General features: G+C 63.5%; 108 protein-coding genes (1 of these 108 cut by a window edge). 63 read left to right on the top strand and 45 right to left on the bottom strand.

The window, feature by feature from the left end:
• Nucleotides 1-1,084, top strand: partial view of a nicotinate-nucleotide--dimethylbenzimidazole phosphoribosyltransferase gene (locus WG899_RS12495; protein ID WP_339595984.1) — the 3' portion only. The gene continues 35 nt to the left of window position 1, outside the view; 1,084 of the gene's 1,119 nt are visible here — the last part of the coding sequence; its start codon lies off the left edge, out of view; the stop codon is at nt 1,082-1,084.
• 10 nt (nt 1,085-1,094) lie between these two features.
• Here the strand turns inward: WG899_RS12495 and WG899_RS12490 are convergent, their stop codons facing one another.
• On the bottom strand, nt 1,095-1,676 hold the full coding sequence (locus WG899_RS12490; RefSeq protein WP_339595983.1) for a hypothetical protein: 582 nt from the start codon (nt 1,674-1,676) through the stop codon (nt 1,095-1,097).
• A gap of 71 nt (nt 1,677-1,747) precedes the next feature.
• On the opposite strand from WG899_RS12490, the gene gspG reads away from it, so the two are divergent.
• The 13 genes from gspG (at nt 1,748) to WG899_RS12425 (ending at nt 17,070) form a co-directional block, all read left to right on the top strand.
• Nucleotides 1,748-2,215 (top strand): type II secretion system major pseudopilin GspG, encoded by a 468-nt coding sequence (gspG, locus tag WG899_RS12485; RefSeq protein ID WP_339595982.1) that lies wholly within the window; start codon nt 1,748-1,750, stop codon nt 2,213-2,215.
• Nucleotides 2,187-2,684, top strand: a complete 498-nt coding sequence (locus WG899_RS12480) for a pilus assembly FimT family protein (protein WP_339595981.1) — start codon at nt 2,187-2,189, stop codon at nt 2,682-2,684. Before gspG ends, WG899_RS12480 begins: the two co-directional genes overlap by 29 nt.
• Nucleotides 2,685-2,704: 20 nt before the next feature.
• A complete protein-coding gene (gene gspI, locus WG899_RS12475) occupies nt 2,705-3,109 on the top strand; it encodes a type II secretion system minor pseudopilin GspI (RefSeq protein WP_339596080.1) in 405 nt (134 codons plus the stop codon).
• Between the two features lies 1 nt (nt 3,110).
• Nucleotides 3,111-3,767, top strand: a complete 657-nt coding sequence (locus WG899_RS12470; RefSeq protein ID WP_339595980.1) for a PulJ/GspJ family protein — start codon at nt 3,111-3,113, stop codon at nt 3,765-3,767.
• Nucleotides 3,764-4,783, top strand: coding sequence for a type II secretion system minor pseudopilin GspK (gene gspK / locus WG899_RS12465; protein WP_339595979.1), 1,020 nt, complete (start codon nt 3,764-3,766; stop codon nt 4,781-4,783). Before WG899_RS12470 ends, gspK begins: the two co-directional genes overlap by 4 nt.
• A 108-nt stretch (nt 4,784-4,891) precedes the next feature.
• Complete coding sequence (gene gspL / locus WG899_RS12460) at nt 4,892-6,166, top strand: type II secretion system protein GspL (protein WP_339595978.1); 1,275 nt, start codon at nt 4,892-4,894, stop codon at nt 6,164-6,166.
• Nucleotides 6,163-6,672, top strand: coding sequence for a type II secretion system protein M (locus tag WG899_RS12455; RefSeq protein ID WP_339595977.1), 510 nt, complete (start codon nt 6,163-6,165; stop codon nt 6,670-6,672). Before gspL ends, WG899_RS12455 begins: the two co-directional genes overlap by 4 nt.
• Nucleotides 6,669-7,598, top strand: a complete 930-nt coding sequence (locus WG899_RS12450) for a type II secretion system protein N (RefSeq protein WP_339595976.1) — start codon at nt 6,669-6,671, stop codon at nt 7,596-7,598. The genes WG899_RS12455 and WG899_RS12450 overlap by 4 nt, the downstream gene beginning before the upstream one ends.
• A gap of 2 nt (nt 7,599-7,600) precedes the next feature.
• A complete protein-coding gene (gene gspD, locus WG899_RS12445) occupies nt 7,601-9,832 on the top strand; it encodes a type II secretion system secretin GspD (RefSeq protein ID WP_339595975.1) in 2,232 nt (743 codons plus the stop codon).
• Between the two features lie 48 nt (nt 9,833-9,880).
• Nucleotides 9,881-11,296: a type II secretion system ATPase GspE gene (gspE, locus tag WG899_RS12440; protein ID WP_339596079.1), complete on the top strand. Its 1,416-nt coding sequence runs from the start codon at nt 9,881-9,883 to the stop codon at nt 11,294-11,296.
• Between the two features lie 17 nt (nt 11,297-11,313).
• On the top strand, nt 11,314-12,525 hold the full coding sequence (gene gspF, locus WG899_RS12435) for a type II secretion system inner membrane protein GspF (protein ID WP_339595974.1): 1,212 nt from the start codon (nt 11,314-11,316) through the stop codon (nt 12,523-12,525).
• Nucleotides 12,526-12,657: 132 nt separating this feature from the next.
• Nucleotides 12,658-13,554 carry a 5'-nucleotidase gene (locus tag WG899_RS12430; protein WP_339595973.1) on the top strand — a complete coding sequence of 299 codons (897 nt, stop codon included), beginning with the start codon at nt 12,658-12,660 and terminating at the stop codon, nt 13,552-13,554.
• 132 nt (nt 13,555-13,686) lie between these two features.
• Nucleotides 13,687-17,070, top strand: coding sequence for a S41 family peptidase (locus WG899_RS12425; protein WP_339595972.1), 3,384 nt, complete (start codon nt 13,687-13,689; stop codon nt 17,068-17,070).
• A gap of 59 nt (nt 17,071-17,129) precedes the next feature.
• Here WG899_RS12425 and tyrS read toward each other — a convergent pair whose 3' ends face one another.
• Nucleotides 17,130-18,395 (bottom strand): tyrosine--tRNA ligase, encoded by a 1,266-nt coding sequence (gene tyrS, locus WG899_RS12420; protein WP_339595971.1) that lies wholly within the window; start codon nt 18,393-18,395, stop codon nt 17,130-17,132.
• Nucleotides 18,396-18,621: 226 nt separating this feature from the next.
• Between tyrS and WG899_RS12415 the strand changes: the two genes are divergently transcribed.
• On the top strand, nt 18,622-20,013 hold the full coding sequence (locus WG899_RS12415) for a M23 family metallopeptidase (protein WP_339595970.1): 1,392 nt from the start codon (nt 18,622-18,624) through the stop codon (nt 20,011-20,013).
• A 27-nt stretch (nt 20,014-20,040) separates the two neighbouring features.
• Nucleotides 20,041-21,162 carry an anhydro-N-acetylmuramic acid kinase gene (locus WG899_RS12410; RefSeq protein ID WP_339595969.1) on the top strand — a complete coding sequence of 374 codons (1,122 nt, stop codon included), beginning with the start codon at nt 20,041-20,043 and terminating at the stop codon, nt 21,160-21,162.
• 60 nt (nt 21,163-21,222) lie between these two features.
• Here the strand turns inward: WG899_RS12410 and erpA are convergent, their stop codons facing one another.
• From erpA to rplM, 3 genes are all read right to left on the bottom strand, one after another.
• Entirely contained in the window at nt 21,223-21,597 is a 375-nt protein-coding gene (gene erpA, locus WG899_RS12405; protein WP_339595968.1) for an iron-sulfur cluster insertion protein ErpA, read from the bottom strand.
• A 209-nt stretch (nt 21,598-21,806) separates the two neighbouring features.
• Complete coding sequence (gene rpsI, locus WG899_RS12400; protein WP_339596078.1) at nt 21,807-22,199, bottom strand: 30S ribosomal protein S9; 393 nt, start codon at nt 22,197-22,199, stop codon at nt 21,807-21,809.
• Between the two features lie 9 nt (nt 22,200-22,208).
• Complete coding sequence (gene rplM / locus WG899_RS12395; RefSeq protein WP_339595967.1) at nt 22,209-22,637, bottom strand: 50S ribosomal protein L13; 429 nt, start codon at nt 22,635-22,637, stop codon at nt 22,209-22,211.
• A gap of 326 nt (nt 22,638-22,963) precedes the next feature.
• Between rplM and WG899_RS12390 the strand changes: the two genes are divergently transcribed.
• The 3 genes from WG899_RS12390 (at nt 22,964) to WG899_RS12380 (ending at nt 25,877) form a co-directional block, all read left to right on the top strand.
• Nucleotides 22,964-23,701, top strand: coding sequence for a GNAT family N-acetyltransferase (locus WG899_RS12390; protein WP_339595966.1), 738 nt, complete (start codon nt 22,964-22,966; stop codon nt 23,699-23,701).
• 139 nt (nt 23,702-23,840) lie between these two features.
• A complete protein-coding gene (locus WG899_RS12385; protein ID WP_339595965.1) occupies nt 23,841-24,695 on the top strand; it encodes a DUF2726 domain-containing protein in 855 nt (284 codons plus the stop codon).
• Nucleotides 24,696-24,806: 111 nt separating this feature from the next.
• Nucleotides 24,807-25,877, top strand: coding sequence for a serine/threonine protein kinase (locus WG899_RS12380; RefSeq protein ID WP_339595964.1), 1,071 nt, complete (start codon nt 24,807-24,809; stop codon nt 25,875-25,877).
• 81 nt (nt 25,878-25,958) lie between these two features.
• Here the strand turns inward: WG899_RS12380 and htpG are convergent, their stop codons facing one another.
• Entirely contained in the window at nt 25,959-27,839 is a 1,881-nt protein-coding gene (gene htpG, locus WG899_RS12375) for a molecular chaperone HtpG (protein WP_339595963.1), read from the bottom strand.
• A gap of 189 nt (nt 27,840-28,028) precedes the next feature.
• Between htpG and WG899_RS12370 the strand changes: the two genes are divergently transcribed.
• Nucleotides 28,029-28,700 carry a trimeric intracellular cation channel family protein gene (locus WG899_RS12370; protein WP_339595962.1) on the top strand — a complete coding sequence of 224 codons (672 nt, stop codon included), beginning with the start codon at nt 28,029-28,031 and terminating at the stop codon, nt 28,698-28,700.
• Nucleotides 28,701-28,717: 17 nt separating this feature from the next.
• Here WG899_RS12370 and WG899_RS12365 read toward each other — a convergent pair whose 3' ends face one another.
• The 4 genes from WG899_RS12365 to WG899_RS12350 all read right to left on the bottom strand — a co-directional run bounded on the left by WG899_RS12365 (nt 28,718) and on the right by WG899_RS12350 (nt 32,974).
• Nucleotides 28,718-29,029, bottom strand: coding sequence for a hypothetical protein (locus WG899_RS12365; protein WP_339595961.1), 312 nt, complete (start codon nt 29,027-29,029; stop codon nt 28,718-28,720).
• Between the two features lie 132 nt (nt 29,030-29,161).
• On the bottom strand, nt 29,162-30,289 hold the full coding sequence (locus WG899_RS12360) for a 3-deoxy-7-phosphoheptulonate synthase (protein WP_339595960.1): 1,128 nt from the start codon (nt 30,287-30,289) through the stop codon (nt 29,162-29,164).
• A gap of 281 nt (nt 30,290-30,570) precedes the next feature.
• Nucleotides 30,571-32,034: a metalloprotease TldD gene (tldD, locus tag WG899_RS12355; RefSeq protein ID WP_339595959.1), complete on the bottom strand. Its 1,464-nt coding sequence runs from the start codon at nt 32,032-32,034 to the stop codon at nt 30,571-30,573.
• A gap of 91 nt (nt 32,035-32,125) precedes the next feature.
• Nucleotides 32,126-32,974 (bottom strand): LysR family transcriptional regulator, encoded by an 849-nt coding sequence (locus WG899_RS12350; protein WP_339595958.1) that lies wholly within the window; start codon nt 32,972-32,974, stop codon nt 32,126-32,128.
• A 136-nt stretch (nt 32,975-33,110) separates the two neighbouring features.
• Between WG899_RS12350 and WG899_RS12345 the strand changes: the two genes are divergently transcribed.
• The 3 genes from WG899_RS12345 (at nt 33,111) to WG899_RS12335 (ending at nt 35,100) form a co-directional block, all read left to right on the top strand.
• Nucleotides 33,111-34,091 (top strand): NmrA family NAD(P)-binding protein, encoded by a 981-nt coding sequence (locus tag WG899_RS12345; protein ID WP_339595957.1) that lies wholly within the window; start codon nt 33,111-33,113, stop codon nt 34,089-34,091.
• Nucleotides 34,088-34,618, top strand: coding sequence for a DUF4188 domain-containing protein (locus WG899_RS12340; RefSeq protein WP_339595956.1), 531 nt, complete (start codon nt 34,088-34,090; stop codon nt 34,616-34,618). The genes WG899_RS12345 and WG899_RS12340 overlap by 4 nt, the downstream gene beginning before the upstream one ends.
• 155 nt (nt 34,619-34,773) lie before the next feature.
• On the top strand, nt 34,774-35,100 hold the full coding sequence (locus tag WG899_RS12335) for a BAR domain-containing protein (protein ID WP_339595955.1): 327 nt from the start codon (nt 34,774-34,776) through the stop codon (nt 35,098-35,100).
• 71 nt (nt 35,101-35,171) lie between these two features.
• Here the strand turns inward: WG899_RS12335 and rsmI are convergent, their stop codons facing one another.
• Complete coding sequence (rsmI, locus tag WG899_RS12330) at nt 35,172-36,095, bottom strand: 16S rRNA (cytidine(1402)-2'-O)-methyltransferase (RefSeq protein ID WP_339595954.1); 924 nt, start codon at nt 36,093-36,095, stop codon at nt 35,172-35,174.
• Here rsmI and WG899_RS12325 point away from each other — a divergent pair.
• The 3 genes from WG899_RS12325 to WG899_RS12315 are packed head-to-tail and all read left to right on the top strand — an operon-like array spanning nt 36,085 to nt 37,808.
• Nucleotides 36,085-36,468, top strand: coding sequence for a YraN family protein (locus WG899_RS12325; RefSeq protein ID WP_339595953.1), 384 nt, complete (start codon nt 36,085-36,087; stop codon nt 36,466-36,468). The two genes, rsmI and WG899_RS12325, sit on opposite strands and share 11 nt — an antisense overlap.
• 56 nt (nt 36,469-36,524) lie before the next feature.
• Nucleotides 36,525-37,097, top strand: coding sequence for an SIS domain-containing protein (locus tag WG899_RS12320; RefSeq protein WP_339595952.1), 573 nt, complete (start codon nt 36,525-36,527; stop codon nt 37,095-37,097).
• A gap of 48 nt (nt 37,098-37,145) precedes the next feature.
• Nucleotides 37,146-37,808 (top strand): BON domain-containing protein, encoded by a 663-nt coding sequence (locus WG899_RS12315; RefSeq protein ID WP_339595951.1) that lies wholly within the window; start codon nt 37,146-37,148, stop codon nt 37,806-37,808.
• Nucleotides 37,809-37,826: 18 nt separating this feature from the next.
• Here WG899_RS12315 and WG899_RS12310 read toward each other — a convergent pair whose 3' ends face one another.
• The 3 genes from WG899_RS12310 to WG899_RS12300 form a co-directional block, all read right to left on the bottom strand.
• Nucleotides 37,827-38,747, bottom strand: a complete 921-nt coding sequence (locus tag WG899_RS12310; RefSeq protein ID WP_339595950.1) for an NAD(P)-dependent oxidoreductase — start codon at nt 38,745-38,747, stop codon at nt 37,827-37,829.
• 12 nt (nt 38,748-38,759) lie between these two features.
• Nucleotides 38,760-39,896, bottom strand: a complete 1,137-nt coding sequence (locus tag WG899_RS12305) for a PilT/PilU family type 4a pilus ATPase (protein WP_339595949.1) — start codon at nt 39,894-39,896, stop codon at nt 38,760-38,762.
• Between the two features lie 91 nt (nt 39,897-39,987).
• Complete coding sequence (locus WG899_RS12300) at nt 39,988-41,031, bottom strand: type IV pilus twitching motility protein PilT (RefSeq protein ID WP_339595948.1); 1,044 nt, start codon at nt 41,029-41,031, stop codon at nt 39,988-39,990.
• Nucleotides 41,032-41,059: 28 nt separating this feature from the next.
• Here WG899_RS12300 and WG899_RS12295 point away from each other — a divergent pair, with 28 nt between their 5' ends.
• From WG899_RS12295 to WG899_RS12240, 12 genes are all read left to right on the top strand, one after another.
• Nucleotides 41,060-41,758, top strand: a complete 699-nt coding sequence (locus WG899_RS12295; RefSeq protein ID WP_339595947.1) for a YggS family pyridoxal phosphate-dependent enzyme — start codon at nt 41,060-41,062, stop codon at nt 41,756-41,758.
• Nucleotides 41,755-42,459, top strand: a complete 705-nt coding sequence (locus tag WG899_RS12290) for a c-type cytochrome (protein ID WP_339595946.1) — start codon at nt 41,755-41,757, stop codon at nt 42,457-42,459. The genes WG899_RS12295 and WG899_RS12290 overlap by 4 nt, the downstream gene beginning before the upstream one ends.
• Nucleotides 42,456-43,754, top strand: coding sequence for a c-type cytochrome (locus WG899_RS12285; protein ID WP_339595945.1), 1,299 nt, complete (start codon nt 42,456-42,458; stop codon nt 43,752-43,754). Before WG899_RS12290 ends, WG899_RS12285 begins: the two co-directional genes overlap by 4 nt.
• A 399-nt stretch (nt 43,755-44,153) precedes the next feature.
• Nucleotides 44,154-45,713 (top strand): methyl-accepting chemotaxis protein, encoded by a 1,560-nt coding sequence (locus tag WG899_RS12280; RefSeq protein WP_339595944.1) that lies wholly within the window; start codon nt 44,154-44,156, stop codon nt 45,711-45,713.
• 53 nt (nt 45,714-45,766) lie between these two features.
• A complete protein-coding gene (locus tag WG899_RS12275; protein WP_339595943.1) occupies nt 45,767-46,114 on the top strand; it encodes a TonB family protein in 348 nt (115 codons plus the stop codon).
• A gap of 152 nt (nt 46,115-46,266) precedes the next feature.
• Nucleotides 46,267-46,740 carry a hypothetical protein gene (locus WG899_RS12270; protein ID WP_339595942.1) on the top strand — a complete coding sequence of 158 codons (474 nt, stop codon included), beginning with the start codon at nt 46,267-46,269 and terminating at the stop codon, nt 46,738-46,740.
• Between the two features lie 101 nt (nt 46,741-46,841).
• Entirely contained in the window at nt 46,842-47,225 is a 384-nt protein-coding gene (locus tag WG899_RS12265; protein ID WP_339595941.1) for a hypothetical protein, read from the top strand.
• Nucleotides 47,222-48,661, top strand: a complete 1,440-nt coding sequence (locus WG899_RS12260; protein WP_339595940.1) for a TolC family protein — start codon at nt 47,222-47,224, stop codon at nt 48,659-48,661. The genes WG899_RS12265 and WG899_RS12260 overlap by 4 nt, the downstream gene beginning before the upstream one ends.
• 11 nt (nt 48,662-48,672) lie before the next feature.
• Nucleotides 48,673-50,073 (top strand): multicopper oxidase family protein, encoded by a 1,401-nt coding sequence (locus WG899_RS12255; protein ID WP_339595939.1) that lies wholly within the window; start codon nt 48,673-48,675, stop codon nt 50,071-50,073.
• Nucleotide 50,074: 1 nt separating this feature from the next.
• Nucleotides 50,075-50,596 (top strand): cupredoxin domain-containing protein, encoded by a 522-nt coding sequence (locus WG899_RS12250; RefSeq protein WP_339595938.1) that lies wholly within the window; start codon nt 50,075-50,077, stop codon nt 50,594-50,596.
• Nucleotides 50,597-50,617: 21 nt separating this feature from the next.
• The gene (locus WG899_RS12245) at nt 50,618-50,986 is read left to right on the top strand and encodes a copper-binding protein (RefSeq protein WP_339595937.1); all 369 of its coding nucleotides are present in this window, start codon (nt 50,618-50,620) and stop codon (nt 50,984-50,986) included.
• 113 nt (nt 50,987-51,099) lie between these two features.
• Nucleotides 51,100-51,621, top strand: a complete 522-nt coding sequence (locus tag WG899_RS12240) for a hypothetical protein (protein WP_339595936.1) — start codon at nt 51,100-51,102, stop codon at nt 51,619-51,621.
• 40 nt (nt 51,622-51,661) lie between these two features.
• Here WG899_RS12240 and WG899_RS12235 read toward each other — a convergent pair whose 3' ends face one another.
• The gene (locus WG899_RS12235; protein WP_339595935.1) at nt 51,662-52,081 is read right to left on the bottom strand and encodes a cold shock domain-containing protein; all 420 of its coding nucleotides are present in this window, start codon (nt 52,079-52,081) and stop codon (nt 51,662-51,664) included.
• Between the two features lie 217 nt (nt 52,082-52,298).
• On the opposite strand from WG899_RS12235, the gene ylqF reads away from it, so the two are divergent.
• Nucleotides 52,299-53,288 (top strand): ribosome biogenesis GTPase YlqF, encoded by a 990-nt coding sequence (ylqF, locus tag WG899_RS12230; protein ID WP_339595934.1) that lies wholly within the window; start codon nt 52,299-52,301, stop codon nt 53,286-53,288.
• A gap of 37 nt (nt 53,289-53,325) precedes the next feature.
• Here the strand turns inward: ylqF and WG899_RS12225 are convergent, their stop codons facing one another.
• The 8 genes from WG899_RS12225 to WG899_RS12190 form a co-directional block, all read right to left on the bottom strand.
• Nucleotides 53,326-53,766, bottom strand: a complete 441-nt coding sequence (locus WG899_RS12225) for a type 2 periplasmic-binding domain-containing protein (RefSeq protein WP_339595933.1) — start codon at nt 53,764-53,766, stop codon at nt 53,326-53,328.
• 62 nt (nt 53,767-53,828) lie between these two features.
• Nucleotides 53,829-54,986: a hypothetical protein gene (locus tag WG899_RS12220; protein WP_339595932.1), complete on the bottom strand. Its 1,158-nt coding sequence runs from the start codon at nt 54,984-54,986 to the stop codon at nt 53,829-53,831.
• Nucleotides 54,987-55,233: 247 nt separating this feature from the next.
• Nucleotides 55,234-56,127 carry a beta-keto acid cleavage family enzyme gene (locus tag WG899_RS12215; RefSeq protein ID WP_339596077.1) on the bottom strand — a complete coding sequence of 298 codons (894 nt, stop codon included), beginning with the start codon at nt 56,125-56,127 and terminating at the stop codon, nt 55,234-55,236.
• Nucleotides 56,128-56,132: 5 nt separating this feature from the next.
• On the bottom strand, nt 56,133-58,151 hold the full coding sequence (locus tag WG899_RS12210; protein WP_339595931.1) for an acetyl/propionyl/methylcrotonyl-CoA carboxylase subunit alpha: 2,019 nt from the start codon (nt 58,149-58,151) through the stop codon (nt 56,133-56,135).
• The gene (locus tag WG899_RS12205) at nt 58,148-58,954 is read right to left on the bottom strand and encodes an enoyl-CoA hydratase/isomerase family protein (RefSeq protein WP_339595930.1); all 807 of its coding nucleotides are present in this window, start codon (nt 58,952-58,954) and stop codon (nt 58,148-58,150) included. The genes WG899_RS12210 and WG899_RS12205 overlap by 4 nt, the downstream gene beginning before the upstream one ends.
• 17 nt (nt 58,955-58,971) lie before the next feature.
• Nucleotides 58,972-60,126 carry an acyl-CoA dehydrogenase family protein gene (locus WG899_RS12200; protein ID WP_339595929.1) on the bottom strand — a complete coding sequence of 385 codons (1,155 nt, stop codon included), beginning with the start codon at nt 60,124-60,126 and terminating at the stop codon, nt 58,972-58,974.
• Nucleotides 60,127-60,167: 41 nt separating this feature from the next.
• Nucleotides 60,168-61,778, bottom strand: a complete 1,611-nt coding sequence (locus WG899_RS12195) for an acyl-CoA carboxylase subunit beta (RefSeq protein WP_339595928.1) — start codon at nt 61,776-61,778, stop codon at nt 60,168-60,170.
• Nucleotides 61,775-62,677, bottom strand: coding sequence for an SDR family oxidoreductase (locus tag WG899_RS12190; protein ID WP_339595927.1), 903 nt, complete (start codon nt 62,675-62,677; stop codon nt 61,775-61,777). Before WG899_RS12190 ends, WG899_RS12195 begins: the two co-directional genes overlap by 4 nt.
• Nucleotides 62,678-62,864: 187 nt before the next feature.
• Between WG899_RS12190 and WG899_RS12185 the strand changes: the two genes are divergently transcribed.
• From WG899_RS12185 to WG899_RS12165, 5 genes are all read left to right on the top strand, one after another.
• Nucleotides 62,865-63,161, top strand: a complete 297-nt coding sequence (locus WG899_RS12185) for an SCP2 sterol-binding domain-containing protein (RefSeq protein ID WP_339595926.1) — start codon at nt 62,865-62,867, stop codon at nt 63,159-63,161.
• Nucleotides 63,162-63,177: 16 nt separating this feature from the next.
• A complete protein-coding gene (locus WG899_RS12180; RefSeq protein ID WP_339595925.1) occupies nt 63,178-63,660 on the top strand; it encodes a MerR family transcriptional regulator in 483 nt (160 codons plus the stop codon).
• A gap of 5 nt (nt 63,661-63,665) precedes the next feature.
• The gene (locus WG899_RS12175; protein ID WP_339595924.1) at nt 63,666-64,847 is read left to right on the top strand and encodes an acyl-CoA dehydrogenase family protein; all 1,182 of its coding nucleotides are present in this window, start codon (nt 63,666-63,668) and stop codon (nt 64,845-64,847) included.
• Nucleotides 64,848-65,098: 251 nt separating this feature from the next.
• Entirely contained in the window at nt 65,099-66,307 is a 1,209-nt protein-coding gene (locus tag WG899_RS12170) for an acetyl-CoA C-acetyltransferase (protein ID WP_339595923.1), read from the top strand.
• Nucleotides 66,308-66,309: 2 nt separating this feature from the next.
• A complete protein-coding gene (locus WG899_RS12165; RefSeq protein ID WP_339595922.1) occupies nt 66,310-68,463 on the top strand; it encodes a 3-hydroxyacyl-CoA dehydrogenase NAD-binding domain-containing protein in 2,154 nt (717 codons plus the stop codon).
• A 4-nt stretch (nt 68,464-68,467) separates the two neighbouring features.
• Here WG899_RS12165 and WG899_RS12160 read toward each other — a convergent pair whose 3' ends face one another.
• On the bottom strand, nt 68,468-69,640 hold the full coding sequence (locus WG899_RS12160; RefSeq protein WP_339595921.1) for a YbfB/YjiJ family MFS transporter: 1,173 nt from the start codon (nt 69,638-69,640) through the stop codon (nt 68,468-68,470).
• A 64-nt stretch (nt 69,641-69,704) separates the two neighbouring features.
• Between WG899_RS12160 and WG899_RS12155 the strand changes: the two genes are divergently transcribed.
• Nucleotides 69,705-70,541, top strand: a complete 837-nt coding sequence (locus WG899_RS12155; RefSeq protein WP_339595920.1) for a M90 family metallopeptidase — start codon at nt 69,705-69,707, stop codon at nt 70,539-70,541.
• A 15-nt stretch (nt 70,542-70,556) separates the two neighbouring features.
• On the opposite strand, the gene WG899_RS12150 is transcribed toward WG899_RS12155, so the two are convergent.
• The 5 genes from WG899_RS12150 to WG899_RS12130 all read right to left on the bottom strand — a co-directional run bounded on the left by WG899_RS12150 (nt 70,557) and on the right by WG899_RS12130 (nt 75,011).
• On the bottom strand, nt 70,557-71,150 hold the full coding sequence (locus WG899_RS12150; RefSeq protein WP_339595919.1) for a protein phosphatase CheZ: 594 nt from the start codon (nt 71,148-71,150) through the stop codon (nt 70,557-70,559).
• A gap of 182 nt (nt 71,151-71,332) precedes the next feature.
• On the bottom strand, nt 71,333-72,025 hold the full coding sequence (locus WG899_RS12145; RefSeq protein ID WP_339595918.1) for a CBS domain-containing protein: 693 nt from the start codon (nt 72,023-72,025) through the stop codon (nt 71,333-71,335).
• 1 nt (nt 72,026) lies between these two features.
• Nucleotides 72,027-73,220 (bottom strand): GGDEF domain-containing protein, encoded by a 1,194-nt coding sequence (locus WG899_RS12140; RefSeq protein ID WP_339595917.1) that lies wholly within the window; start codon nt 73,218-73,220, stop codon nt 72,027-72,029.
• Nucleotides 73,221-73,252: 32 nt separating this feature from the next.
• Nucleotides 73,253-74,137 (bottom strand): Rossmann-like and DUF2520 domain-containing protein, encoded by an 885-nt coding sequence (locus tag WG899_RS12135; RefSeq protein ID WP_339595916.1) that lies wholly within the window; start codon nt 74,135-74,137, stop codon nt 73,253-73,255.
• Nucleotides 74,138-74,165: 28 nt separating this feature from the next.
• A complete protein-coding gene (locus WG899_RS12130) occupies nt 74,166-75,011 on the bottom strand; it encodes a class I SAM-dependent methyltransferase (RefSeq protein WP_339595915.1) in 846 nt (281 codons plus the stop codon).
• A 210-nt stretch (nt 75,012-75,221) separates the two neighbouring features.
• Between WG899_RS12130 and WG899_RS12125 the strand changes: the two genes are divergently transcribed.
• From WG899_RS12125 to WG899_RS12115, 3 genes are all read left to right on the top strand, one after another.
• Nucleotides 75,222-75,566 (top strand): zinc ribbon domain-containing protein YjdM, encoded by a 345-nt coding sequence (locus WG899_RS12125; protein ID WP_339595914.1) that lies wholly within the window; start codon nt 75,222-75,224, stop codon nt 75,564-75,566.
• Nucleotides 75,567-75,828: 262 nt separating this feature from the next.
• On the top strand, nt 75,829-76,272 hold the full coding sequence (locus WG899_RS12120; protein WP_339595913.1) for a hypothetical protein: 444 nt from the start codon (nt 75,829-75,831) through the stop codon (nt 76,270-76,272).
• Nucleotides 76,273-76,439: 167 nt separating this feature from the next.
• Nucleotides 76,440-77,381 (top strand): winged helix-turn-helix domain-containing protein, encoded by a 942-nt coding sequence (locus tag WG899_RS12115; protein WP_339595912.1) that lies wholly within the window; start codon nt 76,440-76,442, stop codon nt 77,379-77,381.
• A 26-nt stretch (nt 77,382-77,407) separates the two neighbouring features.
• Here WG899_RS12115 and WG899_RS12110 read toward each other — a convergent pair whose 3' ends face one another.
• On the bottom strand, nt 77,408-77,881 hold the full coding sequence (locus tag WG899_RS12110) for an Lrp/AsnC family transcriptional regulator (RefSeq protein WP_339595911.1): 474 nt from the start codon (nt 77,879-77,881) through the stop codon (nt 77,408-77,410).
• Nucleotides 77,882-78,027: 146 nt separating this feature from the next.
• Here WG899_RS12110 and WG899_RS12105 point away from each other — a divergent pair, with 146 nt between their 5' ends.
• The 3 genes from WG899_RS12105 (at nt 78,028) to WG899_RS12095 (ending at nt 84,163) form a co-directional block, all read left to right on the top strand.
• The gene (locus WG899_RS12105; RefSeq protein ID WP_444718844.1) at nt 78,028-81,603 is read left to right on the top strand and encodes an indolepyruvate ferredoxin oxidoreductase family protein; all 3,576 of its coding nucleotides are present in this window, start codon (nt 78,028-78,030) and stop codon (nt 81,601-81,603) included.
• Nucleotides 81,604-81,678: 75 nt separating this feature from the next.
• Nucleotides 81,679-82,488: a substrate-binding periplasmic protein gene (locus WG899_RS12100; protein WP_339595909.1), complete on the top strand. Its 810-nt coding sequence runs from the start codon at nt 81,679-81,681 to the stop codon at nt 82,486-82,488.
• A gap of 121 nt (nt 82,489-82,609) precedes the next feature.
• Nucleotides 82,610-84,163 carry a methyl-accepting chemotaxis protein gene (locus tag WG899_RS12095; protein WP_339595908.1) on the top strand — a complete coding sequence of 518 codons (1,554 nt, stop codon included), beginning with the start codon at nt 82,610-82,612 and terminating at the stop codon, nt 84,161-84,163.
• 56 nt (nt 84,164-84,219) lie between these two features.
• Here the strand turns inward: WG899_RS12095 and WG899_RS12090 are convergent, their stop codons facing one another.
• The 5 genes from WG899_RS12090 to WG899_RS12070 all read right to left on the bottom strand — a co-directional run bounded on the left by WG899_RS12090 (nt 84,220) and on the right by WG899_RS12070 (nt 89,908).
• Entirely contained in the window at nt 84,220-84,876 is a 657-nt protein-coding gene (locus WG899_RS12090) for a 2-hydroxychromene-2-carboxylate isomerase (RefSeq protein WP_339595907.1), read from the bottom strand.
• Between the two features lie 205 nt (nt 84,877-85,081).
• Nucleotides 85,082-85,990: a hypothetical protein gene (locus WG899_RS12085; protein ID WP_339595906.1), complete on the bottom strand. Its 909-nt coding sequence runs from the start codon at nt 85,988-85,990 to the stop codon at nt 85,082-85,084.
• 227 nt (nt 85,991-86,217) lie between these two features.
• The gene (locus tag WG899_RS12080) at nt 86,218-87,855 is read right to left on the bottom strand and encodes a GNAT family N-acetyltransferase (RefSeq protein ID WP_339595905.1); all 1,638 of its coding nucleotides are present in this window, start codon (nt 87,853-87,855) and stop codon (nt 86,218-86,220) included.
• A 118-nt stretch (nt 87,856-87,973) separates the two neighbouring features.
• Nucleotides 87,974-89,104 (bottom strand): acyl-CoA dehydrogenase family protein, encoded by a 1,131-nt coding sequence (locus WG899_RS12075; protein WP_339595904.1) that lies wholly within the window; start codon nt 89,102-89,104, stop codon nt 87,974-87,976.
• 126 nt (nt 89,105-89,230) lie between these two features.
• On the bottom strand, nt 89,231-89,908 hold the full coding sequence (locus WG899_RS12070) for an SDR family oxidoreductase (RefSeq protein WP_339595903.1): 678 nt from the start codon (nt 89,906-89,908) through the stop codon (nt 89,231-89,233).
• A 751-nt stretch (nt 89,909-90,659) separates the two neighbouring features.
• On the opposite strand from WG899_RS12070, the gene WG899_RS12065 reads away from it, so the two are divergent.
• The 3 genes from WG899_RS12065 (at nt 90,660) to WG899_RS12055 (ending at nt 92,219) form a co-directional block, all read left to right on the top strand.
• Nucleotides 90,660-91,046 carry a hypothetical protein gene (locus WG899_RS12065; RefSeq protein ID WP_339595902.1) on the top strand — a complete coding sequence of 129 codons (387 nt, stop codon included), beginning with the start codon at nt 90,660-90,662 and terminating at the stop codon, nt 91,044-91,046.
• A 258-nt stretch (nt 91,047-91,304) separates the two neighbouring features.
• Nucleotides 91,305-91,703 carry a hypothetical protein gene (locus WG899_RS12060; protein ID WP_339595901.1) on the top strand — a complete coding sequence of 133 codons (399 nt, stop codon included), beginning with the start codon at nt 91,305-91,307 and terminating at the stop codon, nt 91,701-91,703.
• 63 nt (nt 91,704-91,766) lie between these two features.
• Complete coding sequence (locus tag WG899_RS12055; protein ID WP_339595900.1) at nt 91,767-92,219, top strand: ester cyclase; 453 nt, start codon at nt 91,767-91,769, stop codon at nt 92,217-92,219.
• Nucleotides 92,220-92,397: 178 nt separating this feature from the next.
• Here WG899_RS12055 and WG899_RS12050 read toward each other — a convergent pair whose 3' ends face one another.
• From WG899_RS12050 to WG899_RS12015, 8 genes are all read right to left on the bottom strand, one after another.
• Nucleotides 92,398-93,198 (bottom strand): substrate-binding periplasmic protein, encoded by an 801-nt coding sequence (locus tag WG899_RS12050; protein ID WP_339595899.1) that lies wholly within the window; start codon nt 93,196-93,198, stop codon nt 92,398-92,400.
• Between the two features lie 219 nt (nt 93,199-93,417).
• Complete coding sequence (gene udk / locus WG899_RS12045) at nt 93,418-94,059, bottom strand: uridine kinase (RefSeq protein WP_339595898.1); 642 nt, start codon at nt 94,057-94,059, stop codon at nt 93,418-93,420.
• A gap of 216 nt (nt 94,060-94,275) precedes the next feature.
• Nucleotides 94,276-95,454 carry an acetyl-CoA C-acyltransferase gene (locus WG899_RS12040; protein WP_339595897.1) on the bottom strand — a complete coding sequence of 393 codons (1,179 nt, stop codon included), beginning with the start codon at nt 95,452-95,454 and terminating at the stop codon, nt 94,276-94,278.
• 16 nt (nt 95,455-95,470) lie between these two features.
• Nucleotides 95,471-97,336 carry a bifunctional isocitrate dehydrogenase kinase/phosphatase gene (gene aceK, locus WG899_RS12035; protein ID WP_339595896.1) on the bottom strand — a complete coding sequence of 622 codons (1,866 nt, stop codon included), beginning with the start codon at nt 97,334-97,336 and terminating at the stop codon, nt 95,471-95,473.
• Between the two features lie 34 nt (nt 97,337-97,370).
• Nucleotides 97,371-98,051, bottom strand: coding sequence for a carbonate dehydratase (can, locus tag WG899_RS12030; protein WP_339595895.1), 681 nt, complete (start codon nt 98,049-98,051; stop codon nt 97,371-97,373).
• Nucleotides 98,048-98,638, bottom strand: a complete 591-nt coding sequence (locus tag WG899_RS12025; protein ID WP_339595894.1) for a GNAT family N-acetyltransferase — start codon at nt 98,636-98,638, stop codon at nt 98,048-98,050. The genes can and WG899_RS12025 overlap by 4 nt, the downstream gene beginning before the upstream one ends.
• Nucleotides 98,638-99,816 (bottom strand): isovaleryl-CoA dehydrogenase, encoded by a 1,179-nt coding sequence (locus WG899_RS12020; protein WP_339595893.1) that lies wholly within the window; start codon nt 99,814-99,816, stop codon nt 98,638-98,640. The genes WG899_RS12025 and WG899_RS12020 overlap by 1 nt, the downstream gene beginning before the upstream one ends.
• Before the next feature lie 205 nt (nt 99,817-100,021).
• Entirely contained in the window at nt 100,022-100,906 is an 885-nt protein-coding gene (locus WG899_RS12015) for a LysR family transcriptional regulator (RefSeq protein ID WP_339595892.1), read from the bottom strand.
• A gap of 116 nt (nt 100,907-101,022) precedes the next feature.
• On the opposite strand from WG899_RS12015, the gene WG899_RS12010 reads away from it, so the two are divergent.
• The 7 genes from WG899_RS12010 to WG899_RS11980 are packed head-to-tail and all read left to right on the top strand — an operon-like array spanning nt 101,023 to nt 104,805.
• The gene (locus tag WG899_RS12010) at nt 101,023-101,364 is read left to right on the top strand and encodes an HPF/RaiA family ribosome-associated protein (RefSeq protein ID WP_339595891.1); all 342 of its coding nucleotides are present in this window, start codon (nt 101,023-101,025) and stop codon (nt 101,362-101,364) included.
• A 52-nt stretch (nt 101,365-101,416) separates the two neighbouring features.
• Entirely contained in the window at nt 101,417-102,139 is a 723-nt protein-coding gene (locus tag WG899_RS12005) for a Bax inhibitor-1/YccA family protein (protein ID WP_339595890.1), read from the top strand.
• 27 nt (nt 102,140-102,166) lie between these two features.
• Nucleotides 102,167-102,472, top strand: coding sequence for a TFIIB-type zinc ribbon-containing protein (locus WG899_RS12000; protein WP_339595889.1), 306 nt, complete (start codon nt 102,167-102,169; stop codon nt 102,470-102,472).
• 11 nt (nt 102,473-102,483) lie between these two features.
• Complete coding sequence (locus tag WG899_RS11995) at nt 102,484-102,639, top strand: hypothetical protein (RefSeq protein WP_339595888.1); 156 nt, start codon at nt 102,484-102,486, stop codon at nt 102,637-102,639.
• Between the two features lie 33 nt (nt 102,640-102,672).
• Nucleotides 102,673-103,107 carry a TerB family tellurite resistance protein gene (locus WG899_RS11990; RefSeq protein ID WP_339595887.1) on the top strand — a complete coding sequence of 145 codons (435 nt, stop codon included), beginning with the start codon at nt 102,673-102,675 and terminating at the stop codon, nt 103,105-103,107.
• A gap of 20 nt (nt 103,108-103,127) precedes the next feature.
• Nucleotides 103,128-103,766 (top strand): exopolysaccharide biosynthesis protein, encoded by a 639-nt coding sequence (locus tag WG899_RS11985; protein ID WP_339595886.1) that lies wholly within the window; start codon nt 103,128-103,130, stop codon nt 103,764-103,766.
• A 58-nt stretch (nt 103,767-103,824) separates the two neighbouring features.
• Nucleotides 103,825-104,805, top strand: a complete 981-nt coding sequence (locus tag WG899_RS11980; protein WP_339595885.1) for a sodium-dependent bicarbonate transport family permease — start codon at nt 103,825-103,827, stop codon at nt 104,803-104,805.
• 15 nt (nt 104,806-104,820) lie between these two features.
• Here the strand turns inward: WG899_RS11980 and WG899_RS11975 are convergent, their stop codons facing one another.
• The gene (locus tag WG899_RS11975) at nt 104,821-105,306 is read right to left on the bottom strand and encodes a cyanophycin metabolism-associated DUF1854 family protein (RefSeq protein ID WP_339595884.1); all 486 of its coding nucleotides are present in this window, start codon (nt 105,304-105,306) and stop codon (nt 104,821-104,823) included.
• Entirely contained in the window at nt 105,303-107,582 is a 2,280-nt protein-coding gene (locus tag WG899_RS11970) for a cyanophycin metabolism-associated ABC transporter (protein ID WP_339595883.1), read from the bottom strand. Before WG899_RS11970 ends, WG899_RS11975 begins: the two co-directional genes overlap by 4 nt.
• A 298-nt stretch (nt 107,583-107,880) precedes the next feature.
• Between WG899_RS11970 and WG899_RS11965 the strand changes: the two genes are divergently transcribed.
• Nucleotides 107,881-110,070, top strand: a complete 2,190-nt coding sequence (locus tag WG899_RS11965; RefSeq protein ID WP_339595882.1) for a cyanophycin synthetase — start codon at nt 107,881-107,883, stop codon at nt 110,068-110,070.
• Between the two features lie 59 nt (nt 110,071-110,129).
• Entirely contained in the window at nt 110,130-112,709 is a 2,580-nt protein-coding gene (gene cphA, locus WG899_RS11960) for a cyanophycin synthetase (RefSeq protein WP_339595881.1), read from the top strand.
• The last annotated feature ends 278 nt before the right edge of the window (nt 112,710-112,987 follow it).

Raw genomic sequence — 112,987 nt, 5'->3', positions numbered from 1 at the left:
CAATCCCGAGCTGGAAAAGGCCTTGCGTGACCGGGTCGACCGCCAAGCGGCCCATGCGGGCGGACTGGGTGAGCTTGAGCCCTTGGCCGTGCGCCTGGGGCTGGTTCAGAACACCTTGACTCCGCGTTTTCGCGACCCGGTACTGGCCCTGTTCGCCGCCGACCATGGTCTGGTGGTGGACAGTATCGGCAACCAATGGGGTCGCAGCACCCGTGAACAAGCGATGTTGGCGCTGCAAAACCGTCTCCCGGTGTCGGTGTTTGCGCGCATTCAGGGGCTTCAATTGGCGGTGGTCGATTGCGGTATCGCCGAGACCCTGACTCCGCACGCCAAATTGCTGTCGCGCAAGATTGCCCATGGCACACGCAACGCCCGCGTCGGCCCCGCCATGAGCCTCGAGCAAGCCCATGCCGGCGTCCGTGTGGGCATGGAAATCGCGGATAAATTGGCCGGCAATGTGCTGGCCTGCGCCGGCATGGGTCAAGGTTCGGACGAGAGCGCCGCCTTGGTACTCTCGCGGCTGACGAACGCGCCGGTACGTGATTTCGTCGTCTCCGGCCCCGATATGCGCCAAGACGACTTGGCCCATTTGTTGGCAGTCTTGCAGGGCGCTCAGTCGCGTCACCGCGAAGTCAACGACCCGATGGAGGTGCTGGCGGCTTTCGGTGGTTTTGAAATTGCGGTGATGGTGGGCGCCATGCTGGTGTCCGCCTCGAAACGCCATCTGATCATCGTCGACGGCATCAGCGCCTGTGCGGCGCTGAAGGTCGCAGCCAGAATCGCTTCGCCTGTGACCGACTACGCCGTTTTTTGCCGCAGCCATGTGCACCGCGGTTTGGACGAAGCATTGGCCCTCTTCCACGCCTCGGCTTTGTTGGAGTTGGGCATGGACAGCGCCGACGGCACCGGTGCTGCTTTAGCTTGGCCCATGATTCGCAGCGCAGCCGCGCTGCTGACCGATCTGCATGAGGTGAGCGACCCGCGCCAGATCACCTTGAGCCAAGGCCTAGATTCGCTGCCGCCATCACCCACGGCAACAACGCCCGCCCCAGCAGGCCCGACGCTGCCGGCCCGCGCGCTCTAAACAAAGAGGATCAGCGCGCCGGAGGCCCCGAGGGGTCGCTCAGTGGCAAGGCGGCGGGCACATTGCCGTAGGGTGGATCTTGCGCCGCGACCGCTGTGGGCGGCTGCACGGCACCGCCGAGCACCACCGGCGAAGCTTGCGCCGGTTGCAGCGCGCCGGTAGCTGCCGGTGCTGGTGCCGACATTTGCAGCGTGATGCTGCTCACGCCCGCCTCACCCAAACTGGCCGAACGGGCATCAACGCTCAACAAGCGAAGATTGCCATCCACCAAGGCGCCCACTCGCACGGTACGGGCCACACCGTCGACCGCAATCAAGGCCACACCCTCACCAGACTGGGCGGCCTTCAGGCTTTTTGGTGCCACCACGCCGAGCAGCTTGAAGCGACTTTCCGAAGGCGCCACTTCTGCAGCCGCCACCAAAGGCGCCGCGCCGAACAAGCGCGTCAGGTCGGCCTGCTGGCCTTGCCGCTCGATCGCGGGCAGCGCTTGAGCCGGTGTGGCCAAGGGCTTCGCCAACAGCTGAATCAGCCAATAGCCACCGCTATAGGCCAGCAAGCCCCACAGCAAAAAAGCAATCAATCGTGCAAGCATCGGCAGATTATGATTCAAGCGCCGCGCTACCCTAGAGCTGCGGAGTTATTGCAACAAGGCCGCAACGATTTATGCCCACAAAAGCTCAGCTCATTTCGTCCCCATCGGCGTCCGGCGGCCTCCGCCGCGGCTTGGCACGCGGTTTCACCCTGATTGAATTGCTGGTGGTGCTGGTCATCATTGGCGTGCTGGCGGCCCTGGTGGTGCCCAATGTGCTGGACCGCGCCGACGAAGCCCGCGTCACCGCCGCGCGCACCGATGTCAACAACCTGATGCAGGCCCTGAAGCTCTACAAACTCGACAACCAGCGCTACCCCAGCCAAGAACAGGGTCTGGATGCGCTGGTGCGCAAGCCCACAGCCGGCACGCCGCCGGCGAACTGGAAGCCCTATATCGAGAAGCTGCCGATGGACCCCTGGAAGAACCCCTACCAGTACGCCAACCCCGGCATCAAGGGTGAGATCGACGTCTACAGCTTCGGCGCCGACGGCCGCGCCGGGGGCGAAGGCAATGACGCCGACATTGGCTCCTGGCAGTAAGCCCTCCGGCGCCCGCACGCCAGTGCCCCGGCGCCCCACTCTTGGTTTCACCTTGATCGAATTGCTGGTGGTGGTGGCGCTGATCGCCATTGCTACGGCAACGGTCAGCCTGTCGCTGCGCGACCCGGCCGCGGTGCAACTGGAGCGCGAGGCCGAGCGCCTGGCGGCGCTGTTTGAAACGGCACGTGCCGAGAGCCGCGCCGCCGGCTTGACCGTCACCTGGCGGCCGGTCCAAGACGACAGCAAGGATCAATTCCGTTTCAGCGGTCTGCCGGCGCGCATCCAACTGCCACAGCGTTGGCTCGGCGACGGCGTGGCGGTGCAGATCGCAGGGGCTCGCCAGGTCACGCTGGGGCCGGAGCCGATGATTGGCGCACAAAAAGTCCAGCTGAGCCTGGGTCAGCAGCATCTGCTGCTGAGCACCGACGGTCTGTCAGCGTTTGAAGTCTTGCCGGTGCCTGCGCCTTGAGGCCCGGCTCGCGTCGGCGCATCGCGCGCGTCTCCCATTCTTCGCGCTCTTCGCGCTCCTCGCGCCCCTCGGGCCCAAGAGGTTTCACCTTGATCGAGGTGCTGGTGGCACTGGTCATCGTGGCCATCGCCCTGGGCGCCGGCATCAAGGCCGCCGGCGCACTGACCGACAACGCCGATCGACTGCGCAGCATCAGTGCGGCTCAATGGTGCGCCGAAAACCAATTGACCGAGCTGCGCCTGTCCAAGCAATTCCCGGGCGTGGGCGATTCCGACTTCAGCTGCGAGCAGTTTGGCCGCAGCTACGCCGGCCGCGTCACCGTGCGCCCGACACCTAACCCGAACTTTCGCCGGGTCGATGCCGTAGTGCTGAACGAGGCCGGCCAGCAGCAACTGCTGCTCTCCACCATCATGGGGCGGTTTTGAGATGCGGCGCCGGCAAAGCGGATTCACCTTGATCGAGGTATTGGTGGCCCTGGTCGTGATGGCGACCATGGCCATCATGGCTTGGCGCGGCCTGGATGCGCTGATGAAAAGCCGCGAGTTGGCACAGACCCATATCGACCAAAGCGCGCGCCTGCAAACCGTGATCGCGCAGTGGGAGCAAGACCTGCGCTCGGTTCAAGACCCTGGGCGCGCCGATGCGCTGGCTTTTGACGGCGCCAGCCTGCGCCTGATCCGCCAGCATGCCCAAGGCCTACAGGTGGTGAGCTGGAGCGTTCGCAGCGGCACCCTGTATCGCTGGGAAAGCAAACCGGCCCAAACGGCGGCGGCGCTGGACGACAGCGTGCAGCGTGCCTCGCAACTGCTGCCGCAAGACAGCGGTCAACTCCGGGCGCTCGAGGGCATCAGCGGCTGGCAGTTGTATTGCTACCGCGGCAACAGCTGGAGCAATTGCCTGTCCACCGGCAATGTGCAGAGCGCGGCGCCGCCCGCTTCCGCAGCCAGTGGCGTGCCCCTGCCCCCCGGCAACACCCAGCGCCAGGCCTTGCCCAGCGGCGTGCGCATGGTGATGCAGTTTGCGCCCAGCAGCGGCTTCAACGGCGCGCTGACTCGACAGATTGAATTGGTCACAACGCCATGAAGCGCCAAGCTCAAGCCGGCGCTGCGCTGCTGACGGCCATGATCATCGTCACCCTGGTGGCCAGCCTGGCCTCAGCCATGGTCTGGCGCCAGTACCGGGCAGTGCAGATCGAGGCGGCCGAGCGCGCACGCGCCCAGGCCGCTTGGATTTTGCAAGGCTCGCTCGACTGGGCGCGTTTGATCTTGCGCGAAGACGCGATCGAAAACCTGCGCGTCGCCGCCCGCGGCGATCCGCCGATGGACCATCTGGGCGAGGTCTGGGCCGTGCCGCTGGCCGAGGCGCGGCTGTCGACCTTTTTGGCGGCCGAAAAGAGCAATGCCGAAGACGGCCCGGAAGCCTTTCTGTCCGGCAGCATCGAGGACGCCCAGTCACGCTACAACCTGCGCAATCTGCTGAACGCCGGACCGCTACCGGCGCTGGAAAAGCGCGTACTGGAGCGGCTGTGCACCAGCGCTGCTGCGCCGCCCGGCACGGCCGATCTGATCATCAAGCAGTTGCGTGCCGCCTTTGAAGTGCCTTCTAGCCCCGCATCGGGCGGTGCCAGTGCCCCCGCCGTGGCTGATGTGGTCGACAGGGGAGACAAAGGCGACGCCCCCTTGCAGCCCAAAACCCTCGATCAATTGACTTGGCTGGGTTTGAGTGCCGATACGGTGGAGCGACTGCGGCCCCTGCTGATCCTCTTGCCCTCGCCGACGCCAGTGAACCTGAACACGGCGCCGCGCGATGTCATCGCGGCCCTGTTCGACCAGATGGATCTCGCCTCGGCCGAACGCTTGGTGCAAGCGCGCCAATCCACGCCGCTCAAAACCGTGCAAGACAGCGCGGCCTACTTTCCGCCCAATGTGGTGGTGAGCCCGGACCGCGCGGCGACGACCTCCTCTTTTTTCATCGTCAAGGGCCGCTTGCGGCTTGAAGAGCGGGTCCTGGAAGAACGCTCGCTGATTCAAAGACGCAGCCGCGACATGGTGGTGCTGGACCGACGCCGTGTCAGCCAACAGTTGGAAGGCAAGCCCTGAGCCGCGGCGCTCTGCTATGAAAACGCTACAAATAAGTGTTCTAAGTTATTGATTTCAGACCTTTGGGTTTTTGCCGCCTCCTAGAATGCGCCAGCAACGATCGCCGTTATGAGTACTCTGCTCCTCTTCCTGCCTGCACGCAGCCGCCTGCAGGCCCAAGGCCGTGCCACCCAGTCACTTGAAGGGCTGGGTAGCGGTGCGTCCGCACGCGAGTACAACTATCTGCTCAGCAGCGACGGCACCGGCATCAGCTCGCAAGGCTGCCGCAGCGCGGCCAAGCTGCCTCATGCTGAACAAGTGATCGCCATCCCGGCCGAGTCGGACCTGGCCTGGCAGCGCGTCACGCTGCCGCGCGCCGGCCGGCAGATGCGCTCTGCCCTGGCTGGCATGCTGGAGGAATCGCTGCTGGAAGATCCGGACGGCCTGCACTTCGCCATCGAGCCGGAAGCGGTTGGCGGCGACACCGCCTGGGTCGCCATCACCTCGCGCGCTTGGCTGCAACAGCAGCTGGCCGAGTTGGAAGCAGCACAGGTTTTTGTCGACCGCATCGCCCCACTCAGCTGGCCCGACGCCCCGCCGCGCGGACATTTTTACGAGACCGGCAGCGAAAGCAGCCCGATTGGCTTGCGCTGGAGCCACCCCGAAGGCGTGACCAGCCTGCCCATCGACGGCAGCCTGACGCGGCAACTCTTTCCGGCCTCGCTGGTGCAGATGACGCAGTGGAGCGCCGCCCCAGCCGTGGCCGCCCAGGCCGAGCGTTGGCTGGGCACCGCGGTGCAGGTGCTGACGCCGAATCAACGCGCACTCGCTGTCATCGACAGCCCCTGGAATCTGCGCCAGTTTGAACTGGCTCCGCGGACCCGCGGTCTGCGCGCCTTGCGCAACCTGCTGCGGGAACTGATGCGCCGCAATTGGCGGCCGGTGCGCTGGGGACTGGCGGGGCTGGTTGCCGTTCACCTGCTGGGCCTGAACCTGTTGGCCTGGCAGCAAAGCCAGCAGGTCAAGGCGCGCCGCTTGGCGCTGGACAGCACGCTGACGCAAGCCTTCCCCCAGTTGCGCGTCATTCGTGATGCGCCGATACAGATGCAAAGGGAAACCGACCTGCTGCGCGCCAGCGCCGGGCGCGCCAGTGAGCAAGATCTGGAGTCACTGCTGGCCGCGGCGGCCATCGCTTGGCCGACCGAGCGTGGGCCCGTGGACTCGCTCGCCTTTGAGCCCGGCCGTCTGCAGCTGCCGTCGGCAGGCTGGAGCGAGGCCCAGATTCAACAATTCCGCACCCAGCTGCGCAGCGAAGGCTGGCAGCTTGAAACCAGCGAGGGTCGCCTGACGGTGAGCCGCGCGCCCCGGGTTTCGTCGCCCGACAGCAAGGGCAAGACATCATGAGCCAAGCCAAGATCGCCAATTGGCAGGCCCTCAAAACCCAGGCGCAAACGCAATGGGCCGGCCTGGGTGAGCGAGAACGCCTGTCATTGCAATTGGTCGCTTGGGTGCTGGGCGCCCTGCTGATCTGGCTGCTGGCCGTGCAGCCCGGCCTGCGCGTGCTGCGGCAAGCCCCAGGGCAGCTGCAGACGCTGGAAGCACAGCTACAAGACATGCAAGCGCTGGCGCTTGAAGTACGCGAACTGCGCGCCACCCCGGCGGTGCCCGCGGCCCTGGCCGTGCAGGCCTTGCAAGCGGCCAGCGAGCACTTGGGGCCGGGCGCCAAGCTGAGTCTGAATGGTGACCGCGCCATCTTGAACCTCAACGGCATCGGCGCCGAAGCCTTGCAGGCCTGGCTGGGCGAGGTGCGCAGCGCTGCTCGCGCCAAGCCGCTAGAGGCCAAGCTGCAGCGCGGCCCTAATGGCTATAGCGGCAGCATCGTGCTGAGCCTGAGTGGAGCCACGCCATGAGCGCCGCCTTCTCCATCAAGCGCTGGTTGCAGCGCGGCAAGCCCGGCGAGGACCAAGCCCCCTTGACCGAAATGGCCAGTACCCAGTGGCAGGACTCCCGCCAGGTCGAGCCGGCCTGGCGCGGCCGCAGTAACGCCGCATTCCGCTGGAGCGTGGCCGGCGCCGTGCTGGGTGGTCTGTGCTCTTTGATCGCGTTTGCGCCGGCCAGTTGGCTGGCCCAGGGTCTGGCCAGCGCCAGCCAAGGTCATCTCTTGATCACCGACACGCGCGGCAGCATCTGGAATGGTAGCGGCGTGCTGGTCTTGACCGGCGGCACCGACAGCCGCGACGCCAGCCAATTGCCGGGCCGTCTGCGCTGGACCATGGGCTTGAAAGGCCTGGGCATGCAATTGCGCGCCTCGCAGGACTGCTGCATCAATGGCGAATTGCAGATGCTGATCCAGCCGGGCTGGGGGCGCGTAGAACTGAGCCTGTCCAGCCACGCCGACTGGTTGGCGCGTTACCCCGCTGCCTGGCTGGCAGGCCTGGGCACACCCTGGAACACGCTGCAGCTGGGAGGCTCCTTGCGCTTGGCCAGCCGTGACTTCAGGCTGGAGTGGGTGCAAGGCCGCTGGCGTCAATTTGGCCAGTTAGACCTGGACCTGCTCAATCTGTCCTCACGCATCAGCACCTTGGCGCCCTTGGGCAGCTATCGTTTCAGCCTGGCCCCGGAATCCAATGATCCAAGCAAGGCGGGCGTCAGCACCATGAACCTGATCACGCTGGACGGCGCACTGCTGCTGACCGGCCAAGGCACGATAGGGTCAGGCAAGGCCCGCTTCCTCGGTGAAGCCAGCGCCGCACCGGGCCGCGAGGCGGCCCTGGGCAATCTTCTGAATATCATCGGGCGGCGCCAAGGCGCGCGCTCTGTCATTTCGATTGGATGAGCATGAACAAGCGCCCACGCCTTGAGCGCCCTGCACGGCAGGCCAGCCCCACTATGCGGCCATTGCTGTCACTGCTGGCCGTGTCGGTCCTGAGCAGCCCTGTGCTGGCACAGGCCCAGTCCGGCCTGCCGCAAGCCTCCAGCAACCGCGCCCACAGCCCGGCCCTGAAGTCGAGTACACCGGTGACATTGAACTTCGTCAACGCCGACATCGAGGCCGTGACGCGCGCCATCGGTGTGATGTTGGACCGCCAGTTCATCATCGACCCGCGGGTCAAGGGCCAGATCACGCTCTACAGCGAGCAGCCGCTGACCGTGCGCGAGGCCTATCTGAACTACCTGGCTGCGCTGCGGGGCTTAGGCTTCACCGTGGTGGAGAACACCGGTCTCTACAAGGTGGTGCCCGAAGCCGATGCCAAGCTGCAAGCCGGCGCCGTGGCGGTCGGGCCCAGCAGTACCCGTGGCGACCAGATCATCACGCAGATCTTCCGCCTTAATCACGAGAACGCCAACAATCTGGTGGCGGTGCTGCGGCCCTTGATCAGCCCCAACAACACCATCAATGCCAACCCGGGCAATAACAGCCTGGTGATCACCGACTACGCCGAAAACCTGCAGCGCCTGGGTCGCATCATCGCAACCATGGACACGCCCGGCGCCACCGATATCGAGATCGTGCCGCTCAAGCATGCGGTGGCCTCTGATCTGGCGGCGCTGGTGCAAAAGCTGGCTTCCGGCGGTGCGGCCGCCACGGCCGGCGTGCCCGGTCAAGCCAGCGGCGGTATCTCGGTGCTGGTCGACCCACGCAGCAATGCGCTGATTCTGCGCGCCAGCAATCCGGCCACGCTGGCCGCCACCCGCGCCATGGTTGAGAAACTCGACCAACCGTCGGTCGACGGCTCCAGCAATATCCGCGTCGTTTATCTGAAGAATGCCGACGCGACCAAGCTGGCCACCGTGCTGCGCGCGGCCTTTGCGGCCGGCAACTCGAGCGCCGCCGGTGGCAGCGGTGGCAGCAGCAGTTCGCCGAACAGCAATGCCCTCGGCGGCGCGCAGCTGAGCGGCGCCAACAACGCCAACAATTCCGGCGGCAACACGGCTTCGACCGCCTCGACCAGCCCGGTTTCCGCCTCGCAAGGCCCATCGACCGGCGGCTTTGTGCAGGCCGATCCGGCCACCAACTCCTTGATCATCACCGCGCCCGAACCGCTCTACCGACAGATTCGCACCGTCATTGATCAGTTGGATGCGCGCCGCGCGCAGATCTATGTGGAGACCATGATCGTCAAGGTCGACGCCAGCAAGTCCGGGCAGTTCGGCGTGCAATGGCAGAACCTGTTCGGGGGCAAGGGCGACAGCAATATCCCCGGCCTTGGCACCAATTTCGGCACCGGCCTTGGCAACATCATCAACGGCAGCGCGGCTGCAGCCGGCGGCAAGGCGGGCATCTCCACAGCCCTGGCCAGCGCGGCAGTTCCACAGGGCCTGAACATCGGCTTTTTGAAGAAGGTCGGCGACTTCTACACGCTCGGTGCGATCGCCAACTTCCTTGAAGGCCAGGCCGGCGCCAACATCCTGTCGACGCCCAATCTGGTGGCGCTAGACAACGAAGAAGCCAAGATCGTGATCGGTCAGAACGTGCCCTTCCTGACTGGCTCCTATTCCAACACCGGCGGCTCGGGGGCCATCAACCCCTTCCAGACCATTGACCGCAAGGACGTTGGCCTGACGCTGCGCATTCGCAGCCAGATTGGCGAGAGCGGCAATGTGCGCATGACCGTCTACCAAGAGAATTCCTCGGTGGTGGAAGGCAAGTCCAGCAGCGCCGGTCCGACCACCGACAAGAGTTCGATCGAAACCACCGTCACGGTCGATGACGGCCAGATCATTGTCTTGGGCGGCCTGATGAAGGACGAGTACAGCGACGGCGAGGACAAGGTGCCTGGCTTGGGCAGCATCCCCATCATCGGCAGCCTGTTCAAGAGCGAGAACCGCAAGCGCGTGAAGACCAATCTGATGGTCTTCTTGCGGCCGGTGGTGATGCGCAACCAAGCGTCCGCCGATCAACTGACACTGGACCGCTACGAGGCGATCCGCGCCTTGCAACAAGGTTCGCAGCCGGGCCAAAGCCTGGTGCTGCCCAATACCGGCGCGCCGGTCTTGCCGCCCTCGCCCGCCACGCCGGCGGGTGGTCAGAGCGAAGCGAGCGGCAAGCAAGCGCCCGTCGCCCAGTAAGTCATCTATTCCTGCACCGAGCCCAGCCGAGTCCGCCGCATGGCCGCCATCCGACACCCCCTGCCCTATGCCTTCGCCAAGGCCAACTCCGTGCTGCTGGAAGACGACGGCAGCACGCTGGTGCTGTGGGCGCCGCCCGAGGTCAGCCTGGCCACCTTGTCCGAGGTGCAGCGTCTCTATGCGCTTGATCGCCTGGAGCAGGAAGCCCGCAGCACCTTGAGCGAGCGCATCAACGCGGCCTATGCCGGCAGCGAGTCGAGCGCGGCGGTGGTGATCGGTGAGGTGGAAAGTGCCGTCGACCTGTCGCGCATGATGCAAGACCTGCCGGCAGTCGAAGACCTGCTGGAAGCGGCCAACGATGCGCCCATCATCCGCATGTTGAATGCCTTGTTGACGCAGGCTGCCAAGGACGGCGCCAGCGATATTCACATCGAGCCCTATGAGCGCGCCAGCTCGGTGCGCTTCCGGGTCGACGGCACGTTGCGTGAAGTGGTGCAGCCCAACCGTGGCCTGCATGCCGCGCTGATCTCGCGCCTGAAGATCATGGCCGAGTTGGACATTGCCGAGAAGCGCCTGCCGCAAGACGGCCGCATCTCGCTGCGCATCGGTGGCCGCGCCATCGATGTGCGGGTCTCGACGCTGCCCAGCGCCCATGGCGAGCGCGCCGTGCTGCGTCTGCTCGACAAGAGCGAATCAAAGTTCACGCTCGAAGGTCTGGGCATGAGCGGCGACGTGCTGAGCAGCTTCAAGCGCCTGGTGCAACAGCCGCACGGCATCGTGCTGGTGACGGGCCCGACCGGCTCGGGCAAAACCACCAGCCTCTACGCCTCGCTGCAAACGGTGGACACCGGCACCACCAATGTGCTGACGGTGGAAGACCCGATCGAATACGAGCTCTCCGGCATTGGCCAAACCCAGGTCAACGCCAAGATCGAACTGACCTTCGCCAAGGCCTTGCGCGCCATCCTGCGCCAGGACCCGGACGTCATCATGATCGGTGAAATCCGCGACCATGAGACCGCGCAGATTGCCATCCAGGCCTCGCTGACCGGTCACCTGGTGCTGGCCACTCTGCACACCAATGACGCGCCCAGTGCGGTGACCCGCCTGACCGATATGGGCATCGAGCCCTTCTTGCTCAGCTCCAGCTTGCTGGGCGTGCTCGCGCAACGCTTGGTTCGCAAGTTATGCCCGGTGTGCAAAAAGGTCGACGAACAGGGCAAGTACCACCCGGTGGGCTGCGAGTCCTGCGCCCACACCGGCTACAAGGGCCGCACCGGCGTGTATGAATTGATGGTGGCGAATGATCAGGTGCGCGCACTGATTCACCAGCAGGCGCCGGAAAGCGCGCTGCTGGCGGCGGCGCAAGCGGCCGGCCTGCGCTCGATGCGTGAAGACGGCGCCCGCCTGGTGGCCGCCGGCATCACCTCGGCCGAAGAGGTCTTGCGCGTCACGCGCGAGTAGACCGGAAGTCTGTACGCATGCCCGCTTACAAATACGAAGCCCTGAATGCCGCTGGTCGCGCCAGCAACGGGCTGATCGAGGCCGACACCCCGCGTGCCGCGCGCGCTTTGCTGCGTGCCCAGGGCCTGGTGCCGCTGACACTGCAGACGGTACAGCAGCATGGGCAGCAGGGCGGCAGCCGCTTCACCCGCCGGGTTTTCAGCCCGACCGCCCTGGCGGTCTGGACGCGCCAACTGGCCGGCCTGGTCGGCTCGGGGCTGCCGATCGAACGCTCGCTGACGGCGCTGACCGATGAATGCGAGGACGACCGCCAGCGCGAGTTGCTCTCGCAACTGAAGGCCGAGGTCAACGCCGGCGCCACCTTTGCCCATGCGCTGGCCACCGCCCCGCGCGAATTTGACGAGGTGTTTTGTGGCGTGGTGGCGGCAGGCGAGCAAAGTGGCGCGCTCGGCGCGGTGCTGGAAAAGCTCGCCGACGATCTGGAGGAGCGCCAGGACCTGCGCGGCAAGTTGTTCGGCGCCATGGCCTATCCGGCCATCGTCTCGCTGATCTCGGTGCTGATCGTGATCTTTCTGGTCACCTATGTGGTGCCACAGATCGCCACCGTGTTCACCAATTCCAAACGTTCGCTACCCTTTTTGACGGTAGCCATGCTGGCCATCAGTGCCTTTGTGCGGCAATGGGGGTGGCTGATGTTGTTGGGTCTGATCGGGGGTGGCCTAGCTTTGGGCCAAGCCTTAAAAGGCGAAGCCTTCCGCCAGCGTTTTGATGCCGCCGTGCTGGGCGTGCCGCTGCTCGGCCGACTGGCTCGCGGCTATAACGCAGCCCGTTTTGCCAGCACCCTGGCCATGCTGGCCGGGGCCGGCGTGCCGATTCTGAAGGCCTTGCAAGCAGCCGCAGAAACGCTCTCGAACCGTGCCATGCGCGCCGACGCGCTGGACGCCTTGGTGCAGGTGCGCGAAGGTGCGCCGCTGGGCAATGCGCTGGCCGGCAAGAAACGTTTCCCCGGCATCCTGGCCATGTTTGCGCGCCTGGGTGAGCAGACCGGCCAGTTGCCACAGATGTTGGAGCGCGCCGCCAAGCAACTCAGCGTCGAGGTGCAGCGCCGCTCGATGGCGGCCGCGACCATGCTGGAGCCCATCCTCATCGTGGTGATGGGCGCCATCGTGCTGATGATTGTGCTGGCGGTGTTGATGCCCATCATCCAGTTGAACACCTGGGTCAAATGAGGCCCCCGGCCCATAAGGACCTGGGCCGCACCCCGTGGCGGCCCGATGGCGGTCGGACTTGGCCCGCCCAACATCGCCGAAGTCCTTCTTGGGGCGGCCCGGCGAAGGACTTGAAAACGGAGAACTCGAGACATGCCTGCCAATCTTGACGGACAACTGGTGGTGGCGATCTCGTCCCGAGCGCTGTTTGACTTCGAGGCAGAGAACGAACTGTTTGAAGCCGGCGACGACCGCGCCTATATGGCCCTGCAACAGGCGCGCCTGGACCTGCCGGCCAAGCCCGGCGTGGCGTTTTCGCTGGTCAACAAACTGCTGGCCTTCAACACGCCAGAGCAGGCTCGTGTGGAGATCGTCGTGCTGTCGCGCAATGATCCAGTCTCGGGCATGCGGGTGTTTCGCTCGGCCAAGCATTACGGCCTGGGCATTCAGCGCGGCGTGTTCACGCGCGGCGAGTCCCCTTGGCGTTATCTGCGTCCACTGAACGCACAGTTATTCCTGTCCGCCAATGAGGCCGATGTGCGTTCGGCGCTGGCCGCCGGTGTGGCCGCGGCACGGGTGTTGCCCTTGTCGGCCAAAGCTTCGGCCGAGCATCCGGAAGAGTTGCGCATTGCCTTCGACGGCGACGCCGTGCTGTTCTCCGACGAGGCCGAACAGGTCTTCCAGCGCGACGGCCTGAACGCCTTCCAGTCGCATGAGACTCGCCACGCCAACATCCCCTTGGCCGCCGGCCCCTTCAAGCCGGTGCTGGAGGCCTTGCAAGACCTGCAACGCTCGCCGAGCGGCGGCATGCGGGTGCGCACGGCGCTGGTGACGGCACGCAGCGCGCCGGCCCATGAGCGCGCCATCCGCACGCTGATGGATTGGCAGATTGAGGTCGATGAGGCGATGTTCCTCGGCGGCCTGGCCAAGGGCGAATTCCTGCGCGAGTTCGAACCCGACTTTTTCTTCGACGACCAGGCCGGTCATATCGCCAGCGCAGCTGCCCATGTGCCGGCCGGCCATGTCGCCTCGGGCGTCAGTAACCGCTGAAGCATCAGAGGGCGGGAGAACGGCACAATAGGCCGCGCGCCATGCCGCGCCATAGATCACACGGCGGGCAAACACACCGGCCGCCAAGACAGCCGCATCACAAAAATCCCACAAGGATCAGAGACAAGAACGATGACACGACAGAATTCCGCCCAGCGCTTGGCCATTGCCGCCGCCCTCCTCAGCGCCGTCTGCGCTTCACTCAGCAGCACCGCTCAAGCTGCGGCCGCCACGAACGGCTTTTACCGTCAACCCGCCCTGCATGGCGAACAGCTTTATCTGGTCGCCGAGGGCGACCTCTGGCGCGTTTCCGCCCAAGGTGGCCGCGCCGAAAGGCTGACCACCCACTTGGGCGCGGAGACGCAGCCGGCGGTGTCTCCGGACGGCCAATGGTTGGCCTTTGTCGGCCAGTACGATGGCCCTGCCGACATTTACCTGATGCCGGTACAAGGCGGTGTGCCACGCCGCCTGACCTGGGAGGGCGCAGCTCAAAAGGTTTGGGGTTTCAGCGCCCAGGGCGAGTTGCTCTACACCGGTCCGGCGCAAGATGGCCGCCCGGTCTCGCAGCTGTTCGCGATGAACACCGCAAGCGGCGCGCGGCGTGCGCTGCCGGTCGGCCAGGCCAGCGATGGCGCACTGAGTGCCGACGGCACGCAACTCTATTTCACCCGCAACGGCCTGCGCGGCGACAACGCCAAGCAATACCGCGGCGGCGCCATCGCGCGGCTTTGGACGATGGATCTGAACAGCCAAGCCGAGGCGCGCCCGCTGCTGGCCCAGGGGGCCAATGATTCGCGTCCAATGCCCTACCGCGACGCCAATGGCGGCGAGCGCATCGCCTTTTTGTCCGACCGTGACGGCACCGTCAATCTCTGGTCCGTCAATGCCCAGGGTCAAGACCTGCGTCAGCACAGCCGCTTCAAAGGCTGGGACATCCGGCATGCTTCGATCAGCGGCACGCAGGTCAGCGTAGCCGTCGGCGCCGACATCCATTTGATCGACCTGTACGCCAATGCCTCCGGCGAAGGCAGCAAGCTCGCCATTCAATTGAGCGGCGATTTTGCTCATCAACGCGAGCGCTGGATCAAGAAGCCGCAAGACTTCCTCACCGACACTTCCTTGGCGCCCAATGGAGAACGCGTGCTGCTGGCCAGCCGCGGCCACTTGGCCACCCAAGGCATTGGCGCCTTGCGTCGCGCCGAATTGCCCCAGCCCGCCGAGGGCCGCTGCCTAAAGGGCGAGTTCAGCGCCGACAGCCAGCAGGTCTTTGCCCTTTGCGATTTCAGCGGCGAACGTGAGATCTGGCGCTTTGCCGCCAACGGCTTGAGCCCAGCACAACAAATCACCCGCGGCGCCACGGCGATGCGCACCCAGTTGCTGCCCTCGCCCGATGGCCACTACCTGGCCCATGCCGACAAAGAAGGTCATCTTTTCCTGACCGAACTGAAGGCGGGCACGACACAGCAGATCGGCCGTGACGCAATGGCGGCCGGCATCGGAAATCTGCGCTGGTCGCCGGACAGCCAGGCACTGGCTTTCACGCAACCGCTGCGCAACGCCAATCGCGAGCAGGTACGGCTCTACAGCCTGAAGGATGGCCAGACGCACACCGTCAGCAGTGCCCGTTATGACAGCGAGTCTCCGGCCTTCAGCCCGGATGGGCGCTGGCTCTATTTCATCTCCAAGCGCAACTTCGAGACGACCGGCAGCTCCGGCCCCTGGGGTGACCGCAATATGGGCCCCTACTTCGACCGCCGCGCCAAGGTCTATGCCTTGGCACTGCAAGCGGGCCTGCGTTTCCCCTTCGCTGCCAAGGACGAGTTGACGCCGGCCGAGAGCAACGGCGACGGCAAAGCCGAAGCCAAGCCCGAGGACAAGGTCGCCGGCAAGCCAGACGCCAAGCCCGGCAACAAAACGGACAGCAAGGCCGAGGCCAAGCCCGCCATCGTCTGGGCCGGCCTGAAAGAACGCTTGTACGAAGTGCCGCTGCCGGCTAGCAACTACAGTGCCTTGCAGGTGGACGCCAAGCGTCTGTGGGTGTTGGACGGCGAGGCCGGCGGCGAGCAAAAGCGCAGCCTGAAGTCCCTCAGCATCGACCGCCTGGGCGGCAAACCCGAGACGCTGGCCGAGGATGTGAAGAGCTTTGAGCTCAGCGCCGACGGCAAGAAGTTGATGCTGGTGAAAAATGCCTCGGCAGCGGGCGCGGCGCAAGAGGTATTGCTGATCGAAGCAGCGCCCAAGTTGCCGGCCGAACCGGCCAAGTTCCAGGTCAAGTGGAGCGACTGGCAGATCGCCACCGACCCGCGGATGGAGTGGCGCCAAATGTTTGCCGACGGTTGGCGCATGCATCGCGACTACTTCTATGACAAGGGCATGCACGGCATCGACTGGGCTGCCATGCGGGCCAAATACGCGCCGTTGGTAGAACGGGTTACCGATCGCGCCGAGTTGGCCGAGTTGATGGCTCAGATGGTCGGGGAGCTGAGTGCCTTGCACAGCCAGGTGGCCGCCGGGGATGTGCGCGCAGCGGCCGAGGAGCCCGGCCTGGCGGGCCTGGGCGCGCGCGTATCTCGCCAGGCCAAGGGCTGGCGCATCGACCACATCTACCGCAGCGATCCGGAGTTGCCCAATGACCTTGCACCGCTGGCGGCGCCGGGCTTGACGGTGCGGGTGGGCGATTTGATCACCGCCATCAATGGCCGCCCGGCCTTGCAAGCGGCGGACTTGTCCGACCTGCTGCGCGGCCAAGCCGGCAAGCAGGTGCTGCTGCAATTGCTCAACGCGGAAGGCCGTGAGTTCCAACAGGTCGTCACACCGGTCGCGCAGCGCCGCGAACAGCAGTTGCGCTTCGGTGACTGGCGCTATTCGCGCGCACTGGCGGTAGAGCGCGCCTCAGAAGGCCGCATCGGCTACCTGCATCTGCGTGCCATGGTCAAGGATGACATCGCCGATTTCGCCCGCGAGTTCTACGCCCAGTCCGACCGCGAAGGCCTGATCATCGATGTGCGATTCAATGGCGGCGGCAATATCGACAGCTGGATTTTGGAAAAACTGATGCGCCGCGCCTGGGCCTTCTGGCAGCGCCGCTCTCCCGATGGTGGCCCGACCTATTCCAATATGCAGGAAGCCTTCCGCGGCCATCTGGTGGTGCTGGCGAACGAAGAGACCTACTCGGACGGAGAAACTTTTGCCGAAGGCATCAAGCGCTTGGGGCTGGGCCCCTTGATCGGCAAGACCACCTCGGGCGCGGGCGTCTGGCTGTCGGATCAAAACCGATTGGTGGACAACGGCATCATGCGAGCCGCCGAGACTGGGCAAATTTCGGCCGACGGCCGTTTTCTGGTGGAAGGCATCGGCGTGACGCCGGATATCGAGGTCGACAACCCACCACGCGCCAGCTTCCTGGGCGGCGACGCCCAACTGGACGCAGCCATCGCCGTGCTGAAGAAAACGATGGCTGAAAAGCCACTTCAGCCGGTCAAGCCGGGCCCCTACCCGAGGCCGGTGAAGCTCTGACAGCAGCAAAAAGGGAGGCCAACGGCCTCCCTTTTTTTATCCAACCGGACGGCCGAACGTCAACTCAGCGTCACGCGAGCAAACTTGCGCTTGCCCACCTGCAGCACCAGGGTGCCGGCCTCGACCTTGAGGCCCTTGTCGCTGATGACCGTGCCATCGATGCGCACACCGCCCTGCTCAATCATGCGGGTACCTTCGCCATTTGAGGCGACCAGACCGGCAGATTTCAATAAGGCGGCCAAGCCCATTGGTGCGCCGCCGAGCGTGACTTCGGGGATCTCATCCGGAATACCGCCCTTGGCGCGGTTGTTGAAATCGGCCTCGGCCTCTTCCGCCGCTTGGGCACTGTGGAAGCGGGCGGTGATCTCCTTTGCCAACAAGACCTTGGCATCCTTCGGGTTGCGGCCCGCCTCGATTTCGCGCTTGAGCGCGGCAATCTCTTCAATGCGCTTGAAGCTGAGCAGGTTGAACCACTTCCACATCAACTCATCGCTGATCGACAAGACCTTGGCAAACATGGTGTTGGCCGGCTCGCTGATGCCGATGTAGTTGTTTCTAGACTTGGACATCTTCTCCACACCGTCCAAGCCTTCGAGCAGAGGCATGGTCAAAATGCACTGCGGCGATTGCCCGTACTCCTGCTGCAGATGGCGCCCCATCAAGAGATTGAACTTTTGATCGGTACCACCCAGCTCCAGGTCGCTTTTCAGCGCCACCGAGTCATAGCCCTGCATCAAGGGGTAGAGGAACTCATGCACCGAGATCGGGGTTTGTGCCGCATAGCGCTTGGTGAAGTCATCGCGCTCCATCATGCGGGCGACCGTGTACTTGGCGGCCAACTGAATCATGCCGCGCGCGCCCAGCGGGTCGCTCCACTCGGAGTTGTAGCGGATCTCGGTGCGCGCCGGGTCCAGCACCAGCTTGGCCTGGGCGTAATAGGTTTCGGCATTGGCCTTGATCTGCTCGGCGGTCAGAGGCGGGCGAGTCGCATTGCGGCCCGACGGGTCTCCGATCATCGAAGTGAAGTCGCCGATCAAAAAGATCACCTGATGGCCTAGGTCTTGCAACTGGCGCATCTTGTTCAGCACCACCGTGTGGCCGATATGGATGTCGGGCGCCGTGGGGTCGAGGCCCAGCTTGATGCGCAGCGGCACGCCGGTGGCCTCGGACTTGGCCAGCTTCTGCAGCCAGTCCGCCTCGGGCAGCAGCTCATCGCAGGCCCGCAGCGAAATCGCCAGCGCCTCGCGCACACTGTCGGTGATCGGATAGTTCGGCTTGGCCGAGCTTGGGGGATTGACAGGCGCGGGAGTTCTGATTTCGGTCATAACAACGGTCTGGCCTCGGGTAAAGCCTTGATTTATCGGGTTTTCTAGACGTTGACGCGGCGATCGACTCTGTATACTCGCGCCTAGTTTTCGACGACACCCCCCAAAAGTTGGTGAGATGTCGCCAAAAGATCAATTCTAGTGGACGCGATTCATGGCATTCGCGACACCTTTGTCAGACGCTCCCCTACCGGAAGGCGTCAAAACAAGAAGAACTTGGGATTTGATGAGCGTGACTGACCGGATGATCGATGTGAAACAGGCTCTGGCGCGAGCCGAAGCCTTTGCCGCCCGCCATCCCCGTGCCTTGACCGGCAGCGTGGTCGGCCTACTCAGCGGCTTTGCCGTGACTGCCTTTGGTATTGCGCCGCTGGCGCCCGATGCCCGCGACCTGCCCCAGCGCACCGTCGCCGAGGCCGTACAAACGCATGATCTGGAAGACCAACTCGCGGCGCTGGCCGAGCACAAGATTGGCCTGAGCCGCAGCGAACTGACCCGCAGCAGCGACACGGTGGAAAGCCTGTTCAAGCGCTTGGGCGCCTTTGACCCGGCTGCCGCACAGTTTTTGCGCAACGACCCCTTGGCTCGCCGCATCCTGCAAGGCCGTGCCGGCAAGTCCGTTCATTTGACGGCCGACGCCTCGGGCGCCGTGCAATCAATGGTGGTGCGCTTTCCAGCCGACAAGGCTGAGCAGCAATCAACGCATTTCAATCGCCTCAGCGTCACTCGTGACGGCAAAGCCTTCCACGCCAAGTTGGAGACGGCCGAGTTGCAGGCGCAGATTCGCCTCGGCAGCGGCAGCATCCAAACCTCGCTGTTCGCCGCCACCGATGAGGCCCGCATCCCCGATGCCATCGCATCGCAGATGGCCGATATGTTCTCCGGCGAAATCGACTTTCACCGCGAACTGCGCAAGGGCGACCGCTTTTCGGTTGTCTACGAAAGCCTGACCGCCGATGGCGAGGCCGTCACCTGGGACAACGGCGCCAGCGGCCGCGTCATTGCCGGCGAGTTCGTCAACAACGGCCGCAGCCATTCGGCTGTCTGGTTCAAGGACAGCGCCACCGGCAAGGGCAACTTCTACGGCTTTGATGGACAGAGCAAGCGCCGCGCCTTCCTGGCCAGCCCGATGGAGTTCTCGCGCATCACCTCTGGCTTTGCGATGCGCTTCCACCCAATCCACCAGACCTGGCGCGCCCACCTGGGCGTCGACTACGGAGCCCCCACCGGCACCTCAGTGCGCACCGTCGGCGATGGCTTGGTCGAGTTTGCCGGCTGGCAGAACGGCTTCGGCAATGTTGTTCACGTACGCCACAACGGCGATCGGACCACCGTCTACGCCCACCTGAGCCGCATCGATGTGAAAAAAGGCCAACGCATCGAGCAGGGCCAAAGAGTCGGCGCCGTAGGCTCAACAGGCTGGGCCACCGGCCCGCACCTGCACTTTGAGTTCCGCGTCAAAGGCGCCCACCAGGATCCACGCGTGATTGCACGCGCCTCCGAGGCCGTCACCCTGCCCAACTACGCGCGCGCGCAGTTCAAGCAAACCGTGGCCAGCGTGACGTCACAGCTGAATGTGGCGCAGTCAATGAGCGGCGGCGTCAGCGGCGCCGATTGAAGCTCGGACGCAGCAGCACCCCAAGGCATGCGCGGGCCGCGTGAGCTATTCATCGGCCTGATGTCCGGCACCTCGCTGGACGGGGTCGACGCCGTGCTGGCGCGCTTTCCTGAGGTGGAGCACGCCCCGATGCAGGTGCTGGGGCACTTGCATCAGCCCTTTCCCGCCGCATTGCGCGACGAGTTGCTGGCACTGAACAGCCCAGGCGACAACGAATTGCACCGCGCTGCACTGGCCGCAACGGCGGTGGCTCGAAGTTATGCCGATCTGGTAGCGCAGCTACTGGAGGCCTGCGCACTGAGCCACAACCACATCTGCGCCATTGGCGCCCACGGACAAACGGTCCGACACCGCCCAGGTGAATTCGATGGTTGCGGCTACACCGTGCAATTGCTGAATGGCGCGCTGCTGGCCGAACAAAGCAGCATCGCCGTGGTGAGCGACCTGCGCAGTCGTGATGTTGCAGCAGGAGGGCAAGGCGCCCCCTTGGTGCCCGCCTTTCACCGCGCCCAGTTTTCACAGCCCGACAGCGATGTGGCTGTGTTGAATATTGGCGGCATCAGCAATATCAGCCTGCTGAGCCACGCAGGCCCGACCCTCGGCTTTGACTGCGGCCCCGGCAATTGCCTGATGGACATGTGGGTGAGTGATCACCTGGGGCTGCCGTATGACGCGGCAGGCGCCTGGGCGGCCGGAGGCAAGGTCCTTCCCGATTTGCTAAGCCAGATGTTGGCCGAACCGTTTTTCGCGCTCGCGCCACCACGCAGCACCGGCCGCGATCTATTCAACCGTGCCTGGTTACAGCGCTTGCTACCCACTTCGGCAGCGCCGCAGGATATCCAGGCCACACTGCTGGAACTCAGCGCGCAGAGCGCTGTGGACAGCCTCAGACAGTACGCCCCATCCACCAGAGAACTACTGGTCTGCGGCGGCGGGGCACTGAACACGCAGTTGATGCAGCGACTGCAAACGCTACTGCCCGGCATCAAGGTCATGGCCACAGATGCCCGCGGCTTGCCCGCCATGCAGGTCGAGGCCGCAGCCTTTGCCTGGCTGGCCATGCGCCACGTACGCGGTTTTGCCGGAAATCTGCCGACAGCCACCGGCGCCACGGGACCGCGCATCCTCGGCGCGCTTTATCCCGCCTGAAAGCGCCGCCCCATGAAAAAAGCCGCCAAAACCTGGCGGCTTTCTACGGCAAATTCGAACTCAAACAGAAAAGCTGGAGCCACAACCACAGGTCGTGGTGGCATTTGGATTTTTAATCACGAATTGAGCGCCTTGCAGGTCTTCCTTGTAGTCGATCTCGGCGCCGACCAAGTATTGCAGACTCATAGCGTCAATCAACAAGGTGACGCCGTTCTTGTTCATCTGCGTATCGTCTTCATTGACGGCCTCGTCAAAGGTGAAGCCATATTGGAAGCCCGAGCAGCCGCCACCTTGCACGAACACGCGCAGCTTCAATTCTGGATTGCCTTCCTCAGCAACCAAATCACGCACCTTTTCGGCCGCGCTATCGGTGAAGACCAAGGGCACCGGCATCTCATCCATGGACGACGATGGGGACTCAAGAACTGCGCTCATATTTATTCCTGATGGTTAGGCTCAATGCCCGTATTGTCCACATAAAACCCGAGTAATGCAGTCGGATGATGACAAGACCACAAGCATCCGCAGGCAATAGCCCTGCAAGCTGGGACTTGTGAAGCGGAAAAAGAAAAAGGCCGCTCGAAAGCGGCCTTCCAGCGCAGCTTTGCCCACCCAAAGGGGACAAAGCCTGACGCCAAGTTCGATCAGCGCTTGCTGAACTGCTTCCGACGACGAGCGCCGTGCAGACCGACCTTCTTACGCTCGACTTCACGCGCATCACGCGTCACGAAGCCAGCGCGGCTCAGTTCGGACTTCAACGTTGCGTCGTAGTCGATCAGAGCACGGGTGATGCCGTGACGCAGGGCGCCGGCTTGACCCGACTCACCACCGCCATGCACATTCACCTTGATGTCAAAGGTTTCGCCATGATTCGTCAACAGCAAAGGCTGACGAGCGATCATGATCGAGGTCTGACGACCGAAATAATCACCAATGGCCTTGCCATTGACGACGATTTGGCCGGTGCCCTTCTTGATGAAGACACGAGCGACCGACGACTTGCGGCGGCCTGTACCGTAGTTCCAGTTTCCGATCATCATCGTTCCTTAGATTTCCAGAGCCTTGGGCTGCTGAGCGGCGTGCGGGTGGGTGTCACCAGCGTAGACCTTCAGCTTCTTCACCATGGCGTAGCCCAACGGACCCTTGGGCAGCATGCCCTTGACAGCCTTTTCCAGGGCGCGGCCCGGGTGCTTGGCTTGCATGTCCTTGAACTTGGTGGCGTAGATGCCGCCCGGGAAACCCGAGTGACGGTAGTACACCTTGTCAGTGGCCTTGTTGCCAGTGACGCGCAGCTTTTCTGCGTTGATGATGACGATGAAATCGCCGGTATCCACGTGAGGCGTATAAATGGCCTTGTGCTTGCCGCGCAAACGGAGTGCCACTTCGCTGGCAACACGTCCGAGCACCTTGTCGGTGGCGTCAATCACAAACCACTCGTGCGTCACTTCTGCCGGCTTGGCGCTGAAGGTCTTCATGAGTTACTTTCGAATGCTGGCTCCAAAACGGAGACAGCGGTCGGATGGCTGATTCAGATCTTTGCACCCATCTTGTTCAGATGTTGTGTTCGCTCGGTTCCGCTTATTGAAAGCAGCTTGAGTCGACTCGCGCCGACATTCACCACTTTCGCGGCCTCTCACGTCAGGCACAAAGACTTCTTCCCCGCAGCCAAATACGGGAAAGCCGATCATTCTAGCAGCAAGTCACGAAATCAAGAAAGCCTTATCGACTTTCAAGCCTAGGTAGAACATGGTCACCCAGGCTAAAATGAGGGTAATTACTTACAAACACCAACCCAAGCCCGATGAAATCGACCTCCGACCCACTCAGCGCGCAGCCCGCTGCCGACCCCGCCAAAGCTGCCAGCAGCAGCGTTTGGGGCCCGGTTGCCGCTTTGGGCCGACTGTCGTCGTGGATTCCGATCCGCTCGCTGGGTCGTCGGCACCGTCGCCGCATCGCTCAGCATTTGTTGGCGCTGAACGAGCGTGATCGCTATTTGCGCTTTGGCTACCCCGCCACCGATGAGCAAATCAGTCGCTACGCCATGTCCATCGACTTTGAGCGCGATGAGGTGCTGGGCGTGTTCAACCGAAAGCTGGAATTGGTGGTGATGGCCCATCTGGCCTATGCCCCCAAGCCCCAACGTGCTGGGCAGCCTGCGATGGCTGAGTTCGGCGTGTCAGTCTTGCCGCAAGTGCGCAGCCGCGGACTGGGCGCACGCTTGTTTGAGCGCGCCGCCTTGCATGGGCGCAACCGCGGCATCGACACCCTGTTTATCCATGCACTGAGCGAAAACGGCGCCATGCTGAAAATCGCCCGCAATGCAGGCGCCACCGTGGAGCGCGATGGTTCGGAGTCCGAAGCCTGGCTGCGCCTGCCGCCCGACACGGTGTCTTCCCATGTCGGTGAGGCGATCGAACGCCATATGGCCGAGTTGGACTTTCAGTTCAAGCGTCACATTCACGTCATCGGCGAGATCATGGACGGGGTGGCCGAAGTCAAAGCCAAGTTTGAAGCCTCCGGCCAGGCCGCAAAACAGTAAGCGCCGAGGCAAAAAGAATCCGCCCGACCCCACTCAGACCGGGGGTAGCTACCGAGTTTGCTGTCACCGAACTGCGCTACATTGAGTCCATAAGCGCTGCAATACAAGCGCAAATCAAACTTATGGGCTGTCGAGGGACATGCAAACAACCATTCCTTGGGTGATCGCGCTGCTCGCAGGCTTTGCCATGCTGGCATTCGCCGTGTACTGGGCCCTGCGTCGTCCGGCGCCCACCAGCAAGCCGCTACCAACCGAGTGGTCATTGACCGCCCGTCCGGTATTCAATGCCGAGGAGCGCCGGGTCTACCGCATGCTCAAGGAAGCCTTGCCCCACCACGTGATCCTGGCCAAGCTGCCACTGGTGCGCTTTTGCCAGCCGACCGAAGCGAGCGAGGTGCGCTATTGGTTTGAACTGCTGGGGGCAATTCATGTGACCTTCGCCATTTGCAGCCCGAACGGCCGCGTCTTGGCCGCCGTCGACCTGGACGGGGAGCGCAGCATCTCGAGCCGAAGCCTGCAAATCAAGCAGTCGGTGCTGGGCGCCTGCCGGGTGCGCTACCTGCGCTGCTCCATCGACAACCTGCCCAGCGCCGCGGAATTGCAGTTGCTTGTGCCCTATACCAATAGCAGCGCCCGCGGGCCACAACCGGCGCCAACACCGAGCGCAACGGCCGCAGCGCGCTCAGCCATTCAACGCGCGGCGGCACGCAGCGCGAACAGTGCCGGCGTGAAGAGCCCAGCCGGTCGCCACGGCCTCTGGCAGGACTCGGCGGTTTTCCACGACTCCTTCTTCGCGCCCGACAGCCGTTTTGATACCGCCGCCGGCAGTGAATTGCCACGAGCAGGGCGGCCCGCTGGCAGCAACAGCTTTCAAGGGCTGACTTCCTTTGTGGAGCCCATGAACGTGGACTCCCATTTCCCCGACGAAGCGCCGAACGACATCGTCGGCATGGTGGTGGACTCGCCACGTTACGGCGGACGCCTTCCGCGCTGAGATTTCTCTCGCAGCCCAGCGGCACCCATCTCCCCATCAAGCGACGCGCCAAGCGATACTGCGGCGCCGGACCGAACAAGGTCCGGCGCCGTTTTTCTTTTCTCCGCCCCCATGAACCCAGACCTGGACCGCAGCTTTGGCGCCCTGACACCCGAATTCATGCTGGATGCGCTCGACGCGGCCGGCCTGTTCGGCGACGGCCGCATGCTGCAACTGAACTCCTACGAAAACCGGGTGCTGCAAGTGCACCTGGAAGACGGTCGCATTGCCGTCGCCAAGTTCTATCGCCCCGGCCGCTGGAGCGATGCCCAGATCCTGGAAGAACACCAGTTCGCACGCGAGTTGGCCGAGGCCGAGGTGCCGGTCGCGGCGCCCTGGACGCTCAGCGATGCCAAAGCGCAGTTGAGACTGGCGGGCGCCCCGGCCACCTTGGCCCACTTTGGCGACCAGCGTTTTGCCGTCACACCGCGCCAAGGCGGCCGCGCGCCTGAGCTGGAAGATCGCGAGGTTTTGAGCTGGATCGGCCGCCTGCTCGGCCGCTTGCACAATGTCGGGCGCCAGCGCCCGTTTGAGCACCGTTTGAGCTGGGTCGGAGCACAACCGGGCCAAGTCGCTCGAACGTTGCTGCTCGACCTAGACTGCATTCCGATTGAAGTGCTGCCGGCCTGGGATGCCATGGTGCAAGCCTGCCTGGCCCGCATCCAGCAAAGCTTTGATGCCATCCCAGACTTGCAAACGCTGCGCCTGCACGGCGACTGCCACCCCGGCAACATCCTCTGGACACCCGACCACGGCCCGCACTTTGTCGATCTGGATGATGCGGTCACCGGCCCGGCGGTGCAGGACTTGTGGATGCTCCTGTCAGGCGACGAAGTGGCGGCGCGCCAGCAATTGATGTGGGTCTTGGACGGCTACGAGACCGTCGCCGAATTCGACCGTCGCGAGCTGAGCCTGATCGAACCCTTGCGCACCTTGCGCATGATTCATCACAGCGCCTGGCTGGCCAAGCGCTGGAACGACCCCGCCTTCCCGCTGGCCTTTCCTTGGTTCGGCAGCTCCAACTATTGGAACGACCAAGTCGCCAAACTGGGCGAACAACTGGAGGCCATGCGCCCCAAGGACGAACGGCCCTTGGACGACTTCCGCGACGATGAAGTGCAGTTCGACGAAGGCTTTAAGTAAATCAAAGACTCAGCTGACAGACAAAAGAAAAGCCCCGCCAGCGGCAACGCTGCGGGGCTTTCGCATTTAGACCGAAAGGACTTAGGCCAGCAGCATCGCGTTGACGCGCTTCACATAGGCCGCCGGATCTTCCAGATGGCCGCCTTCGGCCAGCACCGCCTGATCAAAGATCACGTTGGCCAAATCATCGAACTGCGTCGCGGCTTCCAGCTTCTTGACCAAGGCGTGCTCGGCGTTGATCTCCAGCGTCGGCAGCGAGGTCGGTGCGGCTTGGCCGGCTTGCTTCAACAGGCGGGCCAAATGGCCACTCATATCGCCCTCTTCCACCACGATACAGGCGGGCGAGTCGACCAAGCGGGTGGAGACGCGCACATCCTTGGCGCGCTCTTTCAGCGCTTCCTTCAGTCGGTCCAACAGGGGCTTGAAGGTTTCAGCCGCTTCTTCGGCCTTCTTCTTCTCGTTTTCGTCCTGCAGCTTGCCCAGGTCGATGGCACCCTTGGCTACCGACTGCAGGGGCTTGCCTTCGAACTCATACAGATGCGAGAGCATCCACTCGTCAACACGGTCGACCAGCAGCAACACCTCGATGCCCTTTTTGCGGAAGATTTCCAGCTGCGGGCTGTTCTTGGCGGCGCTGAGCGAGTCGGCGGTGATGTAGTAAATGGCTTCTTGGTCTTCCTTGGCGCGCTTCAGGTAGTCGACCAGCGAGACGCCTTCATCGGCGTGCGTCGAGGCAAAGCGCAAGAGCTTGGCCAAGCGTTCTTGGTTGGCATGGTCCTCGCCAACGCCTTCCTTCAAGACAGAACCAAAGTCCTTCCAGAAGTCGGCGTACTTGGCGCGCTCAGCGGCGTCTTCGCTATCCGCCAGTGATTCCAGCATGCCCAGCACGCGCTTGGTCGAACCTTCACGGATGGCCTTCACATCGCGGCTTTCCTGCAGCAGCTCGCGGCTGACGTTCAACGGAAGGTCGGCCGAGTCGATCACGCCCTTGACGAAGCGCAGGTAGACCGGCATCAACGCCTCGGCATCGTCCATGATGAAGACGCGCTTGACGTAGAGCTTCACACCACCGCGCTTGTCGCGGTTCCACAGGTCGAAGGGGGCCTTCTTGGGGATGTAGAGCAGCTGGGTGTACTCGCTGCGGCCTTCCACGCGGTTGTGGGTGTGGGCCAGCGGCGCTTCGGTGTCGTAGCTGATCTGCTTGTAGAACTCGTCGTACTGCTCTTGCGTGACTTCGCTCTTGGAGCGCGACCACAGGGCCGAGGCCTTGTTGACCGACTCCCACTCGTCTTTCATCACCTGCTTGGCGGCTTCAGCGTCCCACTCTTCCTTCTTCATCAGGATGGGCAGGGAGATGTGATCGGAGTACTTGCTGATGACGGACTTCAGGCGCCAGGTCTTGAGGAACTCGTCCTCGCCTTCGCGCAGATGCAGGATCACATCGGTGCCACGGCCGGCCTTGGTGATGGTCTCAACTTCATAGTCGCCGGTGCCTTCCGAGGTCCAGCGCACGCCGGCTTCGGCGGCCACGCCGGCACGGCGGGTTTCGACGGTGATGCGGTCAGCGACGATAAAGCCCGAGTAGAAGCCCACGCCGAACTGACCGATCAGGTTGGCGTCCTTTTTCTGGTCGCCTTCGAGCTTAGCCATGAATTCGCGGGTGCCGCTCTTGGCGATGGTGCCGAGGTGGGCAATCGCCTCTTCCTCGCTCATACCGATGCCGTTGTCGCTGATGGTGACGGTGCGGGCGGCTTCGTCGAAGGAAACGCGCACTTCCAGGTTCGGCGTGTCTTCAAACAGCGCGGCATTGTCCAGCGCCTCGAAGCGCAGCTTGTCGCAAGCGTCGGAGGCGTTGGACACCAACTCGCGCAGGAAGATTTCCTTGTTGGAATAGAGCGAATGGGTGACGAGGTGCAGGATCTGCTTGACCTCGGCCTGGAAGGCATGGGTTTGCTTTGTCATGTCTGAAGCTCTTCTCAAAAAACAAAATCGTCGATGGCGGGCGGCTTGCTCGGCTGAAAGCACCAGAGTCAAGGCCAACCCGGCCGACCTTGCGGTCGTGAGCACGATGTGGGGCCAAGTGGCGGGGCTTCAAGACCCCTGCCGCTACAAGGTGAAAAGCAGGGGCACTCAGCTGCGAAAATGCCGTCCATGAGTTCCCACGCCCAGTTACCCCAAGAGTCCCTCACCCCCAAGGCCCGCATCGTCCTGTACTGGATGGACCTGGCCGGCGTGGCCGTGTTTGCCATCAGCGGCGCCTTGGCGGCCATGCAGGCACGGCTCGATCTGTTTGGGGTCTTGGTCTTGGCCGCCATCACGGCCATCGGTGGCGGCACGCTGCGCGACCTGCTCTTGGGCCGCCACCCGATCTTCTGGATGAGCGACACCCGCTACATCAAGGTCATTGGGCTGACCGCCTTGTTCACCGCTTTGCTGGCCAATAGCTGGGGCCATTTGCTAGCCACCGGCAATGGCGCCCTGGTGATTGCCGACACCTTAGGGCTGGCCTTGTTTGCCCTGTGCGGTGCCGAGATTGCCGAAGAGGCCGGCAAGTCGCGCTTGGTGGTGGTGCTGCTGGGCACCATCACCGCCAGCGGCGGCGGCGTGATGCGCGATCTCTTGACCAGCCAAGTGCCCCTGCTGCTGCGGCGCGATATTTACGCCAGCGCCGCAATTGGCGGGATCGCTGGCTATCTGGCGCTGCGGGCCCTTGGTCTGCCGCGCCAAGCGGCTTTCATCGCCGGCATGCTGATGGTGGTCACCTTGCGCTTGGCCGCCCTGCACTATGGCTGGCAGCTACCCGCACCTCAGCTGCGGGCCTGAGCCGAGCTGAGCCTGCCTCAATAGGACAGCGTCCGCTTGGACACATCCACCCTCAGCAGCGCCTTACTCAAGGCTCCGCTGGTGGCGCGCGCATAGTCCAGCGCCCAGGCCGGATCGTCAAAAGCCACCGGCCCGGCCGCGGCAGCCACACCCAGGATCTTGTCAGCCAGCAAGACCTTGCCCGAGCCGCGCATCGGCTCGCACTCGTACTTGACGTACTGCTCGTCCAGCCATTGGCGCGAGGCCTCAAAGCTCAGGACTTCTTCTGCATCGACCGCCAAGTCAAACTGCTGCACCGGGCTGAAAACGACCTTCACTTCACTGCGCATCACGGGCCTTTCGAGAATGAACGCAGCCTGATTCTGGCGCAGAAATTGGCCGAGCGGCGCCTTGTCAAAAGCAAACGCTCAGCCCTGGCGGCGCCAGTCCTTAGGAACGCGTTGGATGTCCGGCCAAGATCTTCAGGAACGCGCCGCTTTGACCGCTGCGCTGAGCACCTCCAGCACCTCGAGAGAGTCATCCCAGCCCAAGCAAGCGTCGGTGATGCTCTTGCCGTACTCCAGCTTGCTGGCATCGTCCTTGCCCGGGGTGAACTTTTGCGCGCCGTCGTGCAGATGACTTTCCACCATCACGCCGAAGATGTTCTTGCCACCGGCCATGATCTGAGCACCGACGTCACGCGCCACTTCAACTTGCCGCAAATGTTGTTTGGAACTGTTGGCATGCGAGCAGTCCACCATCAGCGTGGTGTCCAGCTTGGCAGCGGCCAGGTCCTTGCAGGCCGCGGCTACGTTTTCGGTGTCGTAGTTGGGGGCCTTGCCGCCGCGCAAGATGACGTGGCAGTCTTTATTGCCCTTGGTTTCGACGATGGCCACCTGGCCGTTCTTGTGCACCGACAAGAAGTGGTGGGCGCGAGCCGCGGCCTGAATCGCATCGGTGGCGATCTTGATATTGCCGTCGGTGCCGTTCTTGAAGCCGATCGGTGCGGACAAGCCCGAGGCCAGCTCACGGTGCACCTGGCTCTCGGTCGTGCGCGCCCCGATGGCGCCCCAGGAGATCAGGTCGCCGATGTACTGCGGCGAGATCACATCCAGGAACTCCGAACCGGCCGGCATACCCAAGCGGTTGATCTCCAGCAGCAGCTGGCGTGCGATGCGCAGGCCTTCGTCGATGCGGTAGCTTTCGTCCAGATAGGGGTCGTTGATCAGGCCCTTCCAGCCCACCGTCGTGCGCGGCTTTTCGAAGTAGACCCGCATGACGATCTCCAGCGTGTCGGCGTACTTCTCGCGCTGCACCATCAGTCGGCGCGCGTACTCCAGCGCCGCTGAGGGGTCATGGATGGAGCAAGGGCCGATGATCACCAAAAGGCGGTCATCCTTGCGCTGCATGATTTTGCGGATGCTGTGGCGCGTGCTGGCAATCAGCTGCTCCATCGGTGTGCCACGGATCGGGAAGAAACGAATCAAATGCTCTGGCGGCGGCAGCGGCGTGATGTCGACGATGCGTTCGTCATCGGTCGCACTGGTCTTGTCCTCTTGCGAGTACCAGCGTTCGGCCTGAATCTCCGGTTTGGCGGACTTGGCATTCATGGGCGTAACTCTCACTTTCCGTGGTCTGGATTCGGTTTCAGATGAAGCAGCGCTCAGACGAAAAAAAAACCGCCGGGTGGTGGACCCGGCGGTTTCTAGAGATTTGTGCGCTTTGCTTGGTTTGCCTGCTTACGCTCTCGCCTCTCGGCCGCCGGTGCGGTTGGAGAACCAAAAAAAGCTAAAGAAATAGATCTTTGGCGAGTGCATGGCTTTGAATGTAGCACGCAGTTCTTGCAAGTCAGCGCGGCGCTGCGGCCTTGCAACAACAGTCTTGGCCGCGATCAGGCAGTGCCGCCGACGGTCAAACCGTCGATGCGCAAGGTCGGCTGACCCACACCCACCGGCACGCTCTGACCCTCTTTGCCGCAGACGCCAACGCCCGTGTCCAGTTGCATATCGTTGCCAATCATGCTGACGCGGGTGAGCGCCTCGGGACCGCTGCCAATGATGGTGGCGCCCTTGACCGGGTACTGGATTTGACCGTTCTCGACCCAGAAGGCTTCGCTGGCCGAGAAGACAAACTTGCCGGATGTGATATCCACTTGGCCGCCGCCAAAGTTGGTGGCGTAGATGCCCTTCTTGATGCTGGCGATGATTTCCTTCGGGTCTTTGTCGCCGCCCAACATATAGGTGTTGGTCATGCGTGGCATCGGCGTGTGGGCATAGCTTTCACGTCGGCCGTTGCCGGTCGGAGCCACCTTCATCAAGCGCGCGTTCATCGCGTCTTGGATATAGCCCTTTAAGATGCCGTCCTCGATCAGCACATTGCGCTGCGAGGCACAGCCCTCGTCGTCCACATTGAGCGATCCGCGGCGATCCGGCAAGGTGCCGTCGTCCAAGACCGTCACGCCCTTGGCGGCCACGCGTTGGCCGATGCGGCCGGCAAAGGCACTCGAGCCCTTGCGGTTGAAATCACCCTCCAGACCATGGCCAACCGCTTCATGCAAGAGCACGCCGGGCCAGCCGGGGCCGAGTACCACGGTCATCTCGCCGGCCGGAGCCGGGCGCGATTCCAGATTGGTCAGTGCCGCGTTGACGGCCTGGTCCACATAGCTGGCAATCATTTCATCGGTGAAATAAGCCAGACCGAAACGGCCACCACCACCGCCGCTACCGACCTCGCGCCGCCCATTGCTCTCGGCAATCACCGTCACACTCAAGCGCACCAGCGGGCGCACATCGGCGGCCAAAGTGCCATCAGCGCGGGCCACCAGCACCACGTCGTGCTCAGCAGCCAAACCGGCCATCACTTGGGCCACGCGTGGATCTTTGGCGCGCGCCATGCGTTCGGTACGCTCGAGCAGGGCAACCTTTTCGGTACTGTCCAGGCTGGCAATCGGATCGGCCGCGCCATAAAGCGAGCGACTGGCCGACACGACCGGATTGCTCGGCACCTTGACCCGGCGACTTTGACCGGCGGCGGCAATGGCACGCACCGTCAAGGCGGCATCGATGATGGCTGCTTCGGAAATATCGTCGGAGTAGGCGAAGGCCGTTTTCTCGCCCGCTACGGCGCGCACTCCCACGCCCTGGTCGATGCTGAAACTGCCGCTTTTCACAATGCCCTCTTCCAGGCTCCAACCCTCGGCGCGGGTGGTCTGAAAGTAAAGGTCGGCGTCGTCAACGCGGTGTTCGGTGATCAATCGCAGGGCTTTGGTCAGCACCGCCTCAGTCAGGCCATAGGGCTCCAGCAACTGGCTGCGGGCCGCCACCAGGCGGGCAAGAGTAGGTTCGCGCGAAATCATGCGAGCCATTGTAGGAGCGGCGGCGCCAAAGCGCTGGCGCTTCGCCATCCATGGACTGACGCAGCGCCAATACGTCCGCCAAACCTCTACTTCATGATGCGAACGCCTCGGCCAGGGCATCAAACACCAACCGCAGTCGGGGTGTATCCCGCAGCTCTCGGTGCGCGGTCAACCACATGGGCAAGGCCGGGATCTGGATCTCCGGCAAGACCGCTTGCAACGCCGGGTCCCGCGCGGCCAAGGCCCTGGCTCCGACCGCCAAGCCCATGCCGGCCCGCATCGACTCCCACACCACCACTTGGTTGTCGCAGCGGAAGCCGAAAAAATCGGGCTGGATCACAAAGCCGGCCGCCGCAAACCCCCGCAACATTTGGTCATTGCGGTCATAGCCCAGCCATTGATGCGTGAGGACATTGCCCATAGTCGGCACCCCGTGCCGCGCCAGATAGTCGGTATGCGCAAACACGCCCACCGGCCATTCCCCCAATTTGCGTGCCACCAGCGTCGGCTGCTCGGGTCGCACCATGCGCAAAGCGATATCGGCGCTGCGTTCCAACAAGTTCTCCACCTCGTTGCTGGCCACCAGTTCGATCTGGATCTCTGGGTGCCGTTGGCGCAAATCACTCAGCACCGAGGGCAGGAAATAAGCGCAGACGATTTCGCTGGCCGTCAGGCGCACCGTGCCGGCCAAAGACTGGTCTTGGGCGGACAAGGCCAGCGCCAGCTCCTGCGCACCCTCCCGCATGCGCTGGGCGGCAGGCAACAGGGCCTGGCCGGCGGGCGTGAGGCTCAAGCCCCGCGCATGGCGCTCAAACAAGCTCTGCCCTAAAGCCGCCTCCAGCGCCGCCAGCTGACGGCTGAGCGTGGGCTGGCTTTGGCCCAGGACGGGCGCCGCTCGATTCAGCGAGCCCGTTTCGGCCAGGACAAGGAAAGTTTGCAACAAAGACCAATCAAGTGAATTCGCGCGCATCAGCTATTCAAACATGAATGACCGCAATACAAAACCGTGACTTCCGAAGACCTCGCTGAAACCAGACACTGAGTTCATCGACAGCAGCACACAAGGAAACCCAAACATGCGCAACACCGTGTTGATCCTAGGCGCCGCGGGCCGGCTCGGGACGAGCCTGGTACTCGCCTTTGCCAGCGCGGGCTGGCAAGTAATTGCCCAAGCCCGCAAGCCACTGCCCAGCGCCATTGCGACCCTGACCCATGTGCGCGCGCTGACTTGTGATGCACACGACCGCCCCGCCTTGTTGGCCGGTGGCCAGGGCGCTCAGGTCGTCATCAACGCCCTGAATCCGCCCTATACCGAGTGGAATACCTTGCTGCTGCCGCTGGCCGAGGTGGCGCAAGACACCGCCCTGGCCCTGAATGCCCTGCTGATGCTGCCCGGCAATGTCTACAACTTCGGCCACGAGCTGCCTGAGCTGCTGCTCGAGCAAAGCGGCACGCCCGAACAGGGCAACACCGCGAAGGCCCGGCTGCGCATTGAACAAGAGGCCCGCATGGCCGCTGCCGCCCCGCGGCTGCGATCGGTGGTGCTGCGTGCCGGCGACTTTTTTGGCGGCATCGGTCAGGGTTCATGGTTTGACCTGGCTCTGGCCAGTCGCATCCGAAAAGGCCAGGTCGTGCACCCCGGCCCGCTGAATGTGCCGCATGCCTGGGCCTATCTGCCGGACCTGGCGCAGTGCTTTGTGCGTGTGGCCGAGCGCCATGCGCAACTGACCGGACACCAACGCTTGCACTTCAGCGGCCACACGGTCGAGGGTCAGGTCTTGCATCAAGCCCTGGAACAAGCCTGGGGCCGCCCCCTGAAGGTGAGTCACTTGCCATGGCTGATGATTCGCCTCGGCTCGCCCTTCATCGCCAGCTGGCGCGCCATCGCCGAGATGCGTTATCTATGGCTGAAGCCGCATCGTTTGGACGACACCGAGTTGCGCCGGCTGATTGGCGAGCCCCCGCTCACACCGCTAGTCGAGGCAATGCGCGGCAGCCTTGCGGCCCTGGGGCTGGCCGGCCCGAAAGCCGCCATCGCAAGCGAGGCCTTGGCATGAGCGGCCCGGTGTTGCGCGAGCGCCTGACGGCTCGCTTGGACGGCGACTATGTGGTCTTCTTGATTGGCATGCGCATCAACAAGCCTTGGCTGATCCACAAATGGTGGCCGGTGGCCAATGCCATGCCGCGCATGCTGAATGAGCTGAAGTCCCAGCCCGATTCAGGCCTTCTGCACGCCGAGATGTGGTTCTCTCGCACCGTCATTCAGGTGCAGTACTGGCGCTCGATGGCGCAACTGCTGGCCTACGCCAAGGACCGGCAGGCCCAGCACCTACCCGCTTGGGCGGCCTTCAACAAGGCGGTCGGTACCGATGGCACGGTCGGCATCTGGCATGAAACCTACGCCGTCCGACCGGGCTGCTCAGAGAGCGTCTACGTCAATATGCCGGCCTTCGGGCTGGGGCGGGCCGGCGAATTGGTGCCGGCCAAGGGCCGCCTAGCGACGGCCGTGCAACGCCTGGCGGCGGACCAATCCAGCGAAGACCGCCAAGCAAGCCATCCGGCACCGCGGAACGAAGCGCCTTAACGAGAGTGCAACTTCACAAACTGTTACGCAGACCGACGTCATCCGGCTGCACCGAGTCGGGCGTTGAACCTGCAACGCGACGCTGAGGGCGCCAAGCTCGCCCTCAGATCGCGCCCCGGCATTCTCGCCAGCACTCTGAAAAAGGATGAAAGTCTATGCACCCGATCGCACGCAGCCTCACCGTTTTGGCCCTTGCCGCAATCAGCAGCTTCGCCCAGGCCGGCACCCAGACGCCCAATATTGATCAGCGTGAAGCCAAGCAGCAGGCCCGCATTGCCGAAGGCGCCGGTTCGGGCGCCCTGACGGCCAAGGAAACCCAACATTTGGAACGCGAACAAGCCCGCATCAACACGGTCGAAGCGAAGGCCAAGGCCGATGGCCAGGTGACCCGCAAGGAGCGCCAAAAGCTGCATGCGATGCAAGACAAAGCCAGCCACGACATCCAGCATGCCAAACACAATGGCAAGGTCGCCGGGCAATAAACCTGCGGCATAGGTCTGCCGTTCGCGCCGGGCACTAGCGCCAGACACCCGCAGTGAAGCCCGCTTCGCGATCAGTCGGAGCGGGCTTTCTTTTGCGCCAGCGCCCATTCATACAAAGCATTGCGCGGCGCGCCGCTGATCTCGGCCGCCAGGCTGACAGCCTGCTTCAAAGGCAACTCGGCCAGCAGCAGACCCAAGACCCGCAAGGCTTCGGCCGGCAAGTCGGCCTCGGCCGCTGACTGGGCTTTTTGCGCATGCAAGACCAGCACAAACTCGCCGCGTTCGCGCTGCGCATCGGCCGCCAACCAAGCCGGCAAGCTCGCGGCCGCGGCGCTGTGAACGGTCTCAAACTGCTTGGTCAATTCCCGGCAGACGGTCACCGTTTGCATCGGGCAAAGCTCGGCCAGCAACTCGATCAAGGCCTTGATCCGATGCGGCGCCTCAAACAGCACCTGGCTGCGCGGGCTGCCGCACAGGGCCTGCAAGGCGCTGCGGCGCTCGGCCGCCTTGGTCGGCAAGAAGCCGGCAAAGGCAAAGCCATCGGCCGCCACATCGCCCGCCACACTCAGCGCCGTCACCGTGCTGCTGGCCCCAGGCAGCGGGAATACACGCAGACCGGCCTTGGCCACGGCCGCCACCAGCACCGCCCCAGGGTCCGAAATCGCTGGCGTGCCCGCGTCACTGATATAGGCAATGCGCTCGCCCGACTGCAGCCTCGCAATCAAGGCTTCGCTGGCTTCATATTCATTGTGCTGATGCAGCTTGATCAGGGGCTTGTGCAGGCCCAGATGCCGCAACAGCCCGGCACTGACGCGGGTGTCCTCGCAGGCCACCGCATCAACCAAGCCCAGCACATGCACCGCACGCAGCGTGATGTCGGCCAGATTGCCGATCGGCGTGGCCACCACATACAGCGTGGCTGCGGGATACTGCTGAGCACCGGCCGCAGCGGCGGCCGCCTGCATCAGCAGGGAGGCGTCGGCAATGTTGTTCAAAAAGGGTTCTCCCAAACTGCTTGGATCGGCGGCAGAAGACCGAGCGCTGCAATATCTGCAGCAACAAGGCCTGCGCCTGGTGGAGCGCAATTATCGGGTCGCGGCCGGCCCGCGCGCGCGCGCCGGCGAAGTGGACTTGATTCTGCGCGACCCCCGCGACGGCAGTCTGGTGTTTTGCGAGGTCAGGGCGCGCACCGACCGCTCCCACGGCGGCGCGGCCGCCAGTGTCGGCATTGCCAAGCAAAGACGGCTGATCTACGCGGCCCAGCACTACCTCTTGCGCCACGCCAGCCCGCCGCCCTGCCGCTTCGATGTGGTGGCCATCGACGGCGCAGACATCGAGTGGATTCCGGCCGCCTTCGAGGCCAGCTGAGCCCGATGGCTGCGCTTAAAACGAGCGGAGCCAGCGCTGAACTATGATTCCGCCCCATGCTTGAGCAACGCATCCAACAACAATTCTTCGAGAGCGCCGACCTGTTCTACCAGGTCGCCGAGAACCTTTCGCGCCCGGTTTCTTCGGCCGCCCAGATGCTGATGGACGGCATCACCAGCGGCGGGCGCGTGCTGTGCTGCGGCTTCGGTCAGTCGGCGCTGGACGCGGTCTATATGGCGGCCCTGCTGGTCGGCCGCTTCGAGCAAGACCGCCCCGGGCTGGCCGCTTGGAGCCTCGATGCCCAGGCCCACGGCAGCAACGCTGAAGAGGCTTTGACCCGCCAGGTGCAGGCGCACGGCCACCCCGGCGACCTGCTGCTGGTGTTTGATGCCATGCCCACCTTGAGCCCCGCCTGGCAAGCGGTGCTGGCCGCCGCTCATGCGCAAGACATGAGTGTGATCGCCATCACCGGCGGGCTGCAGGACGAGATGCGCACGCTGCTGCGCGACACCGATGTACAAATTCGAGTGCAGCACAGCCGCGCCGCCCGGGTGGCCGAGGCGCAACGCCTGTTGGCCCATTGCCTATGCGATGCGGTCGATGTGCAACTTTTGGGCGCCAGCGAGTAAACCGACTCGCGATACCCCTTCTCTGGACGACAGGAAAACAGGATAGATATGACTTTGCAAACCTCCAAGACCGCTCGCCCCCAGCGTGGCCTGATGCTGGCAGCGGCGCTGGCCGCGGCCTTTGTCAGCAGCGCCTGCGCGCCCTTGGTCATTGGTGGCGCCATGGTGGGCGGGGCCTTGGTGGCCACCGACCGGCGTACCTCCGGCACCCAGGTGGAAGACAAGGGTATCGAGGTCAAGGCCTCTTCTCGCATCAAGGGCCAGATCAGCGACAACGCCCACGTGACCGTCAGCAGCTATAACCGCCTGGTTCTGCTGACCGGCGAAGTGCCGAATGAAGCCGATCGCGCCAAGCTGGAAAGCATCGTCAGCGGGGTTGAAAACGTTCGCAGCGTCTTGAACGAGACCGCGGTGATGCCGGCCTCATCGCTGGGCAGCCGCTCCAATGACGTGCTGATTTCCAGCAAGGTCAAGGCCAGCCTGCTGGATGCCCCGGAGTTGATTTCGAACGCCTTCTACGTGGTGGTCGAGCGCGGCACCGTGTTCCTGATGGGTCGCGTGACCGAACGTGAAGCGACACGCGCCGCAACGATCGCACGCAGCATCAGCGGCGTGCAAAAAGTCGTGCGGGCCTTCGACATCATCAGCGAAGAAGAGCTGGCGCGCATCGTGCCCGCCCCCGCATCAACACCCAAACCTGCCGCCGAGTGATGGCGCCGACGGCTTGGCTCAGCCAAGCCGTTTGATCAGGCTGGACGTATCCAGCCGGCCGCCACCGGTGGCTTGCACATCGGCATAGAACTGGTCCACCACTGCCGTCACCGGCAGGCGCGCGCCATTGCGGCGCGCCTCATCGAGCACCAGGCCCAGGTCTTTGCGCATCCAGTCGACTGCAAAGCCGAAGTTGAACTGGCCGTCCACCATGGTCTTGCCACGGTTGTCCATCTGCCAGCTCTGCGCCGCGCCTTTGCCGATGACATCCAGCACCTGTTTCATGTCCAGGCCGGCCTTGCCACCGAAGGCAATCGCCTCGGCCAGGCCCTGTACCAAGCCGGCGATGCAGATTTGATTGACCATCTTGGCCAATTGGCCGGCACCCGATTCGCCGACCCGGGTGACCGCCTTGGCGAAGGCCAGGGTCACGGGCTGAATCTGAGCAAAAGGACCGGCGTCACCGCCGCACATCACCGTCAACGCGCCATTGACCGCACCGGCCTGACCACCTGAAACCGGGGCATCAACAAAGTGCAAGCCAAGCGCCCGCGCCGCCGCGTGCAATTCGCGCGCCACCTCGGCCGAGGCCGTGGTGTGGTCGACAAACACCGCGCCCGCCTTCATGCCGGCGAAGGCGCCGTCAGCGGCCCGCAGGCCGCCGTCCATGGCCCGGCCCAGCACCACCGCGCGCAAGTCATCGTCATTGCCCACGCAGGCAAACACAATGTCAGCGCCCGCCGCTGCTTCGGCAGGCGTCGCAGCTGAACTGCCACCGTACTCGCTCACCCACGCCGCAGCCTTGCTCGCCGTGCGGTTGTAGACCGTCACCGCATGGCCGGCGCGCTGCAAATGCCCGGCCATCGGATAGCCCATCACACCCAGGCCCAGAAAGGCCACCTTAACGGGCGCGATCGCTTCGTAGGTTCTTGTCGTCATAGCAAAAGGTTCTCAAACAATCGTGAAATGCTCGGTGCCGGAGGACAGGTCCTCCGAACGCGCCCGCTCGCTATTGAGCTTGATCTGCAGGCGCAGGTCATTGAGCGAGTCGGCATTGCGCAGCGCGTCTTCATAGCTGACCTTGCCCACCTCATAAAGATCGAACAAAGCCTGGTCAAAGGTCTGCATGCCCTGCTCACGCGAACGCTTCATGATCTCCTTGATCTCACCCACCTCGCCCTTGAAGATCAGGTCCGAAATCAGCGGCGAATTCAGCATGATCTCCACCGCCGCCACACGACCCTTGCCCTCGCGCCGCGGCAATAGCCGCTGCGACACCAAGGCACGCAGATTCAGCGACAAGTCCATCAGCAACTGACTGCGGCGCTCCTCCGGGAAGAAGTTGATGATGCGATCAAGTGCTTGGTTAGCACTGTTAGCATGCAGCGTGGCCATACAGAGGTGGCCGGTTTCGGCAAAGGCGACCGCGTGCTCCATGGTCTCGCGATCCCGCACCTCACCCATGAGGATCACATCTGGCGCCTGGCGCAAGGTGTTCTTCAGGGCCTGATCCCAGCTGTCGGTGTCGATACCGACCTCACGCTGGGTCACGATGCAATTCTTGTGCGGATGCACGAACTCAATCGGGTCTTCAATCGTGATGATGTGGCCGTAGGTGGTGCTGTTGCGCTCATCGATCATGGCCGCCAAGGAAGTGCTCTTGCCCGAGCCGGTGGCACCCACGACGATCACCAGCCCGCGCTTGGCCTGCACCACCTGCCGCAGCACCGGTGGCAGGTCCAGCGAAGCAATGGTCGGCACATCGGCCGGAATCGTCCGCAACACCAGCCCGACCGAGCCCTGCTGAATGAAGGCATTGGCGCGAAAACGCCCGACGCCCTGCGGCGAAATGGCGAAATTGCATTCTTTGCTGCGCTCGAATTCGGCCGCCTGCTTGTCGTTCATGATGGCCCGCGCCAGTTGCAGCGTGTGCTGGCCAGTCAGCGGCTGCGGCGAGACCTTGGTGACCTTGCCATCCACCTTGATGGCGGGCGGGAAGTCGGCCGTGAGGAACAGGTCCGAGCCCTTGCGCGAAATCATCAGCCGCAGCAAGTCGTTGATGAATTTGGTGGCCTGATCGCGTTCCATGGCTGTTGTTCCCTAAACGACTGTTTGAATAAAGCGGCGCCAATGTACGGGGCAAACAGGCTGTTCAATCGCCCGAAAAGAGCGTCCCCGATCAGCCAGGGAAGTTTTCCGGGAACTTGGCCTTGGAGCGCGCTTCGGCGGGCGAGATGATGTTGCGGCGCACCAGGTCGGTCAGATTCTGGTCCAAGGTCTGCATGCCCTGGCTGTTGCCCGTCTGGATGGCCGAATACATCTGCGCCACCTTGTTCTCACGGATCAAGTTGCGGATGGCCGAATTGCCCAGCATGATTTCATGCGCGGCGACACGGCCCGAGCCATCCTTCAACTTGCACAGGCTTTGCGAGATCACCGCCACCAGCGACTCCGACACCATCGCCCGCACCATCTCTTTTTCGGCCGCGGGGAAGACATCCACGATACGGTCCACCGTCTTGGCGGCGGAGCTGGTGTGCAAGGTGCCAAACACCAAGTGACCGGTTTCCGCCGCGGTCAGGGCCAGGCGAATTGTTTCCAGGTCGCGCATTTCGCCGACCAGCACCGCGTCCGGGTCTTCGCGCAGCGCCGACTTCAGCGCATTCGCAAAGCTCATCGTGTGCGGCCCAACCTCGCGCTGATTGATCAGGCTCTTCTTGGACTCATGCACAAACTCGATCGGGTCCTCGATGGTGAGGATGTGGCCGTACTCGTTTTCATTCAGGTGGTTGACCATGCCGGCCAAGGTGGTCGACTTGCCCGAGCCGGTGGGCCCGGTGACCAACACCAAACCACGCGGCCGCAGCGCCAACTCGGCAAAGATCTTCGGCGCATTCAACTGCTCCAGGGACAGGATCTTGCTCGGAATGGTCCGGAACACCGCACCCGCGCCGCGGTTTTGATTGAAGGCATTGACCCGGAAACGCGCCAAGCCCTGAATCTCGAAGGAGAAGTCGACTTCCAAGGACTCCTCGTAGATCTTGCGCTGCGAGTCGTTCATGATGTCGTACACCATGTCGTGCACGTCCTTGTGCTCGAGCGCCTCGACATTGATGCGACGCACATCGCCATGCACACGAATCATCGGCGGCAGGCCGGCCGACAGGTGCAGGTCGGAGGCCTTGTTCTTGACCGAGAATGCCAACAGTTGAGTAATGTCCATAGGTGGGGCAAAAAAGCTGAAGGCCATTATGGCGACGATCGCAGAGAACATACAAGAACAGCACAAACGGATCGCCGCAGCCTGCGGCCAGGCCGGCCGAGCCGTGCAAAGTGTCACATTGCTGGTAGTCTCCAAGACCTTCCCCGGCGCGGCCGTGCGCGAGGCTTTTGCGGCCGGCGAGCACCGTTTTGGTGAGAACTATGTACAAGAGGGGCTGGACAAGATTGCCGAGTTGGCTGACCTGCGCAGCCAACTGGAATGGCATTTGATCGGGCCACTGCAAAGCAACAAAACCCGGCCGGTCGCCGAGACCTTTGACTGGGTGCACAGCGTGGACCGACTGAAGACGGCGCAGCGCCTGTCCGAGCAACGGCCGGCCCATTTGCCGCCGCTGAATATCTGCCTGCAAGTGAACATCAGCGGCGAAGCCAGCAAGAGCGGGCTGGCGCCGGCCGAAGTGGCAGCGCTGGCGCGGACCGTGAGCGCCTTACCGCGGCTGCGGCTACGCGGGCTGATGGCGATTCCAGAGCCGGCCGCTGACCTTGAATCTCAGCGGCTTCCGCACCGCGCCCTGGCCAACTTGTTGCAAACCTTGAACAGGGAGTTGGGCTTGAGCCTGGACACCCTGTCGATGGGCATGAGTGCCGACCTGGAAGCCGCCATCGCCGAGGGCGCAAGCCTGGTGCGGGTCGGCTCGGCCATCTTCGGCTCGCGTCGACCGGCATGAGCTTCTGGCGGGGACTGCTGTTCGCCACCGGCCTGCTGGGCTGGATCGTGCCGGCTGCGTCGGCACCGGTCGCGGCCAAATTCGAAGACACGATCGCGCAGCGCGCCAAGGCCTGCACGCTATGCCATGGCAAGGAAGGGCGTGCCGCCGCCGATGGCTATTACCCGCGCTTGGCCGGCAAACCGGCGGGCTATCTTTACAAACAGTTGCTCAATTTCCGCGACGGCCGGCGCGACTACGGCTTGATGAGCGAGCTGATCGCGCCTTTGAGCGATGCCTACTTGCAAGAACTGGCCGGCTATTTTTCGCAGCTGAGCCTGCCCTATGCGCCGGCCCAGCCGCCCGGCTTGCCCGCCGAAGCCTTGAACACCGGCAAGCAACTGGTGCTGCACGGCGACCCGGCGCGCAAGCTGCCAGCCTGCGTGCAGTGTCATGGTCAAGCGCTGGCCGGTGTGCAGCCCTTCATCCCCGGCCTGCTGGGCCTGCCTCGTGACTACCTGAACGGCCAACTCGGCGCCTGGCGCAGCGGCCAGCGCCGCGCCGTGGCTCCCGACTGCATGGCACAGATCGCCAAGCAGCTGCAGCCCGCCGAGATCAACGCCATCTCACATTGGCTGGCGGCCCAAGATCCGCCCTCGGGCCTCAAGCCCGCCCCCAGCCTGCCCGCGCCACTCCCACTCGACTGCGGAGGTCTGCAATGAAGCAGCGCCAGCGCGGGGCTTGGACTTGGGCACTCGGTGGACTGCTGGGCTTGTTCGCCGTGGCGAGCTTGGCGGTGTATGGGCTGAATCATCTCGACGAAGGCTCAACCCCCAGCGACGAACCGCAGGCCAGCGCCAGCCTGATTGAACGCGGCGCCTATCTGGCGCGCGCCGGCAACTGTCAGGGCTGCCATACGCAGCGCGGCGGCGCGCCCTATGCCGGCGGGCGCGCCATCCCCACGCCCTTCGGCAGTGTCTTCACGCCCAACCTGACCCCCGATGACAAAACCGGTCTCGGTCAATGGCGTGCCGACGACTTCTGGCGCGCCTTGCACCATGGGCGCGGCAAAGATGGGCGCCTGCTGACCCCGGCCTTCCCCTATACCAATTACAGCCTGGTCACGCGCGCCGACGCCGACGCGCTCTACTTCTACCTGCGCAGTCTGCCGGCCGTGGCACAGCCCAATTTGGACCATGAGCTGCGTTTCCCCTACAACACGCAGGCGGCCCTGGCCGTCTGGCGGGCGCTGTACTTTCGCCCGGCGGTGTTTACGGCTGACCCCAGTCGCAGCGCGAGTTGGAACCGTGGCGCCTATTTGAGCCAAGGCCTCGGCCACTGCAATGCCTGCCACGCCAGCCGCAACAGCTTGGGTGCCACCGTCGGTCTCAATGACTTTTCAGGCAATATGTTGGAAGGCCTTGGCTGGTACGCGCCCTCGCTGCACAGCGCGGCGCAGGCCGGCGTCGCCAACTGGGACCGCCAAGCCTTGAGCAGCTGGCTAAAGACCGGCCGCAACAGCCGTGCCAGCGCGCAGGGGCCCATGGCCGAGGTGATTCAGGGCAGCACCCAATACCTGAGCCCGGACGATCTGAACGCCATGGCCGAGTACCTGCAAGGCTTGCCGCAACACCCCGAGGCAGCCGGCGTCCGCCAACGGCCCGAGTTGAAACTGCGCGAGATGGGCCAAGCGCTCTACGGCGAACACTGCGCCAGCTGCCACGGCGAGCAAGGCGCGGGCGTAGCCGGCGCCTACCCGGCCCTGGCCGGCAACCGCGCGGTCTTGATGGCGCACCCCGCCAATCTGCTGCGCATCATCCAACGCGGCGGCTTTGCGCCGGCCACAACGGACAACCCGCGCCCCTTCGGCATGCCGCCCTTCGCCGGCGTGCTGGACGACACCCAACAGGCCGCCGTCGCCAGCTTTGTGCGCAATGCCTGGGGCAATCAGCCCGCTGGCGCCGCGGATGTGCGCCCGGTCGATGTGCTGCGGCTGAAGGCGCGCCGGGTCGACTAGCAAACCAGGTCGCCCCGGCAATTGGCGCGCGCACTTCGGCAAGCCCCCATCCGGGGGATTTCCCGCGCGCTTGCTGCGCAATTGTTCACGCCCGCCCCGAACTCCACTTGCGCATTGAAGCCCAGCAGGGCCGACACTTCGAGCACGCCTTTCGAACGGGCCGAATGTCCTCAGCGGCTCCAGTGAGCCGAAATTACTGAGGCCTGACAGCCCGCCGAGAAAAGCGCGACTTACATCACGGCGTTTTGCGAAATAGCAGAAAACCCCGATCAAGAAACTAATGATGAGAACCGAAAGCCAAGCAGGCGTTTTACGGCGCCAGTGTCAGCACCGCGCCGCGACATCGGAGCTTGCTTGCTGCCACCCCCAAGAACAATCCTTGACGAGGGATATCGAGACATGAATTTTTTGACACAGCTGCGCATCAGCCAGCGTCTGGCCGTCAGCTACGGTCTGCTCATCTTGTTGTTGATCGCGATCGGCAGCTACGGCGCATCAACCGCCAACCGTTTGGCCAAGGACTTGGATCAGACGGCCAACTCCAGCCTGGTCAAGATCGCTTCGGCCAATGCGCTGGAAGGCCAGGTCAACGTGATTGCCCGCGCTTCGCGTGACCTGCTGCTGCTCGACGAGGCTCGCCAAATCAAGAAGCAAAACGCCGCCATCGAAGGCGCGCTGCAAGAATCCGAAAAGCAGTTGAGCAGCCTCGAAGGCAAGGTCGACGGCGACAAGGAAAAAGACCTGGTCGCTCAAGTCCGCGCCGCCGAACTCAAGTTCATCGCCTCGGTGGCCAAGTTCCAAAAGGTGCAAAAGGATGGCAGCCCCGATGAGGCGCGCGAAAGCCTGATCACCGATGTGCGCCCGGCCCAGCAGGCCTACCAAGACGGACTCAAGGGCCTGGTGGACATGCAATTCGACAATGCCCGCACGCTGGCCGTTGAAGGCGGCGAAATGGCACGCTCCTCGATTCTGCTGACCGCCGGCCTGGTGCTGGTGGCGGCGGTGATCGGCCTCGGCGGTGGTTTCGTGATTGCCCGCTCTATCGTGCTGCCGGCCCAGAAGGCACAGCAGGCCGCAGAAGCCATCAGCGCCGGCGATCTGACCCAAGACATTCACGTCGAAGGCTCGGACGAATTGGCCCAGATGCTGAAGGCCATGCAGGACATGCAGCGCGCACTGTCCGGTGTGGTTAGCAGCGTCAGCGACGCCGCCGGCGAGGTGGCCCAAAACTCGAACGACATCGCCGACAGCAATGTCGACCTGTCCGACCGCACCGCACGCTCGGCAGCCAGCTTGCAAAACACCGCCGCTTCGGTGGAACAGATCGCCGCCAACCTGAACGGCGCCAGCGACCTAACCCGCCGCGCCGCCGGCATCGCCACCAAGGCCCGCCAATCGGCGCAGGCCGGTGGCACGGTGGTGGCCAAGGTGGTGGACACGATGGAAGAAATCAGCGCCAGCTCGAAGAAGATCGGCGACATCATCGGCGTCATCGACGGCATCGCCTTCCAGACCAATATCCTGGCCTTGAATGCAGCGGTGGAAGCAGCCCGTGCCGGTGAGCATGGCCGCGGCTTCGCGGTGGTGGCCTCGGAAGTGCGCGCGCTGGCCTCTCGCTCGGCTGCCGCCGCCAAGGAAATCAAGGTCTTGATCCAGGAGTCCTCGGTCAAGGTTGAAAACGGCACCAGCCTGGTCAACAACGCCGGCATCACCATCCGCAGCGTGGTGGACGAGGTCAACAATATGGGCCAGCTGATCGAGGAAATCTCGCACTCGGCCCATGAACAGGCCGCCGGTGTCGGCGTGGTCAATAACGCCATGAACGAACTCGATCGCACCACCCAGCAAAACACCACCTTGGTGGACGACCTGGGTCGTTCGACCGACGCGCTGAAGTCCAGTTCCTCACGTCTGCTCGAAGCTGTGGGCTTCTTCCGCGCAGCCGGCGCCAACGCCTGATTTACTTTTCAGATTCTTTCCTCCCCTCGTATTTTTTTCGAAACATGCACTCCATGAGCAACACCACTCCTTCCCTGTCCCGCCTGCTGCGTTCGGCTGCCTTCCTGTGCGGCGCTCTGGCCGTGGCCTTCAGCGCCCACGCCGCCGCCCCGAAGATCCTGAAGAAGGTGCCGCCCGAGTTCCCGCCCGAGGCGAGCAAGCAGTCGATCTCCAGCGGCACGGTCAAGGCCAAGATGGCCATCGATGCAGATGGCTCGGTCACCGGCGTTGACATCATCGAAGCGCAGCCGCGCAAGGTCTTTGACAAGGCCGTCACCCGCGCGCTGATGGACTGGCGCTTTGAGGCCAGCGGCGAAAAGCAATCGCACGAAGTCAAGCTGGTGTTCAGCAACGAAGACTGATCGCGAGACAGCGTCTTGGCCGCGGCGGCTACGAGCAGCCCGGCCAAGCATCAGTCAAACGGTTCCGCAAGGGCCCGCCGGAGACACGCGTCCCGGCGGGCCTTTTGTTATGGCAACACAGGGCAGGCATTTCGGCGATTAAACTTCCGCCCATGCCCTCCATCGCTTCGATGTCATCGCTGGCTTGGCTCCGGACCTTGGTCTGGATCATCGCCCTGGCCCTGCCCCTGCAGGCCCAGGCGCGCATGGCCATGCTGGGCTGCGGAGCGGCCTCGAATTTGGTGTCTAGCTCGGCGCATGGGCTTGGTGCCCTCCCGCATGCTGAGCATGACCATCAGGCCATGCTGGCCCAGCAAGATGGGCATGCGCTTGGGCGTGGGCACCATCAAGTGCATCAGACCCAGGACAAGGCCCAGGCTGAGACGCCCTCGCTGGATGAGACCGCCACACACCACGCTTGCAGCGCTTGCGCGACCTGTTGCCTGGGCATGGCCCTGCCCTGCGCCACGCTGAACTTGGTCCCATCGTTTGGCGCGGCGGTTTTTTCCGCCAGCCCCGAGCCGGCCAGCCTGGCTGTGGTGACGGCCACCCTGGAGCGCCCGCCCAGGGCCCTTCTGCAGCGCTAACACGCCCCATCGACGCAGCCCACTTCTCGTGCGCCTGCGTCACGCCTCTGCACCCCATTGCTGACAATGGGGCCGCCGACCCCTCCGATGAAGAGGATTCCATGAATTTCTGCAATGCATTTCTGCAGCCTCGCCCCTGCGCGCCTCACGCTGCGCGATCGGCGCTGCTGGGCCTGTTGCTGTCCAGCAGCTTGATATTCGGCCCTGCGGCCTGGGCGCAGGCCGGCAGCAGCAAGCTGGCCACAACTCCCGCAACAGCCAACCCCGCCGAGCCCGCAGCGCCCATCGAAGCAGCCCGCGCGCCCAAAGCGCTGCAACACTACAAACCCTCAAAGCTCGATGCACCGGTGAGCGACTGGTCGGCCGCCAATCGACGCGTTCACGAAGCGGGCGGCTGGCGGGCCTATGCCAAAGAAGCAGCCGCTGCAAAACCAGCCTCGGCTCCGAGCGGCCACTCGCATGCCCATCACGGAGAGACCCCATGACGCCGCGCTCGTTTGACGCCGCCCCGGCCCAGCGCAGCCGTATCGCCAGCGCCGCCCTGCTCAGCCTGACGCTGCTGGCCGGCTGCGCCAGCCTGAACCCGCAGGCCCGCTTCGAGCCTATCCAGGCTCAAACCCAGACCCTGCTCAAACAGGATCTGCAATGGGCTCGTACGCCCGAGCAACGTGCAGCCCTGGATGCCCGCGTGGCGGAACTGCTCGCCACGCCGCTGACGGTCGATCGCGCGGTTCAAGTCGCCTTGCTGAACCACCGCGGTCTGCAAGCCCAGCTGCACCAACTGGGCATTGCCGATGCGGCCTTGGTGCAGGCCACCCGGCTGCCCAATCCGGGCTTCAGCCTGGGCCGACTCAAGCGCGGCGATGAGTTGGAGATCGAGCGCGGTCTGCACTTCAATCTGATGAGTCTGCTGACCAGCAGCACACGCGGCCGCGTGGCCGAGCTGGACGCACAGCTGCTGCAGCGCGAGCTCGGGCAACAGGTGCTGAAGGTCGCGGCCGATGCCCGCCGCGCCTATTGGATGGCCCTGGCCGCGCAGCAGCTTCAACAGTACAGCCAACAGGTGATGGAAGCGGCCGAGGCCGGCGCCGACCTGGCACAACGCATGGCCGCCGTCGGCAATTTGAGCAAGCTGAAGCAGGCGCGCGAACAGAGCTTTTATGCCGATGCCGCACTGGGTCTTGCGCATGCCGAGATTGAAACGCTGGCGCGTCGCGAAGCCTTGGTTCGAGCTCTAGGCCTGTGGGGCCCACAGCTGGCGCGGCTGACGCTGCCCGAGCGCCTGCCCGATCTGCCCGCCCAGGCGATCGATCGTCCGGAGGTGGAGCGCCTGGCCATCCAACAACGCTTGGATGTGCAAGAGGCCAAGAAAGCGGCCGAGGCCAGCGCCGCGCAGATGGGCCTGAGCCGCAGCACCCGCTTCATCAATGTGCTGGAGCTCGGCTGGGTCAGCAACCGCAGCAACCATGACCCCACCCAGACCGGCTTCGAGCTGAGCCTGGAGTTGCCGCTGTTCGACTGGGGCGAGGCCCGTGTCGCGCATGCGGAGGCGCGCTATATGCAGGCACTGGAACGCACCGCGCATGTGGCCATCACCGCCCGCTCCGAAGCCCGCGAGGCCTATGCGCAGTACCGCTCGGCCTTCGACATTGCGCGCCATTACCGCGACGAGGTGGTACCGCTGCGCAAACGCATCTCGGATGAAAACCTGCTGCTCTACAACGGCATGTTCATCGGCACCTTTGAGTTGCTGGCCGATGCCAGGGCACAGATCAGCGCCGTGGCCGCCGCCATTGCCGCGCAGCGTGACTTCTTTGTCGCCGAAGCCGACCTGAATCAGGCCTTGCTGGGCCCTTTGACCGCCGCAGCCAGCAGCGCCGCCCCCATGTCCACCGCCGCTGAAGCCAGCGGCGGCCATTGAAAGAAAGCACCATGGTTTCCCGTCGCAATCTTTTCTTAGGCGCCAGCGCGGTGGCCGCGGCCAGCGTGTCACGCGTCGCCTTGAGCGCCATTCCCGAAGCGGTGCAGCATGGCAGCGCCGACACCGCGCCGCCGCTCGTGCCGCCAAACGGCCGCCCCTACAACCCGGTCGTCACCCTCAATGGCTGGACCCTGCCCTGGCGCATGAACGCCGGCGTCAAGGAGTTCCACCTGGTGGCCGAGCCGGTGGTGCGCGAAATGACCCCCGGCTTCAGCGCGCATCTGTGGGGCTATAACGGCCAGTCGCCCGGCCCCACCATCGAGGTGGTGGAAGGCGACCGGGTGCGCATCTATGTCAGCAACCGCCTGCCCGAACACACCAGCGTGCATTGGCATGGCCAGCGCTTGCCGAACGGCATGGACGGCGTCTCGGGCCTGACGCAGCCGGCCATCAAACCGGGCCAAACCTTCGTCTACGAGTTCACCGCGCGTCGCCCCGGCACCTTTATGTACCACCCGCATGCGGACGAGATGACGCAGATGGCCATGGGCATGATGGGTATGTGGATCACCCACCCCAAGCAACGCAATCACCCGCAGATTGCCGAGGTGCAGCGCGACTTCTGCTTCCTGCTGGCCAGCTATGACGTCGAGCCCGGCAGTTACACGCCCAAGCCGATGACGATGACGGACTTCAACCTCTGGACCTGGAACAGCCGCATCTTCCCCGGCATCGATTCGCTGAACGTGCGCCATGGCGACCGGGTACGACTGCGGGTCGGCAATCTGACCATGACCAACCACCCTATCCATCTGCATGGCCATGAGTTTGAAGTCACCGGCACCGACGGCGGCCCTGTGCCCAAGAGCGCCCGCTGGCCCGAGGTGACCACCGATGTGGCGGTCGGGCAAATGCGGCAGATCGAGTTCATCGCCGACGAGGAAGGCGACTGGGCGCTGCACTGCCACAAGAGCCATCACACCATGAATGCCATGGGGCACAACGTGCCGAACTTGATCGGCGTGGATCACCGCGGCCTGGCCGCCAAGATCACCCGGTTGATTCCCGACTACATGGTGATGGGCGAGCGCGGCATGGCCGATATGGCCGAGATGGAAATGCCCTTGCCCGACAACACCGCGCCGATGATGACAGGCACCGGGCCCTATGGCGGGCTGGAGATGGGCGGCATGTTCAGCGTCTTGAAGGTGCGGCGCGATCAAAAACCGGGTGACTACAGCGACCCCGGTTGGTGGGCCGAGCGAGTGCCGAAGGGCAGCGTGGCCCGCCTTTACGAGGGCGCCTTGCCTGCAGCGCCACAACCGCAAGCCCCCGCTGACGCCAGCGCCAAAACGGCAGGCGCCGAAGTGACAGTACGCAAGCCGGGCGCACATCAGCATGGGAGCCACTGACATGACGAACCCAGCTTCTTTCAAGGCCCTGAGCCTAGCGCTGTTGAGCACCTGCTTCAGTGGCGCTGCGCTGGCGCACGGCGATGCCGCTCATGACAAGCCTCCGCACGCAACGCCGGCCGAGCAGCAAGTCTTCGGCATCGCCGGCCGGGCCGCTGAAGTGAGTCGCAGCATCGACATCACCATGAGCGATGACATGCGCTTCAAGCCGGATCGGATCGATGTGCGCGAAGGCGAGACGGTGCGATTGCGCCTGCACAACAAGGGCCAGGTCTTGCATGAACTGGTCATAGGAACCCCGGCGGACCTGGACCAACACGCGGCCTTGATGGCCAAGTTCCCCGATATGGCTCATGAAGAAGCCCATATGGCGCATGTGCCGGCCGGCAAAAGCGGCAGCATCATCTGGAAGTTCAACCGCGCCGGCAGCTTTGATTTCGCTTGCCTGATCAATGGCCACTACCAGGCCGGCATGCGCGGCCGCATCACCGTTCAAGCCAAGGCCGCAAGCGGCAGCAACTAATCCTTTTGACCTGAAGACACCATGAACACCCAACAAAAAATCCTGATCACCCTGGCCGCCGCAGCAAGCATGGCCTGCCTGCCCCAACTGGCGTACAGCCAAGACAGCGCCGCCAAACCGGCCAGCGCAGCCAATATGGCAGCAGCCGCGGCCCAACAAGACTGGACCGAGGCCGAAGTTCGGCGCGTCGATATCGCCGGTAACAAACTGACCCTCAAGCATGGCGAAATCAAGAACCTGGACATGCCCGGCATGACCATGGTGTTTGGCATCAAGGCGGGGGCCAGCGGCGAGGACTTGATCAAGCAAGTCAAACCGGGCGACAAGCTGCTGTTCCGCGCCGAGATGGTGCAGGGCAAGACCGTGCTGACGGCGCTCAAACGCCCCTGAGGCGAGCAAGCGAGGTCCGGGCGGCGGGAGCCGCCTGCGCAAAAAAGCTCAAGTTCCCTTCACTTTGGCCGATTTCAAGTGACCGAGCTGTCACAAGACTGAGGGGTGCCCGCATGGCCGACAGCCACAGCGTCAAAGCAGACCAGACCTTGCAAGACCTTGAGGCGGCGCTCGCCAAGATGGTCCATGAGCGCTATTTCGAGGCCGAGAGCGACGCCGAAGCCGAGCAGCAAGCGCTGGAAGCAAAGGACTGCGAGTACTTGATGACACGTATTCGCTGCCTTGAGCTGGGGCTGAAGGCAGCCGACGAAGAACTGGCCTGGATCGGCCCGGCGGCGCGCAGTTCGCCGGCGCAATCACTGCGCCGCATCAAGGCCTTGTGTGGTCGCTACCCCGATTTGTTCAGTGCCGTGCAGGCCGTGGCCGTCACGCACCCCGGCGTGTCACGCGAGATGCTGGCCATGGCCGTCAAACAGTTTCGCCGCGATGCCGAAGCCTTCAGCCAAGAGGATCTGGTGGGCCTGCTGACCTGCGTCACCAACGGCGCCAATCAAGCCTTTGACGCCGTGCTGCGGACCCGCAAAGGCGCGGACCGCAAGGCCTCCGCCCTGCCCTGGGGCAAACACACCGACTGAGCCGAAGCGAAAAATACCCCAGTGTTGGCGTAGCACTGCTTCAACGCAACACCGTAGCACCGGCCTGCGGTTTGCTGCCCACCAATTTCGCCACATGGCTGCCTTCGGCCTTGGCGTAGTCCAGCCAGGCCACTACCCCCACGCCCAGCACCAAGGCCAGCGCCAGATAGGCCATGGCCGGCCGCTTGGGCTTCAAGGGCGCGCGGCGCTGTTGAGCGCGCGCGGGCGAGGCCTCTGCAAAGCTTGGGGTCGATTTCGGGCGTTGAACCCGGGCCGCTTGTTTCTGCCCGTTGCTTCCTGACACAACTTCAAAGCTCAGCAACTCGTTTTGCATCGGCTGAGCGCTATTGGCCGGGAATGCCGAAATGTGAACAAACAGCGCCTGCCCGCCATGCAGCGGCGTGATCGCGCCGAAGCCGCGGTCCACCTGCCACTGAGTCAATGTGCCTTCGAACCTCATGATGAATACCCCTCTCGAACAATGGCCCGGAGCCAGCTCCCGCCCAGCCAGGGCGGGCACGGCCACAAGCGCCGCCCCCTGATTTCTTATGGTCTTCATCGTGCCCGAACGGCAAAAAGCTGCTGCAACAGTTAGTAAGAACTGTGCATGCCGCAGCCAGCATCGGGACCCGCGACAATAGCGCTGTCAGCGCAGCAAAAAAGAAAGAGCAAGAAGCATGGCCATCAACTGGTTCCCCGGGCATATGAATTCGACCCGGAACGCGATCAATGAGCGGATGAAGGCCGGGCTTGACGTCGTCATCGAGATGCTGGACGCCCGCATCCCCGGCTCCAGCGCCAACCCGCTGCTGGCCCAGCTGACCGAGGGCAAGCCCACGCTCAAGCTCTTGAACAAGCAAGACCTGGCCGACCCGGAGCGCACCGCGCTGTGGATGGCGCATTACAACGCCCTGCCCGACACCCGCGCGATTGCGCTGGACGCCAGCATCAAGGCCCCAGCGCAAGCGCTGATCAAGGCCTGCCGCGAGTTGGCACCGCTGCGCGGCGGCATGGTCAAGCCGGTGCGGGTGCTGATCTGCGGCATCCCCAACGTCGGCAAGTCAACACTGATCAACACCCTGGCGTCCAAACGCGCAGCCAAGACCGGCGACGAACCCGGCATCACCAAGATCGAGCAGAAGATCGTGCTGGCCGAGGACTTCTATCTCTTCGACACGCCCGGCATGTTGTGGCCCCGCATTGCCATTGAGGAGAGTGGCTACAACCTGGCGGCCAGCGGCGCCATTGGCCGCAATGCTTTCGAGGAAGATGAAGTCGCGCTGGAGTTGCTGGACTATCTGCGAGTGCACTATCCAGCGCAGTTGATCGAGCGCTACAAGCTCGGCGACATCAGCGGTTTGAATGATGAGGAACTGCTGATGGCCATCGGTCGCAAGCGCGGCGCCATGCTCAGCGGCGGCCGCGTCAATTTGCAAAAAGCCGCGGAAGTGCTGATCTACGAATTCCGCCAGTGCATCTTGGGCCGCATCACGCTCGAAACACCTGAAGAGTTCAAGCAATGGGCCGCCAAGGCCGAGGCAGCGGAAGCGGCGCGCAAGGCCAAGGCCGATGCACGCAAGGCGCGGCGCAAGGGCAGCGGCGTGCGCGAGGCCAGTTCGGGCTCAGCCCCGGAAGCGGAAGCTGAGGACGAGGCCAGCGAAGACTGAATCGACGGCCGAATGGCTGTCGACTACAGATGCCCCATCACTCGACCACCAAGACCACCTTGACGCTGGCATCGACGGCCGACTTTTCGATATAGCCGATGGCGTCGACATTGGACGCCACATATTTCTTAACATCGGCCGCGCTGGGTAGCTCTTTGGGCGGGGTGGCCTTGCCGGAGAAGGTCAAACGCGACCAAGCCGCCTTCACCTGCGCGCCGGTCTTGCCCGCCGCCTTGCTGTAGAACTGCTCGCGCACGCTGCTGGAGTCAGGCAGATCGGCCAGTGCCGCCGTACCACCGCTGGGCAAGGTGCTGGACTTGCCCAGGAACAAGGCCGCAGCCTGCTCCGCGCTCAGTGCGCTCAGCGGGCTCTTGGGGTTCACGATCACCGCCGTCTGAGCCGCAGCCAGGCTGCTGAGCCCACACAGCAGCAGGGCGACGAGGACGCGAAACTTGGAATACAAAGAAGAGTTTTTCATGGCTGTGTCCTGATCAAGGATTGCAATTGCCGGATTCATTCGGTGTCCGTCGATGTCAGGGCTTAGAACACCACATCGTAGGACGCGCTGATGAGTTGCGCATTGCCCGCGCCAGGAACAGCACCGCTGTCGCGAACGCGGTCAAACTGCAGCTTCAAGGCGCCGCCCTTGTGCACCTCGTAGCGCAAAGCCAAGAGCTGGCTGCGCAGCTTGACCGGGGAGTAGGCGTCCATGTCATAGCTGCTTTCCAGATAGGCGCTGGTGCCGCCCGTCAGAGTGAAGGCGCCCATGCGATAGCCCACGGTCAGCAGGTAGTACTTGGCTTTGTAGTTCAGCGACTGGCGCTTGGCCTGGCCGAATTCGCTGCGCACGATCCAGTTGTCTATGTCGGCATTCAAGGCCAGACCCAAGAAGTCCTGTTTGGGGCCGTTCGATTCAACTTCCACCACGCCGCTGTCGCGGTCCACCTGCTTGACGGTGCTGCGCACATAACTCAAACGCCCGCTGAACCAGTCTTTCGAGAACTCAAAACTGAGGCCGCCGATATCGCCCCATTCCACATCCTTAGGAGCTTCGTTGTAGAGCCGGGCATAGGGGTTCTTCTTGCTGTTCTCGCTGCCAAACAGCGCCTCGGTGCGCAGGGACCAGGCACCGACTTCAGTCGAATAGCTCAGGCTGGCGCCGTTGTAATTGACCACGTCCCAGCCGTACACATCCGGGCTGGGTCTGATGGTGTTGTAGGCATAGCCCACATCTTGAAAGTCAGAGTAGTAGTACAGCGGCAAGCGCTTGCGCCCAACTTGCAGCGTCCATTCTGGCGCGATCTGATACGCCAGATAGAGCCACTCCAGGTTCAAGGCCTGATCTTTGACGGCGCGGGTGGTGAGCTGAGTGGTCGCGCTCCACTGCGGATTGAACTTGACGGTGGCCTGCACGCCGGCGCGCGACTCAGGTGAGGCCGTGAGGTCATCCCCATACACACCGGCGTGGCCCCAATCAGCGATGAAGCGGGTGCAGTTATTGCTGTGTGCGGGCGCGAGGCCACTGCTGACACAAGAGCCCGAGGTTCGACCCAGGACCAAAGACGCAAAGCCCGAAGTGCTGAGCTCTTGGGCCTGGGCTCCCAGTGGCAGGCCCAAACCCAGACTCAACACAGCCAGGACACCTCGGCTACGCGCCGCTGAACCTGAACCCAAGAACGCCTGTCGACGATGCACCATGCCAAGCTCCAGTCAGAGTAGAGGGAAAAACTGCTTCACCAAACATCTCTGTACCCAGGGCTTGAAGAAGAGCCGGCTGCGCGTGATCTCGGCGCTGGCCCTCTGCCCTTGTTGCGGCACCCACTTGACCCCTCCCGAAGCCAAGCTTTGCTGCAACGATAGCCAAATCAGGGCGGAACGGCTGGGTTTTCACTCACGCTTTGGAACAAAAACCACAAGGCTTGCCTGCAGGCTGGCGCTTCGTTAACTAGTCCTCAGTTGGCAGACCCAAGAGTTGACGCGCTTCCGAAGGGCTGGCGACGCCACGACCCGCCCGCTCTGCGCAAGCAGCCAAGGCCTCGATCAAGACCCCATTGCCGCGGGCTCGCTCACCATCGGGGAGATAAAACGTGTCCTCCAGCCCCGTGCGCAACATGCCCCCGAGTTCCGCGGTGAGCTGATGCACCGGCCAAATTTCCTGCCGGCCGATGAGGGTGGTTTGCCAAATGGCCTCGTCCACCAGATAGCGCGGCAAGAGCTTCAGCAAGTCGCCATCCACCGGCATGCCCGAGGCCACGCCCATGACCAGGTTGTATTCAGGCCGCCCCATCTCGGGTTTGAACATGCCGGACTTCACAAACATGCCCACCGCCCGCACGATGCCGACATCGAAGCACTCGAACTCGGGGTGCACCCCGCATTCGCTCATCACATCCAAAAAAGCCTGGATCTTGGACACCGGGTTATCAAAAACCATGGGCGGCCAGGCCCAGCGCCCATCGTCCTTGAGCTTCAGGTAGTTGAGGCTTCCCGCATTGCAAGCGGCAACCTCGGGCTTGACGCGCCGAATGCAGGCGGCGGGCCCTGAGATGTCCGCACCGATGACCCCGGTGGTCAGATTGATGATGACGCCAGGACAGGCTGCGCGGATGGCGGCGATGACCTGTTCCGCCACCTCAGGGTCCCAGCTGGGCAGATGCCCCAAGCCCTCCTCCTGCATGCGCAGATGCACATGCATCACCGAGGCCCCGGCATTGAAAGCGTCACGAGCCTCGGCCGCCATTTGAGCCGGAGTCACCGGCACCGGGTGTTGCTTGGGATTGGTCAACACACCAGTCAGCGCGCAGCTGAGGATGGCCTTGTCGTGTGAAGCTTCTTTCATCGTGCTCATGCCTCAGCGTCCTGTTCTTTGCTTGCAAGTTCGATCAACAGCGCGCCGGCGGCGACCGCGTCTTTAGGCGCGGCATGAATGGCCTTGACTCGCCCGGCGGCGCCGGCGCTCAGCCACATCTCCATCTTCATCGCCTCCACGCTCATCAAGGCCTGCCCTTCGCTGACCTCGTCACCGACGCGCACCAAGACCTGTGCCACCAAGCCGGCCACCGGCGCACATGCGCGCATGGGATCGTCTTGGGAACGCCCGCCCTGCGCGGGATAGGCCGAGGGCTCACTGAACACAAAGCAAGCCGCATCGCTGACCAAGTGCAGAGCGAAGCCACCCTGGCTTTCGGCGTCGTCAAGGCGGCGGCAGATCAGGCGACGCTCGATGCCGTCCAGGCGCACCCGCGTCCAGACCGACTCGTCCTTCGCCCCCGGCTGGCTCAGCAGCTCAAAGTGATGCGTCTCCGTGCCCCGGCTCAATGCCACCTTGAGGCCCGAGCAGGCGACCCGAAACACTTGACGGGCCTGCCCGCATTGCAAACTCAGATCGAAGCCTTGCACGCTCAGGGGCCGGATCTGCACCTGGCCCTTGCCCTCCAAGGACGCCACGGCCGTCAGCCCGGCGGCCAGCCACCAGTCGCGCGCATCGGGCTGGGGCGCCTGCAAGATCGTCTCGGCCTTGAGGGCCCATTCGTCGATCAAGCCGGTGTGCATGCGGGCCTCGGCAAAGTCCGGGTGCCGCAGCAGGTCGCGCAAGAAGCGGCCGTTGTTCTTCACCCCCAGCAGCGGCAGGTCTTCCAGCGCGGCGGCCAGGCGCCGCCTTGCGTCCACACGATCACGCCCATGCACGATCAGCTTGGCCACCATGGCGTCATAAAAGGGCGAAATCTCGCCGCCCTCGCAAATGCCGGCGTCGATGCGCACCCCGGGAGCCGCGCCTTCGGGCCGCCAGGCGGCAATGCGACCGGTCTGCGGCGCGAAGCCGCTGTAAGGGTCCTCGGCATACAAACGCGCTTCGATGGCGTGGCCCTCGAACTGAATCTCCGACTGGGCCAGCGGCAAGGCCTCGCCCGCCGCAACGCGCAACTGCCACTCGACCAAGTCCAAACCGGTGATCGCCTCGGTGACCGGATGCTCCACCTGAAGCCGGGTGTTCATCTCCAAGAAGTAGTGCTTCAACTCAGCGTCAACGATGAACTCCACCGTGCCCGCACCCACATAGCCCACGGCCAGGGCGGCGGCCACCGCGTCGCGGCCCATCGCTTCGCGCATGGCCGGGCTGACGATGGGCGAAGGCGCTTCTTCAATCACCTTCTGGCGGCGCCGCTGCGCCGTGCAGTCGCGCTCACCCAGGTGCACGGCATTGCCTTGGTGATCGGCAAAAATCTGCACCTCGATATGGCGCCCGCCCTGAATCAGGCGCTCCAGCATCAGGGTGCCATCACCAAATGCGGTCTCGGCCTCGCGGCGCGCGCCGGCAATGGCCTGCGCCAGCTCGCTGGCCTGCAAGGCCAAGCGCATGCCACGGCCACCGCCGCCAGCCACCGCCTTGACCAGCAAGGGGAAGCCCAAGGCCTCGGCCTCGCGTTGCAAGCAGGCCTCGTCTTGCTGCTCGCCCAAATAGCCGGGCGCGCAGGGCACACCCGCTGCCAACATGCGGCGTTTGGCCCCGGCCTTATTGCCCATGGCCAGGATGCTGGCCGCAGGCGGGCCGATGAAGACCAGGCCGGCATCCACGCAGGCCTGAGCAAAGTCGGCCCGCTCGGACAAAAAACCATAGCCGGGGTGGATAGCATCAGCGCCGGTCGCGCGCGCCGCAGCCAGAATTGCCTCGATATTTAAATAAGACTGCGCCGCCGGCGAGGCGCCGATGTGCACGGCCTCATCGGCCTGCAACACGTGGGGCGCGCCGCGATCGGCGTCGCTATAGACCGCAACACATCGATAGCCGAGTCGCCGCGCCGTGCGCATGATGCGGCAAGCAATCTCGCCTCGATTGGCGATCAAGATCTTTGAAAAACTCATTGCGGTGCCCATCGTGGTTTGCGCTGCTCAACAAAAGCCATCACGCCCTCTTGACCTTCCGGTCCCGCCGCCGCGTGGGCAAAGGCCTCAGCCGCCTCTTCCACCAGCGAGGCAGCTTCGTGATGACAGGCGCGCGCCATCAAGCGTTTGGTCGCTGCCACCGCCTGGGGCGCGCACTGCAGCATGCCGCCGAGATGGCGCGTCAGCGCGGCTTCCAATTGGGCGCCGGCGTGCAGCTCATGCACCAGCCCCAGCTGCAAGGCTTGGGCGGCATCAAGCCGACCTCCACAAACCGCCAAGCGACGCGCTTGCGAATAGCCCAGGCGCTCAACCAAGAAGGGCGCGATCTGCGCCGGCACCAAGCCTAATGAGGTTTCCGGCAAACGAAAGCTGACCGTCTCACAGGCCAAGACCAAATCGGCCACGCAGGCCAGGCCAAAGCCGCCGCCCATCACCGAGCCCTCCAGCACCGCCACCACGGCCAAAGGGCTGCGCGCAAAAGCGCCGCACAGATGGCCAAAGGCCGCGTTTATCTGCTGCAACACGCCAGCGCCCTCGTCGGCCATGCGCATGCGCGCCTGCGCCATGTCCTTCAAGTCGGCGCCGGCACAAAAATGCCCACCAGCGCCGCGCAAGACCAAGACTCGTGTCTCACCGTCTCCTTCGGCATCGGCCAGCGCGACGCGCAACTCGGCCACCATTTCCAGCGAGAGCGCATTGCGCAACTCAGGCCGATTCAAAGTGAGGTGTAAGACGCCACCGGCTTCGCGGCGCAGATCCAGCGTTTTGTAGTGCTGCAGCATGACGATGCCCTTTACCTTCAGTGGCTGCCCTTGGGCAGCGTGCCTTCGAGCTTGCAGATGATGCCCAGCATCACTTCGTCTGCCCCGCCGCCGATGGACACCAGCCGCCCATCGCGGAAGGCCTGGCTGATGGGGTTGTCCCAGGTGAAGCCCATGCCGCCCCAGTACTGCAAGCAGCTGTCCGCCACCTCGCGGATCAGCCGGCCACATTTGAGCTTGGCCATAGAGGCCAGCTTCATCACGTCCTTGCCCGCCACATACTGTTCCACCGCCGCATAGGTCAGCGCCCGCAGCGCCTCCACCTCGGTGCGCAACTCGGCCAGGCGGAAGTGCACCACTTGGTTGTCCAAGATGCTTTTGCCAAAAGCCTTGCGCTCGCGGGTGTACTCAATCGTCAGGTCGATCAGGCGGTCCAGATTCTTCAGTGAGGAGGCCGCACCCCAGAGGCGCTCCTCCTGAAACTGCATCATCTGGAACATAAAGCCCAGGCCCTCTTGGCCGATCAGATTGCGCTTGGGCACGCGGACGTTGTCGAAGAAGAGCTGCGCTGTGTCGGACGCATCCATGCCGATCTTGTGGATCTTCTGACGGCTGATGCCGACGGCATCCATGGGCACCACGATCAAGCTCTTGTTCTTGTGCACCGGGCCTTCGCTGGTATTGGCCAAGAGGCAGCACCAGTCGGCTTGCATGCCATTGGTAATCCACATCTTGCCGCCGTTGATCACATAGTCGCCGCCTTCGCTGCGCGCCGTGGTCTTGACTGCCGCCACATCCGAGCCGCCGCCCACTTCGCTGACGCCGATGCAACCGACCAAGTCACCGGCAATAGAGGGTGTTAGGAACTCGCGACGCAACTCATCGCTGCCGAAGCGCGCCAGCGCCGGGGTGCACATATCGGTGTGCACGCCAATGCCCATGGGCACACCGGCGCAGTAGCAGGTGCCTAAGGCCTCGGCCATCACCATCGAGTAACTGAAGTCCAGGCCGGCGCCACCAAACTCTTCCGGGTACTTCAGACCCAAGAGGCCCAAGTCGCCCAGCTTCTTGAAGACCTCGTGCGCGGGGAATTGCTCGGCTTTCTCCCATTCGGGCACATGGGGATTCAGCTCTTTCTCGACAAACTTGGCCACCGTGTCGTAGAGGGCGCGGTGTTCTGGGCTCAGGTTCATGGTTTTGTCTCCGTGCTTGTTTTAGTGATCCGCGCTCGGGCCTAAAGCCGCGCCACGCCAAAGCTATTGCCATGCAGATGGCGTTGATCGGCCTCGCGCGCCAGGCTCAGGGCCAGGGCCAGCGTGCGACGGGTATCGCGCGGGTCGATCACGCCGTCGTCCCAGAGGCGGGCGGTGCCGAAAAGCACGCTGGCCTCGCGGTCGATGCGGGCGCGCAGTTGCTCGCTCATGGCGGACAAGGCTTCGTCATTGACCTCGGCCCCCATGCGCTCCAGCTTGGCCCGGTTGATGATGTCCATCACCTTGGCGGCCTGCGCACCCCCCATCACCGCGGTGCGGGCCGTGGGCCAAGAGAAGATGAAGCGCGGGTCGAAGCCGCGCCCACACATGCCGTAGTTGCCGGCCCCGAAAGAGCCGCCCAGCACGATGGTGAACTTGGGCACCCGCGCATTGGCCACCGCCTGAATCATCTTGGACCCATGCTTGATGGCGCCGCCACGCTCAGCGGCCTTGCCCACCATATAGCCGGTGGTGTTCTGCAGAAAGACCAAGGGCGTGCCGCTCTGATCGCAAAGCTGGATGAACTGCGCCGCCTTGGTCGAGCCCTGCGGCTGAATCGGCCCGTTATTGCCGATCAGGCCGACGCGCTGGCCTTCGATGCGCGCATGGCCGCAGACCGTCTCGACGGCGTACTCGGCCTTGAACTCCAAAAAGTCCGAGCCATCGACCACGCGGGCGATCACCTCGCGCACGTCATAGGGCTCGCGCTCATCTTGCGGCACCACGCCCATCAACTCTTCGCAGGGATACAAGGGAGGGAGTGCGGGAGGCGCAGCCTTCACCTCATCCCAATTCAGCTGCCCCAGCAACTCGCGGGTCAGCGCGATCGCGTGCGCATCGTTCTCGCTCAGGTATTCGCCCAGGCCGGTGATGCGCGCATGGGTGTCGGCGCCACCCAACTCTTCGTCGCTGGCATCCTCGCCAATGGCGGCCTTGACCAGGGGCGGCCCGGCTAGATAGATGCTGGAGCGGTCTTTCACCAACACCACATAGTCCGACAGACCCGGCAGATAGGCGCCACCCGCCGTGCTGGAGCCATGCACCACGGCAATCTGCGGCAGACCCATGGCCGAGAGCCGCGCCTGGTTGGCAAAGCTGCGGCCGCCTTCCACAAACATCTCGCTCTGGTACATCAGATTGGCGCCACCACTCTCCACCAGATAGATCAGAGGCAGCTTGTTCTCGCGCGCAATCTCCTGGGCCCGCAGCGCTTTCTTCAAGCCCATGGGCGCCACGGTGCCGCCTTTGATGGCGCTGTCGCTGGCGGAGATCATCACCCGCTTGCCGGCCACCACGCCGATGCCGACGATGGAGCCGCCGCCCAGCACCGCTTTCTTGCCATCGTCATCATGCATGCCCAAACCGGCCAAGGGCGACAGTTCCAGAAAGCCGGAGTCACGGTCCAAGAGACGCGCCACCCGTTCACGTGGCAAGAGCTGACCCCGGGCCTCGAACTTGGCGCGCTTGCTTTCGGACTCGGCCACCACCTTGGCCTCTAGCGCGCGAATCTCGGCTAGGCGCTCGCTCATGCGCTGCGCATTGGCGGCAAAGGCGGCCGAGCGCGGGTTGAGGCGGCTTTGGATGGCGCTCATTTCAGCACCTCGGGCACGGCCGCGCGATGAAAGCCGTCAAAAGCCGGCGTGCCCCCGTGATCGATGGAGGGGAACATCGGATTGCCCAGCGAAGCGCCGCCGTCGATTTGCAGCGTTACGCCGGTGATGAAGCCGGCTGCGGGCGAGAGCAAGAAGACGATGGCCGAGCTGATCTCAGCCTCGCTGGCCAAGCGGCGCAGCGGCACATGATCTTTGAGCTTGCGAATCATGGGCTTGATGGCGTCGCCATAACTGTCCATGCCGCTGGACGCCACCCAACCCGGTGCGACCGCATTCACCCGCACCCCGGCATGGGCCCATTCGAAGCTGGCGCTCATGGTCAGATTGCTCATGCCGGCGCGGGCCGCGCCGCTGTGCGCCATGCCCGGCATGCCGTTGCGGAAGTCAGCCGTCATATTGACGATGGCGCCGCGCCCCTGCCCCTGCATGCTTTGGGTGAAGACCTCGCGCATCATCAAGAAGCCACCGGTCAAATTGTTGGCCACCACCGCCTCAAAGCCGCGCTTGCTGATCATCATCAGCGGCGCCGGGAACTGCCCTCCGGCGTTATTGACCAGACCATGAATCGGGCCATGCTCGGCGATCACGCCAGCCACCTGGGTCTTGACCGCTTCGTCATCGCGGATGTCAAAAGCACGCCAGGCGCACAGCCCGCCGTCGGCAGTGATCTCGGCGGCCACGGCCTTGAGCTTTTCTTCGCTGCGGCCCGAGATCAAGACCTTGGCGCCAAGAGCGGCCAACTCATGCGCCACGCAGCGGCCAATGCCGGAGCCGCCGCCGGTCACCCAGATCAGTTGACCCGCAAACAGCCCAGGGCGAAAAACGGAACGATAGTGCGATGAAGGCTGCTTCATCGGATCGGCGGCAACATCACTCATACGTGGAAGCTCCTGCGCATTGGGGCCTAGACCTATCTCGGCCATGACCTAATAGATCGATAGCTTCCCTTAACGTCACCCCCATTGCCTATCGGTGATTACCATGAAGCAAACGGCAGTCAATCTGCGTAGCATGCGATCCATCGTTGTTTTTTTCCCCTTCCTCAATACTTTTTTGGAGAGCCCCATGGACATGCAAGCCGCCACCTCCGCCCTGCGCGCCAAAGTCGGCGACGACAGCGGCCTCAATGCCATCCTCAAGTTCGACTGCGGCGCCGATGGCGTGGCAGTGATCGATGGCAAGTCGGTGCCAAATAGCGTCAGCAACGAAGACCGCGAAGCCGACTGCACCGTGGCCATCACGCTGGAGAACCTGGCCTCGCTCTTGAGCGGTGAGTTGAATCCGATGAACGGCTTCATGATGGGCAAGTTCAAGGTCTCCGGTGACATGAGCGTGGCCATGAAGCTGCAACGCGTGGTCTGAACGGATGAACCCAAGCATGGACCGCAAATCCACCGCCACGGCCAGCAGCGCGGGCTCGGCGGCACGCGCCGCCGCCGCGCGCGAAGTTCTGAATCACAGCGCAGCCAGCGCCCAGGTGGATGAGCTGTTCGGCATCACCGAGTTGTGCGCCGAGTTTGATCTATCGGCCCGCGCCATCCGCTTTTATGAGGACAAGGGCCTGTTGCAGCCACGCCGCGTCAATGGCGCGCGGGTCTACACCCAGCGCGACCGCACTCGGCTGAAATTGATCTTGCGTGCCAAGGCCTTGGGCTCTTCGCTGGCGGAGATCAAGCAGTTCTTGGACCTGTACGGCACCCACGGCGAGGGCCGGGCCAAGCAATTGCAATTCACGCTGGAGCGCACCGATCAGGCGATTGCCGAGTTGGAACAAAAGCGCGCCCATATCGAGGCCACCCTCGCCGAGCTGCGCCTGATCAACACATCGGTGCGCCAGCAACTGGCCGCCCAGGAGAAGTAAACACCATGTCTGCCCTGCCTCTTTTTCCTTCCAGCTGGATCAGCGAAGAGCACCGCATGCTGCAAGACTCGGTCGCCCGTTTCTTCAAGCAGGAATGGGTGCCGCGTGCAGCCGAGTGGCGCGAGGCCGGCATGATGGGCCGCGACACCTGGCTGCAAGCCGGCGCCAACGGTCTGCTCTGCGCCTCCATGCCCGAGCAGTACGGCGGCGGTGGCGGCGACTTTGGTCATGACGCCATCATCTTGCTGGAGCAGGCCAAGGCGAACTTGAGCGGCTTCGGCGGCGGCCTGCACTCGGCCATCGTGGGGCCGTACATCCTGCATTACGGCAACGAAGAACAAAAGCAGCGCTGGCTGCCCAAGATGGCCAGCGGCGAGCTGGTCGGCGCCATTGCCATGACCGAGCCGGGCACCGGCTCTGACCTGCAAAACGTGGCCACCCACGCCCGCCGCGATGGCGACCACTATGTGCTGAGCGGGCAAAAAGTCTTCATCACCAATGGCCAGAACGCCAATCTGATCATCGTCGTCTGCAAGACCGACAAGACGCAAGCAGCCAAGGGCATTTCGCTGCTGGTGGTGGAAGTCGAGAAGGCCGACGGCACTTTGGTAGACGGCTTCCGCCGTGGCCGCAATCTGGACAAGATCGGCATGAAGGCGCAAGACACCTCGGAGCTCTTTTTCGACGAGGTGCGGGTGCCTGTCGCGAATCTGCTGGGCGGCGCCAATGGCGAAGAAGGCCAAGGCTTCTTCCAGCTGATGCAAGAGCTGCCGCAGGAGCGGCTGATCATTGCCGTCACCGCGGTCGGCTCGATGGAGCGGGCACTCACCGAGACATTGGCCTACACCCAGGAACGCAAGGCCTTTGGCAAGACGATTTGGAACTTCCAGAACACCCGCTTCAAGCTGGCCGAGGTGCAGTCGCAAGTCTTGGCCGCCCGCGCCTTTGTGGACGCCTGCATGGAAGCCCATCTGAAAGGCGAGCTCGACGCCGCCCGCGCCGCCCTCGCCAAGGCCTGGACCACCGACCTCGCCTGCAAGGTGATGGACGAATGCCTGCAACTCTTTGGCGGCTATGGCTACATGATGGAGTACCCCATCGCTGAGCTTTACGCCGACGCCCGTGTCGCCCGAATCTATGGCGGCACCAATGAGATCATGAAGGAGTTGGCGTCGCGGTTTATGTGAGCCGCACCTCTCCGCGCGTTCCCAGTGCGGAATCCGACATTGAGCGCCCCCACATCGAAACGAACAAGCAGGATGCGGGCCAGACGGGCGGCCGGGTACTCTGCGGAGGGAAGTAAAGGAGGAGCCGGCGAAGCCGGCGGGGGACATGGACGGAGCAGAGTGCCCGGTCGCCTTGATCCGCCAGACTTGAAACCCAAGCTTGCGCAAGACACCACGGCCAACACACGATAAGAAAACAGGAGACTCGGCCCATGAACTTCGATTCCTACATCTACGACCACGTCCGCACCCCACGCGGCAAGGGCAAAAAAGACGGCGGCCTGCATCAGGCCAGCCCCGTCTGGCTGCTGCGCACGCTCTTACAGGCCCTGGCGCAGCGTCAACCACTGGACACCGCCCTGGTGGACGATGTGGTGCTGGGCTGCGTGACGCCAGTGGGTGAACAAGGGGCGGATATTGCCCGCACTGCGGTGCTGGATGCCGGCTGGGCCGAGAGCGTGGCCGGGGTGACGCAGTCGCGCTTTTGTGCCTCGGGGCTGGAATCGATCAACCTCGCCGCAGCCAAGGTCGCCAGCGGTTTTGAGCGCTTGGTGGTAGCCGGCGGTGTGGAGTCCATGAGCCGCTGGCCCATGGGCAGCGACGGCGGCGCCTGGTTCATGGACCCGCGCATCAATCAAGCGCTGGGCTTTATTCCGCAAGGCATCAGCGCGGACCTGATTGCTGCGCTGGAAGGCTTCAGCCGCAGCGATGTGGACGGCTTTGCGGTGGAATCCCATCGCCGCGCAAATGCCGCTCGGTCGCAAGGTTACTTCAGCAAGTCGCTCGTGCCGGTGCATGACATTGCCGGCCTTTTGCTGCTGGCCCAGGACGAAACCATACGCCCCGGCACCAGCTTGGACACCTTGGCCAAGCTCGACCCCAGCTTCGCCATGATGGGCCAAATGGGCTTTGACGCTACGGCGCTGCGCAAGTACACCACGCTGGAACGCATCCCGCATATTCATCATGCCGGCAACTCCTCCGGCATCGTCGACGGCGCCGCGCTGATGCTGGTCGGCAACAAGGCCGGTGGCGACGCGGCGGGACTCAAACCCCGTGCCCGCATCCGCGCAGCGGCGGTGATCGGCTCCGAGCCCACCATCATGCTCACCGGCCCCACGCCGGCTTGCCACAAAGCACTGAAGCAAGCAGGCATGCAAGCTAGCGACATCGACCTCTGGGAAATCAACGAAGCCTTTGCGGTGGTGCCGATGAAGACGGCCCGTGACCTGGGCGTGAGTTTGGACCGGGTCAATGTGAACGGTGGCGCTATCGCCATGGGTCACCCGCTCGGGGCCACCGGCTGCGTCATTCTGGGCACCCTGCTCGATGAGCTGGAGCGCCGCAACTTGAGCACCGGCTGCGCCACGCTCTGCGTGGGCGGCGGCATGGGCATTGCCACCATCATCGAAAGGGTCTGATCGTGAGCAACGCTTTGAACATTGAACGCGGCGAGGACGGCATCGTCATCGCCACCATGGACCTGCCCGGCCATTCGATGAATGTGCTGAACGAGGCCTTGTCTGCGCCGCTGGCCGGCCTGACCGATCTGCTGGAGCAAGACGCCAGCGTCACCGGCTTGATCCTGCGCTCGGGCAAAAAAGACTTTCTCGCCGGCGCCGACATAGACCGCCTGCGCGCGCTGAGCACCGCCCAAGAAGCCTTTGACGCCTCGATGGCGCTGAAGCACTTCATCCGCCGCTTTGAGCGCTGCGGCAAGCCGGTGGTGGCCATCATCAACGGCATGTGCCTGGGCGGCGGGTTGGAGATCGCGATGGGCTGCCACTGGCGCATCGTCATCGACGACGGCCGCGCCAAGCTGGGCCTGCCCGAGGTCAAGCTGGGCCTGCTGCCGGGCGGCGGCGGCACCCAGCGCATGCCGCGCCTGGTAGGCATGCAACAAGCATTGCAATGGATGGGCGAAGGCACCGAGGTGCGCGCCGCTCAGGCTTTGTCCAGCGGCTTGGTGAACGCCTTGGCCGCTAACGCCGAGGACGCGCTGACGCAAGCGCGCGCCTGGATCAGCGCCAACAAGTCGCCCAAGCAGCCCTGGGATGCGCCCAAGTTCCGCTACCCCGGCGGCGACTCGCGCTCGCCCGCCGTGGCGCAACTGCTGGCGATTGCGCCCTCGATGGCCTCGGCCAAGAGCTATGGCAACTACCCGGCGCTGACGCACATCATGTCCAGCGTCTTCGAAGGCGGCTTGACCGACTTTGACCGCGCGCTGGAAATCGAAGCGCGCTACTTCGCTGCCTGCGCCATCAGCCCCGAATCGAAGAACATGATCGGCACGCTTTGGTACCAGCTGAATGCGCTGAAGAAAGGCGCTTCGCGGCCCGCTGGCCTGCCACGCAGCAAGGTCAGCAAACTGGGCATTCTGGGCGCCGGCATGATGGGCGCGGGCATTGCGTATGTATCGGCAAAGGCGGGCATCGATGTGGTGCTTTTGGACAGCACCCAAGCTGCCGCCGACAAGGGCAAACAGTACTCTCAAGACCTGCTGGACAAGGCGGTCAAAAAAGGCCGCAGCACGCCCGAGAAGCGCGAAGCCCTGCTCGCCAAGATCACCCCGACCACAAGCTATGCAGAGCTGGCCGGCTGCGATCTGATCATCGAGGCGGTTTTCGAAGACCGGGCCGTCAAGGCTGATGTGACGCGGCAAGCGGAGGCCGTGATCGGCCCGGACGCAGTGTTCGCCTCCAACACCTCCACCCTGCCCATCACCGGCTTGGCCCAGGCCTCGCAGCGGCCGGCGCAGTTCATCGGCCTGCATTTCTTCTCGCCGGTGGACAAGATGCCGCTGGTGGAAATCATCGTCGGCAAGGAGACTTCGGACGAGACCCTGGCCCGTGGTTTTGACTATGTGCTGCAAATCGGCAAAACGCCCATCGTGGTGAACGACTCGCGCGGCTTCTACACCAGCCGGGTCTTCGCCACCTATGTGATGGAGGGCCTGGCCTTGCTGGCCGAAGGCGTGCATCCGCGCTCAATCGAGATGGCGGGCTTGCAAGCCGGCATGCCCATGCCGCCGCTAGCCTTGCAAGACGAGGTCTCGCTGAGCCTAGGCCTGCATGTGGCTGAGCAAACGCGCAAGGATCTGGCCGCCGAAGAGATCAGTTATGTCGAACATCCCGGCGAGCCGGTCTTGCGCCGACTCTGCGCGCTGGGCCGCATCGGCAAGAAGGCCGGCCAAGGTTTTTATGACTACTCCCAGGGCGAGAAGAGTTTGTGGCCGGGTCTGGCCGAGCTGTACCCGTTGAAAGCCGAACAACCGAGCCAGGCCGAGCTGATCGACCGCCTGATGATTGCCCAGGCCAATGAAGCGGCGCGCTGCTTGCAAGAAGGCGTGTTGCGCTCGGTGGCCGATGCCAATATCGGCAGCATCTTCGGCTGGGGCTTTGCGCCCTTCCAAGGCGGCGCACTGCAGTTCATCAACGCCTATGGCCTGTCTGCCTTTGTGGCGCGTGCTCAAGCGCTGGCGGCGCAGTATGGCGAGCGCTTTGCCCCGGCCCAGCGCTTGGTGGAGATGGCCGCCAAGGGCGAACGTTTTGAAGAAGGCGGGCCAGGCGCGCACTGATCCCTCAAGCGCTCGCCTCGCGCATCAAGACCGTCAACAAGCCCAGACCCAAGGCCAGCACCGCGGCCGTGATCCACAGCGCCCCGCGATAGCTGCCGCTGGCTTGCGCCATCGCGCCGGCCAGTGCTGGGGCGCCTACTTGGGCGAGGCCATAGCTCAGCGTCAGCCGGGCCATGGCCTTGCCGGGATTGTGAGGCGCGCGCCGCCCGACCAGCGCCAGCGTCAGGCTGACGATGCCGATGAAGGTGGCACCGTAGAGCAAAGCACCGGACAAAGCCGCCGCCAATCCGTCGGACCAGGCAGGTAGCAAGACCGACAGAATTTGCAAGGCAAAGGCGGCAAACAAGGCCTTCAACTCACCCCAGCGCCGCGCCACCCGGTCCCAGATAAAAACGGCCGGCGTGGCCGCCAAGCCCACCAAGGCCCAGGCCCAAGGCCCCTGACCGGCCAGCAGCGGCTGGCGCTCGACGATTGCCACGGTAAAGGTGGCGCTGGTCACAAAGCCCCAGCCGGCGCAGAAGTACATGGCCATCATCAGCGCCATCCAGCGCCATGCCGGAGCTGCCGGGGCGGCAAGTGCTGGGCTTGGTGCCGGCGGCACCGGCGGCCGCCAGGCCCAAGCCGGCGCAAGAAAGAGCAGACCAATGCCAGCAAAGCCCAGCCATTGCTGCGACCAAGTCAGCGCCCACTCGGCCATCAAGTAAGCGCCCAGCGCCGACACCACAATGCCCAGACCCAGTCCGATGAAATGAAGCCCTAGCTCCGGCCGGCGCCCTTGCCGCATCAACCAACCCAGCACCAGGCCCGAGCCCAGCAACATGCCGGCGGCGCCGCACAAGCCCCCCAGATAGCGCGACAAAGCCCAGACCCACAGCTGATCACTCAAACCCATCAAGGCGGTGATCAATAGGCTCAACAACAAGCCGGCGCTGTAGAGCCGCTGCCGCAGCGCCGGGCTGTCCATCCAAGCGGCCAAGAGCGCGCCGCTCATATAGCCCAGGTAATTGATAGAGGCGAGCCAACCGCCCTGCAAATGGCTCAGCCCGGCCTGGGTCTGCATCAGCGGCAAGAGCGGCGTGTAGGCAAAGCGGGCCAGTCCAATCGTCAGCACCAGTCCGCAAATGCCGCCGACGATGACTTGCCAGGCTTTCAAGGTTTCGGCAGGGGTATTTGGCATGGCTCAAGCCTAAGCGATCCCGCGCCGACTTGTAATCAGCAACTGCGCGCCCATATGGCAGTCTATGGACACGAATGCCCTGCCCCTTTTGCTGACCATCGCCCTGGCGCTGGGCTTGGTCTTGTGGCTGGCGAGCGGCCCCTTGCTGCAGCGCCGGCGTCGGCAGCGTCTGCGTGCGCACCCCTTCCCGCAGGCCTGGCGGCGCATCTTGCGGCGCCGGGTGCCGCTGGCGCAGCGCTTACCGGCAGACTTGCATCTGCGGCTCAAGCAAGAGATTCAGGTGTTCTTGGCTGAGAAGCCCATCATCGGCTGCGATGGCTTGGATGTGACCGATGAAATGCGCGTCACCATCGCTGCGCAAGCCTGCATGCCGCTGCTGGGTGCGCGGCGCGACTACTACCCCAAGCTGAAGCAGATCCTGCTCTACCCCGGTGCCTTCATGGTGGACCGCCCGGTCACCGAGGCGGGCGGCGTGCTGCGCGAACAGCGCCGCGCGCTGGCTGGAGAGAGCTGGGTGCAGGGTCAGGTCTTGCTGTCTTGGCGCGATGTGCAGGCGGGGGCTGCCGACCCGTCCGATGGCCACAATGTGGTCATCCATGAGTTTGCGCACCAACTCGATCAGGCCAAGGGCCATGCCAATGGGGCGCCGGTCTTGGCCAGCGCCCAGGCCTACCGGCGCTGGTCCACGGTGATGCAAAACGAGTTTGATGCGCTGCGAGCCCGCCTAGCCCAGGGCGAACTGGGCCTGATCGATGCCTACGGTGCGACTGATCCGGCGGAGTTCTTTGCCGTCTGCAGTGAGTTGTTCTTTGAGCGGCCGCTGGATTTGGCTTTGCAGCATCCCGCCTTGTATGCCGAACTGAGCGGCTATTACCGACTCAATCCGATCACCTGGCAATAGGAAGAGCGAAGGGGTTCAAAAGCCCAAAGACGCCAGCAAGTCGTCCACATCGTCTTGCTGCAAGGCCTTGTCTGGCGTTTGCACACCTTCCAAGACTTGAGCGCTGGCTTGCTGAGCCTCGGCGGGCGGTTCGAACTGGGCCAGCAAGTGTTCCAGCGGCGACTCTACGCTTTCCAGCATGCCGACGACTTTATTGATGACCTGGCCGGACAGATCCTGAAAGCCCTGGGCCATCATGATCTCGGTGTGCAGCGACTTTTCACGGGCGGCGAAGCTGGCGGCGTTGGCCGCATAAGCTGCGCACAGCTTCATCATCTGGCGGGCGCGCTCAACAGTCAGATCGGGCGACAAGGCCATGCGGCAGAGCGACTCCGATAAATCGGCGCCCTGGCGACGCACCTGCTCGGCATCGTCCTGCGCCGCATCGACCAGGCCCAGCACCTTGGTGGCGGCCTCTTCGGTCATGCTGCGCACATAGGCCAGCCGCTCGCAAGCGTCGGGCAGTTCTTGCACCACCTTGTGCAGCACCTGCACCGGATCGACCAGCGCCGCGTCAACGCTGCCGGCGGGGACTTGGGACTGATGCACGTGTTGAAGAACTGCTGACATGGCACTCGACTCCCTGAACTGACCGCAAACAGCCGCGGCGAAAACTTGCCCGCAATTATCCGGGGGCACCCCCGTGTTCGAGGGGGATTGGGCCAGCATGAAGGGGCCGTCTGTGAGGGATATTTCACGCCCGGCGCGGCTGGCACCGGCGGGCGCGACATGGGTGCGGCCGCCGGTCGGGCTCAGCTCCAGAGGTCCAACGGGGCCTCGCGGGTGAGGGCTCGCAGGATGTCGCTGCGGGACAAAAAACCCAGCATATTGCCGAACTCGTCCACCACCGGCATGCCCGGCAGGCGCAGATCGAGCAGGGCCTGCGCCACCTCGCGGATCGGCGTATCCGGGCGCGCCGCAGGCACCGGGCTCCACATCACCGCCGCCACCGGTTGGCTCAGCCAATCGACCCAGGCCTGGGCGTCTTCCAGTTGCTGCGGGCCGGGCAGCAGGTCGGCCCGCAGCAGCAGGCCGACCAGGCGACCATGGGTATTGACCACCGGCGCCTGCCCCACCCCGGCTCGGCTCAAGGCAGCCAGGCCCTGGGCCAGCGTTGAATCCACCGGCACGGTGTGCAAGCGCCGGCTCATCAGTTGTTCGACCAGGCTCAAGACGCGCCGCTCGGACGCCCCATCACCCCAGCTCTGCGCCTGTTGATAGACAGCCAGGGCATCGCTGGCGCGCGGCTCGGCGCCGCCCAAGGCCGGCAGGGCCGTGTCTGGCGCGGGCCCGGCCAGCAGCACCCCGGGTGCTTGCTGGGCCGCCCCGCCCTGCACCGGCTCGACCGCCCGCACCCGTGAGACCGCTTGCACCGGCCCAAGCTCCCGCAAGCCCTCCAGCCTGCCGCTGAACACCCGCCCATTGAGCCCGTAGACGGTGAACATCTCAGTAGTCCAAGGTGCCGAACGCCGTCAAGGGTGCCGCCACGGGCGCCGCCAGTTCAACCCGGTTGCGGCCGTTTTGTTTGGCGCGGTAAAGCGCTGCGTCGGCGGAACCGACCAGGCTGTCCGCGGTGTCGCCGCCGGTGATGGCGCCGCCGCGCACACCAATGCTGATGGTCACGGCGATGCTGTGCGCGCCCCATTGGGTGGGCGTGGCCTCCACCGCCTGCCGCAGCGCCTCGGCCAGCGTCTGCGCGCCGTCCAGGCTGGTGTCGGGCAGGATGACCATGAACTCCTCGCCGCCAAAGCGGCCGATCTGGTCCTGCGCCCGCAGACGGCTTTGCAGCGTCTGCGCCACGCCGCGCAAGACCATATCGCCGGCTTGGTGGCCGTAACCATCATTGACGCGCTTGAAATGATCGATGTCCAACATCAGCACGCTCAGATACTGCCCCTGACGCTGGGCACGCGCCACCGTGTTCAAGAGCTGGTCGGTGATGGCGCGACGGTTCGCCAAGCCCGTCAACATGTCCTTCATCGCCATCTCGAAGTTGAGGCGCTCGGCGCGCTCCACCGTCATGTAGACAAAGCCCAGGGTGATGCTCAAGATCACGCACATCGAGACCAGGAAAAGCAGCCCAAGCCAAGAACTGGCGCTGACCCCGCTCGGCCCCTCGATGGCCCCCGACAAGGCGCTACCGACGCGCAGCAGCAAAATCAGCAACAGCGCGATGAAGGCCCCGACCAGGATGTAGCGCCCGCGCCCATACTGTCTTTGACTGCGGTCCAGCAGCGCCTGCAAGATCACCCCGATCTGGGCACAAAACACCAAGGACACGCCCAACACGCGCCAGCGCGCCTGCTCCAACCCCAACACGGCGATCACAAACACCAAGACCGCCGGCAATATCCAACGCAAGCCGGCCATCTCCACGCCTTGAAAACGTCGCAGGGCCAGCAGCATCAGGACAAACGCGATCGCGTAAGCGGTGTTGCCAATGATCGCCACCACGCTCTGCGGAAAGGCGTCACGCATGCCAAACAACACTTGGCTGACGGCGTAGAACAGCAGCGCCAGCGCCCAGGCCCACAAGGGGTGCCGCGCCGGCTGCCCCCAGGCCATGAATGCAACCCAGAATGCCAGCAGCAGGGCGACCGAAGTCACCACCACAAACAGGGTCGGCATGTCCAAGTTCATGGCGGGCATTCTAGAAGCCGTGCCGGCCGCCGCTAACGATTTAGTCGCGCAGGGCACAGCAAGGCCTGCAAGTGTTGCAGGCTGTCCTCATCGAGCCTGCCGCTGAGGCGTGCGAGGGACAGTTGGCGCCGCGCCAGCTCGCGGTAGAACTCGCCATGTGCGTCGCCCAGACCATCGAGCGCCCGCAGATGGGCCGCCACCACACCCTGATCGCCGCGCGAGATCGGCCCCGACAAGGCGCCGGCCAGCCCGCGCGCTGCCGCCGCATCCAGCGTGCCGCGCGCCAGCGGCAACAAGGCCGGCAAGGCCGCGTTTTCGGGCAGCCCCACGCGCGCCCACAGCTGCGCCGCCTCATCCAACATCGACAACAAGAAGCTGGCCGAGAAACTGGCCGCGGCGTGATAGGCCGCCCGGCTGCCCGGCGGCAGTTGCAGCGGCTTCATGCCCAGCACCAGGGCCAGGTCTTGCAAGCGCTGCTGCAATGCGGCGTCCGGTGCCCCCAGCTCGATGGCAACGCTGCTGCCAGCCAGCAATTGCTCGGCCCGCGCGGGGTCCGAAAAAATCTGCAAGGGATGAAAACCGGCCACCTGAGCACCGGCCCGACTGGCCGCCGCCAAGGCCGTCAACTCGGTGGCGCCGCTGCAATGCAGAGCCACCTGGCCGGGTCGCCAGGGCAGCGACTCGGCCAGGGGCGCAATCGCGTCATCGGCAACGGTCAGAAACACCCAATCAGCCTGCTGCACCGCCTGCGCCGGCGTCAGGGCTTGGCAGCCGGGCAGTTGCGCGGCCAACTCAAGCGCGGACTCCGGTGAACGACTGGCCACCGCGACCACCGGCTCACCTCGCGCCGCCCAGGCGCGCGCCAAGGTGCGGCCCAAACGGCCCGCGCCGATGAAGGCGATGCTGTTGCGCGGCATGTTCAAGCCGACCGGGCAGCGCTGGGGCTCAGGGCTTGACGAACCTCAGCGTCATACGGTCGCTCTCGCCGATGGCCTCGAAACGGGCGCGGTCCTTGTCCTTGCTGGCAAAGGTGGGCGGCAGGTCCCAGACACCGTTCGGATGATCGGCCTTGTCCTTCGGGTTGGCGTTGATCTCGCTGCTGGCAGCCAGCTTGAAGCCGGCGCCCTCGGCCATGCGGATCACATAGGCCTGATGGACATAGCCGCTCTCGGCCTTCTCCGACTGGGTGGCAGTGGCCGGCAGACGGTGATCGACCACGCCAAAGGTGCCGCCGGATTTCAAGGCCGTGAAGGCGCTCTTGAAGACAGCCTGCGTTTTGGCCTCACCCAGGGCGACCCAGTTGTGCACATTGCGGAAGGTCAGCACCATGTCGGCGCTGCCGGGCTTGGCATAGTCAAGCTTGCCGGTGCCGGCGGCGAACACCGTCACCTGGGCGCGGTCATAAAGCGCCGGCGTGGCAGCCAGCTTGTCCTTCAAGCGGGCGGCGCTGCGCTGAAAATAGGCTTGCTCGGAGGCCGGATCATCGCCGGCCAGAATCAGCTGGCCCTTGTCGCGCAGATAGGGTGCAAGGATCTCGGTGTACCAGCCGCCGCCGGGCGACAACTCGACCACCGTCATGGTCGGCTTGATGCCAAAGAAGCTCAAGGTCTCATAGGGGTGACGGGCCGCATCACGGGCGGCAAAGGCCGGGGTGCGGTGCGTGCCGGCGATAGCGGCCTTCAAGCCCTCATCCACTTGCGCATGGGCGGCAGGCGCCAGCGCCGTCATGCCGACGAACAGGGTGACGCTGGCCAACAGCGCGCTTCGACGAGACTTGAGCAAACGATTCATGGTCAATGCTTCTCCGAGTTTGGGTTCGATCAAACAGCCGCGAGTATGGCCCGAGCGCGCCGACCGTGTCGAAAGGCATGAGCGAAAATGCTCGGTTTATTCCCTCGCGGCGTTGCCCCACTGGGTTTCGCACCTCAAAAATCGCGCCCCCTCCCGACCCAGTTTCGGCGCCCGCCGCCTGGCCCCCAAGCCCTTTCTCGATTGCCCACCATGACCACACCCTCCGCCTGCCCCGTCTGCACCCTCGAAAACACCTACCGCGATGGTGCGATGACGATTTGCCCGGATTGCGGCCATGAATGGAGCGAATCCGCCGAGTCCGGCGGCGCCGATGAAGACGGACCCAAGGTGGTGCGTGACGCCAACGGCCAGCCGCTGGCCGACGGCGACAGCGTCATCCTGATCAAAGATCTGAAGGTCAAGGGCTCCTCGATCACGCTCAAAAAAGGCAGCAAGGCCAAGGGGATTCGCCTGGTCGACGGCGACCATGATGTGGACTGCAAGATTGACGGCGTCAGCCTCAGCCTCAAGTCGGAGTTCTTGAAGAAGGCCTGAGTCACTGCCTTGACTTGGCCAAGCTCTGGGCCAATTCGGGCACAACAGCGTCAATTCCAAACTAAAACGTAGGTATTCAGAGTTCTTCAGACAAGTTTCAGAACTTTTCAAACGAGATTGAGCTGCTTCCCCGCAGCATGCAGGCCTGTGACATCGACCGGCTGCAAGGCGGCGGGACGGTGTGACGCCGGGTCGGACACCGGCCACCCGGCCTCCCCCTGCGCCAAGGCGCGGGTCAATCTTTGAACGAGGACTCTGATTCATGTTGCTCACCCCCACTCACGATGCACTCTCCGATGCGCGCAGCCAGCAAGCCCTGAACGCGCTGCGTTTCACCATCGCCGTGCTGATCGCCATCCACGGCTGGACCCGTTTCCTGCATGGTCATGTGCCCGGCTTCGGCGTTTATCTGGGTCACCACGGCCTGCCCATGGCCGCCTTTCTTGGCGCCACCATGACCGCGCTCGAAGCCCTGGCCCCCTTGCTGCTGAGTTGGCGTCGCATCGTCTTCCCGATGAGCCTGGTCTATGCCTTCATTTACATGGTCGGCATCCCGGTTCACCACCTGCAAAACGGCTGGTTCTCCTCCGGCAGCGAAGTAGATGGTTGCGAATACCCGGTGCTGATGATCGTCTGCTTCCTGTGCGTGGCTTGGCAGCACGCGCCGCAATCACTGCGCCGTCGAGGGCTTGTCGCTTCAGCTTGACGAGCTTTGCCAAGCCGAATCGCGCCCCCCGTCGAAAGCCGAGGCCCCGGCGCCCTAGAATTCGCCGGCGCCGGCCTCAAACCGGCATGCGCCAGGCCCGGCCGGCGCGATCCACAAGGGGTTGCGCTGCGTAAACATTGCGGGAAGGCACTCTGACTGGGCCTGCCGTGGACCGAAGCTCCGAACAAGAATTTCTGCTGGGCGACTGGCGCGTGATGCCAAACAGCGGGCAGATTTGCCTGGCCGACAGCTGCGTTCGCCTGGAGGCCCGCAGCATGCGCTTGCTGGTCTATCTGGCCGAGCGGGCCGGTGAGGTGGTCAGCATCGAAGAGTTGCTGGAGCAGGTGTGGCCCGGCGTGGTGGTGTCGCCGGATTCGGTCTACCAAGCCATTGCCGGCCTAAGAAAGTCACTCGGGGACGATCCCCGGCAAGCCCGCTATATCGCCACCGTGCCCCGAATGGGTTACCGCTTGGTGGCCCCACTCGGCGCGGCCGATGCCGTGCCGCCCGAGGTCACTGAGGCGAGCGAACCGCCGCTCGCCGCGCTAGGCAACGCGGCAGCGCACGAGAGCGCCGCAACACCGCCCCTTTCGAACCCACCTTGGCTCAAGCCCGGCCTGATCTTGACCCTCTTGGCCCTGCTGCTGGCGCTTGGCCTAGGTCTATGGTCGAGCACCCGAACAGCAGCCAACAAGGAAGCCATCGTCGTGCTGCCGTTCTTGGATCTGAGCCCCGAGATGGATCAAGAGGTGTTTGCCGATGGCATGACCGAGTCCTTGATCGAGATGCTGGGCAAGCAGCCCAAAATCAGCGTGGCGGCGCGCTCGCTGTCATTTGCCTACAAGGGCAAGAACACGCCGATCGGCGAGATCGCCAAAACCCTGGGGGTGCACTATGTGCTGGAAGGCAGCGTGCACAAATCCGGACAGACGCTGCGGGTCAGCGCCCAACTGGTGCGGGTCGAACAAGGTTTTGTGGTGTGGTCCGAGTCCTATGACCGGCCGGCCACCGACCTGCTGATGATTCAGGACGATATCGCCGCCGAGGTTGGCCGCGCGCTGCACGGCTCACTGAACCCCTCGTCCGGCATCAAACCCAGCAAGTCTTAGGCGAGGGCCTACGCAGGCGCGCCGCCCTAAGTGCTCACCGGCAGCGCCGTCTCGTACTTGACCTCGCGCAGCACCACATTGCTGCGCACGCTGGCCACGCCGGGCACCTTGAAGATTTGGCCTTGCAGGAACAGGTCGTAGGCCTTCATATCGGGCACGACGACCTTGATCACATAGTCGGCCTCACCAGTGATGCCGTGGCATTCGATGATTTCTCGGCTGGCCTGCACCAGACGCTCGAACTGCTCCACCGCGCCCTCGCTGTGCCGCACCAGGCTGACGTTGGCCAGCACGCAGATATTGAGGCCCAGCTTTTCCCGGTCCACCAAGGCCACATGGCGGCGGATCACCCCGCTGTCTTCCAGTTCCTTGATGCGCCGCCAGACCGGCGTGGCCGACAGGCCCACCTTGTCGGCCAGCGCTTGGGTACTTTGCCGGCAGTCAGCCTGCAGGGCTTCCAAAATCTGCCTAGTGGCCCGATCAAAACGATCCATCTCCATTTAATGCTCCTTTGAGATGAATTCTCTCATTCACCCGCTTGACAGCGGTAAACAGAGCAACAAACACTTGGCCCTCTGACGAAAAATCCCGGCCACCTATCGCTCGTTCGATCGTCCCTCGAGGAAAGCCCATGTCCAGCTCAGAAATCCAAACCACCAGCCCCGCTCCCCAGGAGCCCGCGCTGCGGGACTACAAGCTCTCGGACAACCTCGCGGCCACCAGCGGCGCGGTCTTCCTGACCGGCACCCAAGCCCTGGTGCGCCTGCTGCTGGCACAGAAAGCGCAGGACGAAAGCAAGGGACTGAACACCGCCGGTTTTGTCTCCGGCTACCGCGGCAGCCCGCTGGGCATGGTGGACCAGCAGCTGTGGAGGGCCAAGAAATTCCTCGACGCCGCCAAGGTGAACTTCCTGCCCGCCATCAACGAAGACCTGGCCGCCACCGCCTGCCTCGGCGTGCAGCGCGTGGCCCTGGACCCGAAGCGCACGGCCGACGGCGTGTTCGCCATGTGGTACGGCAAAGGCCCGGGCGTGGACCGCTCGGGCGATGCGCTCAAGCATGGCAATGTCTATGGCACCTCAAAGTTAGGCGGCGTGCTGGTCGTCTGCGGTGATGACCATGGCTGCGTGTCCTCCAGCACCCCGCACCAGAGCGATCTGGCCTTGCAGGCCTGGCACATGCCCATCGTCCATCCGGGCAATGTGGCCGAATACCTGGAGTTCGGGCTCTACGGCTGGGCGCTGAGCCGCTTCTCGTCCACCTGGGTCGGCTTCAAAGCGATCTCCGAAGTGGTGGAGTCGGGCATGACGGTGGACCTGGACAGCGTGCCGCTGGACTTTGAGCTGCCGGTGGACCACAAGCCACCGGTGGACCTGCACATCCGCGCGGTGGACCTGCCCTCGCTGGAGCTGGAAACCCGTCTTGAGCACAAGCTGAACGCCGTCAAGACCTTTGCCAAGCTCAACAGCATCGACAAGCACATCGTCACCAGCCCGCGCGCGACGCTGGGCATCGTCACCGTGGGCAAGGCGCATTACGACTTCATGGAAGTGCTGCGCCGCCTGGACCTGGACCCCAACGCCCTGGCCGCGGCCGGCGTGCGGGTCTACAAGGTCGGCCTGGTGTTCCCGCTCGAAGCCTCGCGCATGAGCGAGTTCGCCCAGGGCCTGACCGATATGTTGGTGATCGAGGAGAAAGCCCCGGTCGTCGAACGCCAAATCAAGGAGCTGCTCTACCACCTGCCCGATGCGCAGCGCCCGCGTGTGGTGGGCAAGACCGATGAGCATGGCCAGGCCGTGCTGAGCGCGCTTGGCGAGCTGCGCCCTTCGCGCATCATGAACACCGTGGCGGACTGGCTGGCCCGTCTCAACCCCGCCCTGGACCGCCGCAACCTGGTGGTGGATTTCCTCACCCCCTGCCTGCTGTCCAACGCGGCCGATGGTGTGCGCCGCCAGCCCTACTTCTGCTCGGGCTGCCCGCACAACACCTCGACCAAGCTGCCCGAAGGCTCACGGGCCCTGGCCGGCATCGGCTGCCACTTCATGGCCAGCTGGATGGAGCGCGGCACCTCCGGGCTGATCCAGATGGGCGCCGAGGGCGTGGACTGGGCGGCGCACAGCCGCTTCACCACCGAGAAGCATGTGTTCCAGAACCTCGGCGACGGCACCTACTACCACTCGGGCTATTTGGCCATCCGCCAGGCCATCGCTGCCAAGACCAATATCACCTACAAGATCCTCTACAACGACGCCGTCGCCATGACCGGCGGCCAACCGGTGGACGGCACGACCAGCGTGCCCCAGATCGCCCGCCAAGTCGAAGCCGAGGGTGTGAAGCGCCTGGTGGTGGTGAGCGACGAGCCACAGAAGTACCAAGGCCACGAGAACCTGTTCCCGCCCGGCACCACCTTCCACGACCGCAGCGAGCTGGATGCGGTGCAGCGCGAGCTTCGAGAAATAGAGGGCGTGACGGTGCTGATCTACGACCAGACCTGTGCCGCCGAAAAGCGCCGCCGCCGCAAAAAGAAAGAGTTCTACGACCCGCCGAAACGCATCTTCATCAACGAGCAGGTCTGCGAGGGCTGCGGTGACTGCGGCCAGGCCAGCAACTGCCTGTCGGTCGTGCCGGTGGAAACCGATTTCGGCCGCAAGCGCGCCATCGAGCAAAGCAGCTGCAACAAGGACTTCTCTTGCGTTAACGGTTTCTGCCCGAGCTTCGTCTCGGTACATGGCGCGCAGCTGAAGAAGCGCGTCGGTGGTGGCTTCACGGCGCAAGACCTGGCACGCGAGATCGCGGCAATCGGCACGCCCAAACCCTGGAACTGGACGGGGCCGTTTGACCTCTTGGTCACCGGCGTGGGCGGCACCGGCGTGGTGACGGTGGGTGCACTCGTATCCATGGCCGCGCATTTGGAAGGCAAGCAAGCCTCGGTGCTGGACTTCATGGGATTCGCGCAAAAAGGTGGCTCGGTGCTGAGCTTTGTGCGCGTGGCGCCGACGCAAGACTTGCTCAACCAGGTGCGCATCGACACCCAACAGGCCGATGTGCTCTTGGCCTGCGATATGGTGGTGGGCGCTTCGCCCGATGCATTGGGCACCGTCAAGCCCGGCCGCACCATCATCGTGGCCAACACGCACGAGCTGCCGACCGCGGCCTTTGTGCGCAACCCTGACGCCAGCCTGCAAGGCGACTCGCTGCTGGCCAAGATGCGCCACGCGATTGCCGATGACAGCCTGCTCTCCACGCTGGATGCGCAAGCCATTGCCCAAGACCTGATGGGCGACACCATGCCCAGCAACATCATCATGCTGGGCGCCTGCTATCAGCGCGGCCTGATCCCACTGAGCCAGGCCGCTCTGCTGCGTGCCATGGAACTCAATGGCGTAGCGGTGGAAGGCAACAAGACCGCCTTTGCGCTGGGACGCTTGGCAATTGGCGCGCCCGAAGCGCTGGACCGCCTGCGCGGCGGCAGCGCGAACGAACACAAGGTGCAGCTGCTCTTGGGTCAAGACAAGCTCGACGGGCCAGACGGCTTGATCGCCCGCCGCATGCAGCATCTGAGCGCCTATCAAGATGCCGCCTATGCGCAGCGTTACGCCGATTTGGTCGCTCGCGTGCGCAAGGCCGAGTCCAGCTTGGGCGAAGCCGGCAAGGCCGAGCGCCTGTCCAAGGCCGTGGCCCGCTACTACGCCAAGCTGCTGGCCATCAAGGACGAATACGAAGTCGCCCGCCTTTACACCGACGGCAAGTTCGAAGCGGCGATGAAGGCGCAGTTCGAGAACTGGGAGCGCTTGAGCTTCCACCTGGCGCCACCGCTGATCTCCAAACCCGGCGCCGATGGTCGCGCCAAGAAGATCGAAATGGGCAGTTGGACCTTCAAGGCCTTCAAGCTCTTGGCCAAGTTCAAGGGTCTGCGTGGCGGCGCACTGGACATCTTCGGCAAGACCGAAGAGCGGCGCATGGAACGCCAGCTGATCAAAGACTACGAAGCGCTGGTCGATGAGTTACTGGCCGGCCTGACAGCCGAGAAGCTGAACATCGCCCTGCAACTGGCCCGGCTGCCCGAGCAAATCCGCGGCTACGGCCATGTCAAGCATGCGAACGTGGTGACAGCCCAGGCCAAGCAAAAGGCGCTGCTGGACCGCTTTCACGGCCGAGCCGCCGAGCCGCTGGCGCAAAGCGTGGCCATGCCGCAGCGGATCAAGAGCGTAGCGGAGCTATGACGAGACACTGAGCGCTGTGCAAGCTTCGCCCGTGCCGGTACTTTGGCCCCACCCACTTCAGGTTATCGTTAGAGGGTGAAACACCCGGCTCGCTTCTCTCGTCTAAACCATTCATCGCTGCGCCTGCTGGCCGGGCTGTGGATTGGTTTGGCTTGCAGCGCGGCGGGGAGTAGCGCCCAGGCTGCACCGGCAGCGTCTATCGCGCCCGTTGTCCCGATCTGCGTCGGTGATTTCCCGCCTTTCAACAGCCCCAGGCTGCCCAAAATGGGGCCTGTGATCGAGATCACCACCGAGGCCTTCAAGCGCTCGGGCTATGTCGTGCAGACACACTTCATGCCCTGGGCCCGCATCCTGAAAGAAGGCGAAGACACGCGCTGCCTGGTGTTGGGCATTTGGCGCAATCCACAGCGAGAACAGCTATTCAACTTCTCATTGCCGATTGTTCAGCAGGAGCTGGGCTTCTTCGTCAGGCGTGACTCCACGCTCAAAGACTGGCGCGAGCCCGGCGCGCTCCAGCAGCAGCTGATCGGCGTGGAACGAGGCAGCTATTTGCCACCTGCGCTGCAAGAAGCAGGGCTGCGTCTGGACCCTTCGGGCGGCATCAAATTTAATCTACTCAAACTCGCGCGAGAGCGGATACAACTGGCATTTGGCAACAAGGACAGCGGCGAGTACGCCATCAGGAACGAGCCCGGCCTGCAAGGCACGGTGCAGTGGCTGCCGCCCGGCATTGAGCGCAAGGACACCTACCTGGCTTGCGCCAAAAGCCACCCCGAGCAGGAGGCCCTGCTCGGCGCCTTCAACCAAGGCCTGCGCAGTATGCGGGCGGATGGCAGCTATCAAAAAATCCTCAGTAACGCAGGGCTGAGCACGGCGGCACCCTGACTATCGCGGGGTCAGTTCTTGCCCGCTGGCATGAAAGTTCAGGCAAATGCTTGACTCAAACGGCAGCGCTTCGGCTAGCATGGCCCGAGTGGATATATAGCCCGTGAATGGAGTCATTGACATGAACTTCTCCAGCCTTTCCATCAGCGCCAAAATCGGCGCCGGCTTTGCGGCCATCGTGGCCCTGGTTTTCGCCCTAGGGCTGCTGGCCCTGTCGCAACTGAGTTCGGTCAATGACTCGACCGAACAGATCGCCACCAACAACCTGCCCAGCGTCATGACCGCGGCTCGAATGGGCAACTTGCTGCAGTTGATACGTCGAGCAGAAGCCCGCCATGTGATGTCGGTCAATGATGGCGAAATGGACGAACAAGAAGCCCGAATAGCAAAGACCCGCAAGGAGCTGGCGGATCTAGAACCTGAGGCGGCCAAGATATTTGACTCGGAGGCGGAAATCAAAGCACTCGCTGCCTTCAAGCAGCACCGGGATGAGTGGTATGCCGTATGGGATCAAAAGCTGCGCCCGGTTTCTCGCAAAGGTGAAGCCGGCGCTGCAGAGGCGCAAAAACTGTACCGGGAAGATTCTTCTGCAACGTTCAACAAAGCACTGGCCGATGCGGAGCAGCTGGGAGCGATCAACGCCAAGAGCTCAGCGGCCGCCTGGACGAGTGCGCAGGCCACCTACTCTCAGGCCCGTATGCTGGTGATCATTGCCATCGTGTTTGCCGTCGTGCTCGCGGTGGCCTTGGCCCTGATGATTTCGCGAGCGATCGCCAAGCCCATTGAAGCGGCCGTCAATTCCGCCAATGCCATTGCAGACGGCGATATGACCCAGGTCATCCACGCCGAAGGCCGCGATGAAACCGCGCGCTTGTTGCAGGCCCTTGAAACCATGCGCGCCAACTTGGTGAAAGTGGTGGGTACCGTGCGCCAAGGCTCGGAAGCCGTGGCCACCGCCTGTGCCGAAATCGCCTCGGGCAATAACGACCTGTCTGCACGCACCGAGCAGCAAGCCAGTGCGCTGGAAGAAACTGCCTCCAGCATGGAAGAGCTGGGCGCCACCGTCAAGCAAAACGCCGACTCGGCCCGTCAAGCCAATCAATTGGCCCAGAAGGCATCGAATGTGGCAGTGGAAGGCGGTGAAGTGGTCGGCCAGGTGGTGGAAACGATGAAGGGCATCAACGAGTCCAGCCGCAAGATCAGCGACATCATCAGCGTCATCGACGGCATCGCCTTTCAAACCAATATCCTGGCGCTGAATGCAGCGGTGGAGGCGGCTCGGGCAGGTGAACAGGGACGTGGTTTCGCCGTTGTGGCTTCGGAGGTTCGCTCACTGGCCGGCCGTTCGGCCGAGGCGGCCAAGGAAATCAAGACTTTGATCAATGCCAGCGTTGAGCGCGTCGAACAAGGCACCGCGCTGGTGGACAAGGCCGGCACCACGATGACCGAGGTGGTCAGCAGCATTCGCCATGTCACCAACATCATGGGCGAGATCAGCGCTGCGAGCAGCGAACAGGCCTCCGGTGTGGCCCAGGTGGGCGAAGCGGTCACGCAGATGGACCACGCCACGCAGCAGAACGCAGCCTTGGTAGAACAAATGGCCGCCGCAGGCAGCAGTTTGAAGACGCAAGCCGAAGAGCTGGTGGCCGGCGTGGCCTATTTCAAACTGCGCTAGACAGAGGCATCACGATGCCGGCTGTATCGCCAAGCAAGACGCTACCGAGCTGCGGCCTAAGCCAAGCCCTTGAACGGGCCTGAGCTGAGCCAACGCTCGATCTGCGCCTGCCTGTCATTGCCCCAGAAGGGCTCGCCGTCGATGATGAAATACGGGGCGCCAAAGACGCCCGCCGCAATCGCGGCGTCATTGGCCGCTTTCAAGCATTCCTTCCATTGCGGGTCCGACCAGGCGGCCTCAGCGGCGTCTCCATCCAAGCCACTTTGCACGGCCAGTTCTTTCAGCTGGACGGGGTCATTCAAGGCCACGCCGCGCGCGAAATAGGCGCGAAAGCCCGCCCGCGCCCAGGCCACAGCGCTTGCAGGATCTTGGCTGTTGAGCCACCAAAAAACCCGCGCCGCGTTTTGCGTGGGGATGGGGAAATTCTCCGGTTGGCGATAAGGCAAACCGGCGAACTGCGCCGAGCGCTCAAAGTCACGCAAGGCATATTCGCGCTTGAGGGGATAGGCGACCGGGGGCTTCAACTCGGCCGCCTGGAAAGTCGCACCAAGCAGGATCGCATGCCATTGCACGCGGCGACCATGGCGCGCGGCCACAGCACCGATCCACTCCGAAGCGATATAGGAATACGGCGAGGAGAAATCGAAATAGAACTGGATGGGGCCGCGCTGCATGGCTTGCGCGGCGCGCTCAGGGAAAGTGGTTTCTAGCATGGCTCAACCGTAGTGCATTTCAAGGCAAAAGTGCAGCCGGACAAGCGAGCAGGTTCGCCCGCAAAACTACAGCCACAACAAGGCTGGTGCGACTGACGCACCAGTGCAATCGAGCAAGCCCTCCACCACCATTGCTGCAGGGATGCCGCTGATAAAAAAAGGGACCAGACCCGCCGGTCTGGCCCCTCGCTGCAAGCGACTGAAATCAGGGAGTAATGACCAAGAAGCTGTCGTTACTGCTGTCCGTGTCAGCGGCGGTTCGCACACTGGTGTTGAACCTCAAGCCTTGGGTGACGCCGGGCGCAAACTGGTAAGGCAGCGTGATCACCAGGGAAGCATCTTTCGGCAGATTGGGAATGTTCATCACGCCCACCTTCAGTTCAGTTGGGCATACGGCTCCGCCCGAGGCGCTGCAGCTGATGGTGCCCAAGATAGGCGCAGTGGGGTTGCTCAGCAGATCAGTGCCCAAAGAAACATCCGTGGCGGCATCCGGTCCTTTGTTGGTCACAGTGACCACATAGTTAAAGCTGCCACCGGCCGGAACGGCGGTGCTGGGGCCAGTGGCTTGCACGGCGGCATCAACGCTGTAGACCTTGAAGCCGACCGAATGGTTGGCATTCGAAACCTGCCCGCTGTTGGTGGTGCTGGCAGAAGCCCCCATATTGATCACTTTGCTGGTGCCCAGTTTGAGCAAGCCGGCCACCTCGAATGTGAGCGAAGTGCCGGGCTGCAGCTTGCTGACGGTCATGCGCGAACCCAGGCCCGGGCAGGCCGAGGCGGGATTGTCCGTCGTGCACTTGACCACCTTCAGACTCTCCAAATCAGCATCGGCCGTGATGTTGAAGTCGGTCGTTTCCGCCACACCCTTGCCGACATTGGTGAGCTTGATGGTCGCCACTGGTTGGCTGGTGCTGTTCGAGGGAGTCGGGCTGCTGATCGGCTTGACCAAAACGGCCAACTCCGCAGCATCCACCGGAGGAGGTGGTGTCACCTCGCCGCCGCCACCACCGCCGCCGCCACATGCGCTCAGCAGGGCAGCCGCCGACAAAGTCATCAAAGCCAGCAAGGGGCGAAGACGGGGGCTGGTATTGATGTGGGCGGCTTGCTTATCCATGGATATTCCTCGAGAGCTTTCAAAAAGGCTGGGGTCTAGGCCTGGCGGCGAAATGTGTCTAACACCCCTGAAAACTAGGTGTTTTGGACAGCTAGGCGGCATTTTAAAAATGCTGGTTTCGCTTGTCTGTGTGTGTTTTGTACAGACCCTGGTGCCGCTGCGGGCATACGGAGTCAAGCAACGGGCTCCGCCGCAGGGTCACAAGGAAGGGCCAAGAGGCAGGCCGCTCAGATGTCCCGTGCCGGCACCGTGACCCTTGCCAGCCTGGCTGAGCCGAGTTTGAACTGCGAGGGCAGCAGGTCCAAGGCGGCCGAATTCCAAGCACCCATCAAGCAAATTTGCAGCCAATTGCGCTCTTGCAAATAGCTGCTCTGCCAGGCCAGCTTGAAGCCTGCACGCTCGAGCCAGGGGCCTAATCGGCTGGCGCGCAGCGAGGGGTCAAGCACCAAGGTCAACACACCCGGCATCGCTTCGGGCCCGCTGACCAGCAACTGCCATGGCGCCTCGCCGGCCACAGCCGTGGCCTCGTTCGCCAAGGCCTCCCGCAAAAAGGCATCCGCTTCAGACACCGACTGCCAGCGGGCCGTCCAATCGATGTCTAGGGCCGCCTCCAAAGCCGCCAACAAATTTGAACTCTGGGTGTAAGGCACCCCTTGCGCCTGCGCAAAAACGCCCAGGTCAATGGCGCGCGGCAGTTGCCCTGGCGCGTGCAAAGCGCCGTTGTGCAGCACGATCGCCAGGCCCGGATACGCCCCCAGTGCCTTACCGCTGACAGCGCTGGCCAGCCACACGCCCTGCAGGTCCATTGGCTGCAGCCCCAAGGCGCTGACCGCATCCACACACAGCCGAGCGCCCACACGCGCACAGGCCCCCTTTAAGAGCGGCAGCGAGTTGCGCATTCCGGTGGAGGTTTCGCACAGCACCACCCACAACCAAGCGGGGCGCTGCTCATCCATGGCTTGGTTCAAGCGCTCAGCCGACAAGGCCTCGCCCCAACCCAAATTCAACACCTGATGCGGCAAGCGCCAGCGCCGAGCGTGGTCCGCCAAGCGCTCGCCGAACTCGCCATTGCTGATGACCCAGCCTGGCTGGTTCAACAAAGAGAGCTGCCCCGCGACGGCGTCATTGGCCAGGGTGCCCGTACCCGGGAACACCAAGGCATCTTCGCAAGAGGCCAGCTCACACAAGCGCTGGCGAACTCGCCCCAAGCGCTGCAGATGCTGCGCGCCGCGGTGCGAATGCGCCGGCTCAGCCAGCGCTTGCGCCACCGCCGGCGAGATGGCCACAGGCCCCGGCAAAAAGCTGGCGTGCTGCCCATCCGAGAGGTATTCAAGATGCGCCGCCTTCGCCGCGTACTCAGGCAGGCGCATCAGCATCGGCTGGTAAGGCGCATCCGTCGTACCGACCAAAGGGCCGAAGGGTTCGAACCCCAAGTGCCGATAAAGCTTGGTCTGCCGCAAGGTGCCGGAGATCAAAGCCAGGTCACAGCCCTGGCCGCGGAAGTAACGCGCCAACACACCGGCCAAGCGCGCAAACACCGCATGCTTGCGAAACGCAGGATCAACCGCCAAGAGACGAATTTCCACCGCCTTTTGGTGCGGCGGCAAATGCTGATCGAGTTCGGCAAGCTTGCCGTCCAAAGAAAAGGGGCGCTGGCAGCGGCCGGCAATCATGCCCACCACCTCGCCCTGATTCAGGCAGATGGCATAGGTGTTCTCGGCATGAAAGCGATCCACCAAGCGCCGCTCGGCGTTGCTGGCATGTTGCGGGATTTCTTCGACAAAGGTCCGGTAGTTGAGCCTGTGAATGGCTTCGAACTCTTCGGGTCGATCGGCGATCTTGAAACTCAGGGCATGGGATGACATAGGCCGAATGGTAGGCCAGGGCCTCGGCCGCCTCAGCCCGGCCCGCCGGGCAATCGGCCAAGTCGCAGAACATGCGCCGCTTGGGCGCAGTTCATAGGCCCCAAGCAACCAAAGCCGATTAAGTCAGCGCGCGCCCGATCAAAATCTTTTGCACTTCCGAGGTGCCTTCATAGATCTGGCAGACGCGCACATCGCGGTAGATGCGCTCGACCGGGAAGTCGCTCACATAACCGTAGCCGCCATGCACCTGGATCGCATCGGAACAGACGCGCTCGGCCATCTCGGTGGCGAAGAGCTTGGCCATGGCCGCCTCTTTCAGGCAGGGCTGGCCGGCGTCTTTCAAGCTGGCGGCGTGGTGGATCAGCTGGCGCGCCGCTTCGATCTGCGTGGCCATGTCGGCCAGTTTGAAATTGATGGCTTGGTGGTTGAAGATGGCCTGGCCAAACGAAGTGCGCTCCTTGCTGTACTTCAAGGCCGCCTCAAAGGCCGCACGCGCCATGCCGACCGCTTGCGAGGCAATGCCGATGCGGCCGCCCTCCAGGCCCGACAAAGCGATCTTCAAACCCTGACCTTCTTCACCCAAGCGATTCGCCACCGGCACGCGGCAGTTCTCAAAGCGGATCTGCGCGGTGTCGCTGGCGTGCTGGCCCATCTTGTCTTCGATGCGGTCCACTTCGTAACCGGGCGTTGTGGTCGGCACCAAGAAGGCGCTGATGCCCTTCTTGCCGGCGGCCTTGTCGGTCACCGCCATGACGATGGCCACATCGCCATTCTTGCCGCTGGTGATGAACTGCTTGACGCCGTTCAGCACATAGGCGTCGCCGTCGAGCACTGCGGTCGTGCGCAGGCCGCCGGCCTCCGATCCCACATGCGGCTCGGTCAGGCAGAACGCGCCCAACATATCGCCGCGCGCCAGCGGCTTCAGGAAGCGCTGCTTTTGGTCTTCATTGCCAAAAGCCATCAGGATGGAGCAGACCGGGCAGTTGTTGACGCTGACCACGGTGGAGGTGGCGCCGTCCCCGGCGCCGATCTCTTCCAAGATGATGCTCAGCGCCAGATAGTCCAGACCCGCGCCGTCGTACTCGGTGGGCACCGCCACGCCGTAGCAACCCAGCTCGGCCAGGCCCTGCAGCTCAGCGGCTGGGAAGTGATGGGTCTTGTCCCATTGCGCCGCCTTCGGGGCGATCTCGGTTTGCACATAGGCGCGGATCGCGTCCTGGATGGCGCGGTGGTCGTCGGAAAGCAACATGGCGTTTGTCTCGGATAGGTCTGTATTCAAGCGCCACGCGCATCAAGCGCGCGGCAAAACCTGAACGATACCGCGTCTGGCGAAGTCTGCCTTCGCCGAGGCGCAGGGTGCGGTCCGTTCACCGGCTCACCAGCTCAGTCGTTCGCCGTCGTAATTGATGAAGCTGCCGCTGTCGGCTGGGCTCAAACCCGCCATCACCGCGCGCATGCCGGCCACGCTGGTGTGCACCTCGATGTCCGCGCCCTCGCCACCCATCTCGGTACGCACCCAGCCGGGGTGGACGCTGATGCACACCGCCTTGCCTTGAAGCAAAAGCGACGCGTCCTTCAGCACCGAATTCACCGCCGCCTTGGAGGCGCGGTACAGCCAGCCCTGGCCATTGCTGCGCAAGCTGATCGAGCCCATGCGCGAGGAAATGATGGCCAGCCGCGCACCCGGCGCCAGCGCGTCTTGCAGCTGAGGCAACACCCGCATCGGCCCCAAGACATTGGTTTGCATGACGGTGTTGAACTCCGCCTCGGTCGGCGTTTGCAGCCCTGTCGAGCGCGGGCCGTACACACCCGCCACCAAGACCACCTGATCGAAGGCATAGCCATCGATCTGCCAGGCCAGGCCCGAGGCGCTGGCCGTGTTCATGACGTCCAACTTCAGCGCCACCGCACCCAGATCACGCAGGCGCTGCAGCCCCGCCTCGTCGCGCGCCGTGGCCACCACCCGGTCGCCCGCTTCGCGCGCCTGCCGCACCCATTCGAAGCCAATGCCGCGCGAAGCGCCGACGATCAAAACACTGTTGCGACTGCCCATCTTTGCTCACCCTCGTTTGTCTGACTGACCGACAGACTGATTGATTGAATGCCTGCTGGGTGTATCCCAATGAAACTGGATTGTCGGGGAATGCGTTTGGCGCTCTACCTGCTGTGAAACACCTGATCGCCAAGGCAGCGCCTAGACCGCCTGCATGAACATACGTCCGCCCCTCCGCCCTCTCCGCGCTGGAAGCCAGCGAAGCGATAGATGCCGCAGGCGGCGGCCGCTTGCTGGTGGTTTGCAACAGCTTTGATGAATTCAGGTCGACCTGGAGTTGCTGCATAAGGGCGAGCCGCGAGATCTGACCGAGCTGATGAATAGCAGCGGCGACAACAACGCAGACGCCGCCGAAATGGGCTGCCCCCCCCTGCGCCACCCTGAGCGCCAGCCTTGAGCACTACACCGTGGCTTTGGGTCTAAGGCTAGCCTCAACACTTCTACGAGAAACTTGCAACTGACCGGGGAAATCCCCAGTTAGATTTCGCCCAGCCATGGACATCGCCTCCGGCAATGCTGGCAATATAGTGGGCGAACCAGTCAGCCATTGGCTTTGCTGACATCTGTAACTGACGCCGCTTGTTTCAGGAAATTTAATGTCGCATGACACACCAACTCACCCGCAAAAATTTCTGTGCAATCAGACACTTACCCCTAAGTGCATGGCGCCTGTTATGACGACACCGGTTTTGATAAGCGGCGTTTGCCGTCGATATACAACACGTTAGCCATTCACACACGAGGCCGAGACATGACCGCCAGCATCACTAAGCGCGAGGCAATCACAACGGTTAGCCAGGCATTCAATCTCTCCCTCGCTAACGCAACAACGCACTTCGCAAACGTCAATGCCAGCAAGTCGGTTTGGTGGTTTGACATTCCAGTTGAAAAGTTCACATCTGGCCGGTATGAGGCGCTTGATCTGTTGTTAGTGAGCAGCGACTCCACGTCCATTCATCATCTCCGCGTTCCAACGGCGTACGTTCGAGATAACTTGGCGAAGTTTCATATTCGCGACGACAAAGGCTCTGTCAGCCTTGAGCTTTCATCGCGTGTCAGTCAACTGTTTCAGGACGTCCGTCCGGGGAGCGAAAAGCTTTCGTTCTCGCAGTTTCTGTTGAATACCTTGCCGCTGTAGGCAGAACCATGGCGCTTCAAACGGCTAACAAGTCTGTCAACGGGACGCCAAAAAGCGTTGCTTTTTGGTGCCCTCCGCTGCGCGCCGGCGCCCGTTACGTCCAACGTTAGGCCTCAGCAAGTGACAAAGCGAATAGAGCTACGTCGGGATGAAGGAACGGACCAGCGCCTTGAGATGCTCCGCGCATCGGCGGCCGCAACGCATTCAGCACTAGCTGCGGCCGTTGCAGGAGCAGACCCACTTCGCGCCCTTACGCGAATGAAGTTCGAACCCTTGGGCCACGATCCGTTGGATCGATCGAGGCGCCTGAATCTGATTGAACAGCTGAACCAAACATTTACCTACCTGGCGGCGTTCAGGGCGGCCGAGATACTCTTTGAACGACATCCGGCTGTTGCTGGTTTGACGCTCAACTTGGGCAACGTTTCTGGCTGGGACATCGAGACCTCTGAAGATGGCGGCATCGTCGCGGAGGTATTCGCCGCGGTGACGCCGACGAACAATCAGAAGCTAATTGCTGATGTAAAGAAGTTGCTCTTGGCACACCATGCTCATCGCTATGTGTTCTACATGTGCCCCGGGCTCCCTCCAGGGCAGGTTCCGCACAAGCTTGCTGGTGAGCGCGTCAGGGTTTGGTCCCTCGGGGAGGCTGCGTGAGGCCTAACCTGTCGTTCAACCGGACTCGCTACATTGGGCATCGAAAGACACCCGCAGTTGCCCATGAACTACTCTGCCCGTGATCTGATCCTGAATGCCACCTACACGCTGTTTCGCGATGGCCAGGTCGACGCCACAAGTCAGTACTTCGCTCCTGACTACGTGGTTCACCTCACGGATCAGGACGTACAAGGTGGAACAAGTTTGGTTCGATCAGTTGTCGATCTGTATCGCGGAGCGTTTCCCGACCTGAGTGTTGAGGTGCAGTTCTTCCTTGATTCATCAGACACCGTGAACTGGCAGAGGACCATGCGCGCAACCCATACAGGTTCCTTCAAAGGATTCCCTGGTACAGGTCAGCCCATCATCTGGCGCGAGATGGTGGTCAGTCGCTTTTCCGGCACACTCATTGCGGAGGAATGGGTCGTCACGGAACTTGCTGAGCGACTGCTTCTCGCCCGAAAGTCGCTTTCTCGAAGCTTGCAGAAGCCGAAGCGGCAAGGCGGCGATGCCTAACTCAAACCTCAACGGTAAACCCAGTCTTGAAGGAAGGCGGCGTGCTTTTGCAGTGCAGGAGCACGTGCTTGCTACTTGACGAGGTCGGCTAACGGGTGACCCCAACTGTTACACGCTCAGCTGGCGAAGCCAAAAGGACGGGCTGGCGTTTGAGCGCATGAACAAGACCGCAGCGGCCTTACCGAGCACTGTCTCGCGGCGCGTCCAACAGTCCGTACTGGGCGGAAATCCTTCTGATCGCCCCGCTCTTGGCCATGGCCTTGAATTCAAGGTTGAAGGCATCGACCTCGGCATCGTCAAGGGCTTTGCGAGAGAAGGCCACGCCCAAGTGGTTGAGGTCGGCCACCAGGATGGGCTCCAACGCGACTCCCTGGCGGCGCGCCTCGAAGACAAAGGAAGGGCCGATGCCAAAGATGGCGCCGTCGGCGCCGAATCGGTCAAGCTTCAAAAGCTTGACCAAGGTTTCGACATTCGCTTCTTCGCTGATTTTTAGTTGTTCGATGCGCGCCTGACGCTCACGCAGTTTTCTCGCGCTGGTCGATCCCCGGACCACGCCAATCATCACGCCGTTCAATTCGGCCTCGCTGCGCAGCGTTTTGCTCTTGCCGGCAATGCGCAGATACGCCACATTGGCGGGGAAGATCGGGGCAGGGTTGAACAAGATGTCCGCCCTGTCCTTGTTGAACGACAGGCCCACCACGCCATCGAAAGCGCCCGCCTTGACTTCGGTCCAAGCGCGCGCCATGGGACGCACTTCATAGCTACATGTATGGCCTAGCCGGGCACAGGCGAGATCCAACGCCTGCACAATCGCCCCGTTGGGCCGTCCGTCGGCAAGCCAGAAGTACGGCGGCTGGTCGGGCCCGACGAACTTCAATTCGCGCGCGAACGCACTTGCCGGCGATAACAAGACAAACCAGCACACCAAGTGCCACAAAGTCTTGCCAATAGCGTGGTGCGGGACGAGTGTGGGTTTCATCTTCAAGGGATTGGGAGCTGGGGACATTGTGGCAATTTGGCGAGGCGCAGGAACCTGAGAACCAGGTCTAAGGCCTTCAATCAATAGCCCAGACTCCTAACTCCCACACCCGACGTTGACCGATCACGGCCCGGCTTTTCCGCTTCGCCTTCCCAGTCGTGATCAACAAGCTGAAGGCGCGCAGCGAGAGGGTTAGGCCTCAGCCAGCGTGGCCTAAGCTCACCCCCGCCCCATCTCCTGCAACAAGCTCCTCACCTTGGTGGTGATGATGTCCACCGCCGGGCCGTTGGCGCCGTGGGGCAGGATCACGTCGGCATTGCGCTTGGTGGGTTCGATGAACTGCTTGTGCATGGGGCGCACGGTGTCCATGTACTGGCTCACCACGGACTCGGTGCTGCGACCCCGCTCTGAAATGTCGCGCTGCAGGCGGCGGATGAAGCGCACGTCCGAGGCGGTGTCCACATAGATCTTCAGCGACATCATGTTGCGCAGCTTGGTGTCGTACAGCGCGAACAGGCCTTCCACCACGATGATCGGCGCGGGGTTCACGGTGATGGTGTCGCTGGAGCGGTTGTCGGCCGCGAAGTCGTAGACCGGCATGGCGATGGCCTCGCCCTTGCGCAGCGCCGCCAGGTGCTGGGTCATCAGCGGCCAGTCAAAGGCATCCGGGTGGTCGTAGTTCTGCTTGCGCCGGTCTTCCGGCGGCATGTGGGATTGGTCGCGGTAGTAGTCGTCTTGCATCACCACCGCCACGTTCTCCGAGCCGATGGCAGCCACCACCTGGCGCGTCACCGTCGATTTGCCGCTGCCGCTGCCGCCTGCGACACCGATGACAAAAGGTTTGTGGGTAGATTTGGGCATGGGGTGGCGCTGCGGCAAGAAGGGACGGGGCCTGCGAATTGGCAAGCGAGAGAAGGGCCAGATTTTATGAGGGCCGAGGGAGGCGCTTTGGGTTCATGCGGCCTATTCCGTCCCTCATGCCGGCGCCACGCTCCAGCTGAATTCAAGACGGAGAACAAAAAAGCCAGCGGCCCTGAGGACGCTGGCTTGCTTGGCTAGTGAAGCAGTGTCTGGAACTTAGATCAGTTCCACACCCATGGCAGTGGCCTCACCACCGCCGATGCACAGCGCGGCCACACCGCGCTTCAGGCCGCGATGTTTCAGCGCGCCCAGCAGGGTGACCAGGATGCGGGCACCGGAAGCGCCGATGGGGTGGCCCAGGGCGACGGCGCCGCCGTTGACGTTGACGATCTCGTGCGGCAGCTTGAACTCGGCCATGGCAGCCATGGTCACAGCGGCGAAGGCTTCGTTGACTTCCCACAGATCGACGCTCTTGGCGTCCCAGCCGTTTTTCTTCAGCAGCTTGTCGATAGCGCCGACCGGGGCGGTGGTGAACCACTCAGGAGCGTTGGCGTGCACAGCGGTGCCGACGATGCGGGCGATGGGGGCCAGGCCCAGCTTGGCGGCGGTGCTTTCACGCATCAGCACCAGGGCGGCGGCGCCGTCGGAGATGGAGGACGAGGTGGCGGCGGTGATGGTGCCGTCCTTCACAAAGGCGGGCTTGAGGCCGGCGATCTTGTCGAGCTTGGCCTTGAAGGGCTGCTCGTCGCGGCTGAAGACGGTGTCCACGCCGCGATTGCTGACGGTGACGGGTGCCATTTCCCAGGCGAAGCTGCCGTCTTCATTGGCGCGCTTGGCGCGCTCGGTGGAGGCCACGGCGAAGGCGTCTTGCGCTTCGCGGGTGAAGCCGTACTTGGCGACGCAGGTTTCGGCAAACACGCCCATGGCCTTGCCGCGCTGGTAAGCGTCTTCCAGGCCGTCCAGAGCCATGTGGTCGTACATCTGCGCGGCGCCGTACTTCACGCCCTTGCGCGCGAACATCAGGTGCGGGGCGTTGGTCATGGACTCCATGCCGCCGGCGATCAAGATGTCGGCGCTTTCGGCCTTCAGCGTGTCGTGGGCAAACATGGTGGCGCGCATGCCAGCGCCGCACATCTTGGACAGGGTTACGGCGCCGACCGATTGCGGCAGACCGGCCTTGAGCACGGCCTGCCGTGCCGGGGCCTGGCCTTGGCCGGCCATCAGGCAGTTGCCGATGAAGGCTTCTTGGATGGCGTCGCCGGGCACGCCGGCGCGCTCGACCGCGGCCTTGATGGCAACCGCGGCGAGTTCCCAGGCTTGCAGGCCGGCGAAGTCGCCCAAGAGGCCGCCGATGGGGGTGCGAGCGGCAGAGACGATGACGATGGAATCAGACATGGTGAAAGCTCCTGGTTTATTGAACGGAAAGATCGTGATGGCTGGCCGCCATCAAGGCGGCGCCATCGACGGTGGGTGGTGATGCGGGCGTCAAGCGACTTTGCGCATGGGCAAAGCGTTTGTGAGGGTCGTAGGGAAAGACATCGTGCACATGGCCATTCAGGATGCGCAGCTTGTGCTGTTGCCAGTAGTCGGCATCGAGCAGATCGGCGTGGTGGCGCATAAAGAGTTCGCGCACGCCGGGGTGCCCGAGCAAGAAGGGGCCGAAGGTCTCGGGGAAGACATCGCGGGGGCCCACCCGGTACCAAACCTCGCCCGACATTTCTTCTTCCTCATTGCGCGGCTCGGGCACATAACGGAAATTGCAATCGGTCAGGTATTCGATTTCGTCGTAGTCGTAGAACACGACCTTGCCGTGGCGAGTGACGCCGAAGTTCTTCCACAGCATATCGCCGGGGAAGATATTGGCGGCCACCAGGTCCTTGATGGCATTGCCATATTCGATGACGGCATGCTCCATCTGCTGCGGGGTGGCCTCGTGCAGATAGATGTTCAAGGGCACCATGCGGCGCTCGATGTAGACATGTTTGAGCACCAAGTCATCGCCTTGGATCTCCAGCAGGCTGGGGCAAAAGTGCTTCAGCTCGGCGACCAACTCCTCATCAAACCGATGGCGAGGAAATGCAACGTTAGAGTATTCCAGCGTGTCGGCCATGCGGCCGACGCGGTCATGCTGCTTGACCAGCAGGTACTTGCTCTGAACAGACAAGCGACTGGTGTTTTCCTTTTGCGCCGGGAAGAAGTCCTTGATCAGCTTGAACACAAAGGGGTAGCTGGGCAGATCGAACACCAGCATCACCATGCCTTTGATACCCGGGGCGATGCGGAATTTGTCGGACGAGTGGCGCAGGTGATAGAGGAAGTCGCGATAGAACAGGTTCTTGCCGTGCTTTTGCAGGCCGATGGCGCTGTAGAGCTCGGCGCGCGGCTTGCGCGGCATCATCGAGCGCAGGAACTGCACATAGGCGCTGGGCACTTCCATATCGACCATGAAGTAGGCCCGCGCGAAGCTGAACAGCATCAGGAGGTCGTCTTCGCCAAACAGGGCCGCATCGATGTAAAGCAAGGGCTTGCCGCTTGCGGGCGCAACGGGATCGGCTGGCTCCCGATGCAGGATGGGCAGCGCAAACGGCGTCTCGGTAAAGCCGTTGATGATCTTGCCGACCAAATAGGCACCCTTGTTGCGATAGAAAAGGCTGGACAAGACCTGGATCTGAAAATTGGTGCGCCAGCGAAAGTCGCCCAACTGCTTGCGCACGGCATTCAGCACCAAGTCGACATCGCGGTCCAGGTCCTCAAACTCCAGCTCCAGCTGGAAGTTGGTGACCACGCGGCGCATGGTGTTGTGCAGGTTTTCGCGCGTCGGGTAATAGGCGCGGTAGGTCGGCTTGGCAGCCAACTCTTCGTTCTCGATGTACTCGGTGGACACCGCCGGCCGTACAAAGATGAAGTCGTTGTGGAAGTAGCTGTGGTGCAGGATGCGGGTGCAGACCGAGTTGAAAAAGGTCTCGGCCAGCTCGGGCTGGTGGTGGTTGGTCAGCAGGCCGATGTAGTGCAGCTTGACCTGCTGCCAGACTTCCATCGGCAGCGAACTGGCCTGGTAGCGCTCTTCCAGCAAGTCGATCGCTTCGTCGACGCGCTTGTCATAGAACTCGATCCGCTCGCGCTGGGCCCGCTGCTGGCCATGCCAGTCGGCCAACTCGAAGCGCCGCTTGGCCTCGGCGCTGGTGGCGCGGAACAAGCGGTAGTGACGATTGAAGCCGCCCAACATGGTCTGGGCGATCTCAAACGCTCGCGAGTCTGTCAGCTTCTGCGGGAACATGCGCAGTCCTTGTCGGCGGGGCTTGAGGAGTTGTTCAGCCGGTCGACTGTAGCCGTTGGCTCTCGTAGCGCTGCTTGACCGCGCTCAAAGCACGCTGGAATGCGGGGCCAACCTGATCCGCCGAGGCCGCGGTGATGCGCAGGTCTTCCAAGAGCCCGTTGTGCAGGCCGTAAACCCAGCCGTGTACGACGATCTCTTGCCCGCGCGCCCAGGCGTCTTGCACGATGGTGGTCTGACAGGCGTTGCGTGCTTGCTCCAGCACATTCAACTCGCACAAGGCGTTGACGCGTTGCTCGATGTCCAATTGGTCCAGCCACTCTTGGTGATGGTTGCGCACGTCTTGCACATGGCGCAGCCAGTTGTCGACCAAGCCGGTGCGGGCATCCAGCAGCGCGGCCTTGACGCCGCCGCAGTTGGAGTGACCAACCACGATGATGTGCTTGACCTTGAGCGCGTCCACCGCGAACTGCATCACCGAGAGGCAGTTCAAGTCGGAGTGCACCACCACATTGGCCACATTGCGGTGCACGAACAACTCGCCCGGCAGCAGATTGACCAGCTCATTGGCTGGCACGCGGCTGTCGGCGCAGCCAATCCACAGGTATTGCGGGGTTTGCTGCTTCAGCAGACGAGAGAAGAAACCGGGCTCACGCGCTTCCGTGTCCGCAGCCCATTGCTTGTTGCTGTCCAGCAGCTCTTGAAGTTCGGTGCTCATGGCGTAATTGTCAGGGGATCGAATGACAGCTGGCTTGCGGGCGAGACTGGATGCCGATACGCCGCCCACACCACACGGTCAATCAAGTGCCCGGCCTTGAAGGCGCTTTGCGGCAACTGCGCCTCCAGCGTGTAGCCGGCGCTGCGCGCCACCGCTTGCGAGCCCTGGTTCCAGGCAAAGATGCCCGCACAGAGCCGGTTCAGATCGGGCAGATTGGCCCAGGCCCAGGCGGTGACCAGACGCAGCGCTTCACTGCAGATGCCGCGCCGCCAAAAGGCTTGGCCAATCCAATAGCCGATCTCGGCATTGCAGCGCAGCCAACCCGACTGCGCCTCAAAGCCAATGCAGCCGATGATTTGACCGTCGACCTCGATGCCCCAGACATGTCCACAATCGCGCCACCCGCTGCCACACCAGGCCTCGGCGTCCGCCAAGGTGTAGGGGTGAGGAAAGCCGTCGAGAAGATTGCGCCAGACCTCCACGTCATCGGCATGCCGAGCCAAGGACGGCGCGTCGCCCAGGCGCAATTCGCGCAACAAGCAATGCTTGCCTTGCAGCGGTGGGATCTGGACCTGGGCTTCGGTCATTACATCGTTTCGGCAAACAGCTCGCGGCCGATCAGCATGCGGCGGATTTCCGAAGTGCCTGCGCCAATCTCATACAGCTTGGCATCGCGCCAGAGGCGGCCCAGCGGGTATTCGTTGATGTAGCCATTGCCGCCGAAGATCTGCACGCCCTCGCCGGCCATCCAAGTGGCTTTCTCGGCCGTCCAGAGGATGACCGAGGCGCAGTCCTTGCGCACCTGGCGCACGTGTTCAGCGCCCAGCAGGTCGAGGTTCTTGGCCACGGTGTAGGCAAAGGAGCGACCGGCTTGCAGCACGGTGTACATATCGGCCACCTTGCCTTGGATCAGCTGGAATTCGCCGATGCTCTGGCCGAACTGCTTGCGGTCGTGGATGTAGGGGATCACGTTGTCCATCACGCTTTGCATGATGCCCAGCGGGCCGCCGGTCAGCACCGCGCGTTCGTAGTCCAGGCCCGACATCAGCACCTTGGCGCCGCCGTTGACAGCGCCCAGCACGTTCTCGGCCGGCACTTCCACGTTTTGGAACACCAGCTCGCCGGTGTGGCTGCCGCGCATGCCCAGCTTGTCGAGCTTTTGCGCAATGCTGAAACCGGGCATGCCCTTCTCAATCAGGAAGGCGGTGACGCCGCGCGCGCCCAGCTCGGGTTCGCTCTTGGCGTAGACCACCAGGGTGTCGGCGTCGGGGCCGTTGGTGATCCACATCTTGTTACCGTTGAGCAGGTAGTAGCCGCCCTTGTCCTCGGCCTTGAGCTTCATGCTCAGCACATCGGAGCCGGCACCGGGCTCGCTCATGGCCAGGGCGCCGACATGCTCACCCGTGATCAGCTTGGGCAGGTACTTGGCTTTTTGCGCTTCGTTGCCGTTGCGCTTGATCTGATTGACACAGAGGTTACTGTGCGCGCCGTAGCTCAGACCCACCGAGGCGCTGGCGCGGCTGATTTCTTCCATGGCGATCATGTGGGCCAGATAGCCCATGTTCGCGCCGCCGTACTCTTCGCCGACGGTGATGCCCAGCACGCCCAGATCACCCATCTTGCGCCACAGGTCCATGGGGAACTGGTCGGAATGGTCGATCTCGGCCGCGCGCGGCGCGATCTCGGCCTGCGCAAAGTCGCGCACCGCATCGCGCAGCGCGTCGATGTCTTCACCAAGTTGGAAATTCAGGCCGGGCAAATTCATGGGTGTCTCCAAGATCTCTAAATTGGGGTCAGAGTCATTTATTGAGGCGATATTGAGGCGAAATTCGCCCGCGCGATGCGCTCGGCGCAGGCTCTCGCTGCACCGAGTCATCGTATCGCCGGGTCGGCTTTCGTGCCAATTGACGTTTACGTAAACGTCAATTGATCCGCAAATTCTAATCGCAAGCCAGGGGTGGGCGATAGCTTCAATGCCAAGCCAGCAGCAAGCGCCGGATCAGCGGGTGCGCCACCTTTTTGTCGGCGCCAATGGCGAAGAAATTCTCTTGCACGCCCTCGCAGTCGCCGACCCGCGTCAGGTCGTAGCGCGACAGCAGCTTGTCCTCCACCAACTCGGTGGCCGGGAACACCCCCATGCCGCCGCCGCCAAAGGTGGCCAGCAAGGCGCTGTCTTCAAACTCGCCGACGATGCGCGGCTTGACGCCGACGCGCTCGAACCATTGGTCGATGCCGGCGCGCACAGCCGCATGGGTGGTGGGCAGCAAAACGGGCACTTCTGCCAATGACTGCGGAAAGTTCGTCCGCGCCGCCTCCACCAAGGTCGGCGGTGCATACCAGGCCATGGCTGAGGCGCCCAGCGAATGGCTGTAGACCTTGAGATTGGGGTTGGCAGGCGCCGCACGGTCGGCCAGCACCACATCGAGACGGTGCAGCGCCAAGTCGCTCAAGAGCCCCTCGAACTGGTCTTCATGGCAGAGCAGGCGCAGGCCGGGGTCGTCCATCACCGGCAGCAACAGGCGCCGCACGGCTAGCTTGGGCAGACCGTTGGAGATGCCCACCGCCAGGCGCACCGAGGGCGTGCTGGCGGCGTCGCGCACCAAGGCCGGCAATTGCTCGCCCAACTGAAAGATCTGATCCGCCTGCCGCAGCGCCGCTTGCCCGGCTTCCGTCAAGACCACGCCGCGCCCGGCGGGCTTGAGCAAGGCAAAGCCCAGCGCACGCTCCAACTCCCGCACCTGAGTGCTGACGGTTTGCACCGCCATGCCCAGGCGCTCGGCGCCACGCGTCAGGCCGCCCTCCTTGGCCACCACCCAGAAGTAATACAGATGCCGGTAGCTGTAGTTGGTGCTCATGCTGCGCCCTTGGTTAACTACGTTTTTTCAGAAGTATTTTTCAATGATTATCTGCTTTTTCAATTTACGTGCTCTACCTATGCTTCAGCCACCCTCAACCCGCCAGGAGTTTTGATATGCAAGTCCATTTCGAATCCAAAGACGCTTCGGCGCTGGCTCTTCGCGATGTCGCCGCCGAGCGACTGCGCTTTGCCATGCGACGCGTGGCCTTGAACGTGCCACTGGCTCGGGTGCAGATGAGCGATGTGAACGGGCCGCGCGGCGGCATCGACAAGCGCTGCACGCTGGAGTTGCGCACCCATGGAGCCGGCACGCTGGTGATCGTGGCCACCGCCCGAGCGTGGCGCGCGGCCTTCGAGGCCGCACTGGCCCGAGCGGCACACGCCCTGGTGAAAGCCTGGCAGCGCAGCCGCAGCCACCCGCGCAATGACAAGCGCCTGTTGGCTGAGCCTCGCTGATAGCGCCCAGCCCCACCCTCATCAAACATTGAACACAAGGACGAACTTCATCATGGAAACCCAAAACAAAAGCTATGCCATCAGCGCGAACAGCGAGATGAACTCCCACCTGGGCGGCCATCAAAGCGCCAGCCTCAGCGAACGCCACAGCCCCGCCGTAGCGCGGGTGCTGCGCAACACCTACGCCCTGCTGTCGATGACGCTGCTGTTCAGCGCCGCCGTGGCCGCCGCAGGCGTGGCCTTCAAACTGCCGGCTCCAGGCCTGATCCTGACCTTGATCTTCAGCTTCGGTCTGCTGTTTGGCATCCACAAGCTGCAAAACAGCGGCTGGGCGATTCCTGCCGTATTCGCCTTCACCGGCTTCATGGGCTACAGCCTGGGCCCGGTGCTGGCCAAGTCGTTGGCGCTGCCGGGCGGCGCGCAAACGGTGATGCTGGCCTTGGCCGCCACCGGCGCGACCTTCCTGGCGCTCTCGTCCTATGTGCTGGCCACCAAGCGTGACTTCAGCTTCATGGGTGGCTTCTTGTTCGCCGGCATGGTGATCGCGCTGCTGGCCGGCCTGGGTGCGGTGTTCCTGCAGATCCCGGCGCTGGGCCTGGCGGTTTCGGCCATGGTTGCGCTGCTGTCGGCGGGCCTGATTCTGTTTGACACCAGCCGCATCGTGAACGGAGGCGAGACCAACTACGTCATGGCCACGGTGGGCCTCTACCTGTCGATCTTCAATCTGTTCAGCAGCTTGATGGCCTTGTTCGGCTTTGGCAGCTCTGACGACTAAGCCCTATTTTTGAAAAGCGAGACTTCCATGAAATGCCCTCGATGCCCCGCCACCACCTTGCTGCTCAGCGAGCGCCAAGGCGTTGAAATCGACTACTGCCCCGACTGCCGCGGCATCTGGCTGGACCGCGGCGAACTCGACAAACTGCTCGAGTTCGCCGCAAGCAACGCCAATCAAGCATCTCGCCGTGCTTCAGGACATGCCGACTTTGAAGACTCCGACTACGGCCCAGCCCCGGTTCGCCACGGCAACCAAGGCCACCGTGGCCATGAAGTACACGGCGGCCCGGTACAGCGCCGCAAGAAGTCTTGGCTGAACGACTTCTTTGACTGAAAGGCCGCTCGATGAATCAACTCGCTATCGGCCTGGCCTTGCTCGCCGTCGCCATCTTGTATGGCGCCTATTTCGAATACGCCGCGAAGAATCAGCGTGACGCCGGCTTGCTGGCGGGATTCGGCGGCGTCGGCCTGGCCGGCAGCCTCGCGGCCTTCCTGATCTGATCCAAACACTAGCAAGAAGTAAGTACCACTCTCATGCGTCCCTACCCCCGCAACAGCCCGCAAGCGGCCGCCCGCATCCTGTCTTTGGCCGCCCTGGCCGATGGCAGCCTCTCGCCCGTCGAGTTAGCCACGCTCGAACAGATCGATGCCTACGGTCAACTGGGCCTGCATCCGCTGCAAATGCAAGAGGTGATGCGCGGCTTGTGCACGGACCTGCTCAACCAGGCCCGCCTGACGCAGTCCAGCGTCTGCGCCATCGATCCGGACACCTTGAGTGAGGTGCTGGCCGAAATTGATGACGCCCAACTTCGACTGACCCTGCTGCAACTCTGTGTGGCCGTGATCGAAGCCGACGCCTGCATCGAGGCCGGCGAGTCCTTGGTGCTCTTGGCCGCGCTGGAGCAATGGGAATTGCATTGGGCCCTGAGTGATGCGGCAAGTCGCCCTGTCAACGCACTGGCCCACTGAATCAACAAAAGCCGCTCACCATGACCCAAGCCCTGTCCGAGCGCCTGAGTCGCGCCGCTGCCGATTTGCCGCCCGACAGCGTCACGCTGCAAACCCTGGCCGCCGCCCATGGGCCGGCCGCTCAAGGCACGCTCTTGATCCTGCTCTCGGCGCCTTGCGTGCTGCCGGTGCCGGGCGTCGGCAGCGTGCTCGGTTGGGGCTTGCTGGCGATTGCGATTGCGCTGTGGCGCCAAGACCCCTTGCAGCTTCAATCAAATGCCCAATTGCCGACCAAGGTGGCGGACATTCAATTGCCAAGACTCTGGGCCGAGCGGGTCTTGAAACTGCTGGCACGCTTTTATGGCGCCGCTGGCCGCATGGCGCGTACCCGCATGACTCATCTGACCGAAGGCGGCGCGCAGCGCTGGCTGGCAGCAAAAGTCGGCCTGATGGCCATCTTGATTGTGCTGCCCATTCCTCTGGGCAACCTCTTCCCCGCGATCTGCTTGATGCTGGTGGGCATGGGACTGGTGGCGCGCGATGGCCTGGCCATTCTGGCCGGTAGCGCGATGGCGGCCGTCTCGGTGCTGTTCAGCGTGGCGGTCTTGGCCGCCGGCTGGATCTGGGGCTTGGAACTTTGGGGCTTGATCGCCAACTTACCCACACAACTCATGGGTTGACTCGAATCCCCGGACAATCGCGCTCTGCACGTCAAAACCAAATGAAAGAACAAGCGCGATGCAGAGCTTCCTCGACCCCGCCATCCTCTTTTTCGTGTTCGGCATCCTCGCCGGCGCGCTCAAGTCCAACCTCGAAATCCCGCCGCAGATTTCGAGGTTTTTGTCCCTCTATCTCTTGATGGCCTTGGGCCTGAAAGGTGGCTTCGCGCTCGCCAAATCAGGCCTCACGCACGAAGTCAGCATCAGCCTGGGACTGGCCTTGCTGCTGGCCGTTCTGGTGCCCGCCATCGGCTATTTGATTCTGCGGCGCTGGCTCTCCGGTTTTGATGCCGCGGCGATTGCAGCCACCTACGGTTCGGTCAGCGCGGTCACCTTCATCACTGCGGTGCAGTTCCTCGATACCCATGGCATCGCCTACGGCGGCCATATGGCGGCGGCCATGGCGCTGATGGAGTCGCCCGCCATCATCATGGCAGTGCTGCTGGCCAATTTGGTGCGCCGTAAAGAGGCCGCCAAAGCCGGCACCGCTGCAATCAGCGCGCCCGGCCCCTTGTCCAAGGTGATGCACGAAGCCCTGACCGACGGTGCTCAACTGCTCTTGATCGGCGCCATGCTGGTCGGCATTCTCAGCGGCGAGGCCGGCAAGTCGGCGATGCAGCCCTTCGCCGGCGACTTGTTCAAAGGCATGCTGTCCTTCTTCTTGCTGGACATGGGCCTGCTGGCCGCACGTAATATGGGCAAGCTGCGCAGCCAGCCGCCGCTGCTGATCGGCTATGCCTTGGGCGCGCCTTTGGTGCACGCAGGCCTAGCGTTGAGCCTGAGCGTGTTGTGCGGACTGTCCACCGGCAATGCCGCCTTGTTGATGGTCTTGGCGGCCAGCGCCTCTTACATCGCCGTCCCGGCGGTCGTGCGCCACGCCATCCCGGAGGCCAATCCCAGCCTTTACTTCGGCATGTCGCTGGGGCTGACCTTCCCCTTCAACATTCTGCTGGGTATTCCGCTGTATGTGAGCGTGGCTCAGCGGGTGATCCCCAGCTGAGCCAGCGAGCGGCGCTTAAAGGAATCGCTCGAGAATCTTCTTCGACGGGCGATCCAGGGCAAAGCGGTCTTGCACCATCAGTTGCAGGCCGTGGCTGCTGGAGATCAGCAGCCGCCCCTCGCCCAAGCGGCGAATGTCTTCTTCGGTCTTCAGGATGAAGCGGGTTTCGCCGCGGTCGGTCTCCACCGTCCATTGACTGGGGGTGGAGAAGGTTGAGACTTCCTTGATGCGCTGAATCATGGGCACGAACTCGCGGCTGGCCAGCTCAGCCGTCAGCAGCTCGCGCTCAGTCGCCGGCAAATCGCTGAGCCGGTCAATCCAGGCCAGCTCATGGCCATCGCTGCCCAGCAGCGAAATACCTTCATCCGGCGCCGAGATCGGGTGGGCTCGCACCACATTGATGTCGCGGTGCTCCTGGCCCTGCAGATCGGTCAGCACCAGGCGGCCAAAGGCATTGCGCGAGAGTTTCTGAAAAATCGCCATGGTCTTGTTCTCACTCATGCTTGAGCCGTGTGGGCGTTCAGATTGGGCAGCATCGGCGGCACCTCATCGCCATCGGCATCCACGCGACGGGCCTGCGCCTCATACAAGCGCCAGTAGGCGCCCTGCTTGGCCATCAGCTCGTCGTGCGGGCCTTCTTCGACCACTTGGCCGCGGTCCATCACCACCAAGCGGTCGGCCTTGCGCAGCGTGGACAAGCGGTGAGCAATCGCAATCGTGGTGCGGCCCTTGACCAGGTTGTCGAGCGCCTTTTGGATCTCTTTCTCGGTCTCGGTGTCCACCGAAGAAGTAGCTTCGTCGAGGATCAGGATGCGCGGGTCGATCAGCAAGGCGCGCGCAATCGAAATGCGCTGACGCTCGCCGCCGCTCAAGCCTTGGCCACGCTCACCGACCAGCGAGTCGTAACCCTGAGGCAGCCGCAAGATGAACTCATGCGCATGGGCAGCTCGCGCGGCGGCGACGATCTCTTCGCGAGTCGCGTCGGGCTTGCCGTAAGCAATGTTCTCGGCAATGGTGCCGAAGAAGAGGAAGGGCTCTTGCAGCACCAGGCCGATATGGCGGCGGAAGTCGGCCACCGCAATGCGTCGCAGATCGATGCCGTCGACGCGGATGCTGCCTTCGGTCACGTCATAGAAGCGGCAAATCAGGTTCACCAGCGTGCTCTTGCCCGAACCGGAGTGGCCGACCAAACCAATCATTTCACCGGGCTTGATGTCCAGGCTCAGGCCGCGGATCACCGCGCGGTTGCCGTAGCGGAAACCGATGTCATGGATCTGCAAACCGCCGCTGATTTTGGGGCTGGGCACCGGATTCGTCGGCTCCGGCACATTGGACTGGTGATCCAAGATGTCAAAGATGCGCTTGGCGCCTGCGGCCGCTTTTTGAGTCACCGACACGATGCGGCTCATCGAATCCATGCGGCCATAGAAGCGGCCGATGTAGGCGATGAAGGCGGTCAAGACACCGACCGTGATGTCTTGCTTGGACACGAGGTAAATACCAAACGCCCAGACCACCAAGAGCCCGAACTCGGTCAACAAAGACACCGTCGGAGTGAACAAGCTCCAGGTCTTGTTCAGCTTGTCATTGACCTTCAAGTTGTTGGCATTGGCATCGCGAAAGCGCTGCGCCTCGCGCTTTTCTTGCGCAAAGGCCTTCACCACGCGGATGCCGGGAATGGTGTCGGCCAGCACCGAAGTCACCTCACCCCAGACCCGGTCGATTTTCTCGAAGCCGGTGCGCAAGCGGTCGCGCACGCGGTGGATCATCCAGGCAATGAAGGGCAGCGGCAGCAAGGTCACCAGCGCCAGCCAGGGGTTGATCGAGAACAAAATCGTGGCCGTCATCAAGAGCATCAAGACGTCGGTGATGAAGTCCAACGCATGCAGGGACAAGAACACGCTGATGCGGTCGGTTTCTGAGCCGATGCGGGCCATCAAGTCGCCGGTGCGCTTGTTGCCGAAGTACTCCAGCGACAGGCTCAGCAAATGATCAAAAGTGGCGGTGCGCAAATCGGCCGCAATGCGCTCGGAGGCCAGTGACAGCAAATAAGTCTTGGCCCAGCCCAGCAGCCAAGACACCAGGGCCGCGCCAAACAGGCCGCTCAGAATCAGCGCCACCAGCCAGGGGTCGATCTGTTGACCGTTCTGGAAGGGGATCAAGACCCGGTCCATCAGCGGAATGCTCAGGTACGGCGCCACCAGCGTGGCCGCCGTCGAACCCAGCATCAGGGCAAAGCCGCCCAGCAACTGCGCTTGGTAAGGTTTGGCAAAACGGCCCAGACGCAACAAGACCCAAGTGGAGGGCGGGGTGTGAAGCTCGCGGTCGCAGGTCGGGCATTCCTCGCTCTCCGGCGGCAGCGGGGCCTTGCAGCTCGGGCAGTACTCCAGGTCTTCGGCCGTCTCGCGCGGCGGCGCGTCGCCCTGCTCGATGCGGCGCTGAAAGGCTTCTTGCCAACGCTGCGCCTGCAAATTGATCTGCAAAGTGAAGCGCCAGATCGCCAACCGGCCCTGGGCGTTGAGCAATTCCAAAGCGCCAACGCCGGCTTGGTCGGAGATTTGCATGCTCATATCGGCCTGCAAATCCCAGTCCGACCAGTTCCCGCTTGCCGGGTCCCAGGCCAGCAAGCGCCGGTTCGTCAACACCAGCAAGCCGCTGGCGAAGCGCAGCTGCGAGTCCAGGTCAACCTCCAGCGGGGCCAGGACGTTCTCCTGGGCAAGCAGCCGCGATTGACACTCCGCCCATTTCGGGTGCTGCAAGGACACTTCAACTGACATGTGAGGGTGCACTCTCGTGATAAGCCCGCCGCCCCAAAGAGACGCCAGGCAAGGTTTGACCCCCGGATTTTCACCCAGATGCAAGACAAGGCATGCAAATTGAGCCCCAGTTGGCAAAACCCGCCGCAAGCCCCGGCTCACACAAAGCCCACAAAGCTCCCCGAAACGAAGGCTCAAGTGAGCGCACAATTGCGCCCTGTCGCGCTTGACGACGCCCGGTGAACTTCACCGCGCCCCGTTGCCAAGCCAGACCCCAATTCACGCCAAAGCATGCGGCCCTGAACCGGCCCCCTCATCCATGAGCAAGAAAGAAGACATCAAGCTGTTGCGCATCAACTATTTGCGCGGCCCCAATATGTGGACATACCGTCCCGTGCTGGAGGTCTGGCTGGATCTGGGCGAGTTGGAAGACTTCCCCACCAACAAGCTGGACGGCTTCACTCCCCGCCTGACCACCGCCCTGCCGGCCTTGATCGAGCACCACTGCGGCGTCGGCGAGCGCGGCGGCTTCTTGCAGCGCCTAGAAGAAGGCACTTGGTGTGGCCATGTGCTGGAGCACATCGTCATCGAGCTGCTCAACCTCTCGGGCATGCCCACCGGCTTTGGCCAGACCCGCTCGACCAGCCAGCATGGCGTGTACCGCATGGTGTTTCGTGCTCGCGACGAGCAAGTCGCCCGCAGCGCCTTGGCCGAAGGCCATGCGCTCTTGATGGCGACCATCAACAGCGAGCCCTTTGACGTGAATGCCGCCGTGGCCCGCATCCGCGACAAGCTGGACGACTGCTACCTCGGCCCCTCCACAGCCGCCATCGTGGCCGCCGCCACCGACCGCCGCATTCCTCATATTCGCCTGAACGACGGCAATCTGGTGCAGCTGGGCCATGGCGCCCGCCAACGCCGCATCTGGACGGCCGAGACCGACATGACCAGCGCGATTGCCGAAGGCATTGCGGGTGACAAGGATCTGACCAAGACTTTGCTGAAGTCAGTGGGCGTGCCGGTGCCCGAAGGCCAAGCTGTCAAGACCCCGGCCGAGGCCTGGGAAGTGGCGCAGGATCTAGGGCTGCCGGTGGTGGTCAAGCCCAGCGACGGCAACCATGGCCGTGGCGTGACCTTGGACCTGCAAAACCAAGCCGACATCGAAGCCGCCTTCAAAGTGGCCGATGAAGAAGGCTCGGAAGTGCTGGTGGAGCGCTATATCCGCGGCAACGAACACCGCCTGCTGGTGGTGGGCGGCCGGGTGGTGGCCGCCGCTCGCGGCGAGGCCGCTTGGGTGATTGGCGACGGTCGCCAGACGGTGCGCGAACTGGTGGACCACCAGATCAACACCGACCCGCGCCGGGGCTTGACCGAAGAATTCCCGCTCAACCGCATCACCCTGGGCGAAGACCCGGTGGTGATTCTGGACCTGCAGCGCCAGGGCCTGACGCCCGAGGCGGTGCCGGATGCCGGCCGCCAAGTGCTGATTCAGCGCAACGGCAATGTGTCCATCGACTGCACCGCCGAGGTTCACCCAGATGTGGCCCATGCGGTGTCGCTGGCGGCCCGTGTGGTCGGCCTGGACATCGCCGGCGTGGACCTGGTCAGCGAAGACATTGGCAAGCCGATGAGTGAAACCGGCGCGGCGATTGTGGAAGTGAATGCCGGCCCCGGCCTCTTGATGCACCTGAAGCCCGCCGGCGGCAGCCCGCAGCCCGTGGGCAAGGCCATCATTGACCATCTGTTTGCCGAAGATGAGTCGGGCCGCATCCCGGTGGTCGGCGTGGCCGGCTCGCGCGGCACCCACACCATCAGCCGCTTGGTCGCCTGGCTCTTGCATCTGAACGGCCGCCATGTCGGCCTGGCCTGCCGCGATGGCCTGTTCCTGGGCAGCCGCCGGGTCGAGCGCCGCGCCTCCAACAACTGGGACGCTTCGCACCGCTTGCTGATGAACCGCACCGTGGACGCGGTGGTCATCGAGAACAGCGCCGCCTCCATCCTGCGCGATGGCCTGGCCTATGACCGCTGCCAAGTCGGCCTGGTCACCGATATGGGCGGCATGGACAGCTTGAGCGAGTTCGATGTGCAAACCGAAGCGCAGATGTACAAGGTGCTGCGCACCCAGGTCGATGTGGTGCTGCCCGAGGGCGTGGCCGTGCTGAACGCCGCCGAGCCCCAAGTGCTGGAAATGGCCGAGCTGAGCGATGGTGATGTGCTGCTCTACGCGCTGGACGGCCAGTTGCCCGCCTTGGTGGAACACCGCGCCAAGGGCGGTCGCGCCGTCTTCTTGCAAGGCGGCGCTGCAGTGCTGGCCGATGGTGCGTCAGAAACCGTCGGCGCCAATGTCGACGCCTTGCTGAAGCGCTTCACCGCCACGCAGACCGCCGTCGGCGCCGAAGTGGACGCCGGCATTGTGCTGGCGGCCGTGGCGACCGCCTGGGCCATGAATATTTCGCCTGAGTTGATCTCTGCAGGCATGGACACCTTCGTGCCCGAACTGGCCGCCTGACTCAAGACTGAAGTCCGAGTCCCAGCGCCCGAACACTAGATTCCCGAGGAAGAGCAAACATGGAAGTCTCTCGCACCCGCGCCCTGCGCGGCCCGAATATGTGGAGCCGCCACACCGCCATCGAAGCCGTGGTGCACTGCACGCCGGCCGAGCAGTCGATTGCCGACATGCCCGAGTTCGAGGCCCGGCTGCGCGCCCTCTTCCCCAGCATCGGCCCGCTGCGGCCAGCCAGCGCCAAGCGCACCCCGATTTCTTTGGCCCATGTGCTGGAGCAAGCCACCCTGGCCCTGCAAGCGCAAGCCGGCTGCCCGGTCACCTTCAGCCAGACCCACGTGACTTCGGAGCCCGGCAGCTACCAAGTGGTGGTCGAGTACAGCGAAGAAGACGTCGGCCGCATGGCTTTTGAAGCCGCCTGCAAGCTGGTGGAAGCGGCACGTGATGGCGGAAGCTTCGATGCTGACGCTACGCTGAAGGAACTGCGTGATCTGGACGAAGACGTGCGCCTCGGCCCCTCGACCGGTTCCATCGTCAACGCGGCCGTGGCACGTGGTGTGCCCTATCGCCGCCTGACCCAGGGCAGCTTGGTGCAGTTCGGCTGGGGTGCCAAGCAGCGCCGCATCTGGGCTGCGGAGGTGGACGCCACCAGCGCCGTCAGCGAATCGATCGCCCAAGACAAAGACTTATGCAAACGCCTGTTGCAATCGGCCGGGGTGCCGGTACCGACCGGTCGCCCGGTGGAATCGATTGACGATGCCTGGGCCGCCGCGCTGGAGATCGGCCTGCCGGTCGTGGTGAAGCCGCAAGACGGCAACCAGGGCAAGGGCGTGACCGTCAATGTGGTCACCCGCGAGCACATGGAAATCGCCTACAAGGCCGCCGACGAAATCGGCCAGGTCATGGTGGAGAAGTTCCTGCCCGGCAGCGACTACCGCCTGCTGGTGGTGGGCGACAAGCTGGTGGCGGCCGCACGCCGCGACCCGCCGCACGTGATTGGCGACGGCGTGTTGACCGTCAAGCAATTGGTGGACAAGGTCAATGCCGACCCCAAACGCGGCGACGGCCACGCCACCTCGCTGACCAAGATCCGCTTCGACGACATTGCCGTGGCGCGCCTGACCCAGCAAGACCTGACCCCGGAATCTGTGCCTGAAAAAGGCCGCCGCGTCATCCTGCGCAACAACGCCAATCTGTCCACCGGCGGCACCGCCACCGATGTGACCGACGATGTGCACCCCGAAGTCGCGGCTCGCGCCATCGCCGCCGCCCAAGTGGTGGGCCTGCATGTCTGCGGCGTCGATGTGGTGGCTGAAAGCGTGCTGCGGCCGCTGGAAGAAATCAATGGCGGCATCGTCGAAGTGAATGCCGCGCCGGGCTTGCGCATGCACCTGTCGCCGTCCTACGGCAAGGGCCGCAATGTCGGTGAAGCCATCATCTCGCACCTCTATGGCCACGGCCACAAGAGCGAAGATGGCCGCATCCCTGTGGTGGCCGTCACCGGCACCAATGGCAAGACCACGACGTCGCGCCTGATCACCCATTTTTTCGCCAGCTGCGGCCTGAAGGTCGGCATGACCAATACCGACGGCGTCTACGTGGACGGCAAGCAAATCGACAGCGGCGACTGCTCCGGCCCCAAGAGCGCCCGCAATGTGCTGATGCACCCGGACGTTGAAGCCGCCGTGTTCGAGACCGCCCGCGGCGGCATCCTGCGCGAAGGCCTGGGCTTTGACCGTTGCCAGGTGGCCGTGGTCACCAATCTGGGCGCCGGCGACCACCTGGGCATGAACTTCCTCAACACCGTGGAAGAGCTGGCCCTGGTCAAGCGGGTGATCGTGCAGAACGTGGCGCCTAACGGTTATGCGGTGCTGAACGCCGCCGACCCCATCGTCGCCAATATGGCCGGCACCTGCCCGGGCCAGATCATCTTCTTCGCGGCCGACCGTCACCACCCCTTGATGGCCACTCACCGCGCCCAAGGCAAGCGCTGCGTCTATGTGGACGGCGACATGCTGGTCGCGGCACAGGGCGCTTGGCGTGAAAACATTCCGCTGCGTGACATCCCGATCACCCGCAATGGCGCAATCGGTTTCCAAGTCGAGAACGCCATGGCCTCGGTGGCCGCCGGCTGGGGCATCGGCATCGACTGGGACACGATCCGCCGAGGCGTGGCCAGCTTCGCCAATGACGCCGACAACGCACCGGGCCGCTTCAATGTGATGGACTATCGGGGCGCCACCGTGATTGCCGATTACGGCCATAACGCCGACGCCATGCGGGCCCTGGTAGCCGCCGTGGCAGCACTTCCGGGCAATAAACGCTCGGTGGTCATCAGCGGCGCCGGCGACCGCCGCGACGAAGACATCCGCGAGCAGACCGTCATCTTGGGCTCGGCCTTTGATGATGTGATCTTGTTCCAGGATGCCTGCCAACGCGGCCGCGAGGACGGCGAAGTGCTGGCCTTGCTGCGCCAGGGACTGGAAGGCGCCGAGCGCACCAGCTTCATCGACGAGATCCGCGGCGAGTTCATCGCCATTGACTCGGCGCTGGCCCGCCTGCAACCGGGCGATCTGTGCCTGGTGCTGGTCGATCAGGTGGAAGAGGCGCTGGCCCATTTGGCAAAGCGGATCTCTGAAGGCTGAGACCGGCTCTAAGCCCGAGCGGGCGCCTGTGATCGCCTTTTTAGCTGAAGGCGGCATAGTGCCCGCAGTGGAGCTTTGTGGATGTGCATGGTGCCGATCGCCGCCGTGGGCGTAATTCCGCTCCTGTCCCCCGCCGTCGCCTTGCAGGCACCGGCTCCTCCATAACCTCGCGGAATCACACCCCCGACGCCACTCGGCAGTTCCACCGATGTGCTTCCGCGTCGAGGGAGGACGGCCGCACTGGATCAGGACGCTTGGGGGTTCTGCGACGCGAGGTG

Source organism: Paucibacter hankyongi (assembly GCF_037482915.1).
Classification (GTDB): domain Bacteria; phylum Pseudomonadota; class Gammaproteobacteria; order Burkholderiales; family Burkholderiaceae_C; genus Paucibacter_A; species Paucibacter_A hankyongi.
This window is presented reverse-complemented; position numbering and strand designations above follow the sequence as displayed.

Bases quoted from the DNA above. Each gene is read 5' to 3' on its own strand.
- WG899_RS12490 (WP_339595983.1), bottom strand. From the start codon at position 1,676: ATGCTTGCACGATTGATTGCTTTTTTGCTGTGGGGCTTGCTGGCCTAT.
- gspG (WP_339595982.1), top strand. From the start codon at position 1,748: ATGCCCACAAAAGCTCAGCTCATTTCGTCCCCATCGGCGTCCGGCGGC.
- WG899_RS12480 (WP_339595981.1), top strand. From the start codon at position 2,187: ATGACGCCGACATTGGCTCCTGGCAGTAAGCCCTCCGGCGCCCGCACG.
- WG899_RS12470 (WP_339595980.1), top strand. From the start codon at position 3,111: ATGCGGCGCCGGCAAAGCGGATTCACCTTGATCGAGGTATTGGTGGCC.
- gspK (WP_339595979.1), top strand. From the start codon at position 3,764: ATGAAGCGCCAAGCTCAAGCCGGCGCTGCGCTGCTGACGGCCATGATC.
- gspL (WP_339595978.1), top strand. From the start codon at position 4,892: ATGAGTACTCTGCTCCTCTTCCTGCCTGCACGCAGCCGCCTGCAGGCC.
- WG899_RS12455 (WP_339595977.1), top strand. From the start codon at position 6,163: ATGAGCCAAGCCAAGATCGCCAATTGGCAGGCCCTCAAAACCCAGGCG.
- WG899_RS12450 (WP_339595976.1), top strand. From the start codon at position 6,669: ATGAGCGCCGCCTTCTCCATCAAGCGCTGGTTGCAGCGCGGCAAGCCC.
- gspD (WP_339595975.1), top strand. From the start codon at position 7,601: ATGAACAAGCGCCCACGCCTTGAGCGCCCTGCACGGCAGGCCAGCCCC.
- gspF (WP_339595974.1), top strand. From the start codon at position 11,314: ATGCCCGCTTACAAATACGAAGCCCTGAATGCCGCTGGTCGCGCCAGC.
- WG899_RS12430 (WP_339595973.1), top strand. From the start codon at position 12,658: ATGCCTGCCAATCTTGACGGACAACTGGTGGTGGCGATCTCGTCCCGA.
- WG899_RS12425 (WP_339595972.1), top strand. From the start codon at position 13,687: ATGACACGACAGAATTCCGCCCAGCGCTTGGCCATTGCCGCCGCCCTC.
- tyrS (WP_339595971.1), bottom strand. From the start codon at position 18,395: ATGACCGAAATCAGAACTCCCGCGCCTGTCAATCCCCCAAGCTCGGCC.
- WG899_RS12415 (WP_339595970.1), top strand. From the start codon at position 18,622: ATGAGCGTGACTGACCGGATGATCGATGTGAAACAGGCTCTGGCGCGA.
- WG899_RS12410 (WP_339595969.1), top strand. From the start codon at position 20,041: ATGCGCGGGCCGCGTGAGCTATTCATCGGCCTGATGTCCGGCACCTCG.
- erpA (WP_339595968.1), bottom strand. From the start codon at position 21,597: ATGAGCGCAGTTCTTGAGTCCCCATCGTCGTCCATGGATGAGATGCCG.
- rpsI (WP_339596078.1), bottom strand. From the start codon at position 22,199: ATGATCGGAAACTGGAACTACGGTACAGGCCGCCGCAAGTCGTCGGTC.
- rplM (WP_339595967.1), bottom strand. From the start codon at position 22,637: ATGAAGACCTTCAGCGCCAAGCCGGCAGAAGTGACGCACGAGTGGTTT.
- WG899_RS12390 (WP_339595966.1), top strand. From the start codon at position 22,964: ATGAAATCGACCTCCGACCCACTCAGCGCGCAGCCCGCTGCCGACCCC.
- WG899_RS12385 (WP_339595965.1), top strand. From the start codon at position 23,841: ATGCAAACAACCATTCCTTGGGTGATCGCGCTGCTCGCAGGCTTTGCC.
- WG899_RS12380 (WP_339595964.1), top strand. From the start codon at position 24,807: ATGAACCCAGACCTGGACCGCAGCTTTGGCGCCCTGACACCCGAATTC.
- htpG (WP_339595963.1), bottom strand. From the start codon at position 27,839: ATGACAAAGCAAACCCATGCCTTCCAGGCCGAGGTCAAGCAGATCCTG.
- WG899_RS12370 (WP_339595962.1), top strand. From the start codon at position 28,029: ATGAGTTCCCACGCCCAGTTACCCCAAGAGTCCCTCACCCCCAAGGCC.
- WG899_RS12365 (WP_339595961.1), bottom strand. From the start codon at position 29,029: ATGCGCAGTGAAGTGAAGGTCGTTTTCAGCCCGGTGCAGCAGTTTGAC.
- WG899_RS12360 (WP_339595960.1), bottom strand. From the start codon at position 30,289: ATGAATGCCAAGTCCGCCAAACCGGAGATTCAGGCCGAACGCTGGTAC.
- tldD (WP_339595959.1), bottom strand. From the start codon at position 32,034: ATGATTTCGCGCGAACCTACTCTTGCCCGCCTGGTGGCGGCCCGCAGC.
- WG899_RS12345 (WP_339595957.1), top strand. From the start codon at position 33,111: ATGCGCAACACCGTGTTGATCCTAGGCGCCGCGGGCCGGCTCGGGACG.
- WG899_RS12340 (WP_339595956.1), top strand. From the start codon at position 34,088: ATGAGCGGCCCGGTGTTGCGCGAGCGCCTGACGGCTCGCTTGGACGGC.
- WG899_RS12335 (WP_339595955.1), top strand. From the start codon at position 34,774: ATGCACCCGATCGCACGCAGCCTCACCGTTTTGGCCCTTGCCGCAATC.
- WG899_RS12325 (WP_339595953.1), top strand. From the start codon at position 36,085: ATGTTGTTCAAAAAGGGTTCTCCCAAACTGCTTGGATCGGCGGCAGAA.
- WG899_RS12320 (WP_339595952.1), top strand. From the start codon at position 36,525: ATGCTTGAGCAACGCATCCAACAACAATTCTTCGAGAGCGCCGACCTG.
- WG899_RS12315 (WP_339595951.1), top strand. From the start codon at position 37,146: ATGACTTTGCAAACCTCCAAGACCGCTCGCCCCCAGCGTGGCCTGATG.
- WG899_RS12310 (WP_339595950.1), bottom strand. From the start codon at position 38,747: ATGACGACAAGAACCTACGAAGCGATCGCGCCCGTTAAGGTGGCCTTT.
- WG899_RS12305 (WP_339595949.1), bottom strand. From the start codon at position 39,896: ATGGAACGCGATCAGGCCACCAAATTCATCAACGACTTGCTGCGGCTG.
- WG899_RS12300 (WP_339595948.1), bottom strand. From the start codon at position 41,031: ATGGACATTACTCAACTGTTGGCATTCTCGGTCAAGAACAAGGCCTCC.
- WG899_RS12295 (WP_339595947.1), top strand. From the start codon at position 41,060: ATGGCGACGATCGCAGAGAACATACAAGAACAGCACAAACGGATCGCC.
- WG899_RS12290 (WP_339595946.1), top strand. From the start codon at position 41,755: ATGAGCTTCTGGCGGGGACTGCTGTTCGCCACCGGCCTGCTGGGCTGG.
- WG899_RS12285 (WP_339595945.1), top strand. From the start codon at position 42,456: ATGAAGCAGCGCCAGCGCGGGGCTTGGACTTGGGCACTCGGTGGACTG.
- WG899_RS12280 (WP_339595944.1), top strand. From the start codon at position 44,154: ATGAATTTTTTGACACAGCTGCGCATCAGCCAGCGTCTGGCCGTCAGC.
- WG899_RS12275 (WP_339595943.1), top strand. From the start codon at position 45,767: ATGAGCAACACCACTCCTTCCCTGTCCCGCCTGCTGCGTTCGGCTGCC.
- WG899_RS12270 (WP_339595942.1), top strand. From the start codon at position 46,267: ATGCCCTCCATCGCTTCGATGTCATCGCTGGCTTGGCTCCGGACCTTG.
- WG899_RS12265 (WP_339595941.1), top strand. From the start codon at position 46,842: ATGAATTTCTGCAATGCATTTCTGCAGCCTCGCCCCTGCGCGCCTCAC.
- WG899_RS12260 (WP_339595940.1), top strand. From the start codon at position 47,222: ATGACGCCGCGCTCGTTTGACGCCGCCCCGGCCCAGCGCAGCCGTATC.
- WG899_RS12255 (WP_339595939.1), top strand. From the start codon at position 48,673: ATGGTTTCCCGTCGCAATCTTTTCTTAGGCGCCAGCGCGGTGGCCGCG.
- WG899_RS12250 (WP_339595938.1), top strand. From the start codon at position 50,075: ATGACGAACCCAGCTTCTTTCAAGGCCCTGAGCCTAGCGCTGTTGAGC.
- WG899_RS12245 (WP_339595937.1), top strand. From the start codon at position 50,618: ATGAACACCCAACAAAAAATCCTGATCACCCTGGCCGCCGCAGCAAGC.
- WG899_RS12240 (WP_339595936.1), top strand. From the start codon at position 51,100: ATGGCCGACAGCCACAGCGTCAAAGCAGACCAGACCTTGCAAGACCTT.
- WG899_RS12235 (WP_339595935.1), bottom strand. From the start codon at position 52,081: ATGAGGTTCGAAGGCACATTGACTCAGTGGCAGGTGGACCGCGGCTTC.
- ylqF (WP_339595934.1), top strand. From the start codon at position 52,299: ATGGCCATCAACTGGTTCCCCGGGCATATGAATTCGACCCGGAACGCG.
- WG899_RS12225 (WP_339595933.1), bottom strand. From the start codon at position 53,766: ATGAAAAACTCTTCTTTGTATTCCAAGTTTCGCGTCCTCGTCGCCCTG.
- WG899_RS12220 (WP_339595932.1), bottom strand. From the start codon at position 54,986: ATGGTGCATCGTCGACAGGCGTTCTTGGGTTCAGGTTCAGCGGCGCGT.
- WG899_RS12215 (WP_339596077.1), bottom strand. From the start codon at position 56,127: ATGAAAGAAGCTTCACACGACAAGGCCATCCTCAGCTGCGCGCTGACT.
- WG899_RS12210 (WP_339595931.1), bottom strand. From the start codon at position 58,151: ATGAGTTTTTCAAAGATCTTGATCGCCAATCGAGGCGAGATTGCTTGC.
- WG899_RS12205 (WP_339595930.1), bottom strand. From the start codon at position 58,954: ATGCTGCAGCACTACAAAACGCTGGATCTGCGCCGCGAAGCCGGTGGC.
- WG899_RS12200 (WP_339595929.1), bottom strand. From the start codon at position 60,126: ATGAACCTGAGCCCAGAACACCGCGCCCTCTACGACACGGTGGCCAAG.
- WG899_RS12195 (WP_339595928.1), bottom strand. From the start codon at position 61,778: ATGAGCGCCATCCAAAGCCGCCTCAACCCGCGCTCGGCCGCCTTTGCC.
- WG899_RS12190 (WP_339595927.1), bottom strand. From the start codon at position 62,677: ATGAGTGATGTTGCCGCCGATCCGATGAAGCAGCCTTCATCGCACTAT.
- WG899_RS12185 (WP_339595926.1), top strand. From the start codon at position 62,865: ATGGACATGCAAGCCGCCACCTCCGCCCTGCGCGCCAAAGTCGGCGAC.
- WG899_RS12180 (WP_339595925.1), top strand. From the start codon at position 63,178: ATGGACCGCAAATCCACCGCCACGGCCAGCAGCGCGGGCTCGGCGGCA.
- WG899_RS12175 (WP_339595924.1), top strand. From the start codon at position 63,666: ATGTCTGCCCTGCCTCTTTTTCCTTCCAGCTGGATCAGCGAAGAGCAC.
- WG899_RS12170 (WP_339595923.1), top strand. From the start codon at position 65,099: ATGAACTTCGATTCCTACATCTACGACCACGTCCGCACCCCACGCGGC.
- WG899_RS12160 (WP_339595921.1), bottom strand. From the start codon at position 69,640: ATGCCAAATACCCCTGCCGAAACCTTGAAAGCCTGGCAAGTCATCGTC.
- WG899_RS12155 (WP_339595920.1), top strand. From the start codon at position 69,705: ATGGACACGAATGCCCTGCCCCTTTTGCTGACCATCGCCCTGGCGCTG.
- WG899_RS12150 (WP_339595919.1), bottom strand. From the start codon at position 71,150: ATGTCAGCAGTTCTTCAACACGTGCATCAGTCCCAAGTCCCCGCCGGC.
- WG899_RS12145 (WP_339595918.1), bottom strand. From the start codon at position 72,025: ATGTTCACCGTCTACGGGCTCAATGGGCGGGTGTTCAGCGGCAGGCTG.
- WG899_RS12140 (WP_339595917.1), bottom strand. From the start codon at position 73,220: ATGAACTTGGACATGCCGACCCTGTTTGTGGTGGTGACTTCGGTCGCC.
- WG899_RS12135 (WP_339595916.1), bottom strand. From the start codon at position 74,137: ATGCCGCGCAACAGCATCGCCTTCATCGGCGCGGGCCGTTTGGGCCGC.
- WG899_RS12130 (WP_339595915.1), bottom strand. From the start codon at position 75,011: ATGAATCGTTTGCTCAAGTCTCGTCGAAGCGCGCTGTTGGCCAGCGTC.
- WG899_RS12125 (WP_339595914.1), top strand. From the start codon at position 75,222: ATGACCACACCCTCCGCCTGCCCCGTCTGCACCCTCGAAAACACCTAC.
- WG899_RS12120 (WP_339595913.1), top strand. From the start codon at position 75,829: ATGTTGCTCACCCCCACTCACGATGCACTCTCCGATGCGCGCAGCCAG.
- WG899_RS12110 (WP_339595911.1), bottom strand. From the start codon at position 77,881: ATGGAGATGGATCGTTTTGATCGGGCCACTAGGCAGATTTTGGAAGCC.
- WG899_RS12095 (WP_339595908.1), top strand. From the start codon at position 82,610: ATGAACTTCTCCAGCCTTTCCATCAGCGCCAAAATCGGCGCCGGCTTT.
- WG899_RS12090 (WP_339595907.1), bottom strand. From the start codon at position 84,876: ATGCTAGAAACCACTTTCCCTGAGCGCGCCGCGCAAGCCATGCAGCGC.
- WG899_RS12085 (WP_339595906.1), bottom strand. From the start codon at position 85,990: ATGGATAAGCAAGCCGCCCACATCAATACCAGCCCCCGTCTTCGCCCC.
- WG899_RS12080 (WP_339595905.1), bottom strand. From the start codon at position 87,855: ATGTCATCCCATGCCCTGAGTTTCAAGATCGCCGATCGACCCGAAGAG.
- WG899_RS12075 (WP_339595904.1), bottom strand. From the start codon at position 89,104: ATGTTGCTTTCCGACGACCACCGCGCCATCCAGGACGCGATCCGCGCC.
- WG899_RS12070 (WP_339595903.1), bottom strand. From the start codon at position 89,908: ATGGGCAGTCGCAACAGTGTTTTGATCGTCGGCGCTTCGCGCGGCATT.
- WG899_RS12065 (WP_339595902.1), top strand. From the start codon at position 90,660: ATGACCGCCAGCATCACTAAGCGCGAGGCAATCACAACGGTTAGCCAG.
- WG899_RS12060 (WP_339595901.1), top strand. From the start codon at position 91,305: ATGAAGTTCGAACCCTTGGGCCACGATCCGTTGGATCGATCGAGGCGC.
- WG899_RS12055 (WP_339595900.1), top strand. From the start codon at position 91,767: ATGAACTACTCTGCCCGTGATCTGATCCTGAATGCCACCTACACGCTG.
- WG899_RS12050 (WP_339595899.1), bottom strand. From the start codon at position 93,198: ATGAAACCCACACTCGTCCCGCACCACGCTATTGGCAAGACTTTGTGG.
- udk (WP_339595898.1), bottom strand. From the start codon at position 94,059: ATGCCCAAATCTACCCACAAACCTTTTGTCATCGGTGTCGCAGGCGGC.
- WG899_RS12040 (WP_339595897.1), bottom strand. From the start codon at position 95,454: ATGTCTGATTCCATCGTCATCGTCTCTGCCGCTCGCACCCCCATCGGC.
- aceK (WP_339595896.1), bottom strand. From the start codon at position 97,336: ATGTTCCCGCAGAAGCTGACAGACTCGCGAGCGTTTGAGATCGCCCAG.
- can (WP_339595895.1), bottom strand. From the start codon at position 98,051: ATGAGCACCGAACTTCAAGAGCTGCTGGACAGCAACAAGCAATGGGCT.
- WG899_RS12025 (WP_339595894.1), bottom strand. From the start codon at position 98,638: ATGACCGAAGCCCAGGTCCAGATCCCACCGCTGCAAGGCAAGCATTGC.
- WG899_RS12020 (WP_339595893.1), bottom strand. From the start codon at position 99,816: ATGAATTTGCCCGGCCTGAATTTCCAACTTGGTGAAGACATCGACGCG.
- WG899_RS12015 (WP_339595892.1), bottom strand. From the start codon at position 100,906: ATGAGCACCAACTACAGCTACCGGCATCTGTATTACTTCTGGGTGGTG.
- WG899_RS12010 (WP_339595891.1), top strand. From the start codon at position 101,023: ATGCAAGTCCATTTCGAATCCAAAGACGCTTCGGCGCTGGCTCTTCGC.
- WG899_RS12005 (WP_339595890.1), top strand. From the start codon at position 101,417: ATGGAAACCCAAAACAAAAGCTATGCCATCAGCGCGAACAGCGAGATG.
- WG899_RS12000 (WP_339595889.1), top strand. From the start codon at position 102,167: ATGAAATGCCCTCGATGCCCCGCCACCACCTTGCTGCTCAGCGAGCGC.
- WG899_RS11995 (WP_339595888.1), top strand. From the start codon at position 102,484: ATGAATCAACTCGCTATCGGCCTGGCCTTGCTCGCCGTCGCCATCTTG.
- WG899_RS11990 (WP_339595887.1), top strand. From the start codon at position 102,673: ATGCGTCCCTACCCCCGCAACAGCCCGCAAGCGGCCGCCCGCATCCTG.
- WG899_RS11985 (WP_339595886.1), top strand. From the start codon at position 103,128: ATGACCCAAGCCCTGTCCGAGCGCCTGAGTCGCGCCGCTGCCGATTTG.
- WG899_RS11980 (WP_339595885.1), top strand. From the start codon at position 103,825: ATGCAGAGCTTCCTCGACCCCGCCATCCTCTTTTTCGTGTTCGGCATC.
- WG899_RS11975 (WP_339595884.1), bottom strand. From the start codon at position 105,306: ATGAGTGAGAACAAGACCATGGCGATTTTTCAGAAACTCTCGCGCAAT.
- WG899_RS11970 (WP_339595883.1), bottom strand. From the start codon at position 107,582: ATGTCAGTTGAAGTGTCCTTGCAGCACCCGAAATGGGCGGAGTGTCAA.
- WG899_RS11965 (WP_339595882.1), top strand. From the start codon at position 107,881: ATGAGCAAGAAAGAAGACATCAAGCTGTTGCGCATCAACTATTTGCGC.
- cphA (WP_339595881.1), top strand. From the start codon at position 110,130: ATGGAAGTCTCTCGCACCCGCGCCCTGCGCGGCCCGAATATGTGGAGC.